The following is a 113,449-nucleotide window of genomic DNA, read 5'->3' as shown; positions in this document are numbered from 1 at the left end:
GGTAGTCCGCGCCAAGTTCATCGATGACCGTTGAAGGCAGCAGCTCAAGCGCCACCAGCCGACTCATCGCTTCGCGCAACGATGTCACCTGCAGCTCGGTATCACGACCGCCACGGATCAGCTGGAAGGCCTGAACGACGAACTCCACCTCGCGAATGCCGCCGCGCCCCAGTTTGATATTCTCGTCGCGACCCAGGCGCTGCACTTCACGATGGATCAACGCCTTCATCTCGCGTAGCGACTCGATCGCACCAAAGTCCAGATACTTGCGGTAAATGAAAGGCTTGAGAAGATCCAGCAACTCATGACCGGCGGCGAGATTGCCCGCTACCGGCCGCGCCTTGAGCATCGCGTAACGTTCCCATTCGCGACCCTGATCCTGGTAATAGCTGGTCAGCGTATTGAAGTTGCCGACCAGCGGACCACCGTCACCGAGCGGTCGAAGACGCATATCGACACGGAACACGAAGCCGTCCGCGGTCATCGTGTCCAGCGCCGCGATCAGTTTCTGACCCAGTTTCGTGAAGTACTGCTGATGATCGTAGGTGCGCTCGCCGCCCTGCGTCGTACCGCGTTCCGGAAACGCGAAGATCAGATCGATATCCGACGACAAGTTGAGTTCGCCCGCCCCGAGCTTGCCCATACCCAGCACGACAAGACGCTGCGGCTGGCCATCTTCCCGCGCCTGAGGCCGACCCCAGCGCGATTCGAAATGGCACTCCAGCCAGACCAGTGCCTGTTCTAGACAGGCCTCCGCGAGGTCGGAAACAGCGCCCGCCGTCTGCCACATATCGGCACCATTCAGATCGCGCCAGATAATGCCGAGCATGCGCGCCTGGCGAAATCGCCGCAGCCCGGCATGCAGCGCTTCTTCGCTCTCGGCCTGGCCGAGAGACGACTCGAGCGAAGCATCGAGCCAGCGCCGCTGCGGGCGTCGAGACAGCTCGCCGCTTTCGACGAGCGACGACAATAGCGCCGGGTCGCGCAACAGGGTCTTGCAGGCAAATTCAGATAGCAGGCAGGTACGGCAGAGCGCCCGGCGCGCTTCGCTGTCGAGCGATTCCCAACTCGCCAATGCCGCCGCCGATGCTTCCGACCGCAAGCTTTCCTCCATTCGCCTTCGCGTATCCTGCCAGACCGATGCCAAAGCGGGCGGAATGTCCATTTCGGGAAACCAGGACTCAGGCAAAGACATTGAAGGACTCCAGATCATCAATCGCGCAGACATTGGGAGCAGCTTAACCAAATCCCCCTCTCAGCCCCAACTGACTCGGTTCAGACATCGTGCCGACTGGCGGCGACCCATGAGACGTTAGTTCAAGGATTAGACAGAGGTCGAAAAGCCATAAAGCGGGTTAACACCAATGTTGTATTACATCGTATGAACAAACCGGATAAAACTCGTCTGTGTCCGACCTCTGAGCAAAAGCGAGGCAGGTCTGTCCGTCAAGATCAACAAATGCCTATCGACCTCCCGACAAAAATTCATAACGCCAGCGAGACGCCATGAAACTCACGACACTCTCCGTAGGATTGACCCTGGCCTGTTCCACCATGCTGCTGTCAGGCATGGCACAGGCCGATTATCCCAACCGCGATATTCGAGTCATCATTCCCGGTGCTGCGGGAGGTGGTACCGATGCCATCGTGCGCAAGATATCCAGCATCGCCGAAGAAGATCTGCCGGTCTCCATTTACGCCGAAAACGTCGAAGGCGGGATGACGGCAACCGGCATGATGCAGCTGATGAAATCGCGTCCAGATGGGCAAACTATCGCTGCCATTACCTACGATAGCATCATCACGATTCCATGGAAGAACATGCTTCCAGGCTTCGACATCGACCAGATGCGCATGATCGCTCGCATCACCAGTGAGGCGGATGCCATCACGGTACCCGAGAATTCACCTTACAAGACCTTCGACGACTTGATCGAAGCCGCCAAGAAAGATCCGGAAAGTATTCGAGTCGGCATTCAGAATCTGGGCGCGAGAACACACCTGACACTTCTGCAGTTGCAGGAAATGACTGGCGCGAAGTTCAAGATCGTCTCCTATCAAAGCAGTGCTGCCTCGCAAAAAGAGGCTCTACTCAATGGCGAAGTCGACGCGGTCGTCACCAGCCTGGGCGATTTAGCCCCACTGATCGAATCGGGCCAGGCAAGGGGACTCGTCGAATTTTCCGACACGCAGAATGCGGGATTTCCGGATGTGCCGCCGGTGACCGAAACCGATACCGGCCTAGATCTACAGATGGGTAGCTTTATCGTTCTTGTCGCACCGGCGCGCACACCGGATGACGTGGTCGAGAAGCTCGAGACCACCTATCACAACGCCTACGAGAGCGACGAATTCCGGCAATGGCTCGAGAAAATCGGCGTCACGCCGGCCTGGCTTGGCGCCGATGACGTGACCCAATGGGCACAGGATACACAGTCGCAACTCTTTACCACCATGGATGATCTCGTCGACAAGGGCGTGCTGGAAAAATAGCAATTGCCTACCGACCAACCAGCGCTGCCATCGGCATCGACGCCAGGCAGCGCTTTCCCCAAGGGTGTCGACATGTCACTGAACACTGCTTCTCGCCGTGCCTCTCGCAGCAGGCCGCTAGGCGGAGCATTCCATGTTCCCATGGTGCTCGCCGTCATTACTCTCATTTATCTGATCTCGGCGATTCGTCTCGGCCCGCCGATGAGAGACGGCAACATGACAGCCTCTTTCTTCCCCATCGCCATCGGTGTCGTGATGCTGCTGGCGCTGGCAGCGGCAATGGCTCATGCCATTCGAGGCTCTCGCGGTGTTACAAGAGCGAAACCAGCGGCCAGCGATGATGCTCCGGCCGCACGGCAATATCTGGGTCTTTCCTCCGGTGCCATTGGCGTCATCTTACTGACTGCCGGCTATCTACTGGCGTTCGATATGATCGGTTATTTCGTATCGACGTTTTTCTATGTACTGCTGCTTTGCTCGCTGTTTGGTGGCGGATTCACCAAGGGACTGGTAAGTCGAATCATTGCGGCAGTGGTCATCACATTGGCCGGATACCTGCTGTTTGAAATCATTTTCCAAGTCCGTCTTCCAACTCTGTGGAGTCAGTGACAATGGACTCGATATCAGGACTTCTGGGAGGCTTCGCCGCCCTCGCCAATCCCGAAACGCTGCTCTACATGATCGGGGGCTTTCTGATCGGAACTTTCTTTGGTGCAGTTCCAGGATTGACCTCGGTGCTCGCCATCGCATTACTGCTGCCATTGACCTACAGCCTCGATGTCACAACGGCACTCGTCGCCTGTGCCAGCATCTTCATGGCCGGAATGTGCAGTGGCAGTATCACGGCAACCACCATCAATATTCCCGGCGCCCCCTCTTCGATGATGACCGCGCTCGAGGGCTATCCGATGCAGCAGCGTGGCGAGGGGGCCAAAGCGCTGGGACATGCCGCGCTGGGCTCCATGATCGGCGGATCACTGGGCGCGTTACTGCTCATGGTCATGGCACCATTGGCAGCTGATGTCGCGCTACTGATACGCACGCCCGGCAAGTTTTCTCTCATTGCCTTCGCCTTGATCGTCATCATCATCGCTCAGCGTGGTTCAGTGACCAAAGGCATGATCGCGACCCTTCTAGGCCTCATGGTTGCCACTATCGGTATCGATGTCGTTCAACCCTTGGCCCGTTTCACTTTTGGTAGCAGTGTATTGATTCAGGGCATCGACATGATGCCGTTGATCATCGGAACCTTCGCCATCAGCGAGCTACTGATTCAGGCCGATAGCCGTAGCGATCGCACCGTTGATCCCAGCAAGATCCAAGCCGCCAAAGTGCGACGGAGAGACTTCATTCCCCCTTTCTCCGAAGTTCGCGAAATCGGGATGATGCGCTATCTGAAGAGCGCGGTAATCGGCTACGCCGTGGGAATCCTCCCCGGTGCTGGCGGCTCGATGGCGGCGTTCGTCTCCTATGCCGAATCGATGCGCTCGTCCAAGCATCCCGAGCGGTACGGCAAGGGTAACCCCGAGGGCATCGCCGCGGCCGAGTGCGCCAACAACTCGATGTGCGGCGGCGCCTTCGTGCCCATGCTGACGTTCGGCATTCCCGGCGACCCGACCACCGCTATCGTACTTGGCGTGCTGGTGATCAACGGCTTACAGCCCGGCCCGCAGTTCATGACCCAGCAGCTCGACCTGATCGCGCCGATGTTCGCCTCGCTGTTCGTCAGCGCCCTGATCCTGATTCCGCTGACGCTCTACCTGCTCGGCCCCTACTTCCTCAAGATCGTCTCGATCCGCCGCGACGTGCTCTACTCGAGCATCGCTATCGTTGCGCTGGTCGGCAGTTACGTGGCCACTTACTCGACGTTTCAGATGGCGCTGGCGCTGGTCTTCGGCATCCTGGCCTACTTCCTGCGCAAGCAGAACTATCCCAGCGTCTGCCTGCTGCTCGGCTTCGTGCTCGGCCCCAGCCTCGAGGAGTACTGTCGCCGTTCGCTCTCCATCAGCGACGGCAATCCGCTCATCTTCGTCACGAGTCCCGATAGCCTGTTCTTCCTCGCGCTCACCCTGGTGTTTTTCTATTTCATGGTGATTCGTAAACCAAAGACTCGGCTACCTCAGGCAGAGGCATCGGAAACCTGACAATCGACGAATCGCCGACGCGGCAGACATCACTCCCAATCACGAACGGCTGCCTATGGGCAGCCGTTCGTTTATCGCCGGAAAGCCAGCCGAGCTCAGTAGCCGTCGTCGTAATCGGCAAAAATACCGCGCTCTCGCTCGACGAATTCGATGGTGTTGCCCTCGGGGTCATCAAGAAACAGCGTGCCGATCCCCTCTTTCAGCGGGTCTTCGGTGGAGGTGACATCGTGACGTTTCTGCTCGTTGGTGAGCTGATACGGCGTCAGTCCCTTGTCGAGCAGGTATGCCGCGCATTCGCCCAGCGACGCGACCTGAAAAGCCACGTGGCGAGAGGGGTCGACCGGCGCCGGCGGTTCGTCCGATGGCATGAGATGCAGACTGAATCCGTGACCGGTATCGAGCCAGTTGGTTTTCGAGGCGTGCTGACGCATACCCAGTTTGTCGCGGTAAAAATGCGTCAGCTTTTCCATGTCGTGAGTGGCGATGGCAGCGTGGTGAACGCCCATGAGCTGCATGATGATCTCCTTATCGTGAAAGCGTGCCCTTCCACTTTGGTCTACCTTCGCCGACTCCGCCACCTGTTTAGCAGGCTAATGGCGAGCGATTTCAGAAACTCGCCTTGACCGTCGTACCCAAGACCCAGGCATTGTCGACCGAGTCGACCGCCGAGGGATTGACGACGTACTGAAGGTTCGGCCGCAGCGTCAGATAGTTCGTCAGGTTGACGCTGTAGTACACCTCGGCGTCGTACTCGTGCCCCTGACGCGGCAGCGGCGACAGCGACCCCGCCGGCGTGGCGTTGGCGTAGTCGACCGAATCGTTGACGTCGTCATTGACGTGGAGATAGGCCAACCCGATGCCGGCATCGTCCTGCGGGCGCGCATCGAATGGCCCCTGGTAGGTGGCGCCGATGGAGAGGTAGCGGTCGATGCCGGCGGTATCGCCGTTATTGGTGTCACCCATGCTGAACAGTGTCAGGCCGCGATCAGCACTACCGCCACGGGTCGTGACCTGCTGTCGAACGACATAGTAAAGCCCGGTATTGGTGTCGCTGGTGCGGGTATCCGGGCCCTCGCCGTAGGCGCGGTTTTCGACATTCTGAGTGTAGAACCCGAGCTTGTAGGCCCCGGCCATGCCGTTCAGGGTCGGCGTATAGCCCAGCTCGACCGGGAACAGTGTGCCTTGCGTACCGCTGGTACGCAGATCGAAGCCGTTGTCGTTGTCGAGGTTGCTGTCGTTGAGGTTGAAGGCGCCGATCTGGGCATACCACTGGGGCGTCATGTTGGCACGGACCACCGCCGCCCACTGCGCGATCGGCCAGTTGTAGATGTTGTTACCCCAGTTGCCAGGCTGGGCGCCACCGAAGGCCAGGTTCTGGAAATTGCTGTCGATGGTGGCGAAGTCATCGCCGAAGGGAATACGCCCCAGCTTGACCACCAATGCGTCATCGAAAAAACGCTGGCGGTACCAGAATTGCGTGAGCCGAGTGACCGGTCCCCGCCCCTGGACTTCCTGCACAGAGGAGCCGCCAACGGTCGCGTTCGGATCGCTCAAGCGGTCATTGACACTATGGCCATTACGGTTGGTCACCGTGATCTGAAACTCCGCGTCCGGGATGCTCAACAGCCGCTCGAGGTCGAAGTTGGCGCCGACCGCAAACTGATCCGAATACTTGGTCACGTGGCTATCGCGATAGCCGCCATCGAGGATCGAACCCATCTCGCCGACGTAGTCGAAATCGAAACTGACACCGGCGTCCTCGAGCGCCGTCCGATTCCCGCCCCAGTCGCCGAACATATAGGGCGAATCCGGTGCAAACGCCGAGTAGGCCTGGGCGACCTGTGGCGCTGCCATCGATGCCGCGATGGCGGCCAGCATGGGCATGGGAAGACGGCGCATCAGGCTGCGCTTGTCTCCGGCGACCCTGGCTTCCGGGGAATCATTCGCTCCGCTTGGCATAGCACGCTCCTCGATGTCTCGTCGGGCCAATTTTAATTAGCCTGTTATCAATGAGCCGATAATCATAATCCTCAAGACGCTAGACGGAAATGCCACGATCTAGACAAATCGTGGTGACTTCGACCAAAGAATGGCGAAAGACAACGTGCACGCGACCCAACACCATGTCGTTTTTGGTGGCATAGCTGTCCTTGCCGACGTCCGACAGGCTCCGCACACTGCTGGCATCACTTCAGAGAGCGGCGCCATGCCTGAAACGACCGATATCCTCATCTACCCCGGCTGCCAACTGCTCGACGCCAGTGGACCGTGGCAGGTCTTCGCCAGTGCCAACGAGGAAGCCGAACGCCACTGCTACCGACTGCGGCTGCTGGCCGAGACGCCCGGCCCCGTTTGCACCAATGGCGGCATGACCCTGCTGGCGACCGACGCGCTCGCAGACACCGACGCGGGCGATACCTTGCTGATCGCCGGCGGGCATGGCGTCCATGCGCTGAGTGACGCGTTCATCGATACGCTCGCCAGGCGGATCGCGCAGACGCCGCGCGTCGGCTCGATCTGCACCGGCGCCTTTGCGCTTGCTCGCACCGGGGTGCTGGACGGCCGACGAATCACCACGCACTGGCGTCAGGCCGAACGACTGGCCTCGGCCTTCCCGGCGGTGCGCGTCGAGGCCGATGCGCTCTACCGCGAAAGCGGTGGCATCTATACCAGCGCCGGTGTGACGGCGGGGATCGATCTCGCGCTGGCGCTCGTCGCTCGAGATCACGGTGAAACTCTGGCGAGCCGAGTCGCTCGAGAACTGGTGATGTTTCTGCACCGCCCGGGGGATCAGGCTCAATTCAGCGAGGGAATGCGCTGCCAGCTAGAAAGCCGAGGCCGGCTCCGGACCCTGATAGATTGCGTGCTGGCAGATCCGCTGTCGGATTGGGATCTCGAAACGCTGGCGGAGGCGCTCGCGGTCACGCCCAGACACTTTCAGCGCCTCTTCCGCGAGCAGCTGGCGATGACGCCAGGTGAATTCCTTACTCGGCTGCGTCTGGAGAGCGCTCGCCAGATGCTGTCCGAGGGCAGTGCGCCACTGGCGCGCATCGCCGAGCACTGTCGGTTGGGAGGCCCAGAGCAGCTGCGCCGCTTGTTTCAGCGCCGCTATGGCCTGGCACCCAGCGTCTATCGGGCCCGCTTCGGTACAACGCAGGAAACGAGATCACGATGACAAGCCCCGCCCGCCTACCTTTTGCCGTCTGGGCACTGACCCTGTGTCAGGCCCTGCTGATCAGCGGCAACGTACTGCTGATCGCCATCAATCCACTTATCGGCAGCCGCCTGACACCGAATGCCGACTGGATCACCCTGCCCGTTGCCGCGCAGCTGCTGGGACTCACCGCAGCCACTCTACCGGCCGGCTGGCTCACGGCACGACTCGGGCGCAAGCGCACTTTTATGCTCGCCAACGTCATCGGCCTTTCAGGTATCGCGATCTGCATCTTCGCCCTGACGTCGATGCGATTCTGGCTGTTCAACGCCGGCACGTTCGCCATCGGCATCAGCATCGGGGCGGGTATGCTCTATCGCTTCGCGGCCATCGAACTCGTCGATGCTCGACGCCGAGATGCTGCCCTGGCGCTGGTCATGGCTGGTGGCGTGATCGCCGCCTTCACCGGGCCATGGTTGGCTCGACACTCGCGCCACTGGTTCGAGATCGATTTCATGGGAGCGTTCATCGGTCTCGGGGGACTCTACGTGACGGCCCTGATCGTGCTATCGACGCTGAGATTTCCCGCGCGCCCGGCGAACCCGGTCGCGACTGCCGACCGCCGAACCACGCCGGGAAATCATCGACAACGACTGGCAGCCATCGTCAGCGCCACGCTCGGCTACACCGTGATGAACCTGGCCATGACCGCGACACCGCTCGCCATGACGCAGGCGGGGCACGCCTTTGACCAGGTCGCGAATGTCATTCAGTGGCACATGCTGGCCATGTTCGCGCCCTCGTTTTTCACCGGTCGACTCACCCGTCGCTTCGGCCATGCGCGGATGATTGCGCTCGGCGCCGTATGCCTGCTCGCGAGCATCATCTGCGCGCTGCTGGCACCGGCGCTCTGGGCCTTCGGGATCGGTCTGCTGCTTCTCGGATTGGGCTGGAACTTCGTCTTTCTGCCCGCCAGCGCCTGGTTGACCACAACCCACTCGGCTCAAGAAGCGCCAAGGGTACAAGCGATCAACGACTGTGCGGTGTTTTCGATGACGACGCTCTCGGCACTACTCGCCGGACCGCTCAACGCCTGGCTCGGCTGGCAGTGGCTCAACCTCTGCCTGCTACCGCTGGTGGTGGTGCTCATGGCAGTCGGGCTGGGCACGTCGAGCCACAGACGTCAGCCGGTATCAGCCAACGCCAGATAATTACCAAGGAAAATCGATCGGTCATTTATTGCCGGTTATTTGTGGTTTTGCTGGTAAGGTGGAAAGATCGACGCCGCCAGCCAGCAAGGACATGCACATGCGCCCGAGCGACCGCCATCAGAGAATCATGGACACCTTGAGAATGCGCGAGCGCGCCTCGGTCAGCGAGCTGGCCGATATCATGCAGGCGTCCCAGGAAACCATTCGTCGAGACCTCAACGCGCTGGCAGATCAGGGCCTCCTGGAAAAGTTTCACGGCGGTGCGTCCCTGCCGCCGGCCGGGGATCGTGAAAACGCCTTCCAGACGCGTTTGCACGAACACGCTAGCGAGAAGCAGATGATTGCTCGCCATGCAGCCTCGCTGTTCCGAGCAGGCGACAGTCTATTCATCGATACCGGGACCACGACGCTGATGTTCGCGCGCGCGCTTGCGGGCAAGCAGCCAATGACCATTATCACAAACTCGCTGCAGATTGCCGGCACGCTAGGGTCGACCGGGCATCGGGTTTTCACCATTGGCGGCGAATATCATGCCGATGCGGATGAAAACCTCGGCACACTGGCGCTGGATCAGATTCGACGCTTCAACGCCGAACATGCGGTGATTACCGTCGGCGCGCTGGATCGCGATGGCGCGATGGATTTTTCGTTGGAGGAAGCCGACGTCGCTCGCGCCATGGTCGCTCAGGCCAGTTCGCTGACCGTGATCGCCGATGGCTCCAAACTGGATCGCCGTGCACTGTTCCAGATCTTTCCACTGGCCCGCATCGACCGCCTTGTCGTTGATCGAGCACCCACGCCCGAGCTAGCACGAGCGCTGGATGAAGCGGGCGTCGAACTCTACGTTGCCGAGGCGTGAACGAGGTCCTCGCCGGCCCGCCAAGCGTTCAGGCCAGTGCGCGAGACAGATTGTCGAGAATTCGATGCAGTGTCCGTTCGGCGTTGGCAAGATCCGCAGAAGCACTGCTGTCCGCGGGGCACAGGGCGTGAAAAGGACCGGCGGGTAACTGATCCACTTTCTCGCATGCTAGATAGGCGACACCCTCGGCCTGCATTTCAGGATGTGCCTGAATCGCTAGCACGCGATCACCATATGCCATCATCTGATGGGCGCAGCCTGGGGACGTCGCCAGCCAGCGCGCACCCTCGGGCAAGGTAAAAGTATTACGGTGGAAGAAGAACAGCCGAGTTTCTTCGGCCACACCTTCCAGCAGCGGCTCATCCTGCGCTTCGGTGCGCAGCGTGACGGGCCACCAGCCGGATTCGGCGTGCAAGTGCGGTATCAGCTTTCCACCCAGCGCCTCGGCGATAAGTTGCGACCCCAGACAGATTCCGAGGACACCCTTGCCAGCATCGATGGCACGGCGAATGAAGGCGATCTCGTCATTGATCCACGAACGACATTCTCCCGGCACGCCTCCCAGTACGATCAGCAGATCGAAGGTACTCAGCGCAGGTAGCGATTCGCCGGCGTCGAGCGCGGTTCCCGCAAGGATATGTCCCTGGCGACCCGCCCAGTCGGCTATGTTCCCGACACCCGCCGTGGCCAGATTCTGCAGGTAATGGACGCGAAGTGTCATGAGTAAGGCTCCTCGATAGCGACGACGGGGCGACAGTCAGGCCATATCCGCACCACTGGGTGCGAACCTGGCTCAATGCAGCCAGGAGAAAGGCACCATCACCAACGCCGGGAACAGCACCAGCAGCGCGAGGATGATGATCTCCGCGACAAGAAACGGCATGACACCGGTGATAATGCGATCGATACGGATGCGGGCGACGCCGGCAACGACGTTGAGCACGTTGCCCACCGGCGGCGTCAGCATGCCGAGCGCGCCCGCCATGATGAACACCACGCCGAAGTAGGTCAGATCGATATGTGCTGCCTGACAAAGCGGAATCATGATCGGCATCAGGATCAGCATCAGCGGCGTGAAATCGAGCACCATACCGAGCAGCAGCGTGAGGATCAGGATAGCGGCCAGCAGCAGTCGCGGACTGTCCATGAGTGGCGCCAATGCCTCGACGATCTCCGCCGGCAGGTTGGCGATCGAGACGAGCCAGGCGGAGATCATCGACGCTCCGACCAGAAACATCACCACGGCAGCGGTCTTTCCTGACTCTACCAGCGCGCCGTAGAACCCTTTTATATCCAGCTCGCGATAGACAAGGGCGCCCACGATCGTCGCATAGGCGACGGCAATCACCGAGGCCTCGGTCGGCGTGAAGATACCCAGTCGCATGCCACCGATGATGATGAACGGCAGCACCAGCGCCGGTAGCCCTTTGCCGATGATGCGCCAGAGTGTTCGTCGGTCGGGCTTGTCGAAGGTCTCGTACTGCTTGTTGCGTGCGTGAAAACCCCAGACGGCGGCCAGAGCAGCCGCCATCAGCAGACCCGGCACGATACTCGCCATGAACAGTCCGGTGATCGAGATATTGGCGATCGCCCCGAACACGACCAGCGCGATCGAGGGAGGCAAAATCGGGGCAATGACACCACCCGCCGCGAGCAGCCCGCCACTCTTGCCCTCGGGGTATCCTGCCATCCGCATCATCGGCACGAGAATTGCCGCCAGTGCGGCACTGTCGGCTATGGCCGAACCCGACAGCGAGGCCATGATCAGCGCAGCGACGATACCTACGTAGCCGAGCCCGCCACGCACGTGACCGAATAGCGCCATGGCCACCTCGATGATATGCCTCGACAGTCCGCCACGGTTCATCAGCTCTCCGGCCAGGATGAAAAATGGGATGGCCAGCAAAATGAAGTTATCGGTGCCGTGAATCATGTTCTGGGCCACGATCTGAGCGTTGAAAAAATCGATCTTCAACATCAGGGCAATGGCCGCCGCGATCAGCGACCATGCCACCGGAATACCCAGCACGATGCAGCCGATCAGCACGAGAATGAAGGTTGCAACGATCATGACTCGAATCCTCTGGCCTGCTTCTCGAGCCGATTTTCATCGCCATTGGCGGCGGTGGCGGGCTCATCGTCGGCGGCGAAGCAGCGCTCAGGCGCGGTACGCCCCATCAGCATCCGACCCAGCTTGTAAAGTGTCACCAGCGCCAGCAGCACGCCGGCGATAGTGCCGGTCACATAAGGAATCGACTGTGGCAGGCCGGTCAGCGGGTAGTCGCTACCGAGGTTGATTTCCACCTGGGCCCAGGCACCCGCTACCAGCAGCCAATCGCAGTAGAGCATCAGCAGTCCGCCGGCCAGGACCACTAGTCGACGCAGACCAAGCGGCAGCCGTTCTATCACCAGCGGCATGGCGATGTGCCGGCCTTGGGCCAGCGCCACGACAGCACCCGTGAAGATCAGCCCGCCGAGCAAGATTCGGGACAGCTCTTCGGTGGCCACGAAGCCACTGCCGAAGAAGCGCAGGCAGACATTGGCGAAGACCATGATCACCATGATGAACATAACGAGAGCCAACACTCCTTCGGAGAGTCGGCGCAAAAGAAGAGTCGACATCTAGGACCTTGCAAATGGCGCGTCAATACGTGAAACGAAGCCTCGGGCGCCGGTACCGGCGCCCGAGCACGGTCAGGATGGCTGACGCATGTCACTCAGCGTCTGCTGAATTTGCTGATAGAGGTCGCGATTGTCATCGTTGATGACGCCATCGATGACCGGTTGCACGGCTTTGCGGATCGCCTTCCGCGCAGCGGCATCGAAACTGTCGACCTCCATGCCTCCCTTCCCGGCCAGGAATGCCTTGGCACCGGAGACAGCCTTGCGCATGATCTGCCGCTGAGCCTGTCCGGCTTCCTCGGCGGCCTGCTGCACAATCGCCTTCTGCGCGTCGCTCAGCTGATTCCAGAAAGGCTGGCCAACCAGAACGACCATGGCCGAATAGGCATGCTTGGAGTCCGTGAGGTAATCCTGCACCTCGAAGAAATTGACATCGCGCACCGTCAGTAGCGGATTGTCCTGACCATCGACGGTCCCGGTTTCCAGCGCCGAGTAGATCTCCGGGAACGGTAGCGGCACGGGATTGGCGCCGAGTGCCTTGAAAGTATCCACGAAAATTGGCTCGCCGATGACGCGGAAATCCAGCCCCTCGAAATCGCTGAGCTGAGTAATCGGATGCTGCGAGTTACTCAGATCCCGGAAACCGTTGTCCCAGAAAGTCAACCCATGCAACCCAGTGCCGTCCAAGCCGCCAAGAATGTCGTCGCCGATCGGTCCCAGCAATACCTTGTCGGCCTCGGCATCGTTGTCGAATAGAAATGGCAGGTCGATCAGCTGGAATTTGGGGCTGAAGCGAATCATGTTGGTCGAGGAGGTAATGAAAACCTCTTGCAACCCCCCTCGCAGCGATGCGATCTCCTGAGACTCGTTACCTAACTGCCCGCCAGGATAGTCGGTCGCGGTCATCTCACCGTTTGAGAGTTCATCGAGCTTGTCGATGAAGACCTGGACACCCTGGTCGAAGGCTTTGCCGGGTGCACCGAAATGCCCCACCTTGATATCGCGTGCCTGGGCTCCGCTGCTCACGACCATCAGGCCGGCTGTCAGGCTGAGCGCATAGAGCAAAGTCTTTGGATGCATTGATTGGTCCCACCATTATTGTGTTTGTGAAGATCAAATTTGTGGATTCCCACACTTTCCGCTATCCCTCTGACAACGTCAACAGCAATGACTGCAAAAACCACATCAAAAAAGTTCCAGCGCAGCACTGAAACACCAAGGCGCATATTTCACGCTCCAAAGACAGTAAGACGGTCGAAACTGACTGCATGGCGCGTCGTTCAGTCCGAGGAATACCCGATAACCGGGAGATCACGACACACGCCCTCTATGAACGAGCAAGAAATTCAAGATAGAATCGGTCATCGAATCCACAAGAAAATACAAAATGTCAAAAGCACCCGGTCAAATAGAGCACTATGACGTGGCCGTCATCGGCGGTGGCGTCGTCGGCTGCGCCACCGCTCGTCGCTTTGCCCTGGAAGGTGCTCGCGTCCTTCTGCTGGAGAAAGGCGCGGATATTCTCAGCGGTGCGAGCAAGGCCAATAGCGCCATCCTGCACACGGGCTTCGACGCCCCCTCCGGTAGTCAGGAGCTCGCTTGCATGCAACGCGGCTACGCCGAGTACCGCGAGATCGCCCAACGGCTCAACCTTCCATTGCTGGAGACCGGCGCCATGGTCGTCGCCTGGAACGACGCCGACGAGGCCAAGCTCGATGCGATCCTAGCTCAAGCGCATGCCAACGGTGTCGAGGATGTCGTCCGAATCTCTCGAGACGCCGTTAGACAACGCGAGCCAGCCTTGTCGTCACAGGCCCGAGGCGCCGTCTGGGTGCCCGGTGAGCATGTCATCGACCCATGGTCCGCGCCGCTAGCCTATCTGCAACAGGCGATGGCCAACGGCGCGCACGTCTGGCGCGGTGCCACGGTCGAGGGAGGCGCATTCGACGGCAAGACATGGACACTACTCACCACGCTGGGTGAAGTCCGTTCAACGGAGGTCATCAACTGTGCTGGCCTCTTTGGTGACCATCTCGAACGAGCACTGTTGGGCGAAGCAAGCTTTACGATTCATCCCCGCAAAGGGCAGTTCGTGGTTTTCGACAAAGCCGCAGCCGCAATGCTGAGTTCGATCATCCTGCCAGTGCCCAACGAGCGCACCAAAGGCGTGGTCCTTACCCGGACCATCTATGGCAATCTGCTGGTCGGTCCCACGGCCGAGGAACAGGAGGATCGCGACCACGCCAGTCTCGACGAGGCCATCCTCGACAGCCTCGTCGCGGACGCGATCACCAAGGTGCCCGCGCTTGAGGGCATGCCGATCACGGCAACCTACGCCGGACTGCGACCGGCCACGGAGCAGAAGGCCTACCGCTTGAAGGACCGCCCGGAAGCGAACTGGATCACTCTCGGCGGCGTACGCTCGACAGGACTCACGGCCGCCCTGGGGCTCGCCGAGCACGCCTTTGCCTGCTATCGACAGCGCCGTGCAACCACGCCTATCGGCTCGCCTGTCTGGCCCGCCGTGCCGAATCTGGCGGAGCATCTCCCGCGAGACTGGCAGCAGCCTGGCTACGAGGAGATTGTCTGCCATTGCGAGCTCGTTACTCGCCGCGAGATCGAAGCAGCGCTGGAGAGCCCCTTGCCACCGGGCAATATCGGCGGTCTCAAGCGTCGTACACGGGCCTGCATGGGACGTTGCCAGGGATTCTACTGCGGCGCGCGTGTCGCCGAATTGACCGGCAATTGCCTGACGCCACCGATCAGCACAGGTATCTGGCATGAGTGAAAACACCGCAAGCCATGCCGGCTCGGCAACGGCGGCCACTTCACGCCATATCGCGTGTGACGTCGCCATTGTCGGTTCCGGTCCGGCGGGGCTTTCCGCGGCCATCCGGCTGCGCGAGCATGGCGTCGGACGCGTGGTGGTCGTGGAACGCGAGTCCGAAGCCGGCGGCATTCCTCGCCACTGTGCCCATCCGCCCTACGGCGTTCGCGAATACCACCGCCTGATGACCGGGCCGACCTACGCCAGGCACAACGTAAAACTCGCGCTGGCGGCTGGCGTCGAGATCCTTACCCGCCACACCGTCGTGGCTCTCGACGCGGGCGCCAGACTCAAGCTGACGACTCCGGATGGCCTCGCGACGCTGACGGCCAGACGCGTGCTACTCGCCGTGGGCGCTCGCGAGACTCCACGATCGGCACGCCGCATCTCAGGCGATCGCCCGCTGGGCGTAGTCAATACCGGCACGCTGCAGGCGAGCCTGTTTCTCGAGCATCGCAAACCATTCGAGCAGCCGCTGATCGTCGGTACGGAGCTGGTCAGCCTGTCGGCGATCGCGAGCTGCCGCAAGGCCGGTATCGAACCGGTGGCGATGATCGAGCCACGTGGCCGCCCCACCGCACGCTGGCCTCTCAACCTCTACCCCCGGCTTAATGGCATACCGCTATATGTCAATACCCGGCTTGTCTCCATCGAGGGAAGCGATCGCGTGGAAGCCGCCTGGGTCCAGTCCGGCCGGAGCGGGCCCCGCCGCATTGACTGCGATGGCGTTCTATTGACCGGCGAGTTCACGCCGGAGAGCGCGCTGGTGCGTCAGTCGGCACTGATGCTCGACCCGCGAAGCCAAGGGCCCAGCGTCGATCCATACGGCCGCTGCTCGGATCCGAGCTACTTCGCCGCCGGCAACCTGCTTCGTCCCATCGAGACTGCAGGCTGGTCATGGCGAGAAGGGCGGCGCGTCGCGGATAACCTCGCAACTGATCTCGCCGATGGATTGGCGCAAGAGGAGTGCGTCACAATCAATCTTCGCGACCCGATCAAATACTGTGTGCCGCAGCGCGTGCCCGTCTCGAATACCGATCGAGATGGCCGTCTTCAGCTTCGCGTCACCCAGCCGGTGAAAGGCTCGCTGAGACTCTGGGTCGGGGAACGCGTCGTCTGGCAGTCAACGGGACATTTTCTGCCCGAGCGCCGGATTTTGATACCGTCTCACACGCTCCCAACCCATCTCGATGGACCGGTAAAGGTCGACCTGATTTGACCCAAAACGGGGACGTCGACGTTTTTTGCTTTCCACGGTCTCAAGTCGCCCACAACCGGAACCGACGCTGCCATGCAAATTCTCGCCATCGATCAGGGCACGACGAGTACCCGCGGACTGATTGCCGACAGCCGCGGCCACGCCTCGATTCGGTGTGCCTTTCGCCACGCACAGCACCGGCCCCGAGATGGCTGGGTCGAGCACGATCCGCTGGAGCTGCTGGCCAATATCGAGAAATGTATCCAGCTTGCGGGACCGGTTGACGCGATAGGGCTCGCCAATCAGGGCGAGAGCTGCCTCGCGTGGGACGCCCTCAGCGGTGAGCCGCTGTCGCCGGTAATCGTGTGGCAAGACAACCGCACCACCGAACAGATCGAACGGTTGAAAATGCTCGGCGCAGGCATCAAAACGCGAGAGATCGCCGGCCTGCCGCTCGATCCCTACTTCTCCGCGAGCAAGCTAGCCTGGCTGATCGAAACGCTGCCCCAGGTGGCGGCAGCTCATCGGGCGGGGCGCCTTCGGCTGGGCACCACAGATGCCTTCTTCCTGCAGCGACTGACCGGGCGCTGCATTACCGATGTCACTACCGCCGCGCGCACATCACTGATGGATCTGACAACCTGCCGTTGGGATCCCGAACTCTGCGATCTGTTTGGTGTGCCGATAGATACGCTGCCGTCTATCGGGCCCAGTGCCGGGACGCTTGGCGACGTTCGCGGAACGCCGCTCGGTGCCTCGCTGGTCGACCAGCAAGCCTCCCTATATGGCCACGGCTGCCGACGACCAGGCGATACGAAAGTCACTTTCGGTACCGGCGCCTTCGCCCTCGGGATCGCGCATGAGCCCCTTCGCGACAGCGATAGCGGACTGATTTCCACTCTGGCCTGGCAGGTTGGCAGCGATCCGGCCAGCCACGCGATCGAAGGCGGCGTCTACGATGCCAGCGCTGCCGTGGAGTGGGCCAAGGGGCTGGGACTTTTCCAGGACTACGCCGAACTGGCAAGATTCGAGACATCGAGCGCGATCGGCCGCGAACTCGCGTTTGTACCCGCACTCTCTGGACTCGCCTGCCCCCACTGGGATCGACGCGCCGGCGCCCTCTGGCTCGGCATGCACGGCGGCACCACGAGGCGCGATCTCTGTCAGTCGCTGCTGGAGGGGATCGCCTTGCGCAGTGCCGAGGTCGTTGAAGCGATCAGCGCTCATCTCCCATCGAATCAGCGAATCTCGGTCGATGGCGGGCTCGCCAGGAGCCCCTATTTCGTCCAGTTTTTCGCCGATGTCACTCAGCGCGAGATCGTGACACATGGCGTCGACGAACTGACCGCTTACGGCTGCGCCTCGCTCGCGGCTCAGGGCTCAGGGCTCGGAGCACTGCCGCTGAGTGATACACCGCGCATCGTCTTGCCCGGCGTCAGCATGACGACCGCATCCGCGTGGCGGGAGCGTTTTGCCATCGCTGTTGCCAGGTCCGCGAGCTGGCGCTGATCCCGGCTCGGTACTGGCTGACCCAAACATGACGAGCCCGGCACAGGGCCGGGCTCGTCTTTCGTACACGCCGCGCTGCGTCGGGCTCAGCGACGCTTGGCAGTTTCCATGAAAGCTGCTGCACGCTCGGCGGAATGGCGAGTCATGAGGCTGACTACCACAAACAACACCACTGCGACCGGCAGCGCCCAGACGCCCGCCGGCAGTCCCAGCGGTTTGACGCCGCTCAGGTAGAGATAAACGACGACCAGCCCACCGCCGACGATGCTCGCCAATGCGCCAGCTGCCGTGCCGCGCTTCCAGTAGAACGCGCCGATGATCGCCGGCACGATTACCACTAGCCCCGTCGACGCCGCCACCGAGAGTACCGCGATCAAATTGAGCTGCAGCTCCGCGAACAGGAAGGCGAGAATCGCGATGATCGGCAGCACCCACTTGCCGACCTTGAGCTGCTTCGCCTCACTGGCGCCGGTGGCGACGTTGGCGTAGACATCCCGCGACAGCATCGAGGAGAGCGTCAGCATGATCGAATCGATGGTCGAGACGGCCGCGGCGAGAATTCCCACCATCACGATCACACCGAGAACCGGCGGCACGTGTTCGGACGCCAGCAGGGTCGGCGTGGCCAGATCCGACTTGGCCAGATCGGGAAACGCCACCAGCGCAGAGAAGCCCCAAAGCACCGAGACTACGGTGTAGATGAAACCGAAGATCAAAAAGCCGATCAGCATCTGTCGCATCGACTTGAGCGATGAAGGCATGAACAGTCGCTGGCTGACCTGCGGGTTGGAAAGGCTGAAGAAAAACCACGGAATGGTTAGCCCGAGGAAGGTCGTAAAACTGAACAGTCCGGGCCCGGGCACGACGAGCGAATCGGGATGATTCGCAGCGAGCGACGCGAACAGCCCCGAAAAGCCACCCAGCGAATGCACCACGAGAAGCGCAACTAGCGTCGAGGCGACGATCATGAACAGCGCCTGCAAGGAATCGGTCCACATCACCGAGCGAATGCCGGCGATGTACGAGAACAGAATCGCCAGCAGCGTCGACACGATCACGCCGGTGGTAAACGAGATCGCCCCCCCGCTCATGCCCGCCAGCAGATAACCGACGCCGGCCAGCTGTACCGCCGCATAGGGAATGAGAAACAGGCAACTGGCAACTGCCGTCGCGACGGCAACCTTCTTGTCAGCATACCGGTAGCCGAGCATTTCACTCGGTGTGACGAAACCGAACCGTTTGCCGACCGCCCAGAATTTCGGCCCGAAGATCGCCACCAGCGATACCCCGGCGAAATAGACGATCTCGAAGCCGAAGGCGCCCACGCCACCGGCGTAGGTCAGCCCGGCGAGTCCGACCATCATGAACGCACTATAGGTGGTGGCGCTGTAGCTCAACGCCGAAACGAACCCATTCATCTGCCGGTTGCCCAAGAAATAACCGGACATATCGACCCGCGCCCCGTTCGTCGAGTCGGCGCGTGACAGAAAGGCGATCACCAGGCCGGCAACCAGATAAACGGCGACGGCGGTCCAGATCAGTCCGAGGCTCATTCCTTGCCCTCCGACTGATCCTTGAAATCCCGCGTGATCAGAATGTTGGCGGCGATGACCAGCACGCCGACGACACACCAGAACAGAAAACTGCCATACCAGGCATGTATATCGCCCAGCAGCGCGAAAGGCACCACGTAACAAAGCAGAACGAGAATCCAGACACCCCAGATCCAGTGACGGGCCCGCATCGATCAATTCCCCTATCGTTGTTGTGAAGCGGTATGCTCGGCAGACGACATCGAGCGTGAAACAGCCATTCCGTCGACGATGAGCGCCTTGAAACGGCATCGGTCACGCAGGCACGCTCGACACCGCCCCAACCAGAACGGAAGCCGCATGATAGCACCTCGTCTCTCGCACACCCCGCCCTGGCCGACCGACCCGCTGCAGCTGGACCGCTCGCTCGACTCATTCCTGCGCGAAGATATCGGCCATGTCGATCTCACCTCCACGTTGATGATCGACGAGGCGCTCACCGCCGAATTCGAGATGGTGGCGCGAGAGCCGATAGTCGTGGCGGGGCTGGCTATTGCCGCGCGTGCCTTCACGCTCTACGAGGCGCGGATCGAGATCGAGGCAAGCGTCGAAGACGGTGCATCGGTGGATAAGGGCCGCGCGTTGATGAAACTCACCGGCCCGGCGCGCGGCCTGCTGACGGTCGAGCGAACGGCGCTCAATCTGGTGCAGCACCTCTCCGGTATCGCCACGCTCACGGCGCAGTACGTCGAACGCATCGCCGGCACCGGCGCGCAGCTCGTCGACACGCGCAAGACCACACCGGGGCTACGCGCGCTCGAGAAGTATGCCGTCGCCTGTGGCGGCGGACGCAATCATCGCCTCGGCCTGGATAGCGGCATCATGCTCAAGGACAACCACATTGCCGTCTGCGGCAGCATCGGCGCGGCCGTAGCGCGAGCCAAGGCCCGAGTTCCGGTGCTGACACGGATCGAGGTCGAGTGCGACCGTCTCGATCAGGTGGAAGAAGCGCTCGCCGCCGGCGCCGATCTGATCATGCTCGACAACATGACGCTCGAGGCGATGCGCACGGCGGTCGAGCGGGTCGACGGACGCGTCCCCCTGGAAGCCTCCGGTGGTGTCCGTCTCGAGACGATTCGAGAGATTGCCGAGACCGGTGTCGACTTCATCTCCGTCGGGCGCATCACGCAATCGGCACCGGCTGTGGATATCGGGATGGATGAAAGCCTCGCGATCTCGCCGGCCGAGGGCTGAGCCGATGACTGCCACCGGCATCGACAACGCGGATACGGTCGAGGCATTTACCCAGCTCATCGGCAAAATGATCGGACAGGACCCGGAGCACCGAAAACCGCCGGTCGTTACCTTCTGGTGCGGCGCCGGCTTCTCCAAGGCGTGGGACCCGCGTTCACCCACCGATGGCGAGCTGTTCGCCATCGACCTCGACGACATCAGGGACTTCCCGAATCTGCAGCACGTCATGCATGTGATGGGCTGGGAGAACTATCGCCACCTGGACTTCGAGCGCTTCAAGAACCTGCGCTACGTGCTGGACATGCAGGTTCGCTATCCGGACATTCGCAACCGCTATTTCGACGACCAGAACCTCCATCTCAGCATCAGCGAGCTGCGTACGCTGGTGATGCGGCGCTTCACGGCGGCGTGCGATATTCACAATGTCGATAACGCCACGCTGCGCTTCAACACTCAGGCGCTCACCCACGAGCAGCAGGCGATCTCGCGCTTCTTCGCCGGCCTCGAAGATCAAGCGCAGCGCGCCGGGCTAGGCGGCGACTGGCCGCTCTACCATTTCCTGACGACCAACTACGACTTCACGATCGAGACGATTCTGGAGCATGTCTATCGTCAGGACGCCCCCGTCTTCGGCCGCCTCTACCGGGGCGTCACGCCGCAGCGTATCTGTGCCGGTTCGATCTGGGAGCATCTGCCCCGGACCGTCGACCGTAATGTCATCAAGATCAACGGCGGCTTCGAGATTCTGCCAACCGCTGCCGGCTTCGATTTCGAGTACCGCCGCCGGAACGATACGCAGATCCGGGAGCAGCCGCCGCTGCTGATTCTGCCCTCCCAGGTGCAGGATTACGACGAACCCTACTTTCATCAGGTTTTCCCCAAGGCAGTCCGCTTGCTGCGGGAGACCGACGTTCTGGTCATCGTCGGCTACAGCATGCCGCAGGAAGATTCGCTGATCCGCTTCATCCTGCGCCAGCTGGCCGAAAGCCCGAACGATGCCAAGGGCAAGCACGTGTTCGTCATCGACACCAAGAACCATGCCACCATCAAGTCCCGGCTGGAGGAGATGTTCTTCTACCTGCCGCGCACCGGATGGCCACGCGAGTATTACTTCAGCGGCCGTTTCGAGGATTTCTGCACCCGCGTCGCATCGTCGTGATCCACCGTGATACTTGCCCGATCCTGCGAAATGGACCGGGGATGTCACGTTCGCGCTAGCCCTTCGCGCCGCATCGATTACGCTAGTAGCTTCGACTCCACCCCAAGATGACCCTCATGCAACATCTCGATCTTCAAGTGCTGGAAACCGCACTCGCGTGGACCAACGCCGGTGATACCGTCTGGCTCTGCAGCGTGCTGGCGACGTTCGGCTCCTCTCCCCGCGAACCTGGATCGATGCTGGTCGCCAAGGCTGATGGCAGCCACGTCGGCTCGCTCTCCGGCGGCTGCATCGAGGAGGACTTTCTCGGCCGCATCGCCGAAGGCGAATTCGCCGAGTCGCTCACCGTCGTTCGATACGGCGAAGGCGCCGACGAATCGCCACAGGTCTCACTGCCCTGCGGCGGTATTCTCGATGTGCTGGTGGAGCGACTGACGCCGGACGCCGAGACACTGACGCATCTCGAGGTGCTGCACGCCACGCTGCTCGGGCAACGCTCGCTGGTGCGTCACATCGACCTCGGCAGTGGTCGCAAGCGCTTCGTCGAGGCCGGCGAAAATGGCCCTCGCGTCGAACGCGATGGCGACATCATTCGTCTCCGCGTGGGGCCAGCGCTGAGGCTGATCATCGCCGGCATCTCGCCGGTATCGCAGTTCTGCGCCGAGTTCGCGCGGGCGCTGGGCTTCGAGGTGATCGTCTGCGATCCGCGCGAAGAGGCACGCCGAGGCTTCGATCTCGAGGGAGTCGAGATCCAGTCCGTCCTGCCCTCGCTGTTCATCGGCTCCGGCGCCGTCCATGCTGCCACGGCCATCGTCGCGTTGACCCATGACCCGCGACTCGATGACCTGGCGATGATCGAGGCGGTACGCACGCCGGCTTTCTATATCGGCGTCATGGGTTCTCTGCGCACGTCGGAGAAACGTGCCGAGAGGCTGAAGCGATCCGGCGGCCTCGACGACGATGCCATCGCCCGCATCCACATGCCGATCGGCTTGAACCTGGACAGCAAGACGCCTGCGGAGATCGCGCTGGCGGTCGTGGCCGACGTGCTCAGGGTGCGCCGTGGCAGAGCCCGTGACGCACTCTGAGCCGCGACCTCACGTGGTCGCGCTGATCATGGCCGCCGGCGTCGGCTCTCGCTTCGGCAGCGACAAGCGTCGAGCGCGACTGCCCGACGGCCGAACGCTGCTGGAGGCCACGGTAGACAACGCAGGCCAGGTTTTCGACCGACGCGCTCTGGTCGTTCGTCCGGGAGACGACATCGGTGCGCTGCTCCGCTCGGCGGAGGGCGCCAAGATCGATGTCATCGTCGCACCGAACGCCGAACGTGGACTCGCCGCAAGCCTGGGCGATGCGTTTCGCCATCTGAACGGTACCGATCGGACGAGCGACGCCTGCCCGCCCGTCGCCGCGGCGGTCATGCTTGGCGACATGCCATGGCTACGCATGGCAACCTGTCGAGCGCTGATCGCGCACGCTGCTACCGAGCGTATCGTCATACCTCGATACCGAGGCCGCTCGGGTCATCCGGTGCTGTTCGGCCGGGATTTCTGGGCGGAATTGGCCACGCTGCATGCCGGCGAAGGCGCTCGCGAGATTGTCTGCGTCAACCGGCAAGCCGTCCTCACCGTCGAGGTCGACGATGACGGCATCTGGCGTGATGTGGATCACCCGACGGACCTCACAAGCCGCTGAACAGGCGTCAGCCGAAGAATTTCTGGTACGCCAGCAGGCCCCAGGTAATCGCTGCCATACCCAGCGCCAGCATGACGGCGGCAGAGCCAATATCCTTGGCCCGCCCGGAGAGCTCATGGTGCTCGGGGCCGATGCGGTCAACGACCGTCTCGACGGCGCTGTTGAGCAGCTCGACGATCAGCACGAAGATGCAGCTGCCGACCAGCACCAGCCACTCGATGGGATTTTCACCGATCCAGTAGGCCAGCGGCACCAGTACGACGCAAAGCGCGAGCTCCTGACGAAATGCCGCTTCGTTGCGAAAGGCCGCGACCAGGCCTTTCAGTGAGTAGCTCGTGGAGTAGACGAGATGCCGAAAGCCGGTCTCCCGGGAACGTGATTTCATGGACTCTGTCATTCGGCCGCTTCTCGGCCGACCTCCAGCGATGTCGAGAATTGAGAGTCACCTCGGCGCGAGTTCCGAAGTCGACTGAATGCCGACGATGGTAGCAGAGGTCGCCGTACTGACAACGCTCGGCGCCGCCTTTTCCCGGCCGACGCGCTCCGATGGCATCGATATCGTCCATGAGGCACGCCAATCGCTGGTAAAATCCCGTCGCGACGATCATCAACAAGATCAATACCGAAAAACCCGCATCGACAAGGCCAATCATGTCAGACGTCTCTCCTCTCTACCCCCCTATCGAACCCCACAGCAGCGGCCATCTGGACACCGGCGACGGTCACCGGGTCTATTGGGAACGCAGCGGCAATCCCGACGGCAAGCCCGTGGTCTTCCTGCATGGAGGGCCGGGTGGGGGCTGCAAGCCAATCCACCGCCAGCTGTTCGACCCGGCTCGCTACGACATTCTACTGTTCGACCAGCGTGGCTGCGGACGCTCTACCCCGCACGCCAATCTCGACAACAACACCACCTGGCATCTGATCGAGGACATGGAAAAACTCCGCGAACAGATCGGCGCCGAACGCTGGCAGGTCTTCGGTGGCTCGTGGGGATCGACATTGGCGCTCGCTTACGCGGAAAAATATCCGCAGCGAGTCTCCGAGCTGGTTCTGCGCGGCATTTTTACCATGCGCCAGCAGGAGTTGGACTGGTTCTACAAAAGCGGCGCTCGCAACATGTTTCCGGAGAAGTGGGCGCGTCTGGTGGAAATCCTGCCCGCCTCCCGCCGCGACGACGTCATCCAGGCGTTTCATGAACGGCTCAACGGCGACGACCCGGCGTTACAGCTGGAAGCCGCGCAGCGCTGGAGCGTCTGGGAAGGCGAAACATCCAAGTTGATCCCCGCGGACGCCAGCGGGTCCCACGGCGCCGATCATTTCGCCCTGGCCTTCGCTCGGATAGAGAACCACTACTTCATCAACAAGGGGTTCTTCGAATTCGACGACCAGCTCATGCGCCAGGCGGATCGTCTCAAGGGCATTCCAGGCGTCATCATCCACGGTCGCTACGACATGGTCTGCCCGCTGCAGAACGCGTGGGATCTCAAGCAGGCATGGCCCGAAGCCGAGCTCGAGATCATCGAGGCGGCCGGCCATGCCTTCAGCGAGCCGGCGATCATGGCCGCACTGGTGCGCGCCACTGACCGATTCGCCGCGCGCTAACCCCACGAAAGGCACGCACAGAACGACAGAACGGGAAGCACCAAGGCTTCCCGTTCTGAGTTCCGGTGCCGGTATTCGGCAGCGGACAAGGCGCCGATCAGTTCTGCGGACGCTGCTTGGTCGCGTCGAGCCCCGTCTTCTTCTCGGTGGTGAGCTTGGTGATCTCGGCCGAACTCTCGATCGCCCTATCGAAGACATCTTTCAGATCGGCGATGGCACCGGTGCTGCCCAACGCGCCGTTGGCAGCATCCGAAAAGTTCCAGTGACCCGACAGCCCGTCGGCATTTGGATTGTCGAGCGTCTCGATGGTGGTGTAGACATCCGGGTGGCTCAGCATATAGCTCGCCGCCGCCGACACCTCGCTCGGCGTATCGCCACTGGCATTGTCGGCCAGTTTCTGTAGGTCGCTTTTCCAGACGGCACCGCCATGATCCTTGACGTAGTCCGCCAGTATCTTGCTGGACTGTGTCGAAGTCAGCTGGTCTTCGAAGGAGGAGTAGCTTGCGGAGGAGGCGGACGAACCGGCGTTGCCGGTAGCGGATACGGTCGACATCGGAATTTCCCTGGTATGCAATGGTTGTCACGTTATCGTTACGCGCATCGGGCTCTTCGGCGGCGCTGCCGTGGTTGGCAGCGGTCAGCAGTGAAGAGCCTGCGCCGGCCCGGGCAGTTCGCCCTGGAGACACCCTCGAGTATGCCGGGTAGCACATATCGAACGGACGCAACCATCGTATCGCTATGCGCCTTCTTGCATCTGCATAGATACAAAATGTGTCTACAAGTAACTTTCAAAACCCCGATGACCAGGTGTCACATCTCGCGTTACCGGCTGCTCACTTTCCGCTCACATTGATTTCGCTGACGCCTGGCTCGATCCGCCGTCACACTATTGCGTCGGTCGTCGAACCGATGACGTCAGGCTCAAAACCGTCATCGCGACAGCCTGTGCCCGGGGTACCAACGTTTCCAGACGACAATATTCATCGTCGGTATGCATCTTCGCGCCAACCGGCCCCGTGCCGCAGAGCGTAGGGATCCCCATGCTGGCCGTGGTGCCGGCGTCCGAGCAGCCGCCTGTAAATTCGCCTTCGACATCGAACCCCAGTGCAGCGGCCTGAGCGCGGTAGCGTGCGAAGAGCACTTCGCTCATCCTCGGCTCCATCGGCAGAAAGCCCGAAGTCTGGCGAACCGTGGCGCGCGTTCCGGGCACTTCCTCCTCCGCGACGATGGCCTCGATGGCGCCCATTAAGGCCACGCGTTGTTCATTGGTGACGAAACGCGTATCGAGCTGAGCGCTCGCGGCAGGTGCCACGGTATTTCGCGAAACACCGCCTTCGATCAGACCGACATTCGTCGTCACGCCAGTTGCGTAGTCGGTCAACGCATGCAGCTTGACGATCTTGCGTGCCAGCGCCTCGATCGCGCTCGCGCCGTCGGCGTGGCTGACACCGGAGTGCGCCGCCCTGCCTGTCACTTCGATCAGAAACGCCGCGCCGCCCTTGCGGCCGGTCACCACATTACCGCTGATACGGCCGGGCTCCGCATTGAACACGGCACGCGCTCCGGTGGCGGCTTCGCGAATGAACGCACTGCCGTCCGGCGAACCGATCTCCTCGTCCGCGGTGAACAGCACTCGCACCGGAAACGGCAGCGGCGCCAGTCGCTTGAGCGCGCGCAGCACGAAGATATTGAGCACGAGTCCGGATTTCATGTCGGCGACGCCCGGACCGTAGCCCGTATCACCTTGCTGCGTGTAGCCTCGCTTCACCACGGTACCCGTCGGGAAAACCGTATCGCGATGCCCCATCATCAAGACGTGACCGTGGGCCGTATCGCTGCCGTCCCCTTCGAGTCGAGCTTCCAGAATATCGCCGGCTTGCGCGCGCGGCGTGCGAATCACCTCGATGCCATCCGCTTCCAGCCATTCGACGATGACGTCCGCCACCGCGTCGGTACCGACCTTGTCGTGGCTATTGGAGTCAATGTTCACCAGCGTTTCCAAACACTCGACCATCGCGTCGTGCTGGTCGGTGAGCCAGGCGCGGGCCATCGTCCCGATCTCATTCAACGATGCCATGTTTCTCGCTCCTTCAAAATGTCCTGGCCCTGTTCGGCAAGGTCCCACCATAATCCGGCCATGATTCCCAACCCTTCGCGCACGATGCTCGCCAATGCGTGTTCGTCTGGCGCGTGCTGAGAACACGCCGGGTAGGAGTGCGGGACCCATAGCGTCGGAAGCCCCAGCGTCTCGGCGAAGACATCGTTGGGTAACGAGCCGCCGAGATTAGGCAGAAGCGTCGGCGTCTTGCCACTGGACTCGGCCATTGATGCCAGCGCCCAGCCGACCCAGGGGTCCGTTGGGTCGAGTCGGGTCGCGTTCATCTGCGACATGCGTGCACTACTGACCTCGATATCCTCGAAGCCATGGGCGTCCAGATGCTGGCGCAGGTGATCGATGAAATGCTCTCGGTCACTACCAACGACGAATCGCAGCTGACAGTGGGCGTAGGCCTCGGCGGGGATGGCGTTAGCCGGCGCGTCCGGGTTGCCGGCCTTAATCGCCAATAGCTCCAACGTATTCCAGGCAAACAGGCGCTCTGAGGGAAGCAATCCTGGTTCGCCCCAGTGGCTATCGATCGCAGGATCGCCGGGCGTCGCGCCAACGGTCAGGGACTTCACCGCTTCGCTGACCGCAGAGGGGATTGCCGGTGGCCGCAGCCCCTCGATCATTATCCGACCCTGAGAGTCGACAAGTGTCGCCCAAGCATTGGCCAGCCGAGTCGCCGGATTGGAGAGCACGCCGCCCCAGTTTCCAGAATGGTGCGCCCCATGGCGAGCGCGCAGGTGAAGATCGAAGTTGAACGAACCTCGCGAGCCGAGGAACAGTGTGGGCGAATCCGCGGACAATCGCGGACCATCGGATGCCATGAAAAGATCCGCGGCCAAGCGCTCACGATAGGTTTCGCAAACCGCCTTCAGGCCAGGCGATCCGGTTTCCTCTCCCATCTCGAGGATCAGCTTGACGCTGTAGCCCAGCCTGCCATCGCGCGCCTCGATCACACTCTTCAGCGCGCTCAGGTTGATGCTGTGCTGTCCCTTGTTGTCGGCGGTACCCCGGCCATACCACCGCTCTCCTTCCACCACGATCCGCCAGGGTGAAAGCCCATCTCGCCACTGCTCGTCATAGCCGCGCACGACATCACCATGACCGTAGGTGAGCAGCGTCATCGCCGCATCGGCTTCGATGCGCTCGGCCAGCAGAAACGGGCCAAAACCGTCGACCGGGTTATCGACGATCTCCCAGGTGAATCCCAGGCTTTCGATCTCGGGGATCACGAAGTCGGTCAGATAGCGTCGCAGCTCGCTGTCGCGGCCCGTCTCCTGACTCTCGCTGCGTACCGCGATACGGGCATCCAGCAGCTGCCGAAAATCCCCGCTGTCGAACGTGTGCCAAACCTGCTCGAGCGCCTGATGTCGCGCCATGAATTACTCTCCTCGAACTGAGCGAAAAATCGAATATCTGAAGGATGATCTTCATGCGAAATGGCAGGCGACCCGCGACCCTGGGGTACCGACGTCTTCCAGACGTGGTCGAGTCTCCAGGCAAGTGGCCTCAGCCTTGGGGCAGCGCGGATGAAACGGGCAACCCGGCGGCGGATTGCTGGGATCCGGCATCGCGTCATTCAAGCCGATATCGGGCACCCCCAGCCCGGGTTCCGGCGTCAGTGCCGAGGCCAGCAGTGCCTGGGTGTAGGGATGGCGAGGATTGCCGAAAATCTGCTCGCGTGTGCCCTCTTCGACGATACGACCCAGATACATCACCGCCAGGCGGTCGACCAGGTGCTCGACGACCGCCAGATCGTGGCTGATGAACAGATACGTCAGGCCGAACTCCCGCTTGAGATCCAGCAGCAGATTCAGAATCTGCGCCTGCACCGACACATCCAGCGCCGAAGTCGGTTCATCGCAGATGACGATACCCGGCCTCATGATCAACGCCCTGGCGATCGCCACCCGCTGGCGCTGGCCACCGGAAAGCTGGCCGGGCGTCTGCTGCGCGGCGCGCTTGGGCAAGCCGACCAGATCCAGCATGTCGGCGACTCTGGTCGAACGCTCTCGCGGCGAACCCAGTCCATGAATGGCCAACGGCAACCCGACGATCTGCTCGATCCGCTTGCGCGGATTGAGCGAGGAATACGGATCCTGAAAGATCGGCTGGATGTGCCGAGCCAGTGCTTTCTGGTCGGCGCCTCGCAAGGGCTTTCCGTCTACCAGCACATCGCCGTCAGTCGGCGTCGTCAGCCCCAGCAACATCTTGGCCAGGGTACTCTTGCCGCAGCCGGACTCACCGACCAGCCCCATCACCTGCCCGCGGGGAATCCGCAGGGACACCTCGTTGACGGCGCCAAGCGTGCGGCCACGCTTGAACAGACCGCCGCCGAGGGTGAAGTGCTTGGAGAGACCGCAGAGTTCCAGCGCCGGGGGCTGCCGATTCGTCGCCTCGGGTGGCGCCGACGGCGGGGACGGCGAGGCCGCGGGTGAAACGATCCTCGATAGCGCACTCATGAGCTCATCTCCGCTTGGGGCACGGCAGGCGCCAGTCGATCGGCAAAATGACAGCGTGCCCGGTGGTCGTCGGGCAAGGCCTGCATCGGCGGCGTCTGCTCGCAGGTCATCTGCGCCTGCGGACACCGGTTGCGAAAAGCACATCCCTCGACATGGCCGACCAGACTGGGGACGACACCGGGAATCGCCTGCAGGCGACTACCCGGTGGCGTCTTGCCCGGCGCGGGGATACAGCTGAGCAGCCCTCGCGTATAGGGGTGACTGGGGTTGGCGTACAACGCGGCGGTGGGCGCGGCCTCGATCACCTCACCGGCGTACATCACCGCGACGCGATCAGCGATACGTGCCACCACGCCCAGGTCGTGAGTGATGAAGATCACCGCTGTCCCGAACTCCTGCTGCAGCTCACGCAACAAGCGCAGAATCTGCGCCTGGATGGTGACATCCAGCGCCGTCGTCGGCTCGTCCGCGATGATCAGGTCGGGCTCGCACATCAGCGCCATGGCGATCATCACGCGCTGGCGCAGGCCACCGGAGAGCTGATGGGGATACTGGTTCAGACGCTCCGCCGCGGCACTGATACCGACGCGTTCCAGCAGATGGATAGCCCGCGCCCGCGCCGCTCGCCGATTGCCCAGCTTGTGACGCAGATACGCTTCGCAGAGCTGATTACCCAAGGTATAGGCGGGATTGAGCGCCGTCATCGGCTCCTGAAAGATCATCGCAATGCGCCTGCCGCGCAAATGACTGCGCTGGCGCTCGGAGGCGGCGGTCAGATCGGTTCCGTCGAAATCGAGCCGGCCGGCCGTCAGACGCGCCCGGCGCGGCAGCAAGCCCATCAGCGCCAGCGAAGTCATCGACTTGCCACAACCTGATTCGCCGACCAGACAGAGCATCTCACCGCGATCGACGGAAAAGTCGATGCCGCGCACCGCGTGCAGCATGCCGGCCTCGACCGGCAGATCGACGCGCAGGTCCTTCACTTCGAGCAGTGACATCAGTTGCGTCCTCCCGGTGCGTTGAGATCTCTGAGCCCGTCGCCCAACAGGTTGATCGCCAGAACCAGGAGAAAGAGTGCGACCCCAGGAATGACGATGACCCAGGGTTGAAAGAACATGTAGGCCTTGCCCTCGGCGACCATCAGCCCCCAGGACGGCAACGGGGGCTGCACACCCATGCCGAGGAACGACAGCGTCGCCTCCAGCAGAATCGCATGGGCCATCTCGAGGGTGATCACCACGATCAACGCACCCGTGATGTTGGGCAGGATTTCGCGTACCAGAATGTAGGCTCTCGAACAGCCCAGGGTGCGGGCCGCGTAGATATACTCGGCGTCGCGCAGCTGCTGGGTCACGGAGCGCGACACCACCGCAAAGCGATCCCACAGCAGCAGGCCCAGCAGCACGATCACCGTGACCAGAGAGCCTCCCGTGAGCGATGCCAGCGCCAGGGCAACCAGCACGACCGGCATCGCCAGTCGGGTCGTGATCACATAGCTGATGACGGCATCGACACGACCGCCGAAGTAGCCCGCCAGCACGCCCAAGGTGGTACCGATGACACCGGAGATCAGCGCGGCGATCAGCCCGATCGTTAGCGAAATGCGGGTGCCGTAAAGCAGCCGGCTCAAATAATCACGCCCCAGCTTGTCGGTACCCAGCACATGCTCCCAAGTGCCTTTATCGTGCCAGATTGGCGGCACCATGCGGTTGGCGATGTCCTGAAAATAGGGGTCGTGAGGCGCCAGCAGCGGCGCGAAGATCGCAATCAATACCGCTAGAGCGACAAGGCAGAGGCCGATGGTCAGACCGCGGTGGCCGAACAGCCGCCGAGTGAGTCGCGACCATACGGGAGCCGGCAGCGGAATCTCGCCCAGCGCCATCGGTTTGGTATTGGGGCCGGTCGCGCTGGAGGATGGTACCGAGGGGCCAGCAGATGAAACGTTGGAAGCTGTCATGATGTGCGCCTCAGCGTGTGCGGATACGGGGGTCCAACGCAGCGTTGGCGATATCCGCCAGCAGCGTCAGCACGATGTAGAACATGGCAATGATCAGCACCACGGCTTGAACTACCGGATAGTCATTGCGCGAGATGGCGTCCCAGGCCAACTGGCCCAGGCCATTGAGCGAAAACACCGACTCGATCACGACAGAACCGCCCAGCATGAAGCCCAGCTCCACCGCGGCGAGCGCGACCACCGGGATCACGGCATTACGCAGCGCGTGCTTGAAGATAACCGATCCTGCTCTCAATCCCTTGGCACGTGCGGTACGGATGTAATCCGACTCCAGCACCTCGAGCATGCCGGTCCGAGTCAGGCGCATCATCGCTGGGGTCGCGTAATAGCCCAGCGCAATGGCCGGCAGCACGAAGTTCTGCCAGTTACCTGCCCCGGCGGCAGGCAACCATTGCAGTGTGACTGCAAATACCACGATCAGGGTCAAGCCGAACCAGAAGCTCGGCATTGCCTGGCCAACCACGGCGAACAGCAGCGCCAATCGATCGACCCAGGTGTCACGCCGGATCGCCGCCACGACGCCCAGCGGGATGGATACACAGACGGCGATGGCCAGCGCGAGGCCGCCCAGCGTCAAGGTGATAGGCATACGATCGACGATCAGATCGACGACCGTGCTCTGGTAGTAGTACGAGCGGCCGAAGTCGAACTGCAGCGCGCCACCCAACCAGTCCAGGTATTGATTGATGATCGGCCGGTCGAGACCGTAATCGACGCGAATCTGCTCGACCTGCTCGACCGTTGCCTCGGGCCCGGCAATAGAAGCCGCCAGGTCGCCCGAGAGATGCAAGAGCATGAAACTGATGATCGAAATCGTCAGCGCCACGCTCAGCGCGACGATGATTCGCCGCAAAATGAAGATGCCCATGCTGCTTGCTCCCTATTCCCACGCGGCGCCATGACGATGCGACGCCTGGCCACACCAGGCCACTACCGCGCGACGCCGAGTCGAATCAGACGATCGCGCGGATGCTATCGACGACTTCACACCACGAGATTACTTCCAGCTGGCTTCGGCAAAGCGCGGCAGTTCATCCGGGTAGGGGGTGAAGTTCAGATCAGACGTGTAGGCGTAATAGGTGGAGTAGGAGAACAGCGGCGCCCAGTAGGCCTGCTCAGAAATGCGCTGCAGCGCCTTACGGTAGTTGTCCTTGCGTACATCGGGATCGACCGAGCTATCGGCTGTCTTCAGCCACTGATGGACCTGCTGATCGTTCCAGCGATCATCAGCTCCGCCACCGAAATAGACGCTTGTGAATGCTGAAACGTCATTTACCGAATAGGAGCCCCAGGTTTTGAACGACATATCCGTCTTACCGCTGCGCTGCATGTCCAACAGCGCCGGCGAGGTCATGAACCGCAGGTTGGCACGAATGCCAACGTTACGCAGGTCACCGATCATCGCTTCGGCGTAATCCCGCTCGCGATAGGCGAAGAGATTTACCTCGAAGCCATCGCCGTAACCGGCTTCCTCCAGAAGCTGCCGGGCCTTGTCCGGATCGTAATCGTACTTGACGACATCTTGAGTCTCGCACCCGAACTGCGCCGGAAAACAGGGCGCGTAAAGCGGACGACTGCCGCCACGCACCAGATTCTCGGACATGCCCTGGCGATTGATGGCATGGTTGATCGCCTGGCGCACCTTCAGATTATGCAACGGAGAGTCCTCGCGCCCGGCCGCGTCCAGCGAGATATATCCCACACGCATGGTCTCGCCACTATCAACCGTGAGGTTGGGCATACCCTGCATCTGCTCGGCCTGGTCTGCCGGCACGCGCCAGATCCAGTCGACCTGACCGGTCATCAACTGCGCCACGCGGGAGTCCTGATCGGGAATCACCTTGAACTCGATATGGCCGATATGCGGCTCGCCGACCGGGCTGTCGGCAAAGTAATTTTCGTTCTTTGTCAACTTGACGCCTTCGCCCGGGTCCACTTCGGTGATCTGGTAGGGTCCGGTGCCGATCGGCTTCTTGCTGAAGCCTTCGAGACCGACTTCCTGAAAATACTGATCCGGATAGACCGGCAATGGCCCGGACAGATACTCGAGCGCGGCGGGGAAAGCGCCATTGAGATGGAAGCGAACGTGGGTATCGTCGATCTTCTCGACGCTCTTGATCCAATCGACGTTCTGCCGCGTTACGACCTTGGCATCCGGCGACACCACATAATTGAAGGTGAACACGACATCATCGGCGTTGAACGGCTCGCCATTCTGGAAAGTCACGCCTTCCCGCAACGTCATCTCCAGTGTGGTGTCATCGATCCAATGCCATTCGGTCGCCAGCATTGGTTCGTATTCGTTGGTATCCGGGTCGCGGTAGATCAGCGTGTCCCACGCCAGATGCGAGAGAATCACGCCTTCACGCAGGTTGTTGTGGTAGGGGCTGACGTTTTCCGGCTCACTGTCGGAGGCGTAGACCAGCGTATCATTGGCCTTGTTAGCTAGAGCGGGAAACGAAAGACAGCAGAGCATGACTGCCGTCATCGCCTGACGGGCCGTGGGAGTAGAGCGCATTTCAACCTCATTATTATCGATTTAGCTGAAAATGTGACGGTGCCGACCGGTGTTATTGGTGTTGTCGCGAATCAGCTTGCTTGCCGTCGACTCGAATTTTACGCTATCTGAGCCTTGAGCCATGCCACAAGTACAATGTTTAGAATCTTCCATTGCCATTTCGGCAAACGTTAATTAAAACAACGCGAAGGACGCAAAATGAACTGTCGAGGACTGGCCAATGACGATGAACAGCCGCGCTCTGCAGGAAACCTCTCTGCGCTACTTCCTCGCAGTGGTCAAGAACGGCTCGATAAGCGAAGCGTCGCTCAAGCTCAACGTCGCCGCTTCGGCAATCAGCCGGCAGATCGCGCGACTCGAGTACGAACTTGGCACTCAACTGTTCGAACGTCGCGCCCGCGGCATGATACCCAGTGCAGCCGGAGAGCTACTTGCCGCGCACGCCAGACGCATGCAGTTGGAAACCGATCGCGTTGCCAGTGAAATTCAGGCACTCCAAGGGCTGGAGCGAGGCACCGTACGCCTGGCCAGTTCGGAAGGATTCGCGGTGGATTTCATTCCTCTGGCGATCGCGGAATTTCGGCGTCTCTACAAAGGCATCCAGTTTCGGCTAAGCGTCAGCTCTCCCGCCGAGGTGACGCGCAAGGTGCGCGAGGGAGAAGCAGATATCGGTCTTACCTTCAGTCTCGCCCCGGAGCGGGATATCCAGGTCGAATCACGCCAGCGGTCACGCATCCAGGTGCTGATGTCACACGCGCACCCGCTAGCAGGCCGGCATCAGGTTACGCTGGCGCAGTTGCAAGCCTACCCCATCGCCTTGCCGCCGCTGGAAACGACGTTACGCCAGCTATTCGATATCTGCTGCAGCCAGCAGAACCTGATCTTCGAATCGATTTTCACCAGCAACTACACCGAAGCGCTGGTCAATTTTGCCATATTGGGAGGCGGCATCGCCTTGGCCGGGGAGATCTCGGTACACCACCGCTTGCTTCAGGATCGGCTGGTTGCGATGCCCATCCGCGATGCCGGCATGGATGCGCGGCACGTGGAACTGCAAACGTTGGCCAACCGTACGCTGCCGGCAGCAACCGAAGCTTTTCTCGCTCACCTGAAGGCCAAGATGGAAATCGACAGAACCTGAAAGTGCTCACGTCGCGTGACACTTCTTGAATTTCTTGCCACTGCCGCACGGGCAGATGTCATTGCGCCCGACGTTCTTTAACGCAATACGCGAGGCGTTTGAGCGTGGTGATGTTAACAACTCGGCCCATGCACATGATCAAAGGCGCCATAGCCGTGCGAATCATGACCATGCTGGCAGTTTGGATCATGGACGTGGGAATTCGAGACTGGAGTAGAGGTCATGACACACACCGTCGCGAAAGGAGGGTAACCGGCTCGCGATTTTCCTCTAGGGAACGTGTGTCGTCACGCGGTTAGCGCATAGCCAATGCTGACTACTACTTCATCTCAATCTCGATAAACACGAATTCGAAGTCGTTGGCATTCACCACATTGTGCTCCACGCCGCGCTCGCGGCAATAGGAGACGCCGGTCTCGAGCGTGGAGAAAGTGTGGCCGTCGAGCGTCTCCAGCTCGAGCTTTCCGGTGGTCTGCGGGACGACCACGTAATCGTGGCCGTGCTCGTGCCAGCCGGTTTCGGCACCGGGCGGGAAGCGCCATTCGGTGACCGTCACGCGGTCGTTGTCGATCTGCACGGTCGGTCTGGCCTGAGGGCGATCGCTGGACATGCTGAAACCTCGAGAGGGGGTGAAACTCGGACGCGGCAGGGATTGCCACGCCCGTCGTTTTTCATTGCAGATGCGTGCGCTGCTAGTAACCGTACTGCTTCAGGATCGCATCCTGATCCTGCTTGGGATGGCCAAGGAATTCGAGCAGCTGCTCGGTGCGATTGGTGAAGAAGCCATCGACCCCACGCTGCTGATAGCGCGCGAAATCCGCCGGTTCGTCAACGGTATATGGATGCACCAGCAGCCCATCATCGTGGGCCATGCCGACCATCCACGGCTCGGCCAGATCCATGTAGCTGAACTGGCTGCTGAACGCGCCATCGTGGTCGGTCTGGATCGTCGACGGGCCAACGCCGATGGCGCCTTGCGCCTTGGCGAAATCGAGCCACTGCTCATAGGCTGCCGGCGAGGCAACTTTCTGCCTGGCGTAGTAGTCGGCGCTACTCTCGTCATCGCCCTGCGGCTGGCTTGGCGCCGGCGCGATGCTGCCTTCGCCAACCCACAGCAGCAGCACGCGCGGCACATCCGGCATCGTCTTCTCCAGCGCTTCCAGGCTGGCCTTGGAGAAGGTCTGCATCATCACGCGCCCGGCGCCGTCGGCCACCTTGACCGCATCGCCCGTCGCCGGCTTCCAGTGACCGGCATCGTCGCCCAGCCAGCCGCGTGCGATCAGCTTCTCGCGCAGGTCCTCCTCGATGCCCGGAAACTGTTCCGGCACCTTGGTCTCGATGTAGAGACCGGGGTGATTGTCGCCGCCTTCGGCAATATCGATGACGTCATCGAGCGTCAATATCTTGAGACCGGCATAGCTGTCTCGTGCGCGCTCGGGGTAGGCCGCGTTGAACCAGCTCCCCGCGTCGAGTCGTTCGAGTTCTGCCAACGTGAAGCTCGAGACCGGCGCATCGGCGCGCTCGGGGAAGATCTCGGCGACATTGGTATTACGCCCCAACGTATTGTCATGAACGGCGACCAGTTTGCCATCCTTGGTACGCTGCAGATCCAGCTCCAGATAGTCGGCGCCCAGATCGCGAGCCAGCAGATAGGCGGGGCGAGTCGATTCCGGCGCCTGATAGGAGGCACCGCGGTGGGCGATTACCGCGTCGCAAGGAATCGGAATCTTGGTGCACATTGTCGAGCCTTGCGAGGACGCATGGGTCGAGCCTTGCGAGGTCGCATGGGTCGAGCCTTGCGAGGACGCATTCGTCGCAGCCTGAGCCACGCCGAGAGGCAGCATCATGCCGATGCCGAGCGCACAGAGCCATCGCGGCGTCGAATAGCCTGTTAAAACGTCTTTCGTGATCATCGTTCACCTTCTTGTGTGGGATTACATCATCTCGACGGTATGACGCGTTGCCGCCATCAGCGCATGGAAAGCCGACGATGCGGCTTCGATGTCCCGCCGGCGCATCGCCTCGAGTAGCGTCACGTGGTGAGGGAAGCTGGCATCGAACACCTCGTTACGATCCTGAGGTGTCTGCCAGGAGACGTAGAGTTCGGAGTGAATCGAGCGTATCAACGCGACCAACACCTCATTGTGACTGGCCTGATAGATCGCCAGATGGAAGGCGGAGTCCGCTTCATGGACCCGAAGAAAGTCATCGGCCTCGCGCGCTGCCCGATAATCTTCGAGATGTTGGGCCATGTCAGCGAACTGCGCTTCGCTGGCGTGCTGGGTCGCCAGCACGACGGCTTTTTCCTCGAGCACCAGGCGGACATCGAGCATCTCTAGTAAATGCCGACGCGCATCGGTTACGTGCAGTCGTGAGAACAACCGGAAGGTCTGCTGATCGCTGACGAAGATGCCTTTGCCGTTGATGACCTCGATGACCCCCTCTGCCTCGAGGCGTTTGAGCCCTTCACGCAGCGTCGAGCGTCCGACCTGCAGACGTGCCATCCAGGTCGATACGGAGGGCAGCCGATCACCCGCCGATAGCTTGCGCTCGGCGATATAGCTGCCGATCTCACCAGCAACGGTGTCGGACAAATAGAGTCTTTTCATGGTGATTCCGAGCGATGCCGCACTGACGGCAAGTGACAAAAACGGTAACGAGATTCCTCCCGACGTTCAATTGAAGCAACCCGTGACGCGTGATAAATGTAGCTATCAGACAGGTCGGAGATGACACGATTACCCTCTTCGACCGCCCACAACGCTTGGAAGCTTTATGGCCGAGAACATCGATACCGACACGGTGCGCGACTCCGAGATCTGCTCGCATGCGTTCGAAGCGCACGAGCAGTACCAGGGTGCCATGGCACCACCGATCTATCAGACCAGCCTCTTCACCTTTCCCAATCTTGAGCGCTTCACCGAAGTGATGCGAGACGAGCGCAGCCATTTCGTCTATAGCCGTGGGCTTAACCCCACCGTCAAGCTGCTCGAGGAGAAGCTGGCGGCGCTCGAGCGCGGCGAAATGGCGAAGGCGTTCGGCTCCGGCATGGGCGCGATCAGTGCCACGATGATGACCCTGCTGAGCGCCGGTGACCATGTGCTACTGGTCAATCAGGCGTATGGCCCCACGCGTCAGCTACTCGAGCAGATGGCGCGTTTCGGCATCGATTTCGACGAATGCAGCGGCGATTCACGGGACGTCGAGCGAGCACTGAGACCCGAGACCCGCTTGATCTATATCGAGAGCCCCTCATCGATGCGTATGGAACTGGCCGATCTCGAAGGCATCGCCAGCATCGCTAGAGCGCACGGCATATTGACGGCGATCGACAACACCTGGGCGACGCCGCTGTTCCAGAAACCGCTCACGCTCGGCATCGATCTTTCGCTGCATACCCTCTCCAAGTACATCGGCGGCCATAGCGACCTGGTCGGCGGTGCCGTCATCGGCCGCCGCGAACTCGTTGCCCGCATCTTCGAACATGGTCATCAGCTGCTGGGTGCCGCCCTCTCGCCGCACAGCGCGTTTCTCGCCCTGCGCGGCCTCAGAACCTTGCCCGTGCGGATGCGCCAGCACCAATCCAACGTGCTCGATGTCATACAGTATCTGGCCGTCCAGCAAGAGATCACGGCAATCCATCACCCCTGTCTGGCAACCGGGGAAGCGGCGCTCTGGGTCGAGAAGCAGCTCTCCGGTCAGGCGGGGCTGCTCAGTTTCGAGATCGACAACCCCACCTACGCTCGCATCGCCGGCTTCATCAACGCGCTGCAGACATTTCGCATCGGCGTCAGCTGGGGCGGTTATGAATCGCTGGCCATTTCGCAGCGTCAACCCGACGACACCGGCCCGACGCTCATCCGCCTTGCCATCGGACTGGAAGCCCCTGAACTGCTGATCGAAGATCTGAAGCGAGGTTTTCAGACCTTGAGATAAGAACGACAACCCGGGAGATTCATCGATGACCGAAACGCCGCGGCAACAACAAGAACAGCAACAACCCGGATTCATCGCATCGCTCTGCCTGCTGCTGACGATTGCCGCTCTCATCGTCGGCGGCATCGTTATCGCCGGCTACCCCACCGAGATCGTGCTGATCGCTGTCGGCGTGCTCTGCGCGCTCTTCGCCTTTGCCCACGGTAGGCAGTGGGAAACCATCATGACGATCATGGCCGACAAGATTCGCACCGCGACCATCGCCATTCTCGTTCTCTACAGTATCGGCCTGATCATCGGTACCTGGCTTGCCGCTGGCGCCATCCCCTACTTCATCTACTACGGGCTCGAGCTGATCGAGCCGCGCTATCTCTACGTGATGGCATTCATTGCGACTGCCATCGTCTCGACCTGCACCGGCACCTCCTGGGGCTCCGCCGGTACCATCGGTGTCGCGATCATGGGTATCGCCAGCGCCATGGAGATCAACCTGGCGATCACCGCCGGCGCGGTGATCTCGGGCGCCTATTTTGGCGATAAGCTGTCACCGCTATCCGACACCACGATCATGGCGTCGATGGTCTCCCGAGTGGACCTCTATCGCCATATCCGCCATCTGATGTTCACATCGCTGCCCTCCTGCCTGATTGCGCTCCTCGCATACTGGCTGCTGGGCACGAATCTCCACGGCGAGGTCAATTCACCCGCCATTGTCGAGACCACGACGCAGATCTCTGAACTCTTCACGCTCAGCCCGCTATTGCTGCTACCCGCCGTGATCATTCTCTCGGGTTCCATCCTAAGAAAACCGACGCTGATTGTGCTGTTCGCCTCGGCGCTCTGTGCCATGCTGCTTGCGCTTTGGGTTCAGGGTCTACCCCTACGGACCATCGCCACTGCCGCGGTGTCCGGCTTCACCGTCGACATGGTCAGCGGCGACCAGAGCGGCTCGCTTAGTGAAACGCTGACGACGCTACTCGAGCGTGGCGGCCTCTACAGCATGCAGGGCACGGTTCTGTTCGTGTTCTGCGCTTTCTTCTTCGCCGCGGCGCTGGAGGCCTCCGGCGCCCTGCATATCGTGCTCAGGCGAACGCTGGATCATCTACGTAGCGCCACCGCCACGATTCTCGCCTCGCTCGTCGCCGGGGTCGGCATTATCCTCGCGACGGGCAATAGCTACGTCACCTTTTTCCTGATTCGAGAACTGTTTGCCGAACAGTACGCCAGAACCGGCCTGCACCCGCTCAACCTCTCCCGCAGCATGGAAGATGGCGGCATGATTCCCGAGGCGTTAGCGCCCTGGACGGTCTCCGGTATCTACATGGCAACGACACTCGGTATCGCAACGCTCGATTACGCCCCCTGGGCGCTGTTCAATTATCTTGGGATCGCCTTCTCGGCACTGCTCGCCGTGCTCGGCCCGGCCACGAACTGGTTCGGCGTAAGGCGCACGACGCCACAGGAAAGACATGGCGCGACCCCGTCGATGCAGGCACCTGCATTGCGCCAAGGCTGACACCTACGCCACGGCTTCAAGGCCAGACGTTGACGTTATCCGCGGTGTCGAAATCGCGTCGCTGCGGATGTACCACGCAGAAGCGATGCCCCGTTGGCGCTTCCATGACCACCCAGCGAGGAAAGCGCTCGACCACGCTCGCGCCCAACGCTTCGAGCCGTGCGACCTCGGCATCCATGTCGTCGGTCTCGATATCGAGGTGAACTCGGCTTGCGTGATCGACCCGCTGGACCAGCACGTCAGGCTGATCGATAGGCGTATCCAGTTTGCCGTACTTTTCGTCGGTTTCGATGCAGGGCATGCCCAGCGCGTGACGCCAGAAATCAATGGCAGGGGTTTTGTCGTCGACCTGACTGTCGATGACAACGGCCGCCAGTCGGCTCTTGTGCATGACGTGAGTTCCTCCGATAGATCGGTACTGTCAAATGGAGCTCTTGCCTGGAGACGAGATCGACAAACACATAGCCGCTAACGTCGAGTTGCGTTAAGCTGCCGCCCCATGATTGCCACCTGCCTGGCCGTCGTCACGCGAAGCTCCCCGATGAAAAAACCGCCTGGGGAATGACGACCTCTCTTGAAACCCGCTTCCGGGTATCTCAATCAGCCAGCACTGGCCCCTCGGCACAGCATAGCCGCTTCGCTATGCCAACGCCGCGACTCGGCTATCGCCGCGACCTGGATACTACCGAATGTCTTTTGACTCACTGGGCCTTGACGCCCCGTTGCTGAAAGCCGTTGCCGAACAGGGCTACGACACACCTTCTCCGATTCAGGCACAGGCGATCCCCGCCGTGCTCCAAGGCCGCGACGTCATGGCCGCGGCGCAGACCGGTACCGGCAAGACCGCCGGTTTCACCCTGCCGATTCTGAATCGCCTGTCCCGAAATGACGTGCCGCGTGGCCGGCCGGTTCGCGCGCTGATTCTGACTCCGACACGCGAACTCGCGGCCCAGGTGGCCGAGAGCGTAGAGACTTACGGCAAGCATTTGCCGCTGAAAAGCGCGGTCGTCTTCGGCGGCGTCAAGATCAATCCGCAGATCGCCAAACTCCGCGATGGCGTCGATATTCTCGTGGCTACGCCCGGCCGCCTGCTCGATCTCCATCAACAGAAAGCCGTGCGTTTCGATCAGCTCGAAGTGCTCGTGCTCGATGAAGCCGATCGCATGCTCGACATGGGCTTCATTCACGACATCCGCAAGGTGCTGGCCGTGCTGCCCAAGCAACGTCAGAACCTGCTGTTTTCGGCGACCTTCTCCAACGAAATCCGCAGCCTCGCCAAGGGCCTGGTCAACGACCCGGTCGAAGTCTCGGTCACGCCTCGCAACTCGACGGCCACCACCGTTGCCCAGCGCGTGCATCCGGTCGACAAGAGCCGCAAGCCGGCGCTGCTGTCGCATCTCATCCAGACGCACGACTGGCATCAGGTGCTCGTCTTTACCCGCACCAAGCATGGCGCCAACCGGCTGACCAAATTCCTCGAAGGCCAGGGCATCGAAGCGGCAGCCATTCATGGCAACAAGAGCCAGAACGCTCGTACCAAAGCGCTTGCCGACTTCAAGAGTGGCGCGATTCGCGCCCTGGTGGCGACCGATATCGCCGCACGCGGGCTGGATATCGACCAACTCCCGCAAGTCGTCAACTTCGAGCTGCCCAACGTCGCGGAGGACTATGTGCACCGCATCGGCCGCACCGGCCGCGCGGGCGCCAGCGGCCAGGCGGTATCGCTGGTCAGCCTGGATGAGAAAAAGGAGCTGGCCGGCATCGAACGCCTGATCAGCCAGCGCCTGGACAGTCAAGTCATCGAAGGTTTCGAACCGACGCCGGGGGGCGGCCCCAAGGTCGATGAAAACGACGACCGCCCGCCCCGTCAGCCGCGCGGTCGCGGAAACGGCGGCGGTCGCGGCAATGGCCGTGGCAATGGCGGCGGACGCGGTAATGGCAGCCGAGGCGGCGACAGCACGCGTGGTGAAACACGCGGCGAGAATCGCGGACGCCAGAATGGCAAAGATGGTCAACGCCGTGCCGAACGACGCGATGACAATCAGCGGCGACAGGACCGCGGTCCTCGACAAGGCAATCCGTCGGGGCATCGCGATGGCCAGCCAAATGGCGGGCAGCGTCATCGGGGACCGCAGAAAAGCAGACCACAACACCAGGATCTGCCGCGGGACGAGAACGGCGATGTCGATGGCAACCGTCTGACACCCGAACAGCTCGCTGCGCGGACGGAGACGCCAGGGGGCCGTCAGCGACGCACTCGTGGCGGAAGTGGCCGCAACGGCGGCAATGCCGGCGGCGGTAGGCGTTAAACGAAACCGGGCGTGGTACAGAGACCACGCCCGGCTCTCGTTGCCGATCCTGCTCAGACTTCCGTGAGCGCTTCGTGCTCCTGTCGGCGAGCGGTATCGGGTCGGGTAATGTTAGGTCGGGCGGCGAGTGCCGCAGGCTTAGAGCCCTGCGGCGGATTTTCGAGATCACCGATCTCGAATTCACCGACGATCGCTTCCAACTGCCCGGTCTGATCGCGTAGCGAAGCGGCCGCGGTCGTGATCTGAACGACCATGGACGCGTTCTGCTGGGTCGTATCATCCAGTTGCGAGATGACCTGGCTGACCTGAGCAATACCCTGGCTCTGCTCCTGACTGGCCGCGCGGATTTCGCCCATGATGTCCGCGACGCGTCGGACGCGTTCGACGATATCGTTCATCGTGGTCCCTGCTTCACCGGCCAGCTTCTTGCCCTGCTCGACCCGCTGGACCGAGTCCTCGATCAGCGCCTTGATCTCGCTCGCTGCCGATGCCGAGCGCTCTGCCAGCGACCTGACTTCGGTTGCGACGACAGCGAATCCACGACCGTGTTCGCCGGCTCTCGCCGCCTCGACCGAGGCGTTGAGCGCCAGCAGATTGGTCTGGAACGCGATATTGTCGATCATCCCGATGATGTCGACGATCTTGCTCGAGGCTTCGTCGATCGAGCCGATGGTGCCGATCACTTCGTCGACGACCTCTCCTCCGCGGGCTGCCGTGCTCGCAGCAGCATCGGCCAGCTGGTTGGCCTGGCCTGCGTTTTCTGCATTGTGTTGCACTGTGGAGGTCAATTCCTCCATGGCTGCGGCATTCTCCTGCAGTGAACTGGCCTGATGCTCGGTACGCGCCGAAAGATCCTGATTCCCAGTGGCAATCTCGCGCGCTGCCAGCGTGATCTCTCCGGTATTGCGGGCTATCTGCTGCATCATGCCCTGCAAGCGGGCGATGAAGGCATTGAAACTCTGCGCTACGGCATCGAACTCCGGACTACCGCTACCCGGCAGGCGCCGCGTGAGATCTGCATTGCCCGATGCCAGGTCGTCGATGCTCTTGCGCAGATTGCCGATCCGCTTCATCACGGTTCTCACCACCATCACGATGCCGATCAGCAGCAGAATCGCCAGCGGTACCTGGACGCCGGCCAGCATCGTCAGAATCTGGTTGCTCTGCTGTGTCAGCAGATAGCTGGGTAGCCCGGCGGCAATCAGCCAGGGGGTTCCCTCGATGGCGTGAACCAGAAGCGTGTGCTCCTCGCCATCGATGTCGTATTCCGCCTCGACGTTATCGTTACCGTCGATCCCCGGCAGCATCCCTTCCAAGGTCTGCGTGAATGGAGTGGCGGGGAGCTGCGAAAGTGACTTGAGGACGATTTCTCCACCGATGCGAGAACTATTGCTGACGACTTTTCCGTCCCGCTCGAAAATGAGCACCTGGCCCTGGATCTGCTTTTCGACATCAGCCACCAAGCGGCTGAAGAACCCAAGCGTGAGGTCGATGGTCGCCACACCATACACTTCACCATTTCTGTAAATCGTCATGGCGCAGTTCGTGCGAGCCTCGGCGCCGGCATCGGCGTACGCAGGCCACCACTGGCAGGTGCCTTTGGGCATGGTCAGGGCTGTCTTGAACCAGCCTTCGTCGTAATAGTTGGGAGCTTCAGCGGTATTCCAGTACGTATTGGGTTTCAGTTCACCGCTACTGTCCCGAGCATAGAAACTACTGAAACGTTCCTTGCCCGGCTCTCGCTGATTCGGCAACGGCCAGACACCACCGCCGAAAACCGCCGCCTGACCGTACTGATCGACCAGCGAAGGTAGCAGCCTGTCGATATCGTCGCTCGAGAGCTGAGACACCGTCTGGGTAATCGATCGTTGCTGAGACTCGATCTTGCTCAGTTCTTGATGAATCTTGTTATCGATTTCGGTGTCGATGCGAGACTCGACGAGAGACTTCTCGGTGTGTTCGAGCTTCGGCGTCACGAAATATTGAATGGCCAATAGCGTGGCTATCATCAGCAGGATAAAGAATCCGGCAACGAGAGCGATATATCGGGACTGGCTAGTTCTCAAAAAGGGCATCGGCGCGATCCTCAAAATGTTGCGTTACTGATCGCTTTAACGGCCGATATCGAATTTTGCTGAGAAAAAATAATTCTCGAGACGTTAGTTTAAAAACAATCGCTTCCTAAAATTGTTTCTAAGCCAATTGGTCTTTTACTACTCAATAATCAGCTAACAAAAATCGCGCCTTTGTTGCCGAAACTGCCCCCACCCACGCCTTCTCCCACCTCTTGAAAGCCACGTAACGGCCGGCCGCAGAACACCGGCCTGCTCCAGCTTCGCTCAATCTTTTCAGGCTTCACGAATTTGCCTCGCCAGCTCGGCCAACGCATCGTCGTCGGCGCGCTTGTAGTCATGTGACGAGAGATAGCCTTCGTAGACGTCGAAGAACTTATCGACGTTGGCCTCGATCGGCTTGAAGCTGGCATCGTCGCCGGTGCCGTGCATGGGAAAGAGCTTGGCGTGAAGATGATCGACGCCATAGCCTTCGAAAAACATTCCGCAGCGCGCGACACCATCCAGCGCCCGATCCAGGCGATTGGCCACCTGCTTGGTCGCCACGATCAGTTCGCGCAGCACCGCGTCATCCTGATCGAACGCGTAGCTCGGATAGTGCGCTTTCGGGATGACGACGGTGAATCCCGCCGTGTTGGGAAAGATCGATAGAAAGGCCAGATGCGATTCGTCTTCCCACACCTTGTGGCAAGGCTCTCGATTGGCGACGATATCGCAGAAAATGCAGCTCATGGCCCTCTCCCGGTAATGAACAGGCTATCCATTAGCCACTACCGGTAAGATGGCGTCAATGCTCCGACCGATAACAACGTCAATAGATCAAGGAATCGTCGTGCCAGACCGCATCACACTTTTTGCCAAACCTCGCCTCCTCCCAACACTCGGCGCCGCGGCCATCGCTCTCGCCTCGGTCGTCCCGGCACAAGCCGCCGATTTGCAGCACGTGCGTATCGCCGTGGATGTGCCTTACCCGCCGTTCGAATACCGTAACGCCAGCGGTGAGCTGGAAGGATTCGAGATCGAGCTGGGCAACGAGCTTTGCCAGCGCGCGAAGCTCGATTGCGAGTGGGTCGTCCAGAGCTGGGATGGCATCATCCCCGGGCTGCTCTCGCGCAAATACGACGCGATCATGTCCTCGATGCGAATCACGCCCGCCCGCGAGCGCCAGGTGCGGTTCACCGAGCCGTATGCGATGTCCCCGAAGGTATGGGTGGCGCGACGTGGCACAAAGATCGAGCTTAGCGACAAAGCGTCGCTGAAAGGCAAGACGGCCGGCGTCCAGCGCGGCACGACGCAAGACAATTACGTCACCCAGCGCTATGGCGATACGTTGGACATTCATCGTTACGAGACGGCGGCCGATGTGGCGCTGGATCTGGAATCGCAGCGACTGGATCTGGCCTTTCTCAACTACCCGGTCGCGCTCGACACGCTGAAGATTGGCCAGGACGACAGCGAGTTCGTGCAGGTCGGCCCACGCATCGATCGTCCAGAATCGATCTTCGGTCGTGGCAACGCGATCGCCGTGAGGCCTCGCGACGAGGCGCTCGCCGACACCTTCAATCAGGCACTGAATAGCGTCTATGCCGAAGGCACTTTCGAGACGCTGATGCACCAATACTTCGACTACGACCTGCGTCCCGCGTCACGGAAGTAACCGGCCCCAATGAAAAAGCGCTGCCGGGTCATGCCCGGCAGCGCTTTTTACGGCTCTTTGTGTCTCTTCTCCCCCCCGATCAGAACTCGAGGCAGATCTTGCCAAAGTGTTTGCCGGATTCCTGATGACGGAAAGCATCAGCGATCTCGCCGAGTGCGAATGATCGGTCGATGACCGGCTTCAGGCGCATCGTCTCCAGCGCGCGAATCATCTCCATCTGATGCCGGCGGCTGCCGACGATCAAGCCCTGCAGCTTCGCCTGCTTGGCCATCAGCTTCGCTGTCGGAATTTCACCGCCACGGCCAGTCAATACGCCAATAAGCGAGATATGACCGGCGATCGAGACGGCGTCGATCGACTGCGGCAGCGTGCCCGGACCGCCGACCTCAATGACATGCTCGGCCCCTTGGCCATCGGTCAGCGCCTGGACGCGCTTACCCCATTCCGGCTCGTCACGGTAGTTGATCGTGTAGTCCGCGCCCAGTTCACGCAACCTGGCGATCTTCTCGTCGCTCGACGACGTGGCGATGACCCTGGCCCCCATCGCCTTGGCCAGTTGAACGGCAAAGATCGAGACACCGCCGGTGCCCAGCGTGACGACGGTGTCGCCGGCCTTGAGACCGCCATCGACCACCAGCGCGCGCCACGCCGTCAATCCGGCTGTGGTCAGTGTCGCCGCCTCGGCGTGGGAGTAGCCCTTGGGCGAATGGGTAAACCAGTGCGCCGGGCGCACTACCTGCTCGCGCGCGTAACCGTCGACGCCATCCCCAGGAACGGTCTTGAAATCGGCGACGCGCGCCGGGCCTTCCAGCCAGTGGGGGAAGAAGGTCGAGACGACGGCGTCGCCGACGGCAAACGCCTCGACCCCCTTGCCGACCGCTTCGACAACGCCAGCGCCGTCGGACATCGGGATACGACCTTGCTCGGTGGGCGACATGCCCGTGGCGACGATGTAATCGTGAAAATTGAGCGAACTGGCATGAAGTCTGACGCGAACTTCGCCCGGCCCCGGCTCACCCGGCGCCTCGACCTCATGAAGCTCGAGCTTGTCGAGACCGCCCGGGGCTTTCAGATTGACGACTTGCATAACGCACTCCTCGTTTCAGCACGACCATTCTCGGCCGTCGATGATATGGCATCAGTGTAGACGGTTCACTCAGGCTAGCAGCTCGAGCCGCTGCCCTGGCAGGGCCGATCACCAGTCGCCGTCATCGTCTTCCCGCTGGCGCTCGGCGCGCGCCTCGGCCTCATCGCGCGCGTCGTCGATGACCCGCATGATGTCATCGACATCGACCGACAGCATGCTCGGCGCATAGCGTCCAGTCAGCGGCATGCCGGGGTGCAACGTTCCAGCCTCATAGTGTGCCCAGATCTCCTTGCCGTAATCGGTTTCGAGCAGTTCAGGCGCGAATCGACCGAAGTAGCGTTTCAGATTGTCAACGTCGCGCACGAGCATCCACGGCGCATTGTTGTTGCCAGCAGCATCCACCGCTTGCGGCAGATCGATGATCACCGGTCCATCGCCACCGACGAGAATGTTGAACTCCGACAGATCGCCGTGGATCAACCCGGCGCAAAGCATCTTGACCACCTCATCGATCAGCCGCAGGTGGTAATCCCTCGCCACCTCGGCCGGCAACTCGACATCGTCCAGACGCGGTGCGACATCGCCCTCACCATCGGCGATACGCTCCATCAGCAGTACGCCATCGACGAAACCATGTGGCGTTGGCACGCGCACGTCGGCGTCCGCCAGTCGATAGAGCGCGTCGACTTCGGCGTTGAGCCAGGCGGATTCCTGCTCGCGCTGGCCATAGCGCGTCTTCTTCGACATCGCCCTCGCCCGGCGCGAATTGCGCACCTTTCGCCCTTCCTGGTAGGTCACTGCCTGTTTGAAGCTGCGCTGTCTGGCTTCCTTGAAAACCTTGGCGCAGCGCAGCTCATCGCCGCAGCGAACCACGAACACCTGCGCTTCCTTGCCGCTCATCAGTTGAGAGACGACTTCGTCGATCAAGCCATCCTCTACCAACGGCTGCAATCGCTTGGGTACCTTCATGCCTTCGCTATCCTCACGTGTCCTCGTAACCCTCAGCGTCCGATCCGCCGCGCGCGGCAGCTACGTCCCTTCAATTTACCGTTGGCGAGTGTCTGCAGCGCCGACTTGACCGCCGTGCGCTCGACCGCCACGTAGCTCGCCCGGTCGAGCACCTTGATCTTGCCGACCTGCCCACCGACAAGCGCCTCATCGCCCTGCGTCAACGCCCCCAGAATATCGCCGGGGCGAATCTTCTGCTTCTTGCCGGCATCGATCTGGATCGTCGCCATCGCGGGCGTGAAGGGCTGCGACATCTTCGGCTCGGCGGGCAGCGGCGAGAGCGTCAGCGGCCGCTCGAGATAGGCAGCCAGTTTCTCCAATCGATAGGTCTCTCGCTCTCCGACCAGCGTGCACGCCAGCCCTTTGGCACCGGCCCGCCCCGTGCGGCCGACTCGATGCACATGAACCTCGAGTTCACGCGCGATCTGATAGTTGAACACCGCGTCGAGCGCATCGATATCCAGCCCGCGGGCCGCCACATCGGTCGCAACCAGAATCGATAGACTGCCGTTGGCAAAACGGATCAGCGTCTGATCGCGCTCACGCTGGTCAAGATCGCCGTGCAGTGGGCTGGCGCTGAAGCCGGCCGCGTCCAGTCCCTCGGCAACGGTCTGCGTCTCCTTGCGCGTATTGCAGAACACGACGCTCGACGCCGGCCGATGATGCAACAGCAGTCGACACAGCGCCGGGAGCCGGGACGCCTCATCGGCAACGCCGTGGAAAGACTGCCGAATACTCTGATCGTCATGCGTCGACTCGACCTCGACGATCCGGGGCGTCTTGAGCATTCGTTCGGCAACCGGTTTGACCGCCTCTCCGTAGGTGGCGCTGAACAGCAACGTTTGCCGCGAGGCGGGCGTGGCGGCAACGATAGCCTCGAGAGTCTCCTTGAACCCCATTTCCAGCATTCGATCGGCTTCATCGAGCACGAGCGCCCGCAGCCGGGAGAGATCGAGCGCACCCTTGCGCAGATGATCCTCGATGCGACCGGGCGTACCGACAACGACGTGGGCGCCGTGCGCCAGCGAATTCAGCTGGGGCCCGATCGGCGCCCCACCGCACAGCGAGAGAATCTTGACGTTGGGCAGACGCCGCGCCAAGCGACGAAGCTCCTCGGCGACCTGATCGGCCAGCTCGCGCGTCGGACAGAGCACCAGCCCCTGAACATCAAAACTCGCAACATCCAGGGCGGAGAGCACGCCCAGCCCGAACGCAGCCGTCTTGCCGGAGCCTGTCTTGCCCTGGCCGATCAGATCGCTACCGTCGAGAATCGACGGCAGCGTGGCGGCCTGTATCGGCGTCATCTCGCGGTAGTCGAGCGCCGCAAGGCCTTCGAGCAGTGGCGCCTTCAATGCCAGCGAAGTGAAAGCCAGCGATTCGGGGGACTCGGACACGTCAGGGGCTCTCCAGCGGGAAACAGTGATGAAAAGGTTGCGATTGACGACATTGCCACTACTCGGGCATCCGTCTCAACGGCGCGGCAGAATAGCAGAGCGCAACGGCATTGACGCGACCGGTGTCGTCATCCGGACCGACGGATAGGCAAATAAACCTGCAACATCGCCGCAATCTTGAGTAAAATCGCCGCCGTCGTAGACAACCGCATAGGGTATGACAATGGGTAGGGCCTTCCAGAACCGCAAGGAATCCATGGCCAAGACGGCCGCCGCCAAGACCAAGGTCTACAGCAAGTACGGCCGTGAAATATACGTCTGTGCCAAATCCGGCGGCACCGACCCCAACGGCAATCTCACGCTGCGCGGCCTGATCGAGAAGGCGAAGAAGGATCAGGTTCCCACGCACGTCATCGACAAGGCGCTCGACAAGGCATCCGGCAGCGGCGGTGAAGACTTTTCCCCCGCCCGCTACGAGGGTTTCGGCCCGGGCAACTGCATGGTCATCGTCGAGTGCCTGACCGACAACCCGAACCGCACCTTCGGTGATGTTCGTGGCTGCTTCACCAAGAACAAGTCGAAGATCGGCACCCAGGGCACGGTCAGTCACATGTTCGATCACTGCGCCATCTTCGCCTTCGCCGGTGAAGATGAGGAAGCGGTACTCGAGGCGCTGATGGAGGCCGATGTCGACGTGACCGACATCGAGAGCGAAGAAGGTCGCATCACGGTCTTCGCGCCCCATACCGAATACGCCAAGGCCAAGCAGGCGCTGATCGATGCATTCGGCGAACTCGACTTCGAGGCCGACGAGATCCAGTTTCTGCCGCAGACGACGACCCCGCTGGAGGGTGACGACGTAGCCCAGTTCGAGAAGTTCATCGACATGCTCAACGAACTCGACGACGTGCAGAACGTCTATCACAACGCCGAGCTACCCGAGACGGCTTGACCCGGTGCCTTGAGCCACGTCGGTTGGCGATACCGGACCGGATAGCGAAAAGCCCACCTGATGGTGGGCTTTTCGCGTTTCTTGCGTGGCAGATTTGCGTGATTACGGCTCGACTTTCGAGATCTTCGCACCATTCAGCGAGACGCCACCCTGGATGCCCTGATTGTTCATCACGAAGGCAACGACTTCCTTGTTGGCGGTATCGTTGGTGATCTGGCCGTTGGCACCGATATCGGCCACCGCGAAGCCGGCGCTTGCACCAATGGACCAGCCATTGTCGCTGCGCACGCGGTTCAACGCCTTTTCGGTCATCAGGAGATAGACGACCGCCTGGGACTGCGCGCCAGCCTGAAAGCCGATCGAGCCGCTGGTCGTGGTGTAGTAACCCGAGCGGGTGCCATCCATCAGCAGTTCGCCATCACCATGACTGGCGCCGACGATGAAACTCGCGCCCAGAACGCCCGGAAAGACCAGTACGCCCTCGGCCTGATCGGCCAGCGAGCGCGAGGCCGGCACCGCGCGATAGAGACGCTCGAGCGTCTGTTCGACGTCGTCATGCAGTTGCTCGCGCTGCACGTAGCGATCGTTGCGATCCGAGGAGCTCGTCGTGGTGCATGCAGATAGCGCCGTCGCGCCGAGGATGGCTATCAGCGCCAAGGCACCGGTGCGAGCGAGGGCATGGCGAGAAAGAGAAGCCCGAGAGAGAGAACCGAGAGTGGTCAGAAATGAGCGTGGCATGATCGCCTCCTTGCCCGGCGAGCGCGGCTGGCTGGCGCTCGCACTTTGAGTTATTCATCAACGTTTGTTGCGTTCCACTGCTCTCTCTTTATAGACGAGATTGGGCATCCTCACCGCTATCGGGGCGCCGTGATGGCCGCGAGGGTCCAGCCACCGGTCGTTTTCCCCTACAATGAGCGCCCCATGCCGTCACGACGTAAGCCTTCATGAGTCAACAGACGCCCGCAATATCACCATCGTCGGCGAGCCAAACCGCGCAGGGCACAGAACCGTCGCCGGTCATCGCCGTTTCCGCTCTCGCCAAACGCTACGACTCCGGCTTCGAGGCCTTGAAGCGGATCGACCTGGACATCCGACGCGGCGAAATCTTCGCCCTGCTCGGGCCCAACGGCGCCGGCAAGACGACGCTGATCAGCATCATCTGTGGGCTGGTCAACGCCACCGCCGGCAAGGTGCTCGTCGACGGCCACGACAACGTCACCGACTATCGCGCCGCGCGCGCCAAGATCGGTCTCGTCCCGCAGGAGTTGACCAGTGACGCCTTCGAAACGGTCTGGAACACGGTACGTTTCAGCCGCGGCCTATTCGGCAAGCGGCCGGATAACAGCCATATAGAGCGAGTACTCAAGTCTCTCTCCCTGTGGGAAAAACGCTCGAACAAGCTGATCCAACTCTCCGGCGGCATGAAAAGGCGCGTATTGATTGCCAAGGCGCTGGCTCACGAGCCGCAGATTCTGTTTCTCGACGAGCCGACGGCCGGCGTGGACGTCGAACTGCGTCGCGACATGTGGGAGGTCGTGCGTGAACTTCGCGCCAGCGGCGTGACGATCATCTTGACCACGCACTACATCGAGGAGGCGGAAGAGATGGCCGACCGCATCGGCGTCATCAACCGCGGTGAGATCGTACTGGTCAAGGAGAAAAGAGAACTGATGCGTCAGCTCGGTCGCAAGCAGCTCACGCTTCATCTGCAGAAACCGCTGGCCAGCGTGCCACCGGCACTCTCCCACTATCCATTGACGCTCGCGGAAGATGGCAGCGTGCTGATCTATACCTACGATGCCGCCTCCGAACCCGCCACCGACAGTGGCGAACACGTCAGCATCAGCAAGCTGCTCAACGATATCGAGGACGCGGGGATCCGCTTCAAGGATCTTCACACCGAGCAGAGTTCGCTCGAGGATATTTTCGTCAACCTGGTCAGAGAGCGCCAATGAACCTTCGCGCCGTCACTTCCATCTATCAATTCGAAATGGCTCGCGCCGGGCGCACGCTGCTGCAGAGCCTGGTCTCGCCTGTCCTGTCGACGTCGCTCTACTTCGTCGTCTTTGGCGCCGCCATCGGCTCGCGCATTCAGGAGGTCGAAGGCGTCAGCTATGGCGCCTTCATCGTTCCCGGCCTGATCATGCTGATGCTGCTGACCCAGAGCGTCTCCAACGCGTCGTTCGGCATTTTCTTCCCCAAGTTCACCGGCACGATCTACGAAGTCATGTCGGCACCGATCTCATATCTGGAAATCGTGCTGGGCTATGTCGGCGCGGCCGCTTCGAAGTCGATCATCCTGGGATTGATCATCCTGGGTACCTCGACTTTCTTCGTCGATCTGCATATTCAGCATCCCTTCATGATGGTCCTGTTCCTGGTGCTGACCGCCGTCACTTTCAGTCTGCTCGGCTTCATCATCGGTATCTGGGCAGACGGCTTCGAAAAGCTGCAGCTGGTGCCGCTGCTGGTGATCACCCCACTGACCTTTCTCGGTGGAAGCTTCTACTCGATCGACATGCTGCCGCCCTTCTGGCAAGCCGTCACGCTGGCGAATCCTGTGGTCTATCTGGTCAGCGGCTTTCGCTGGAGCTTCTTCGGCATCAGCGATGTGAGCGTCATTGCCAGTTTGCTGATGGTCGCGGTGTTTCTCGCAGTCAGCCTCGCGGTCGTCAGCTGGATCTTCAGGACGGGCTTTCGGCTACGCCCCTGAAGCTCCAATGTCTCCCCCGAAGCCCCGGCCCCTCGGTGGACGCCAGCAAACGCCGCCGAGCCTGTTTCCCCCAATCTCCGAGTTGAGCCATGCCGATCTTGCAAGCCTGCGCGCACCGCATCGACAAACAGGGCGACGAGCAGCCCGCCACGCTAATCCACGGTGAAGCCACAACGGGCAACGAGGCTGCCGAAGCGTTGCTGGCCAACTTCCACACCAGCTTCCATGGCAAACCCAAGGCATGGGGCCACTTTGTGAGTGGCACCGAAAACGTTGACAGTGCGGAACCTATCGAGAGTGAGGGGGACGCCGAGGAGGGAAGCAGCGAAGAGAGCCCCGACAGCGAAGAGAACGAGGGTTCCGGGACTGCGGGCGAGTCGCGCTTTGCCGATAAACTCGATCGTTATCGTCGTGGCGAATCCAACTTCAGCGACTTCACCCGCCAGGCGGCAGAACGTTTGCTGCCATTGATCGACGCTCACCTTTCCGTCGGTGGCCACTGGTGGTTCGTACACTATCGCCAGGGCGAGGCGGAATACCTGACGCTGGTGATGTTTCACCAGCGCGACGGTTTCGGATTCGATGACGCGCTCGAGATCGTGCCGGTGCGCCAGCTCAATCTCGGCCAGTTGATGCTGGCCGCACGCATCGATCTGACACAATGGCAGCGAGGTCAGTCGCGCCAATACATCACCTACGTTCAGGATCGCGGCAACAAGAAGCTGGTCGAAGGCTTTCGTGAGTGGCTCGGCTGTCAGGAAGGGATCAACGCTGGCGCCGAAACCCGGACCCTACTGAAAGCGTTCAGTGACTATGTGGAGAGCGAGGACCTTCCGGAAGAAGCAAGCCGGGAGAAGACCGAAACGCTGATCGACTACGCCAATGCCCAGGCCAAGAACGGCGAGCCGATCACCCTGGAAGCCTTGTCCGAGCTGGTCGATGAAGACAACCCCAAGGCGTTCTACGACCATATCCGCAACCAGGACTACGGACTCTCGCCTGAGATACCACCGGACAAGCGCACGATCCAGCAGTTCAAGCGCTTCACCGGACGCACCAGCGGCGTATCGATCAGTTTCGACTCACATCTGCTCGGCAACAGCATCGAGTACGACGACGACCGCGACCGCCTGATCATCAAGCAGGTGCCCAACCAGCTGAAAGACCAGATCAAGGAGCGCGGCCACTGAACAATCTGGCCTGAAACGACAACGGCCGCCTCGAAGGCGGCCGTTCTTTTAGCGTTATCGCTCAGTGGATATTGCTACCAGCGTGAGTCATTCACGAGGTCGTCACTTGCCGCGATTGGCTTTCACGCCCTCCTCGACACGCTTGCCGATGGTGGCGTCGACATTCTTCCAGTATTCGAAGACTCGCGAGAGCACCGGTTCCTCGACACCACCGGAGACGTGGCCAACGATGTTGTTGACGAGACGATCTCGCGCAGCGTCATCCATCACCTTGTTGACCAGGTCGTTGGCTTGGCTCCAGTCGTCGTCTTCCGGACGCAGGCTGTAGGCGGCACGAACGAACTCGCCATCTGCCTGCCAGGTCGCATCTTCCGGATAGCGCTCCGGGTCGGCCTTGGAACCGCCCTTGCTGTTCGGGGCGTAAACCGGGTCGCTCGCGTTGGTGATACGCATCCGTCCGCCCTTGCTGTAGCTGTGGAACGGACACTTGGGCGAGTTGACGGGAATATCCTTATAGTTGATCCCCAGGCGCGCGCGGTGAGCGTCGGCATAGGAGATCGTGCGTGCCAGCAGCATCTTGTCGGGCGAGAAACCGGTACCGGGTACGGCATTGTTGGGCTCGAATGCCGCCTGCTCGATTTCGGTGTGGAAATCGGTCGGGTTGCGATCCAGCATCATCTTGCCGACCTCGATCAGCGGATAGTCGCTGTGCGGCCAGATTTTGGTCAGATCGAACGGGTTGATGCGATAGGTCTTGGCGTCCTCGAACGGCATGATCTGCACGTGCAGCGTCCAGGTCGGATAGTCGCCGCGCTTGATCGCATCGAACAGATCCCGACGATGGTAGTCGGCATCACTGCCGGCCATCTCGTCAGCCTGCTCTTGCGTCATGCACTTGATGCCCTGATCGGTCTTGAAGTGATACTTGACCCAGAAGCGCTCACCCTCGGCATTGACCCACATGTAGGTGTGACTCGAATAGCCGTTCATGTGGCGCCAGGTCGCCGGGATACCGCGATCGCCCATCAGCCACGTGACCTGATGTGCCGATTCAGGCGCCAGCGTCCAGAAATCCCACTGCATGTCATGGTCGCGCAGGCCGTTGTCGGCGCGGCGCTTCTGCGAGTGGATGAAGTGCTGGAATTTCATCGGGTCGCGAACGAAGAAGACCGGCGTATTGTTCCCCACCATGTCGAAGTTGCCTTCTTCGGTGTAGAACTTGAGCGCGAAACCGCGCGGATCGCGCCAGGTATCCGGACTGCCCGACTCACCGGCCACGGTGGAGAATCGCGCGACCATCTCGGTCTTCTTACCGGGCTGGAGAAAATTCGCCTTGGTGTACCGGCTGACGTCATGGGTCACTTCGAAGTGACCAAAGGCCCCGCCCCCTTTGGCGTGCGGCTGGCGGTCAGGAATCATTTCGCGGTTGAACGCCGCCATCTGTTCCATCAGGTAGTGATCGTGCAGCACGATCGGCCCATTGGGCCCAACGGACAGCGAGTACTCTTCACTGGAAACCGGAATTCCGGCATCTGTCGTCGTCGGCTTGCGGTTGTCGCTAGTCACGGTGCTCTCTCCCTGGTTCTGCATTGCGACGCCTCATTCAGCGCCGCATTCGGTATCCTCGCGGCGATCCCCCTCGGCGTGGTCATCGCGAGAGCCCGACCGAACTCTTGCCGAATGTCGGATCAGGCCGTGTCAGGCTCGCGATTTGATCGCCTTCGATGCGCCAACCCCTCGACGACTGCGTTGGCAAAGCCGAAATGGCGCAACACAAGGTATAGATAGAAACAGGGGGGCGTGTCCAACGAGCCCAGGGACCACTTTTGGCCAATTGACGCCCTTTGAGCGATGAGGAGAAACCCTTGATTCACTGCGGGATTATCTCGAACCCGCGGCCCGCCTGACTTCAGCGATAGTCAATAACTCATGTCATTGGATTTCTGATAGTCATGGATAATGCTGACTATCGGAATATTTCATGGACATGGGCGCAATCACGGCCCGAAAAAAATCGGAACGAACTGCAACATTCGGAAATCGTTTCTATAGTAAGGATCGCAAGCAAGCTAACGGCATCGTGACACCCGATGCCTACTGAAACATGGACGTTTCACCGAGGTTACCGTGTCCTATATCACCGATCGCCCCAGGTCTCACCGGCCTGGCCAGCCTTCACGTATCTGGCCGTTATTCGCTTCGCCACTACTCATTGCGTTGAGCGGTTGTAGCGAACACCCGATTTCGTTTCTCGATCCTCAAGGCCCAATCGCGGCCGCGCAGCGTGAGCAGTTCTGGATGATCATCGGGTTGACGCTGATCGTCGTGTTACCCGTCCTCGTCCTGACGCCGTTGATCCTTGCCCGTTATCGCTACGGGAGGAACTCCGAATATCGCCCCCATTGGGCATTTTCCAAGATCGCCGATACGGCCATCTGGGGAGTTCCTTTCCTTGTTGTCATCGCGCTGGCCATCGTTGCCTGGAGGGGGACGGTATCCCTCGATCCCTACAAGCCCATCGACAGCAACAAGGCCCCGCTGCGCGTACAGGTGGTGGGATTCGATTGGAAATGGCTCTTCATCTACCCGGATCAGGGCGTCGCGACCGTCAACGATCTCGTCATTCCGACCCACCGGCCGATCTCTCTGCAGCTGACATCGGCGAGCGTCATGCAGGGTTTCTTCGTTCCGGCGCTCGGTAGTCAGGTCGACGTCATGAACCGCATGGTCACTCGGCTGCACCTGGAAGCCGATCAAGAGGGTGAATTCCCCGGTAAAAACATGCAGTACAACGGCAAAGGTTTCCATCTCCAACGATTCGCGACCCACGCGGTCGACGACGAGGCCTTTCAGCGCTTCGCGGACCGGACACGACGTTCAGGTAATGCGCTCGATGCCCATGTCCTCGACGCGCTCAACGAAAAGAGCACCGCAGCGCAGCTCACGCAGGAGATCGAGCCACAAAATGCGGTTTCGAAGCCGGCTGCTTTGAGATTCGGCAGCGTACCCCACGACCTTTTCCAAGCCATCGCGGACCATGAAACGCCGGACTGGTCGTCTCTGACATCGAAGGTCCCAGTATCTTCAGGCCCCGCAACACCCGACGACCGTGGGGAGAAGCAGCCATGAATCACGAAAGCCATTGGGTGTTGGGACGCTTGGACTGGAGCGCCCTGCCTTTCTGGGATGCACTGCAGCATCCCACGACCATGAATATCGTCAATGCCATCATCGCCAGTGGCGCTGGCGCCATGGTCATCCTCGGCGGTTTGATTGCCGCAGCAGCGCTGACATGGACGAAGCGCTGGCGCTGGCTGTGGTCGGAGTGGCTGACCAGCCCCGATCACAAGAAGATCGGCATCATGTTCATCGTCATCGCGCTGGTGATGCTGGCCCGCGCCGTGATCGAGGCGGTCTTCATGCGTCTGCAGCAGGCCGTAGGCCTGGACGGCGGCTTTCTGACAGCAGAGCATTTCGGTCAGCTGTTCACGACCCATGGCACGATCATGGTCTTTTTCATGGCCATGCCGTTTTTGACCGGCATCATCAACTACGTGATGCCGCTGCAGATCGGGACTCGGGACCTCTCTTTTCCCGTCATGAACACGATCAGCCTGGGTCTCACGGCCGCCGGCGCCGCGCTGGTCATGGTGTCACTGGTTCTGGCACCGTTCTCGACCGGTGGCTGGAGCGGTTATCCTTCGTTCACCGAGAGTGCCGCCAATCCGGGGGCCGGGGTCGACTACTGGATCTGGGCGGTCACACTCTCGACGCTCTCCTCGACGCTAACCGGCATCAATTTCGCAGTGACGATCTACAAAAAACGGGCACCGGGCATGACCTGGTTTCGGCTTCCGCTTTTCACCTGGACCGCCCTTTGCACTTCGATTCTGATGATTTTCGGGATGCCGCCGCTCACCGTCGCCACTGCACTGCTCGCGCTCGACCGGTATCTCGACTTTCATTTCTTCACCGCCGATCTCGGCGGCAACATGATGAATTACATCAACCTCTTCTGGGCATTTGGCCACCCCGAAGTGTACATACTGATTCTGCCGGCGTTCGGCATCTTCTCCGAGATTTTCTCGACCTTTTCCGGAAAGACGCTCTATGGCTATACGGCGCTGGTCATCGCGACACTCGCGATCGCCGTGCTGTCGTTCACGGTCTGGCTGCATCACTTCTTCACGATGGGACAGAGCGCACATATCAACGCCATCTTCGGCATCGCAACGATGCTTATCGGCGTGCCTACCGGGGTCAAGATCTACGACTGGATGTTGACGATGTTCCGCGGCCGCATCCGCTTTTCCGTTCCCATGATCTATGCGATCGGCTTCATCATGCTTTTCGTCCTGGGCGGATTGACTGGCGTCATTCTTGCCGTACCCAGCGTCGATTACCAGATCCATAACTCGCTATTTCTGGTGGCGCATTTCCACAATATGCTGATCCCTGGCCTGCTGTTCGGCATGCTGGCGGGCACGAATCTGTGGTTTCCAAAAGCGTTCGGCTTTCGGCTCGAGGAGCGCTGGGGCAGACGGGCGGCGTACTGCTGGATCGTGGGCTTCATGATGGCGTTCTTTCCGCTCTACGCGCTGGGCGTTCTCGGCATGCCGCGCCGCTCGGCGGCATTTTTCGAACCGACCTATCTGCCGTGGACGCTCATTGCCGGCATCGGCGCCATCGTCATCCTGGTCGCCATGCTGTTCTTGCTGCTCCAGCTCTGGGTGAGCGTGCGGGACCGGGAGCTCAATCGCGTGCCCGGGGGCGACCCCTGGGACGGCCGCAGTCTGGAGTGGTCGGTGTCATCTCCGCCGCCGGAGTACAACTTTCCCGTCATTCCCGAAATTCACGGTCGAGATGCCTACATGCGTCAGAAAGAAAGCGGCGGCGGTGCCCATCCGCGCCCGGATGACTATACCGACATCACGATGCCGGCCAATACGGCCATGGGCGCGATCATCGGCATGACAGGGTTTCTGATGGCCTTCGGGCTGACCTGGTACGAGTGGTGGCTGGTGATGGCAGCGGGTGGCGCAACCCTCGTGGCACTGGTAGCCAGAGGCTTTACTCGGCAGCGGACACGCACGATCACGGCCGCGGAAGTTCACCGCCAGCACGATACCTGGCTTCGGGAACTCGCCTCTCTGCGACCCGTGACGCGCGCCGAAGAACAATCTTCAGCCAACCGTGGCCTGCCCGCCTCTCCCGTCGAAGGAGCCGTCCAATGAACTCGACGTCGACCCGACATCCGGGCCTGAATCTGGGTCATGCACATGGCGAGGCCCACGAAGCCAGCGAAGAACTCGTCTTCGGCTTCTGGGTCTTCATGATGAGCGATCTGATCATCTTCGGTCTGCTGTTCGCCACTTACATTACCATGCTCGGTGGGACAGCCGGCGGCCCCGGCCCACACGAACTGTTCGAACTGAAGAGTGCCTTCATCGAAACGATGCTGCTGTTGATCAGTAGCTTCACGTTCGGCATGGCATCCTTAGCCCTGAAATATCGTAGCGATCGCAAGGTTCTCGTCGGCTGGTTGGTGGTGACACTATTACTGGGCCTCGGCTTTATCGCCCACGAGCTCTATGACTTTCACAAGATGTTCAGCGAAGGCGGCGTTCCCAGTCGCAGTGGTTTTCTTTCTGCCTTCTTCGCGCTGGTTCCCCTCCATGGCCTTCACGTAACCGGCGCCTGTATCTGGCTGGTCGCGCTACTCGGTCAGATCGCCGTCCATGGGCTCGATACACCGACCAAGACAGGGCTGATGCGGCTAGCCATTCTCTGGCATTTCCTCGATGTGGTGTGGATCGGCATTTTCTCGATCGTCTATCTCGGAGGAATCGCATGAACCAACACACCGTCTCATCCCGCTCGACGCACCGCTCCGACGCGGACGAAACCGCCCATACCAAGCGAGCCGAGCAGCGCACTTACTTGTGGGGCTTCGGTCTGGCGCTGATATTGACGCTGATCCCATTCGGGCTGGTGGCGTTCGGTTCGCTATCGGCGGGTACGATCTATATAGTGATTGGCGCCTGCGCAATCTTGCAGGTCGTCGTTCACTTCCGCTTCTTCCTGCATATCACGCTGGCTCGCAATAAGCGTGAAGATCTTCAATTGATTCTGTTCACCGTTCTGATTTTGACGATCATGGTGGGCGGCACCCTATGGATACTCTTCAACCTTTACTACCGTATGATGCCTGACATGCTGCCTTGAAAACCGTTGCGCGTCGCCGAGGCGAGCTAACGCCCCTGCCGCCACTGCTTGCGATCCTGCTGCGGAGAGAGGCCGAAAAAGCGCCGGTATTCGCGACTGAACTGTGAGGGGCTTTCGTAGCCGACGCGCTGCGCAGTCAGCGTGACTTCGAGATCATCGGCCAGCAGCAGCCGCCTCGCCTCTTGCAGTCGCAGCTGCTTCTGGAACTGCAGCGGGCTCATCGCCGTCACGGCCTTGAAGTGGTGATGTAGCGAAGAAACGCTCATGTGGACCTCGTTGGCCAGCGTCGCAATCGTCAGCGGCTCGACATAGCGTTCGCGAAGCAGACGCACGGCATCGATGATCCGACGCGTCTGGCTATCGCGAGTCGCGACCTGACGCAGACGCGCCCCCTGCTCGCCGCGCAGCAGACGGTAAAAAATTTCTCGCCGGATCATCGGCGCGAGAATCGGTATATCTTCCGGTGTTTCGAGCAGTCTGAGCAGACGAACGGTGGGCTCCAGCAGCGACGCCCCCAGTGGACTCACGCTCAGTCCCCGCGAGACATCCTCGCCGTCCGCGACCGGCAGGTTCGGGTCGCGAATGAGTTCTCCCAGACAATCGACATCCAGATCCAGCCGCAGCCCGAGATAGGGTTGATCCCGGCTAGCTTCGGCAACCTCCGCCAGCACCGGCATGTCCACCGAGGTCAGCAGCAGATTCATCGGATCGTACTCATAGATCTCTTCACCGACCGACAGCCGCTTTCGGCCCTGCGCGATCACACTGAAGACAGGATCGTGAATCACATGTCGCGGTGGCTGAGGCGTATCGAAGCGATTGATGAAGAGACCGCCAATGGCTGTCGGCAGTTTGCCCTGCCGCCCTACTGTCAGACGATCGAGCAAGTCGACCAGCTCCCGCTGCAGCGAGGTTGACGGCGCCGACTCCCCATCGAGACGCCTTGGAAGCGATGTCACGTTACTACTGCTCGATATCATGATCCATGGCTCCTCCCGGCAGATCGAGTCTTAGCTTAGCGACAACGGGAAAAGTTATAAATTCCTTAAACGTATCTCGGACTATCGAGCAAACATCCGACGGGATCGGGCCAATTCACTGCCTCCCCTTCACCCATACTGCATGTCACGGTCGCCATGTCTGTTTCGCTCGATTTGTCGCTCTCGAGCCCGCTGACACCACGGCATGACGTTTTCCATCGATGAGGCTCACAGACCCAGCTCTTTGAGCCGACCCACGCACTCGAAAGGAGCCAACATGCGTTACAACACACTCGGCAATACTGGACTATTCGTCTCCGAACTTTGCCTCGGCACCATGACCTTTGGCGGCGATGGCGACATGTGGCGCCAGATCGGCGATCTTCAGCAGGCCGACGCCGAGAAGCTGATCGCCCGAGCGCTGGATTCGGGTATCAACTTCATCGACACTGCCGATGTCTACTCACAGGGACAGTCCGAAATCATTACCGGGCAGGCATTGAAGAACCTGAAGGTGCCGCGTGACGACGTCGTCGTTGCGACCAAGGTCTTCGGCCCCACCGGCACCAATAATCCCTATCCGGTAGACAAGAATCAGTTTCAGGGCGTCAACAATCGCGGCGCGTCGCGATTCCATATCATGGAAGGAATCAAAGCGAGCCTGAAACGTCTCCAGCTCGATCATATCGACCTCTACCAGATTCACGGATTCGACCCCGCGACGCCGATCGAAGAGACCGTACGCGCACTGCACACGCTGGTCGAGCACGGCCACGTGCGCTACGTCGGTGTTTCCAATTGGGCCGCCTGGCAGATCATGAAAGCGCTCGGCATTGCCGATCGCAACGGCTGGCACCGCTTCGAGTCGCTGCAGGCCCACTACACGCTCGCCGGGCGCGACCTCGAGCGCGAACTGGTACCCATGCTGGAGAGCGAAAACATCGGATTGATGGTCTGGAGCCCGCTGGCGGGCGGCCTGCTCAGTGGCAAGTACACGCGAGATGGCGAAGCGCAGACTGGCAGTCGCCGTGCGACGTTCGATTTCCCGCCCGTGAATCGTGAGCGTGGTTTCGACTGCATCGAGGTGATGCAAGAGATTGCCGAGGCCAAAGGCGTGTCGGTCGCGCAGATTGCGCTAGCTTGGCTTCTGCACCAGCGGTCCGTTACCAGCGTCATCGTCGGCGCCAAACGAATCGAACAACTCGAGGACAACATTGCCTCCACCAAGGTTGAGCTCAGCCACGACGAATTGGCACGCCTCGACGCGGTCAGCGCCCTGCCCGCCGAATATCCAGGCTGGATGCTCGAGCGTCAGGGCGATTATCGGCGCCAGCAGCTGGCGCAGTCCCTGAAGCGCTAGCGCCGGTCGGTTGCTCGAACTCAAACCTGACGGCCGCGTCACCGCCGAGTGACGCGGCGGATCTGGATGCGCAATTCGAATGGCGATGCAGAACTCGAAGCTCGATTTAACGGTCTAGCGTTCGCTGAACAGTATTCCGCCCTTCGATTTAGCATCCGCCTTCGACTCCACGATCTGCACCGTGACCTGCTCGGGCTTGACGTCCAATGATTCGACGACGGCCTGAGTGGTCTTCTGCAACAGCGCTTTTTTCTGGTCCGGGGTGCGGCCCTCGACCATGTGAATCAGGACTTCAGGCATGACGGTTTCCTTTATCGAGAAGTGGGAGAACAAGCGGTAACGGACATCAACGATGGTACCTCTCCATCACTACGCTACCTCTCTCTCACTGTAGTCGAAGCGCTGCCAACGGCTCGGCTATCCCCGCGCGAGGCGACGCCGCGCAAATGCGCCCAGTGACGATGTCGATGTTCCCGTCTCCAGCCATCGGCCCAGCGCTTCGCCCATGGCGCTGGCGAACTTGAAACCGTGCCCCGAGAAGCCGCCGGCCACGATCAGTCCCGGCAACGGTTCATCGATCAGAAAGTCTTCGTCAGGCGTCCGGATGTACTGGCAAACCGCACCGTGTTTGAGCCGCCCGACACCCGGCAGATACCGGTCGACGACCTGCTGGAGCTCGGAAAGGTCGTCGCTGTGGTCGCCAAACGCCTGCATCGGCTCGCCGGGGTCGAGCGGCTGGCCGCTATCGTGACGACCGATTTTGAAACCGGCGCCGTCGATATCGGGAAAGCCGTAATAAACGCCGAGCTCGAGGTCGGTGAGGCTGAAACCGGGAAAGCGCTCGACCGAATAGCGCTCATCGGCCTCGAACCAGGCAAAAGTCTTGCGCACACGGGTCAGCGGCAGTTCGATGCCGAGCGGGGCCACCAGCGGCGCCAGATGTTGACCCGCTGCAATCAGCACGCGTTCGGTGCAGAAGCGCCGTCCATCCGCACAGATGGCTACATATCCCCCCGCCTCGCGCGACTCTAGCCTGACGATACGAGCACCGGTCGTCAGCGTGACGTCTCGACTTCGACCCACCCTCTCGCGCCAGCGCGTGAGGATCCGCTCGACGCGCAATACGCCCGCGCGGCTCTCGAACGCACCGGTTATATCCGGGGCCAAATTCCAGCCCGGCCAGCGTCGGCTGACCGCTTCGCCATCGAGGACGTCGAGCGGCAAGTCGAACTGGTTTGCACTGGCCTCTACCTGCCGAATGAACGGCGCCGAGGCCGGCCCCAGATTGAGCACGCCGGTGGGAAGAAACAGCGATTCGCCAGTCTCATGCTCGAGCTCGAGCCAGCGTTCATACGCCCGCTGAGCCAGACCGACGTAGCCTGCGCCTTCACCGTAGGCGAGACGAATCAGGCGCGTCTCGCCGTGATGCGCGCCCTGGTCGTGCGGCGGGCTGTGGGCGTCCAGCACCCGGACGGATTGGCCGCCGCGCTGTGCCGCCAGATAATCGGCGACCGCCAGCCCCATGCTGCCGCCGCCGATGATGAGTCGATCGGAGTGTGTCGCGTCGTTCATGATTCGAATCGCTTATCCGTCCTTGCCTGTCGCTCACGCGTTACCGGCATTGGCCGAGCCCTCGCGAGCCGCTTCATTATCGAAGCGCTCGCCTTCGCTACGCGCGATGACCGCCGTGCCGGCCAGGTCGCCCGTCACGTTCAACGCAGTGCACCCCATGCCGACCAGCGCGTCGATTGACGTAAGCAAAGCCACCGTTTCGATGGGCAGGCCCACCTGCGCGAAGACGGTGGCGATCATCACGATACCGGCACCAGGCACGCCGGCGGTACCAATGGACGTCAGCGTGCCGATAAGCACGATCTGCACCATGGTCATGAAGTCCAGCGGAACCCCGATCACATTGGCCGCAAAGACCGCCGAGATCGCGATGCGTATCGCTGCGCCATCCATGTTGATCGTTGCCCCGAGGGGCAGACTAAATCCGTAGAGGCTGCGCGAGATTCCGAGACGCCGTGCCGCATCCAGCGTCAGTGGCAAGGTTCCGGTGCTGCTCTGGGTGGCGAAGGCCGTTGCCATCGGTGTGCGCGCTTCGCGAAAGAACCTGCCCAGACGCACGCCGAACGCCCGCAGAATGCCGCCGTACAGGAGCAGGTGCACCGCCAGCGCCAAATAGAGCACCAGCACCATCGTGCCGAGCGAGAGAATCGTCTCCAGCCCCTGCCTGGCAACGGTCCCGGTCACGATGGCAAATACGCCAATCGGCACGTACTGCAGCACGCCAGCCATCACTGTCATGGTGACGGCGTTCAAGCCTTCGATCACGCCGTAAACCTTTTCCGCCATCGCTTGCTGCGGCCCCCCCTGGCGAAGCTTGAGCAGCGCAATGCCGAAGACGAAAGCGGTGAAGATGATGCCGAGCAAATTGGGTTCGGCCAGCGCCGCGACAATGTTGTCAGGCACCACGTTCAGCAGCACGCTGATGATGCCGGGGTTGTCCGGCACGTCCACGCTTAAGCTATCGTCGAGCGCCATGCCGCTCCCGGGCGAAAGCAACGAGGCTACGACCAGCCCGACCACGATCGCCATCGCCGAAGTCGCGACGTAGTAGACGAAGACCTTGCCGCCAACCCGCCCCATTCGACTCATATCAGCCTGGTTGATACCGACGATCAGCGTGAATAGCACGATGGGAACGATCACGAACTGCAGAAGCCGCAGCAGCAGGTCGCCCAATGGTGCCAGCCCGGCGGCCACGGTATCGCCCCCCATCAGCCCGACCACCACCCCGAGCACGAGCGCGACAGTGACACGTAAAATCAGAGAAGACTCGAGGTAGCCTCGAAGCAGGAATTTCATCGTCCGCTGCCTGAACAAGAAGAAAGAAGGAAGACACTTAGCCTAACGTAAAAGCCCGACTCGAGGCCGGGCTTCGATCACTGCGTCACGGACTCAACCACCCACCTTGTCCTGCGTCTTCGTCTCGAAGTCGCTGGCATCGTGGCGTTCGTGCAGCTGCATTGCCGGCTCGCCGAAAGTGCGGTTGACCATGCGCCCGCGCTGCACTGCCGGTCGCTCGTCAATCTCTTTTGCCCAGCGCATCACATGGGTGTAGCTGTTGGCGTCGATGAACTCCGCGGCATCGTAGAGTCGGCCGAGGACCAGTTGGCCGTACCAGGGCCAGACGGCGATATCGGCGATGGTGTACTCGTCGCCGGCAAGGTAACGATTATCGGCCAGGCGGCGATCGAGCACGTCGAGCTGACGCTTGGCTTCCATGGTGAAGCGGTCGATGGCGTATTCGATCTTCTCCGGCGCGTAGGCGTAGAAGTGGCCGAAACCGCCGCCCAGATAGGGGGCGCTGCCCATCTGCCAGAACAGCCAGTTTAGGGCCTCGACTCTTTTGGCGGGATCGGCCGGCAGGAAGGCGCCGAACTTTTCGGCGAGATGCAAAAGAATCGAGCCGGATTCGAATACGCGAATCGGTTCGTCGCCACTGTAATCCATCAGCGCGGGAATCTTGGAGTTCGGATTGATCTCGACGAAGCCGCTGCCGAACTGGTCGCCGTCACCGATCTTGATCAACCAGGCGTCGTACTCGGCACTCTTGCCGAGCGCCAGAAGCTCTTCGAACATCACGTTGACCTTGACCCCATTGGGCGTGGCCAGCGAATAGAGCTGAAACGGGTGCTTGCCGACCGGCAGAGCCTTGTCGTGGGTCGGCCCGGCCACCGGGCGGTTGATACTGGCGAACTGACCGCCGCTCTCTTTCGGTTCCCAGACCTTGGGTGGTGTGTAATCGCTCATGATCGGTTCTCCTCGCTCGACAACATCGCTTGTTGTGACTGTCGTTGAATCGGATATCAATGGGGATGAAAGATAGCGTGTTAAAGGTTGTGCAGCGAGCCGGAATGCAACCGGCAGTCGGCTCACCGTCCATTCGGCCGTCCCGTTCTCATCACCTATGCTTTCAATGCCCCTCCCCTACAGGCCTTTCTTGTTCGGGTCGGCCTTTCTCGTTCGGATGCGCCGCTGGCGTCAGGAGTCTTCCATGTCTGATCGCATTCTCGTCTTTTACGGTTCCTACCGCGTGGATCGGGCCGGCATCCGGCTCGCGGACTACGCCGTTCGTGCGCTGAATGAGCGCGGCTGCGACGCCGAGTTGATCGATGCCAAAGCGATCGACCTGCCAATGCTGGATCGCATGGCCAAGGAGTACGATGAGGGAACGGCGCCCGCTGCGATGAACAACTTGGCAGACAAGATTCGCAACGCCGATGGTTTCGTCTTCGTGGTAGGCGAGTACAACCGGGGCGTCCAGCCCGGTCTGAAGAATCTCACCGACCACTTTCTCGAAGAGTGGTACTGGCGCCCGGCCGGCATCGTCAGCTATTCGGCAGGACGCATGGGCGGCGCGCTCGCCGCGGAAGCCTGGCACGCCACGCTTTCGGAAATGGGCATGATCGTCATCTCCAGCCGAGTCAGTGTCGGCCAGATCACGCGTACACTGGATGAAAGCGGTATCCCCCTCGGCGATGGCGGCGCATCTTTCGCTCGCGCCTTCGACCGATTTGCCGCCGATCTCGGCTGGTGGACCGAGGCGGCGAAGGCCCATCGTGAGCGCCAGTCACCGCCATTCTGATACGCTTCTGATCGGCCACGATCTGCGTTAGCGGGCCTGGTGCACCTTGAGCTTTGCCGCATCAACGCCCGTATCGAGCAGGCCCGGGAGGCTTGCGCTTCTCGACAAGGAGTCATTCATCATTCCCCTATTCGATTGGATCGTCATCGCGCCTCATGTTCGCCGCGCAGTCCATTGTGGAGTCGGGGCGCCATGAGCGACAGGCGCCTTTTCCGTTCCCTGCGTCTCTACAACTTCCGCATCTGGGCCATGGGGGCCCTGGTCTCGAACATCGGCACCTGGATGCAGCGCGTGGCGCAGGATTGGCTGGTACTCACCGTACTGACCCACCACAACGCCAGCGCCGTCGGCATTACCATGGCACTGCAGTTCGGTCCGCAGATATTGCTGCTCCCGCTGACCGGATCGGCGGTCGACCGTTTCGACCGGCGCCGCCTGGTCATGATCTGTCAGGCCCTGCTTGGATTGCTGGCACTAGGTTTGGGCATCGTCACCATCACCGGGGTGGTCACCCTGCCTCAGGTCTATGCCTTTGCACTCGGTCTCGGCTGCGTCTCCGCCTTCGATGGTCCGGCGCGTCAGACCTTCGTCAACGATCTGGTCGGCGAGAAGCTGCTCGCCAACGCCGTGGCGCTCAACTCGACCTCTTTCAACGCCGCGCGAATGGTCGGACCGGCTATCGCCGGTCTGCTGATCGCCGCCGTCGGGACCGGCTGGGTCTTCCTGCTCAACGCCGCCTCGTTTGCCGCCGTTCTCGCCTCACTCTGCCTGCTGCGTGTCGGTGAGCTGCACCCCGCGACTCGCCCAGACCGCAAGGCGGGCGGGCTTCTAGAGGGGTTGCGCTACGTGTGGCGACGCCCGGATCTCAAGACGATGCTGCTGATGCTGTTCTTGATCGGCACGTTCGGATTCAACTTCCCGGTCTATATCTCGACCATGTCGGTCAAGGTGTTCGGCGGTGATGCCGGCCAATATGGGCTGCTCACCTCATGTCTGGCCGTCGGCTCGGTCACCGGCGCGCTGCTGGCTGCGCGACGCGAGAAGCCGGCAATACCCCTGTTAGGCGTGTCGACGTTGAGTTTCGGCGTGTTCTGCGCGCTGGCGGCCATCGCGCCCAACAAGCTGCTGTTCGCCATGGCGCTGGCGATGATCGGGCTGGCGGCACTCACCTTCATGACGGCTTCCAATGCGCTCATGCAGCTCGCCACCGACCCGGCCATGCGGGGGCGCGTGATGGCACTACGGATGGCAGTCGCGATGGGGGGCACGCCCATCGGCGGGCCGATCGTCGGCGCCATTGCCGACCACGCCGGTCCGCGCTGGGCAATGGCGGTGGCCGCCGTCGCCGGCCTGCTTGCCGCCAGTATTGCCGCGCTTCACCTGTTGCGGCGTGATGGCTCCTCGAGAGCCTGATCGGTAACCGCGAATCTCACGATGCGCCGCGCCGGCGCATCCCTGCCATGTCGGCACCATGATCCCGGATCAGATCGATGAAACGGCGCAGCCGCGGCGGCACGAAGCGACTGTAGGGATAGACGATATGCACCGGTAGCGGCGCGGCCTGCCAGTCAGGCACCAGTCTTGTCAGCCGCCCTGCCGCCAGATCGTCCTGCACCCGCCAAGCGGACACGATAGCCGCACCGAAGCCGGAGACCGCCAGCCGGCGCAGTGCACTCAGGTTGTCAGTCGAGACGCGCGGCGTGATGGGAAATCGGCAAGTGCGGCCGTCATCGATATGAGTCAATTCCACATGCTGTCGGTAGAAGGTTCGCAACGCGAGCCAGGGCAGCGGCGCTATCGCTTCCACGTTCGTAATCTCGAGGCCTTGAACGAGGGTCGGGGCGGCAACCAGGATCCGCGGCACCTCCGCGACCGGCAGCGCGACGACGGCGGGATCATCGACACGACCGACGCGGATGGCGCAGTCGATCCCCTCGGCGATGAAATCCGGGTAACGGTCGTGCAGTAGCCATTCGACGTCCACCTGGGGACACTCACGGAGATAATGCTCGAGCAGATCCAGCAGCTGCCCTTGCCCGAACGCATGCGGCACCACCACACGGAGCGTGCCGTGTGGCGTTTCCGTGAGCCCCTGCATCTCGTGATGCATCGACATCCAGCTTTCACAGACACCCTGAGCATGCTGGAAACAGCGCTCGCCATCGTTGGTCAAGCTCAGATGATGCGTAGAGCGCTGAACCAGTCGCAAGCCGAGCAGAGATTCCAGCGCCTTGAGCCGCCGACTGACCGTTGGCTGACTGATGCCGAGCCTGAGAGCAGCGGCCGACAGATTGCCCGTCTCCACGATCCGGATGAACGTCTGCAGCAATTCGAGCCGATCGGCACCAAGCCCCCGTGACACGTCAGACATTCATACGCACTCTGTATAACCATTGTGTATTTTACGCTACTACACGCGGCGGTCATGCACCAACAGAATATCTGTCACCCTTGCGGCAATTTCGCTCGCTCACCCACACCGAGACTCATCATGCCCCCATCATCTCACCATGAAGCCACCTCCTTATCGCGACGTCTGACGCTGCTGCTGGCAACCGGCACCGGTCTCACCGTGGCATCGCTCTACTATGCCCAGCCTTTGCTGGGCGTACTGGCTGCCGATATGCAGATACCCGCGCATACCGCGGGATTGATCCCGACGCTGACGCAGCTCGGCTATGCACTGGGCATCCTGCTGCTGATTCCACTAGGCGACCGCGTCGATCGCCGATGGTTGATTCTCGCCAAGGTCGCGGCCCTGAGCGTGGCCTTGTTCGCCACAGCGTTCGCGCCCTCGCTCGCCCTGCTGCTCGTCGCAAGCTTTGCCGTTGGTATCACGGCCAGCGCCGCGCAGGACATCGTGCCCGCCGCCACGCTGCTGGCCGATGATCGCGAACGTGGCAAGGTCGTCGGCTCGGTCATGTCGGGCCTGCTGCTTGGCATTCTGCTGTCGCTGGTGATAAGCGGTCTGGTCGCCCAGGTATTCGGCTGGCGTGCGATCTTCGGGTTGGCAGCGATCCTGGTCGCTCTCATCGGTGTTGCGCTTTGGCGCGGACTGCCGCACTTCACGCCTACGACGACGCTGCGCTATGGCCAGTTGCTGACAACGCTCTATCAGCTATGGCGAGATCACGCTGAACTCCGGCGCGCGGCCATCGCACAGGGATTTCTCAGTGTCGCGTTCAGCGCCTTCTGGGCGACGCTGTCGATCCATCTGTTCGACGCTTTCGGTCTCGGCAGTGCCATCGCCGGCACTTTCGGGCTGGCCGGCGCTGGCGGTGTCCTGGCGGCTCCGTTTGCGGGTCGCCTGGCCGACCGCATCGGGCCGCATCAGGTCACACGCATCGGCGCGGCGATCACCACGCTCGCGTTCCTGGCCATGGCAGCCGCCGACTGGCTGCCGCTAGCGGGCGCCCTGACCGTGCTGGCGCTGGGAGCGCTGCTGTTCAACTTCGGCCTGCAGTCGACACTTGTCGCCCACCAGTCGCTGATCTTCGGTCTCGATCCCGGCGCTCGCGGCCGCATCAACGCCGTGATGTTCAGCGTCGTATTCGTTGGTATGGCAGCGGGCTCCGCGCTCGGCGGCGCCGTGCTCGGGCAGTGGGGATGGCTCGGCGTGGTCGCGCTGGCGACAGCCGTCTCTCTCATCGCACTGCTGATTCGCCTCGCCGACCGGCGGGCGCCAGCACTCACCGTGAGCGAATAGCCGGCCCGATGTTGTCTTCAGCAACGAAGAAAGCCAGCCCGAGAGCTGGCTTTCGCGAACGTCTTCTTGGTTCAAGCGAGCGGCGAATCCACCTTAACCAGCGCACCCTCGTCCGGCTCAGCTGCCGCAGGATGCTGGCCGAGCGCATTCCGGAGGCGGTCGCGATCCAGCTCTTTCTCCCAGCGAGCGACGACGATGGTCGCGACGCCGTTGCCGATGAAGTTGGTGATCGCGCGGCACTCGCTCATGAAGCGGTCGACACCGAGGATCAGTACCATCGCCGTCACCGGAATCGTCGGTACGACGGCCAGCGTCGCGGCTAACGTGATGAAACCGGCGCCGGTGACACCGCTCGCTCCCTTGGAGGTCAGCATCGCGACCAGCAGCAGGGTCAGTTGCTGCGTCAACGTCAGGTCGATATTGGTCGCCTGTGCCAGGAACAGCACCGCCAGCGTCATGTAGATGTTGGTGCCATCCAGATTGAACGAGTAGCCGGTTGGCACAACCAGACCGACGACCGACCGCGAGCAGCCAGCCTTCTGCAGTTTCTCCATCAGCTGCGGCAGCGCCGCTTCCGATGAACTGGTCCCCAACACGATCAGCAGTTCTTCACGGATATAGCGCAGGTAGCGCAGCAGACTGAACCCCGTCAGCCGGCAGATGGTACCGAGCACGATCAGAATGAACGCCGCGGCAGTGACATAGAACGCGCCAACCAACTGCGCCAGCTGACTGAGAGACCCGATACCGTACTTGCCGACGGTGAAGGCGATCGCGCCGAAAGCCCCCAGCGGCGCCAGCCGGGTGACGAAGTGCACGAGCTTGAAGAACATCGCGGAAGCGTGCTCGATACCGCGCAGCATCGCCGATCCGCGCTCACCGAGCGCCGCCAGCGCCGCACCGCTCAGCACCGAAATCAGCAGGATCTGAAGAATATTGCCTTCCGTGAAAGGACTCAGGAACGTATCCGGGATGATGCCGAGCAGGAAATCGACGACGCCATGGCCCTGCTGCGCCGCCCCGGTGTACTGAGCGATGGCACTCGCATCCAGCGTCGTCGGGTCGACGTTCAGACCGGCGCCCGGCTTGAGCAGGTGCCCCGCCAGCAGGCCGATCACCAGTGCCAGCGTCGAGACGATCTCGAAGTAGATCAGCGCCTTGCCACCGACGCGGCCGACCTTTTTCATGTCGCCCATGCCGGCGATACCGGTAACGACGGTACAGAAGATGATCGGCGCGATCAGCATCTTGATCAGATGGATGAAGGCATCGCCGAGCGGTTTCAGCGCCGTACCCAGCTCGGGATAGAAATGACCGACGCCGATACCGATGACGATGGCCGTCAGCACCTGAATGTACAGCACCTTGTAAAAAGGTTGCCGGGAAAGTGTCATGGAAGCAGACCTCGCTGGTCCAGGTTCGCCGGAGGGCGATAGCGGGCGCCATGGAGGACATGGCGCTCAGACATTGCCGGCTACGGAGGGCGCAGCCGGCGGTCGCTGCGAAAGCGAATCACAGTGGAGCGGAAATTAGAGCCAGCGGGGAGTGCTCACTATACGACCTTGGTCGAAAAACGGCCTTTTGAAAGTATTGAAATCGGCTCAGACCATACCGCCGTTGGCACGCAGGATCTGTGCATTGACCCAGCGCCCCTGGGGCCCGGCGAGAAACGAGACGACGTCAGCGATCTCCTGCGGTTCGCCGATACGCTCGAACGGCGACATCGAGGCGATGTTCGCGACCAGCTCATCACTTTTGCCCTCATAAAAGAGCTCGGTGCCGACCGGCCCCGGCGCGACGGCGTTGACGTCGATCTCGCGGCCGCGCAGCTCGTTGGCCAGCACCTTGACCAGCCCCTCGACGCCGGCCTTGCTGGCGATATAGGCGCCGTAGCCGGGAAATGACTTGCCCAGTACCGAAGAAGAAAAGGCGATGATGCGCCCGCCGGCCTCGAGCACTTCCGCCGCCTTGGCCATCACCAGCCAACTGCCGCGCAGATTGGTGGAGAGCGTGCGATCGAGCACCTCGACGTTGGCCATGGTCATCTCCGCCATCTCCATGCGACCGGCGTTGTTGACCACCACGTCGACCCGTCCGAGGGTCTCTCGAGTCTCGGCGAACAGTCGCTCGACAGCGTCGGCATCGGCGATATCCCCCTGCAGCGCGATGGCCCGGCCACCAAGCTTCTCGATCTCGTCGACGACCTGACCAGCCATTTCAGCATTGCCGGCGTAGTTGACGACGACAGCGAATCCGTCGGCGGCCAGTTTCAGCGCAATCTCCCGACCGATACCGCGAGAGGCGCCAGTCACGATGGCGACTTTATTGGCGTCGTCTTTCTGTGCGTGATTCGTCATATCGATTCTCCATCGAAAGGTGAATAGTTCCACGTAACGCTTCGCAGTATGGCGTTTCCTGACAATGGATAAATTCGCTAATCTGAGAACACTATTCACTCAGCCATAACAATTATCACCATTGGGAGGACGGTCGATATGGATCGGTTCGACGCCATGACGCTGTTCGTGAGAATCGTCGAGAGCGGGAGTTTCACCCGAGCCGCCAACGCACTGGAGATACCGCGCGCCACCGCCACGCTGGCGATACAGCAGCTGGAGTCGCGTCTTGGCGTACGTCTGCTGGCACGCACCACCCGCAAGGTCCGACCGACACCGGAAGGCGAGGCCTATTTCGAGCGTTGCGTGCAGCTTCTGGCCGAGCTCGAAGAGGCGGAGGCGGTTCTGAAGCCCGTGGCGGACAATCCGCGCGGCGTGCTGAGGATCGAGATGCATGGCACCCACGCCAGCCGCCTCGTGCTGCCGAATCTCTACGCGTTTCATCAACGCTATCCGCATCTGGAGATCGTGCTGACCACCGGAGACCGCCGCGTCGATCTGGTCGGCGAGGGCATCGACTGCGCGGTGCGCAGCGGCACACCGCAGGACTCGACGCTGGTGTCTCGTCATCTCGCCACGCTCGAGCAGGTGATTTGCGCAAGCCCCGCTTACCTCGAGCGCATGGGCACACCGACGGCGCCCGAGGATCTGGCAAGGCACCACGGCATCCGTTTCGTCTCCGGCTTCAACGCCCCGGATACGACGCTCGACCTGATCGTGGAAGGCGAAGCACGTTTTTTTCCTACCGAAGGATGGCTTACCGTCAATGACGCCGAGAGCTATCTGGCGGCCGCGCTGGCGGGTTTCGGGCTCATCCAGCTACCGCGTTTTCGTCTCGAATCCGAACTCGCCGACGGGCGACTGGTTTCACTGCTCGAGGCGTGGGCGAAACCCGCCATGCCGGTCAACGTCGTCTATCCCCAGCGGCGGCAACTTTCACCACGCGTGAGGGTCTTCGTGGATTGGTTGGCAGCGCTCTACGCCGAACGCTTTCCTGCCTGATATCGCCTACCCGCCGGCTGCCTGCTTCCGAAATGCCCGTCAGCATGGTGCCCGTTATCGTCGTGCCCGTTATCGAAGCGTCGTTTTCGCTGTCATCAGCTCGCGAATCCGATCGGCGTCCGACCGGGAGACCGGGTTATAGACGATCATTCCGAGATCGAGGCGACCATCGACCGCGAAGGTCGAGAACTCCATGGCGATGTTGCCGAGCTGAGGGTGATTGAGACGCTTGATGCCATCCCCCTGGCCCTGAATATCCTGATCTCGCCACATTTCCGCGAAGCTCCGGCTTGCGTGACACAGCTCATCCACCAGCGGCTTGATGGCCGCATCGGCGCCGGCCCGCACGGCATCGGCGCGAAACGCTGCGACCACGAATCGGGCAACGCTTTCCCAGTTCTCCTGTACGGCACGTGCCTGAGGATCGAGAAAGATCGCGCGCAGAATGTTGCGCTCACTCGGCGGATAAGCGGCGTAATCCTTGAGCACGACGGTGGCGGCGCGATTCCACGCCACCACATCCCAGGTTGCCGTTCGAATCAGGGCCACGCTGGGCTCGAGCGCGTCCAGGACACGCTGCAGCCGGGGTGAAATCCCGCGCGTTTCCCGATAGTGCGCCTCCGGCGGGTGCCCCAGCCCGATCAGGAAAAGATGTTCACGCTCGGCGTCCGTCAGCATCAGCGCCTCGGCAATGCGCGCCAATACTTCCGCCGAAGGCCCGCCACCGCGCCCTTGCTCCAGCCAGGTATACCAGGTCGCGCTGATACTGGCGCGCTGTGCGACCTCCTCCCGACGCAGCCCCGGTGTGCGGCGACGATGCTGGGGGTAGCCCAGCGCGGCAGAGTCGATTCGCATGCGCCGATCTTTGAGATAGGCAGCCAGCCGGTTGTGCTGTTCGCCCGCTTGCCGACTGTTCTGGCCGCTCTCCTGGCGACTGTTCTGGCCGCTCTCCTGGCGAGCGTCCCGGCCGCTCTCTTGAGCGATTTTCTGCATGGAGATCCCGATCCTGTTGATTCTTATACCCGGATAATCTCACGTCTTTAACAGGATGTAGAAGTTGTCAGACTGCCATTGCGCCGTGGCAACGGCCACGACAGCCCGCTTCTCAGGAGACTTCATCATGCGCATATTCGTAACCGGTGCCACCGGATTCATTGGCTCGGCAGTGACACGGGAGCTGATCGACGCCGGCCACGAGGTCGTTGGCCTTGCTCGGTCCGAGGCTGGGGCCGCCGCCCTGCGAACAGCGGGCGCAAAGCCGCTGCTAGGCAGTATCGAACAGAGCGATATGCTCCAGCGCGCCGCTGACGCTGCCGATGGAGTCATTCATCTGGCGTTCAATCATGACTTCACGCGCTATGTGCAGAATTGCGAAGACGACCGTCGCGTGATCGCCACGCTAGGCCAGGCGCTGGCCGGGTCTCGCCGCCCCTTGATCGTGACTTCCGGTGCCGGGCTGATCCCCTGCTCCGTCGAGAAACCCGCCACAGAAGAAGACCCCGCGCCTGACTCGTCCGTGGTGCCGCGAGCGGCCTCGGAGGAAGCCGCCCGCGCGGCGGCCGACGACGGCGTCAATGCCTCGATCGTGCGCTTGGCCCAGATACATGACGCATCGCGCCAGGGGCTGATCAGCTTCGTCATCGCACTGGCCAGAGAAAAAGGCGTGGCTGCCTATGTGGACCGGGGCGATCAGCGCTGGGCAGCCGCCCCAGTTGCAGACACGGCACAGCTTTTCCGGCTGGCACTAGAGCAGGCCGAACCGAGAGCGGTATACCATGCCGTCACCGAGGAAGGCGTTGCGCTTCGCGAGATTACCGAAGCCTACGCTCGGCGACTCGCCCTGCCGACGACCTCGATACCGGCCAGTGAGGCGCAGGCGCACTTCGGCTGGCTCGCCCATTTCGTGCAGCAGGATATGATTGCTTCGAGCCGAATGACGCGCACTCGCCTGAGCTGGGCGCCAACCGGACCTCGTCTGCTCGAGAATCTTGCCAGGCTCGAGGTCTAGTCCCTCGCCATGGGCAGAGCGATCACTCGGTCAGCGCACGATCATTCAGGCTCTGCTCAATTCCCGAGCGACGCTCAAAGGTCGAACGGCAGCGTTCGTGACAAGCCGCTATCGGGCACAACGGGCCGCCACACTGAACGGGTAAAAAGCAAGAAAAGCATGAAAAACGAGGGCAAAACGTCGCCATCAGGCCGAAAAAAGCCCTGATTTTAAGCGCCCAATAGCGCCCTTCCGACCTCGCTTTTCCATCGATGGCACAGCGCCGGCTTCATCGATGGACTCTAATAGATTGATTTTTAATGCATTAGGAAATTTGCTTGCTGACAGCAATTTGCACAGTGATATATACGACTAAACAAATAGTGACTTGGTCAAAAACCCTAACTAAAGTTCGCTTCCGCCGAGTCGATACCTAAACGGTCATTCAACTTCGGCTGGATGCGGAATCGTCTCGATCTCTCCGACGGGCCTTAGAAGCGCCCCTCTGATATCGCGCAGGACGGCTCTGCAATGCACCCGTCACGCGGCACTGACTGCTGCCGATTTCAGAGGAAAACACATCATGAAACACCTTACGCTCGCACTCGGTGCCGCTCTTACGGCCATTGCACTCACCGGTTGCGCCTCGACTCGCGGCCCCGGTCTGGGTACCGCGCTGGATGCCGGTACCACCGCTTACGCGCTGGATCATGGCTACGAAGAAGCCAACCCGCTTCTGTCACCCATTGGCGATCCCTACCTTTCTGCACTGGCAGTCATCGGTGTCAAACAGGGCATCAAGTACTCGCTTCATGAGTACGCCGGCCTAAGTCAGGACTGTGCTCATTACGGCGTCGAGACCGCAGCGATGAGTGCCGGCGGCTGGAATCTGGCAATTCTCGCGGGCGCCGCCAGCGGGCCAGGTTTGATCGTCGGTCTGCTGTTCGGCGCGGGTTACTGGATCTTCAACGACGGCGGAGAGGCGTGTCGCTGATTGACGCTTGATCGGCGGACGGGATTGGCCTCATTCGCGTCCGCCGTTCGATGCAGCTCCACGCTGCCGGCGACAGCGTTCGGAGCAGTAGATCACGCTCTCCCAGTCTCGCGCCCACTTCTTTCGCCAGGTGAAATCACGGCCGCAGACGGGACAGGTCTTGGTAGGGAGATTCGGCTTACGATGGCTCATGGGGTCGAAGTGTAGTCGACTTGAGTTCAGGTTACCGGTGAGGCAAAGTTGCGCAGTCAACTTTTCAAAATCAAAAAGGTAACAGAAACATGAGTAGCCTCTCACGAACGCCATCCATGACCGCGGCCGCTCCGCTTGATCTGTCGCGGCGCTCACCGGCCTTTAAAACCGCCGCTGTTCTGGCTGGCTCTCTGTTCCTGACGCTCTGCTCCTATATTCAGGTGCCGATGGTGCCGGTGCCGGTAACGCTACAGACGTTCGGCGTGCTGCTGGTCGGCGCACTCTTTGGCTGGCGCCTGGGGGCGTTGACGATTCTGGCCTGGTTTGGCGAAGCCGCCATCGGGCTTCCCGTACTGGCCGGCGGCAAGAGTGGCTGGATCGCGTTCGTCGGTCCGACCGCCGGCTATCTCTTCTCCTACCCCCTATGTGCGGCCCTGGCCGGATGGTGGGTCGAAAAACGCTGGCGCCGTCGGCTGCCGCTCGCTTTTACCGGCATGGCACTTGCCAGCCTGCTCTGCCTGGCATCCGGCGCGGCCTGGCTCTCGCTCTCGATTGGCTTGGAAAAGGCAATAGCGCTCGGCGTCACCCCGTTTCTGCTCGGCGATCTGCTGAAATCCGCGCTAGTGGCCGTTTCTCTCAAATTGATCGCGGAAAGCGTCGAAACCCGTCGCCGTGGCCGGCAGGATGATCAGGGCCAAGCGTGACGATAAAGCTGCGTGCCCACCATCTGCTTTGTCTGCTGACCTACGTCGGCAAGGGATACAGCGAGGCGTTCATCGCCAATTACGACGCCATTGCCGAACGGCTCTCTCACGGAGAGCCGATTCGATTGGTCGAGGGGCCGGATGACATCTGCGCCCCACTGCTCTCCAGCGACAACGGCGAAGCCCCGCACTGCCTGCGCGCCAGTATCGACAGTCGCGATGCAGCCGCTCGGCAGGCACTCGAGCGCCTGCTTGTCCGACCGCTATCTCGCGGCGAAACGCTGTCGCTCGACGCCAAGTTGCTGACGCAGTTACGCCGCGCCTTCGCGAATGGAGAGACGCGCCGCGCCTGCCGAGCGTGTCAGTGGGAAAGCCTTTGCTCGAGCGTCGCCGCGGACGGCTATGTCGAGACTCGGGTGAACGATCGTCGCGGAATACCCCATCAGATCCTGCCGTAACCGCGACCGCCTCACAGCAAAATCGCCCACCGAAGGCTCTGTAACCCCATATTTTTCGCGTTCCGATTCGACGCCACCCGCACGTTAACTACACTCCAGATAATCCGGGGGCTCGCCATTCTGGATGGCAACCGCGCCTTGGACGTTGGTGACCCGAAGACCCCAAGTTTCGCCTGTGCCTCGAAAGGGCCTATGACATCAGGCCTTTTCGCCACATCAGCAACAAGGAGTTAGCCGTGACTGCCATCGCTGACAGACACCCGACTGACGCCGGGATCCATCCCGTCCATGGTCTGATACTTGCCGGGGCCTTTCCGCTCTATCTTGGCGCTGCACTATCGGATTATGCCTACGCCGCCACTTATCAGATCCAGTGGAGCATCTTCGCCTCGTGGCTGCTCGCTGGTGGGCTGGTGTTCAACGGGCTTGCCTTGTTGTTCGCGCTGGTCGACCTGTTCCGGTCCGCAAACAGGGCCCGCGCCCTGCTCTATCTTGGCCTGCTTCTCGCCAGCTGGGTCCTCGGCTTTATCGGCTCGCTGGTACACGCCCGCGACGTCTGGGCCATGATGCCAACCGGCTTCGTTCTTTCGATCGTGGTCGCTGTGCTATCCGGCGTGGCGGTGCTTTTAAGGCTCTCCGCAGGCAACCGATCCGCCCAGCACGCTCCTACCGCGCGAGGTGAAGCATGAGCTTTTTTCGTTTTGTTCTCGCCACGCCTCTCTCACTGCTATTGATGGCACCCACCGCCGAGGCTCAAGAACCCGAGCGGCTTTACGGGCCCAATCCCTCGCTGCCGACCCCACAGCGCGGTTTATTGCCGAACATGGGCGTGCCCGAAAAGGCGCCCTGGAACGGCGACAAACCCACGGTGCCCGATGGGTTCACCATCACGGCCATTGCCACTGACCTCATGGTGCCACGTCAGACGATCATTCTGCCCAACGGCGATATTCTGGTCGCCGAAGGTAGCGGCGGCGGCAACGCGCCGCAGTCGCGTCCCAAGGATTTCATCGCCAGCGTCATCAAATCGAAAGGCACTACTGGCGTCTCCGGAGGAGACCGCCTGACGCTGCTGCACGACGAGAATGGTGACGGCAGCTACGAAAAATCGGTATTTGCCGAAGACCTCAATGCGCCCTACGGCTTGGTGCTGGTCGGCGGCGACCTCTACGTCGCCAACCAGGATTCGCTGGTGCGCTTCGATTACCAGCCCGGACAGACCCGCGCAAGCGGATCACCGGAGCTGGTCACCGAATTGCCGTCGCGAATCAACCATCACTGGACCAAGTCTCTGACCGCCAGCGCCGACGGTGAAACGCTTTACGTCGGTATCGGTTCCAACAGCAACATCACCGAGCGTGGCATGGAAGCGGAGGTGAATCGTGCCGAGATCTGGCAGATCGATACCGAAACCGGCGCGCATAAAACTTATGCCACCGGCCTGCGCAACCCGACAGACCTCACCATCCAGCCGGACACGGGGCAGCTCTGGGCCGTGGTCAACGAGCGTGACGAACTCGGGCCGAACCTGGTGCCGGACTACCTCACTTCGGTAGAAGAAGGTGGGTTCTATGGCTGGCCCTACAGTTACTGGGGACAGAACGTCGATCCCCGCGTGAAACCGGAAAACCCGGCACTGGTGGAGTCCGCCATTGCACCGGACTACAGTCTTGGCTCTCACCGCGCACCACTTGGAGTTGCCTTCTCCAACGACGCTGTCGGTGGAGACTTCACCAACGGCGTCTTCGTTGGCGAGCACGGCAGCTGGAATCGTTCAGACCCGATCGGCTATCAGGTGGTCTTCGTGCCCTTCGAGAATGGCGAACCCGCCGGCGATCCCGTCGATTTTGTCTCCGGCTTTCTCACCGATGATGGGCGCACCCATGGCAGACCGGTCGGCGTGACCGTCGCGCCGGATGGCGCCGTCATCGTTGCCGATGATCTGACCAATGCGGTGTGGCGCGTGACGCGAGACGAAACTTAGCGGCATCGGTTTCAGTCACTCTCATTTTCACGCGCCAGCACATGACGAAACGCCTCGAAAGCCGGCGTGTCGTAGCCTTCGCGCCAGGCCAGCACCGTCGAGACCTGGCCAAGCGGAATCGTCTGGAGATCGTCGAGCGGTGCCAGCGTGCGGTAGACGCTTTCGGGTAGCACGGTGGCGCAGCGGCCGGTACAGGCCAGCGCCACCATGACATGATAGGAAGGCGATTCCTGAATCCGCCACGCCGTCGATGCCGAGATTCCCAGCACCTCCTCCGCGACTCTGCGATAGGTGCAGCCTTGCGGGAACGCGGCCAGCGTGCGCACCGAGACGTCATCCACACAGGGAGCGGATTTGCCGGTATTTGGATGCAGCAGCAGCAGAGACTCATCCCACACCTCGAGAAACTCGAGCCCCAGCGCCGCTCGCGTCTCCGCCAACGGGCTATCGAGACTCGAAGGTGGGAACGCCAGAAACGCGGCGTCGAGCTTGCCGGCGCGAACGTCATCGATCAACTGGATGGAGGGACTGGTGCGCAGCTCGACCGTGAAATCGGAAAACTCGGCATGGAACGCCGCCAGAAGCGCCGGCAAACGGCTCGCGGCGGTGGCCTCCATGCTACCGAGTCGGATCGTCCCCGGCGCCTTTCCCCCGGAAATGACGTGCATCGACTCGTCTCGCAGACTGAGCAGCCTCTCGGCGTAGTCGAGGAACACTTCACCGGAGGCCGAAAGCGCGAAGCGCTTACCCGTTCTCACCAGTAGCGCCGCGCCGAGGCTCGATTCCAGCTTCTGCAAACGCGTCGTCACATTGGACGGGCTTTTGCCCAGTCGTCTGGCAGCGCCCGTAACGCTCAGCTCCCTCGCCACGCAGACGAAGATTCGCAGCGATTCGAAATCTTCCATGGCGTCAGGCCAACGCCTGCTTGATGGCGTCGAGGTCGACCGCCGTGCGCATCTTGAGCGTCGTCGGCTCCAGCTCCTTCTCGGAGAGGCAGTTCAGCCAGGCCCGCTGCGGTCGGGCGCAATAGAAGCGCTTGATGCCATCGCCCAGAAAATCCGTCAGGTCGACGGCGTCACTGGGATAGAGCCTTTCGAAAGCGCTGCGGGCCTGCTCGGCATCCACGACCGCGTATGCCGAACATTGAAGATAGAGGCCCATCAGGTTGTTGGTGCCCCGTGCCCGCGTCGAGTCGTAGAAGGTCAGAAACGCCGCGCCGTTGGCGGCAATATTCTGCGAATGCTCCGCCTGCCGCCAGGAGGACCAGACGAAGTCGAGCTCGGCATTCGGCAGCGCCGTGACCGGCGTGTTCCAGGGGACGTCGTCGCGCGACGTGGCAATGTTGGCGTAGAGGTTTCGCCGCAGGATGTCGGCAGCGCGCTCGGCCAGCGTGGTAGCGTTCGCCGAGGAGATCAGGGAATCGGTCATGGACGCCTCTTGCGTAGCGGTTATCTGACTCAACTTAATTCTCAAAAATAGAACAAAAAATATTTTCATTCTTCAAAAAAGAATATTGATGCCATCCCTGAAACGCAAGCGAGCGAACGAGAGACTTTGGCTGGAGACACGCCCGAGGCGCACGGACTAGCTGACTTCCAGCACGATCTTGCCCTGAATGTGGCCTTCGCCGGCCCGCTCGTGCGCGGCCCTGGCAGCGCTCAAGGGATAGACGCTGTCCAGCACCACGCGAACCGAGCCGTCGTCGAGCAACGCCGCCAACTTCTCGAGCTGAGCGCCGCTGGAGCGGACCTGGGTTGCCGAAACCGTGACACCGCGCTTCTGTGCTGCGTCGGCGCCCTCGAGCCCTAGCGGATAGATCGGGAAAAGCGCGCCGCCCGATTTGATCAGCGGGAGAAACCGGGCCGCCTTTTTGCCACCCACGGCGTCGACGACGAGATCCAGATCGCGAATCTCGTCTTCCGGTGACGTCACGGTGTAATCGATGAAAGCATCAACGCCCAAACCCTCGAGCAGCGCCCGATGACGACCCGAAGCGACGGCGGTCACGTGGGCACCCGCGTTCTTGGCCAACTGGAGCGCGAAGTGACCGACTCCGCCGGCAGCGCCGTTGACCAGTACTCGCCGCCCCGACAGCGGTACCGGGCGGTGCTGGAATGCCTGCAGGGGGTTGGGCACGTCGTGCCCCTGTTCGATCAGGAACTGCCAAGCGGTCAACAACGACATCGGCGCGCCGGCGGCATGCCGATGGTCGAGGCTGGCCGGCTTGCGCGCGATCTCCTGGACGGGAACGCTGACGTACTCGGCGTAGGCGCGGCTATCGCCATACATGCCTTCGGGAAAGCGAACCATGGCGTAGACCTCGTCGCCAACCGCGAAGACCTCCACGTCTTCGGCTACAGCGGCAATGACACCCGAGATATCGGAACCGAGAATGAGCGGAAAGCGCAGCTCTGGCTGCCATTCCGGCGGCAATTCCCGGTAACCCTCACGTAGATACCAATCCGGCGGATTGAGGCCGATGGCGCGAACGCGGACGAGCACCTCTCCTGGCTTCAACGTGGGCAGCGGCACGCCGCTCTCGTAGCGCAACACCTCGGGGCCACCGACTTCATATTGGCGCACGGCGTTCATCGTCTGGGATGACATTGTCTCTCTCCTGGGTCGACGTGATGTTCCCGGCTTCGGGAAAATGGCATAATCGGAACACTGCTCCTAATAATCGGATCACCGATCCGTTTAGTCAAGTTATCCACTTCAGGGAAGCTGCATGCGCGCCGATGCCCAAAAAAACCGCGACACCCTGCTGGCGAGTGCCAGAGCGCTGTTCTTCGAGCAGGAGCAGGAGGCCTCGCTGCGTGACGTGGCCAGGCGAGCAGGCGTCGGAATGGGAACGCTATATCGACATTTCCCGACGCGGGAGGCATTACTCGAAACTCTGCTGAGAGCCGAATTCGACGCGCTGGCACTCAGCGCAGAGACGCTCAACGATGCGGCCAGACCCGATTTGGGGCTGGTTCAGTGGTTGGAGGAGATCATCGATTTCACCTACCGTCACCGCGGCATCATCGCGCCGATGATGGGCGCTATCGAAGACGAGTATTCCGCCCTTCACGAATCCTGCGTCGCGCTGAGGGCGGCAGGCGCGCGACTACTGTCACGGGCCCAGCAGGCGGGCAGTGCCCGCGCCGACATGACCGGCGAGGAGCTGTTCGATCTGATCGCAGCGCTGGCCTGGCTACGCGAACAGCCAGCCCACGCACCGCGCGCCGAGCGGGTATTCCAGATCGTCACCGATGTCATCCTGACCGGGCGCGAGTGAGCCGGATCGAATCGAGCATCGCCATGACCGTGCTCGCCGGATGGCCCGCAATCGTGACGCCATCTGACGCGTTGCCGCCTATCCGCCATGCTGAAGAGTACCAACGCGGACAACGACGGGGATATCATGTCCAAGAAGGCGCAGGCCACGCGACAGACCCTCTCCGACGAAACCGGCAGGCTCGACTATGACATCGAGCCCGCCATCATCGACGCCATCGGCCCGCCGGCGCTGTTTACCGAAGACATGGGTGTAATTCGCGGTCGAAGCCGCCGACCGCCTGAGCCACGATCATGAACTCTTCCGCGAGGACCACGCCCGCGGCGCCTTCGGGCATCTGGACTGGGTGCATCGGTGAGATTACATGTCTGTGCAGCAACCTATCGGTGGCATCAAACAGGTAAGAATTCCTTAGCAGTTCGATTTGCCAGTAGCACTATCGACGGAAAACCTCCCAGTCGAGAACTGTCGAGGATTCCTCGGTAGCTCGCGAGCTATGCCAAGCGTGAGGCGTAATCGCTACGGCTTTGACAACCCAGACGGGCAAGCACAAAATAGGTATATCCTACCGGGATATACCTAAGGAGAGAATGGTTATGAACGCCAAGCTGTTCCTATCGAACAAAAGTCAGGCCGTGCGCCTGCCCAAAGCCGTTGCGTTTCCCGAAGGCGTCTCCGAAGTCACCATTGTCTCGCTCGGTAACAGTCGCCTGATTACGCCTAGCGAAACCAGTTGGGACGATTTTTTTGAGCCCGACGAGCGTTACGCAGTGACTGACGACTTCATGAATGACAACGACACCAACGAAAATCGCGACCAACCAAGACCTCAGCAACGCGAGGCGTTGTGATGCTTCGCTACCTGCTCGATACCAATATCTGCATCTACGTCATCAAGAACCGCCCACCCTCATTGCGCGAGATCTTCAACGCAAACGACGCAAGGCTTTGTATTTCATCAGTAACGCTTGCCGAACTGATTTACGGCGCGGAGAAGTCGGCCAAGCCAGCGCACAATCTCTCGGTCATCGAGAATTTTGCCGCACGGCTCACTGTGCTGGATTTCAATGATGCCGCCGCAAGCCACTTCGGTGAGATTCGTGCCAGCCTGGAGCGGGCAGGTAAGCCTATTGGCGCCTATGACCTGATGATTGCCGCCCATGCCAGAAGCCGAGGGTTGACGGTGGTCACGAACAACGAACGAGAGTTTCACCGAGTTCCGGGATTGGTCGTCGTTAATTGGTTGAATGCGCGTGACGAGTGATAGTGCCTCGATATCAGCGGCGCACTTTCCGACTGCAAGCCATGAATCTGACTCACCCCAGCAGTAGATCGCCCTCGATGGGAATGAACTGGCTGGCGGCCTGGATGAGGGAATTCGCGGTGAGCTGGGGCACGCCGTAGACCTCGACGCGCTTGCCGTGTACCTCGCGAATCCTGCGTGCCAGCAGGTCGAAATCGCCGTCGCCGGAGACCAGCACGATTACGTCCGCCCAAGCGGCGAACTCGATGGCATCGAGCGTGATGCCCACATCCCAGTCGCCCTTGGCGGAACCATCCGCGCGCTGGATGAACGGCTTCAGCTTCACCTCGAAGCCGATCGTCCGCAGCGTGTTCTGGAACCCGCGCTGTTTGGCGTCGCCCCGATCGATGGCGTAGCAACGTGCGGCCACCACCTCGCGATTCGCTGTCGCCTGCGCCCAGAACCGGCGGTAGTCGAACTGTTTGCCGTAGGCGTCGCGCGCGGTGTAGTAGACGTTCTGCGTATCGACGAAGATCGCGACGGTCGTCATGGAGGATGTCTTCCCGAAACAGCGAGAAGCCGGCGACGTCTATCGAGACAGACGTCGCCGGCGAATCTGCCGACAAACCGTGGATGTCCGGCTTCCCGTCGGCGGACTGGAAGACCGTTGACGGATGAGAGGACCGTTAGCGGGCCAGAAGCTCTTGGCGGACGATCTCGGCGCCGGCACTCAAGGCGCTCAGCTTGCCTTGGGCCACCCGGCGAGACAAGGGTGTCATGCCGCAGTTGGTGCAGGGGTAGAGGTTTTCCGCATCGACGAACTGCAGTGCCTTGCGCAGCGTCTCGGCGACTTCTTCCGGCGTCTCGATGGTATTGGTCGCCACGTCGATGGCACCGACCATCACCTTCTTGCCACGAATCAGCTCGATCAGCTCCATCGGCACATGCGAGTTCTGACACTCCAGCGAAACGATGTCGATGTTGGACTGCTGCAGTTTGGGGAAGATTTCCTCGTACTGGCGCCACTCGGACCCCAGGGTCTTCTTCCAATCCGTGTTGGCCTTGATGCCGTAGCCGTAGCAGATGTGCACGCCAGTCTCGCACTCGACGCCTTCGATGGCTTTTTCCAGTGCAGCAATACCCCAGTCGTTCACTTCGTCGAAAAAGACGTTAAACGCCGGCTCATCGAACTGGATGATATCGACACCTGCCGCCGCCAACTCCTTGGCTTCCTGATTCAGCGCCTTGGCAAATTCCCAAGCAAGCTTTTCACGGCTCTTGTAGTGGCCGTCAAAGAGCGTATCGACCATGGTCATCGGCCCCGGCAGTGCCCACTTGATCGGCTGCTGAGTCTGCTGACGCAGAAATGTCGCGTCATCCACGAATACTGGCTTATCGCGCGAAACCGGGCCAACGACCGAGGGCACGCTCGCCTCGTAGCGATCACGAATTTTCACTGTTTCACGTTTTTCGAAATCGACACCGTTCAGGTGCTCGATGAACGTGGTCACGAAATGCTGGCGGGTCTGCTCGCCGTCACTGACGATATCGATTCCGGCCTGCTGCTGGTCGTGCAGAGACACCCGCAGCGCATCCTGCTTACCCTCGACCAGTTCATCGCCTTCCAGCTTCCAGGGCGACCAGAGTTTTTCGGGCTCTGCCAGCCAGGCAGGTTTCGGCAGGCTGCCGGCAGTCGATGTCGGTAACAATTTTTTCATGAAAAACGACCTGAATTCCTGATGAATTAAAGCGAATAATGGGCAGACCAATCTCGGAGAAGTGCCTGGTAGGGCTTGATGAAATGCTCCTCGGTAAACTTGCCCTGCTCGACCGCCAGGCGGCTGCGCTCTTCCCGGTCATACACGATTCGCGTCAGTGAAAAGTCCTGATGCTTCAGGCTGGGCTGATAACGCTGGCCTGCCGGCGAATTGGCGTTGTAGATCTCGGGGCGGTAGATCTTCTGGAACGTCTCCATCGTGCTGATGGCGCTGATCAGCTCCAGATCCGTGTAATCGGAAAGCAGGTCACCGGAGAAATAGAACGCCAGCGGCGCTACCGCATGCGGGGGCATGAAGTACCTGACCTTCATTCCCATCTTGCCGAAGTAGAAGTCCGTCAAGGAGGACTCATCGTTCTCGTACTCGACACCTAAAACGGGGTGCTGATTTTCCGTGCGGCGGTAGACCTTGCTGCTGGAGACGCTGAGGCAGATGACCGGCGGCTTGTCGAAGATCTCCCGATACGCCTCGGAGTTGACGAACAGCTTGAACAGCTTGCCGTGAAGATCGCCAAATCCTTCGGGAATACCAAATTCGGTTCGATCCTTGTTGTGCTCGGAGAGCCACACGCTGAAGTCGTAGTCGCGCACGTAGGAAGAGAAGTTATTCCCCACCATGCCGTCGATACGCTTATCGGTCTGTTTATCGACGATCGTCGTTTTGAGGATCTCGATCGCCGGGAAGGTATCGACCTCCTCTGAGGTGCCGAGACTCAACTCGCCGGTGATGATATCGAGCTCGACCGCGTAACGATCCGCCGTGGGATTGTCCCAGTGTGCCAACGTATTGAAACGATTGGCGATCATCGTCAGCGCATTACGCAGATTCTGCTGACGGCTCTCCCCTCTTGCCAGGTTGGCAAAATTGGTCGTGGCGCGCGTGTTGTCGGCCGGACGATAGTTTTCGTCGAAGCGAATGCGCTTGATATGGAATGTGAAATCTTGGCTCATCGCGAACAAGCACCCTATTGGTCGAGAAAGGCATTGGCGCCACCGTGGCGCGCCAGTGCCCGTCAATTCAGTGTCTGGCGTTCTCGATCAACAGGTTCCGGGATGTCCGTCATCGAGAAGATGAGCACTTTATGCCAGACACGCTGGATGCATGAAAAGCGATAGGTTTTCACCTCATCATGAAATGGGCTCATGATGAGGTATAAGTGACCGAGCCAGTGGGGTTCTCGTGCGCTCGTCTGGACGAACATTCACGTCATCCTATCCCTATATCAAGCTCAAACTCACTCAAGAACCTACAAAAAAGCCTATGCAAATATGGTCTTAATTATACTTTTACCATTTAGTACAGCAAGAATCCAACGTGTAACCCACTCTAATATCAACGAGAACAAAATACATCTAAATAACAGCTAGTTAGAAATGCAAACTTTCTCGATACCATCATCTATACCATGTACAGAATTTTTTTGATTTTTTGCGTCTCGTCGGCGTTTTAGTTCTGCCTTGGCCCAAGCTGAAGATTCCGCCATGTCCTGACGCAGTTCTTCTAGCTCGCCAGGAGAAAGTCGACGTACTGCTGGGCCTTCAGAATCCGCCGTTAAGTTATTTATATCATGTGATTTATTCTCTATTTCTAAACCACGCTCTTTAGTCTCCACCAACCAACTTCCCCCGTAGACCAGAAATAAATTATTAATACTTCCCAATAGAGTCTCGACACCTTTTAATGATAATAGCGTCTTGAGACACTCTGTGATTAATGCTAGATAACCGTGTAAATATAGAATTATCAGCTAGTTTTGACTGACCACTATAGTGGCACAATGCCTTTAACAACCAGCCACCAAGAGATACATAAGCACCACCAGGAACACCATTGTATTCCATGACTGCTCCGGCTACTAATGGCCCAAATGCTCCAGTGAAATCTAAAGCTGCTAAATTTCCTCTATTTCTTTCTATTTGCATGAGTTCTTTTCTAAGTTCATACAATTTTAAACCTAGCTCATCATTACTTAAATTGGAGTACCCTTTCAATATATCAGGGATGGCTCTAAGGCTATTGCTAGTAAGAGCATCATCCAGCTCTAGTACATTCATATCATTATTAATTGCTAAAACATTCTCCAAGAGCATGCTAATTTCAGACTCTCTAATAAACTGAGAGTTGTCAATTACTCCACTATAAAGACCACTAACAGCTTCGCAAGCCGCAACCTCTGAATACTGCTCGGAATCAAATGGAAAGTGATGTGCATTTAATCCTTGAGCAAACTCAAAGCTAGAGCTGGCTGTAGCAAGCTCAATGGATAAATCCTTTCCTTTAGCTTCAAATAGCTTAGTAGCCAAATTAGAAAATCCGGCCCTAAAAACAGAGGCAGCGCCTTCTTTATCTATCATATACTCTAAAAACTGCCATTGTTCAGAAAGAGACTTTGCTAAAAACTTGAGTCCTTCGTTATTAGACCTCGCACAATAATAGAGAAAATCATATTGTTCATCACTTGAAAACGTGGAACCAACAATGCCAGTCTTCTTTTGAACACCCTGAATTGCTGTTGCTGCCAATCGTCTAGAGAATATTATTGAATTCGGGTTTGCCTCTATAATTTCCTGCAATAGGCTTTGCGAGTATCTTGCTAAATTCTGTGGCACAACAAAAAGCAGCCTACCTCTAGTGATAAGCTCCTTTAACTCAAGTGGGTTTATACCAAACATCCCATAAAAATCTCTTTCTTTAGATTTAAATGGCAGCGCTATAACAATCTTCTCATAAAGAGATAAATATACCCTCAAGTTTCTGCGCTCGAATACTGAAGCATCTACGAAGCATTTAGTGCCCCTCAAAAAATCATTAGGCAAATATATATTATTACGATTTACATCATCACCACTAAAAATATTCTTCCTATTTTCAACCCAAAATTCTTCATCTTCCTCGTACCTATCCAAAATATTTCGAGAAAACTGATTTTGAATTAGACCGCTAGCTACAATTTGAAGATTATGTCTAGAGTTAGTATTGAAATCGACTACTCCTGGATAATCACTAATCTCTGGATTGACCTCGAAAATATAATCAAACCCCTGATGACCTAAAGACTCACATATAAGCTGAATCTCTCCTTTCTCATCATTAGTTACTTCATTCTTCAGTACAATTTTAAACTCATTCGCACCCCACTTCATATCAGCATTAAATGGATGATACTTTTTAGGGATGTGAATATTTAACTGATTAATAAACTCATCCATAACAAGCGGCTGACCAAACAAGTGGGATTTTTCGAAAGAGTCTCTAAGTGGAATCTTGATAAAATCAGGAAGCTTTTCACCAACAATGACTACGGGAGGAATCGCTATCGTTCTAAACTCCTCATAGCGATTCTCTAATGCAACCCTCTTTTCTTCATCACCGAGAACCTCTTGAATAACTGCATAAATTCTTTCACCATCTGTATACAATCCTTTATGGGAAAGATGATGCGTCTCGAATCTAAATGACTCATAGTTATTTTTGATGGCATCAACAACAGAAACCGAATAAGGATAACTTATACTAGACAATGCACTCCCTCCCAAAACAAACCTATCCATATTTTTTACGAACATTAATATAGTGAAGCATCTATTTGAGAGCCAGCATTACTGCCTTTTTATAGATCAGACCTCGGCATAGCAATCTTGGTCATGATCTTACCCCTTTTCTCCTGCGTCGCCTCGATCTTACTGAGAACAGCAAGGATTGTTGACTGGCCGAACTGGGCAGTTCGCACGTCATCGGTCAGCCATAGCTTCAATAGGCACCCAAACGGCCAAGCTCGCCATTGATTCGGGCCAACTCCGGGACCTGCTCACAATCGGCCACCCCTTTGATCTTGTAGCCTTGTCCAGCCTCACGCAGATAATGCGCAGCGCTCATGCCTGCTCGCTTTGCTTGCACCTTGATATGTCCCTTTTCCTCGGGTAAGCAGTACACCTTGATAGGTGTACTGCTCTTCCTCGTTATTCGTTTTGTCTTATCGTCCATCGTATTTTGCCTTACCTCCTTGTCACCTGGCGGATAGTGTCCAACGCCTCCTGGAAGTCCTCCGGCGTCACTCGGCCAGTTTCAGCCTGGTAGTACAGGATCGTGAACATATTGGAGACCGCCTCCGCGACTGGCAAAACCTGCCGGGCGGTTTCCTGGTCGATGAACTCCAGGGCGGCCAACTTGATCGCAGCCTGATGAATTGCTTGCTGAACTTCGATGCTATGCGTGGCGCACTATTGCTCCACCAAGTCGCTAGGGATAATTCATTCAGGTTCAATCTAACTAGCTTGGGTAGTGTCAGCTATAAAAAAAGCCCATTAAAATCATGGGCTTTGTATTCATACTGGCATTAGCTAATGATTAGCGACGTTCACTCCCACTCAATCGTCGCGGGCGGCTTGCTGCTGACGTCGTAGGTCACGCGCGATACACCGCTGATCTCGTTGATGATGCGGTTGGAGACTTTCTCCAGTAACTCATACGGCAGATGCGCCCAGCGGGCGGTCATGAAGTCGACGGTTTCGACGGCGCGAATGGCGATGACCCATTCGTAGCGGCGGCCGTCGCCGACAACGCCGACGGATTTGACCGGCAGGAACACAGCAAACGCCTGGCTGGTCTTGTGGTACCAGTCGAAGTTGTGCAGTTCCTCGATGAAGATGGCGTCGGCTTCGCGCAGGATGTCGGCGTACTCTTTCTTCACTTCACCCAGAATGCGCACGCCGAGGCCCGGCCCGGGGAACGGGTGACGGTAGACCATGTCGTACGGCAGGCCGAGTTCGAGACCGAGCTTGCGCACTTCGTCCTTGAACAGTTCGCGCAGCGGTTCGACCAGCTTGAGCTTCATGGTCTCGGGCAGGCCACCGACGTTGTGGTGCGACTTGATCACGTGGGCCTTGCCGGTCTTGCTGGCGGCGGATTCGATCACGTCCGGGTAGATGGTGCCCTGGGCGAGAAACTCGACGCCGTCGATCTTGGCAGCTTCACGGTCGAACACGTCGATGAAGGTGTTGCCGATGATCTTGCGCTTGGCTTCGGGGTCGTTCTCCCCTTCCAGCTTGCCGAGGAACTCGTCCTCGGCATCGACGCGAATGACCTTGACGCCCATATGGCTGGCGAAGGTTTCCATTACCTGGTCGCCTTCGTTCTTGCGCAGCAGGCCGTTGTCGACGAAGACGCAGGTGAGCTGATCGCCGATCGCCTTGTGCAGCAGTGCAGCGACCACGGAGGAATCGACGCCTCCGGAGAGGCCGAGCAGCACGTGGCGGTCGCCGACCTGTTCGCGCACGCGCTCGCTCAGGTCTTCGATGATCTGCGCCGGGGTCCAGAGCTGTTCGGCTTTACAGATATCCAGCACGAAGCGCTCGAGAATGCGCTGGCCCTGCAGGGTGTGGGTCACTTCCGGGTGGAACTGCACGCCGTAGAAGCGTTTTTCCGGCCAGGTCATGGCAGCGATCGGGCAGCTCGGCGTCGAGGCGGTAACGGTAAATTCCGCCGGGGCGCGCGCGACCTTGTCACCGTGGCTCATCCACACGTCCAGCAGCGCGCCGCCGTCGTGGTCGACGTGATCCTTGATGCCGCCGAGCAGGTCGTCTTCCGCCGCCACGCTGATCTGCGCGTAACCGAACTCGCGCTTGTCGGAGCCTTCGGTGGCGCCGCCGAGCTGTTCGGCCATGGTCTGCATGCCGTAGCAGATGCCGAAGACCGGCAGGCCCATCTCGAACACGCAGTCAGGCGCACGCGGCGAGCCGAGTTCGGAGACCGATTCCGGCCCGCCGGAGAGGATGATGCCGTTGGGATTGTATTCGCGGATCTCTTCTTCGGTGATATCGAAGGCGCGGATCTCCGAGTAGACGCCGATCTCGCGCACGCGACGCGCAATCAGCTGCGTGTACTGGGAGCCGAAGTCGAGGATCAGGATCTTGTGCGAATGGATGTCGGTCATCGGATGAGCCCTGGATGTAGTGCTTAAACAAACAGCGGCGCTGTTAGGCGCCGCTGACAAAGCCGGAAATGGCTAGAAACTGTTGCAATGGTTGAGCCCTTGCTGGATAGGCTCGACCACGGAAAGGAACCCTTCGAGCGATGCTCAGGCGAGGCGAACGGCGGCGAGATAGCGGAGTTTACGTGTTTGTAAATGAGCATATCGAGCCGACGTTCAACAAAGCCTGAGCGAGCGCAGATGGTTCATTAAGCGCCGCGGTAATTGGGCGCTTCTTTCGTAATCTGCACATCATGCACGTGGGACTCCACCATGCCTGCGCCGGTCACTTTCACGAACTCCGGCAGCGTGCGCATCTCGTCGATGTCGTGGCAGCCGGTGTAGCCCATGGAGGCGCGCAGACCGCCCATCATCTGGTGGACGATGGCGCTCATCTGGCCCTTGTAAGGCACGCGGCCTTCGATGCCTTCCGGAACCAGCTTCTCGACACCCTCTTCCTTGCTCTGGAAGTAGCGGTCCGAGGAGCCCTGGCTCTGGGACATGGCGCCCATGGAGCCCATGCCGCGATACGCCTTGTAGGTCCGGCCCTGGAACAGCTCGACTTCGCCCGGCGCCTCTTCGGTGCCGGCGAGCATGCTGCCGAGCATGACGGTGCTGGCGCCGGCGACGATGGCCTTGGCGATGTCGCCCGAGTAGCGGATACCGCCATCGGCGATCAGCGGAATGTCGAATGGCTTGAGCGCTTCGGCAACGTTGGAGACGGCGGTGATCTGCAGCACGCCGACGCCGGTGACGACGCGGGTAGTGCAGATGGAGCCGGGCCCGATGCCGACCTTGACCGCGTCCGCGCCGGCTTCGGCGAGCGCGACGGCGGCTTCACCGGTGGCGATGTTGCCGCCGATCACCTGCAGGTCCGGGTAGTGCTCCTTGACCCAGCGCACGCGGTCGATCACGCCCTTGGAGTGGCCGTGGGCGGTGTCGACGACCAACGCATCGACGCCGGCTTCGACCAGCGCCGCGACGCGCTCCGGGGTTTCCGCGCCGGTGCCGACCGCGGCGCCGACCAGCAGGCGGCCATCGGCGTCTTTCGCGGCGTTCGGGTAGGTGCGCGCCTTCTCGATATCACGGACGGTGACCAGACCGCGCAGATGGAAGCTGTCATCGACGACGAGAATCTTCTCGATGCGGTTTTCCTGCAGCTTCGACTTGATCACGTCGAGGCTGGTGCCCTCTTTCACCGTGACCAGCTTGTCACGCGGGGTCATGATCGCTTCGACGGTATCGCTGTGGTCCGGCTGGAAGCGCATGTCGCGACCGGTGACGATGCCGACCAGCGTCTCGCCTTCGACGACCGGGAAGCCGGAGTAGCCGTATTCGTCGGCCATCGCGAGCAGATCCTGCAGCTTGGCGTTCGGACCCACGGTAACCGGGTCCTTGACGATCACGCTCTCGTGCTTCTTGACCTTGCGCACTTCCGCGGCCTGCTGTGAGACGGTCATGTTCTTGTGGATGATCCCGATGCCGCCTTCCTGCGCCATGGCGATGGCCAGACGCGCTTCGGTCACGGTGTCCATGGCGGACGAGAGCAGCGGGATGTTCAGGGTCAGCTTGCGGGTCAGGCGGGATCTGAGGTCGACGTCTCTGGGCAGGACATCCGAGTAGCGGGGTACGAGTAATACGTCATCGAACGTAAGAGCTTCTTGCGCCATACGTAGCATAGTCGGAAACCCAATTTGGCAGGTGGTGAGGGGCCGGTGGCAACGACCGCCGCGAGCCGCGTCGAGAGCGGCCAACCAGCGGGTGCTGCGAAAAGTTAATCGCGCATTATAGTCACTTGGTCGGCTGCGCTCAATGTCGAGTCGGCAGACGTATCGGTTCACTCTCTGACGCGAGCTGCTGGCCGATCCGCGGCCGCGTTCGTGTTAGTCTGGCGCGTGCAGATGACGGTCTCTGCGCTCCCGAACACCGCGCCAACTCTATCATCACCGAATCCCTGGAACGCCGGACCACGCCATGCCCTCCCCGATGCCGCAAGCGATCTCCGTCAGCGACCTCAATCGCCAGGCCCGCCAGATGCTGGAGCGTGGCTTTGGCGACTGCTGGGTCGAGGGAGAAATTTCCGGCCTGGCACGGCCCGCATCCGGCCACATCTACTTCACGCTGAAGGATGCCAAGGCGCAGCTGCGCTGTGCGTTCTTCCGCAACCGAGCAGGCCTTTCTCGTGTGCCGCTGAAGGATGGTGATCGGATCAAGGTGCGCGGCCGGGTCTCGATCTTCGAGCCCCGCGGAGACTATCAGTTGATCGTCGACGCGGTGCAGCCAAGCGGAGAAGGCGAGCTGATGGCCGCCTACGAGCGCCTGAAGCGCCAGCTCGAGACCGAAGGCGTGTTTGCCAACGCCCGCGAGCTGCCCTACCCGCCGCGCCACCTGGCGCTGATCACCTCGCCCACTGGAGCCGCCATCCGCGACGCGCTCGCGGTCCTCGCCGCTCGCTGGCCGATGGTTCGAGTCAGTGTCTTCCCGACGCCGGTGCAGGGCCGCGACGCGTCGCCGGCAATGATCCGCGCGCTGGCGCTAGTCAATCGCCAAGCACGAAGGGATGCCGAAGCCCAAAAAGAGGCGAAAGATCTGGCGATCGAGCCGTTCGATGCGATTCTGATCACCCGCGGCGGCGGTAGCCTGGAGGACCTTTGGGCCTTCAACGACGAGCATCTCGCCCGTGCGATCTTTCATTCCGGCCTGCCGGTGATGGCGGCAGTGGGCCATGAAACTGACTTCACCCTGGCCGAATTCGCCGCCGACGTACGCGCGCCGACGCCTTCGGCTGCCGCCGAACGGCTAGTACCGGATCGCCGTGACCTGGAAGCCACGCTGGCCCAGCAGCGCCGACGTCTCTCTCGCGCGCTGCAGAACCGCCTGGACGGTGAATCTCAGCGGCTCGACCACCTGCGCGCTCGATTGCGCCACCCTGGCGAACGGCTCGCCCGGCAGCGTCAGGATCTCTCGAGCCTGGAACGCCGCCTGCGACTGGCGATGAGCCAGCACCTCAAGAGCGACCGTCAGCAGCTCGATGCCACTGCTCGGCGCCTGTCACTCCACGATCCCTCGCGCACGCTGAGCCAATCCCGAGAGCAGGTCGACCGCCTGCACCAGCGGCTCGAAGCGGCCCAGCAATCACGACTTCGACAGGCTCGACAGCGTCTTGAGAGCGCCGCGCGCGAGCTCAACGCCGTCAGCCCACTCGCTGTGCTGGGCCGGGGCTATTCGATCCTGCAGGATGATTCCGGCCAGATTGTCCGCGCCGCCAGCCAGACGCAGCCAGGACAGACGCTGACCGCCCGCCTTGGCGAGGGCCGCCTGAAGCTGGAAGTGAAACGGCGGCTGAAGCGTTAGGCTCTGTCTGATCAAAAAGCTGACAGCCAAAAGTTACCGCTCGGGAAGAAATTGGACATCGACCGCCTATTTTCGCCAGAAATTACCGATCGGTAATCTTCAGGCGTGCCGGCGCAAAGTATCGCGATAAATTTCCGAATGGTAATGACGAAAAAGCCACCGCCGACTGGTTCACTTGAAACCGTCGACGGTGGCTTTGGCTTTCTCGGCACTCGTTTGGAGTGAGTCGTCAGCTCGCCTGATCGGGCAGTGCGCTCGGCTTGAACAGGCTCGGGTCGAGGTCGTGGCGCGAGAGCAGTTTGTAGAAGTCGGTGCGATTGCGCCCGGCGATCCTGGCGGCCTGAGTCACGTTGCCTTCGGTGATCTTGAGCACCTTGATCAGATAGCTGCGCTCGAACCCGGCGCGCGCCTCGCTGAACGATGGCAGCGCGTTCTCCTCGGCCGCGAGCGCCTGCGACACCAGTGCTTCCGGGATCATCGGCGTGCTGGTCAGCGCCACGCACTGCTCGACCACATTGACCAGCTGGCGGACGTTGCCCGGCCAGGCGCTGGAAGCGAGCAGGTTGAGTGCTTCCGGCGAGAAGCCTTTGACGAACGGCTTATGTCTGACGGCAACCTGCGCCACCATGTGCTTGGCGAGCAACGGGATGTCTTCGGCGCGCTCCTTGAGCGGCGGCAGCTTGAGGTTGACGACGTTCAGGCGATAGTAGAGATCCTCGCGGAAGTCGCCCTCGTGCATGGCGCGGTCGAGATCCCGGTGGGTCGCCGAGATGATACGCACGTCGATCGGTACCGACTTGGTGCTGCCGAGCGGGCGAATCTGTCGCTCCTGCAGCGCGCGCAGCAGCTTGACCTGCAGCGTCAGCGGCATGTCGCCGATCTCGTCGAGGAATAGCGTGCCCCCATCGGCAGCCAGGAACAGCCCTTCGTGCTGGCTGATCGCCCCGGTGAAGGCGCCGCGCGCGTGGCCGAACAGCTCGCTCTCCAGCAGCTGCTCCGGCAGCGCGCCGCAGTTGATCGCCACGAACGGTTTGTCCGCTCGCGGGCTTGCCTGGTGCATGGCGTTGGCAAGCAGCTCCTTGCCCGAGCCGCTAGGGCCGGTCAGCAACACGCTGACATCGGAGGCCGCAACCATATAGGCCTGCTCCAGAATACGCTCCATCTGCGGGCTGCGGGTGATGATCTTGCTGCGCCACGCCTCGCCGCCCTCACCCCGCGTCGTCGGGGTCTGCGCGAGCGCCTCGTCGATGGCATCGAACAGTTCGTCGCGATCGACCGGTTTGGTCAGAAAGCTGAAAACGCCCTGGCGAGTTGCCGTGACCGCATCGGGGATCGAGCCGTGAGCGGTGAGGATGATGACCGGCATGCCCGGCACGCGGCGCTGCAGTTCATGGAACAGCGCCATGCCGTCCATTTCGTCCATGCGCAGGTCGGAAAGCACCAGGTCCGGCGCGCTCTCCTGGATATGGCTCAGCGCCTCGCGACCGCTCTCGGCAGTCGTGACGCGAAAGCCTCGGCTTTCGAGGCGCATGCCGAGCAGTTTAAGCAGGCTGGTATCGTCATCCACCAGCAGGATATGCGCGGCGTTCATCGAGCTGCCGGGCTGCATGGCGGGCGTGCGCACCGCGCGTGTCTTGGAGACTTCGTGATTCATTGGCATGGGACGGACACCTCCTGCCATCGCCCGGCCCCGGCGTCGCTGCCAGGGACACGCCCGCCCGGATTCGATGCCGGATGGACGTCGGGGTGCGATACCTGCCATCAGGCATCGCACGGATGGCTCAGTCGCGTGAGTTGATGGTTCGCTCGATGTCGGTCAGTGCATCCATTTTATCCGACATCTCCTTGAGCTGCTGTTTGAGCTGCTCGTTTTCCTGCTTCAGTGCCTGCGCATTGCGAGCGCCAGGTGACGGCTGACTGCGTCCGGTGGCTCTCTGCGAATAGAGATCCCGCCGCTCTTCCAGCTCGTTGAGCCACTGCTGCAGCAGCGGCTGCAGTCGCGGCGGCGCTTCAGCGATGCTCGCCTTGTAGAGATTGGAGGCTTCACGCCACTCGCCCGGACCATCCCAGGAGAGTACCACCGCGCGGGCGGCCTTCTGATCGGGCCGATCACCATAGAGGCGACCCACTGCCTGCTGGCGCCAGGCGTCATCGCCGCGCTGGGCCTCCAGGCCGAAACCGACCCAGGAGTCCAGCAGACAGACGTTGTCCACGAACGTCGGGATCTCTCCGCAGCCGAACGGCTGGGCCGGCTCGCTGGAGATCGACTGGCAGCCCGCCAGCATGGCGAAGCCGGCCAGCGCCAGCGCGCCTCTCACTCTGTTGACCATGTTTCGTTCCTTGCGTCGTCGGCCGGGACTCGTGAAACCGGTCCGGCATCGTTATCGTGTACGTGCCTGCCGGGCTGCGGCTCAGCCCAGGGCAGCGTGAGCCGAAAGCAGACCGGCAGCTCGGCGTCGTCGACCACTGCCAGCTGCCCTTGCTGAAGGCGAGCGCAATCGGCAGCGACCGAGAGCCCGATACCCGAGCCCTTGAGCGGCCCCTTGCGCCTGACGCTGCCCTGGTAAAAGGCCTCGAACAGACGTTCGCGGTCAGCCTGAGGAATCGGCTCGCCGCTGTTGGCGACCTCGAGCACCAGCCAGTCGCGCTGATGGGCGATACGGATCACCAGCTCGCCGTTATCCTCGCCGTAAGCCACGGCATTGGAGATCAGATTGTCGAGAATGCGCGCGGTGCGCTCGCGATCGGCCTGCCATGAGAGCGGATGATGCGGACTGGTGACCGTCAGGCTCTTGTTGTCGAGCGCCAGGCGGTGCTTGGCCAGCACTTCCTGGATCATCGCGGCGACATCGAACCGCGTCACCTTCATGCGGCGACTGTTCTGCAGCAGGTTGTAGTCGAGCAGCTGCTCGATCAACGTCTGCAGCTCCTGGCCGTTTTCGTCGATCAGGTGAACGATCTCGTCCTGGCGCTCGTTGAGATCACCCGCCACACCGTCCGACAATAGTGATGTGCCCTCGCGGATGCTCGCCAGCGGTGTCTTGAGTTCGTGGGACATGTGGCGCAGAAACTGCTGCTTCTGCGCTTCGAGTTCATTGAGGCGCCCGGAGAGCCAGGTCAGCCGATCGCCGAGCTGAACCAGTTCGGCCGGCCCCTGAATCCGCGTCGGCTTGCCATCGCGCTCGCCGCTACCCAGGCTGAAGATTCGACGCTCCAGCTGGCGAATGGGCCGCGTGATCAGCCAGGTGAAAAAGAGCATCAGCATGAGGCTGGCGGAGACCAGCGCCGCCGTCTGCATCCACAGTCGCGCCTTGACCGAATTGGCCTGCTCGCGGATGTCCGCAATGCGCTCGTCGATCAGCTGATTGGTCGCCTCGCGCACCGCATCCGACTCGCTGGCGAACCCGGAAAACCGATCGAGAAACGCCTGCATGCCGGCGCTGTCGGTCTCGATCTCCGTGTCCGCCTGCGGTTCGGGCTGGAGGAGCTCGTCGGCAGGCGTATCCGCCGCCGGCAAGGCAGCATCGGCGGCAGCGTTTGCCGCGTTTACGTCGATCTCCTCGTCACCGCGCAGTCGCGGCAGGATCTTGAGCGCTTGATAGCGTTCGGCAAGGGAACGGAAGTCGGCATCATCGCCCATAAGGCTGCGATGCTGCTCCAGCAGCTCGCCGAACTGGCGTGACTTCTGGTTGTAGATATCACGCAGCCCCTCCTCCTCGATGACCGCATACTGCCGGGCACTGCGTTCCATCTGCAGCGCCAGCGTGCTGAGCATGCGGGCACGGCGCGTTTGTTCGACGGCCTGACGCGCGCTCTGATCGGCCAACGTCGAGAGTTCCGACAGGGCCTGCCCGGCCTGAAACATCAATACCGCAATCGGTAACATCACGACGATGAAGGCCAGCAAAACCAGCTGAAGAAGCGAGCGTGGCCGCCAACGGCGTGAAAGCTCGGTGGTCATAAGTGCGACTCTGTGGGGAAAACCCATTGCTGTCATGGATCGTGTCACAACGATAACATTTTTATTGAACGCCCATGCGATCCCGAATTCGCCCCGATGGCATGGCGCATAGCGATGTCGCGGCCAATTTCGCCGCTATGTCCAACGGGAGTGCGCGATTCTTGCGCAAGAAGCCCCGAGTTCCTGCTCGCATTCCGGTTTTTAAGCACAGGGCTGATCGCATTCACCCTGCGTTCGACCGTACCCCTTGCGTTGAATGGCGATCCCGTATCGCCTGAAAACGCCCAAAAAAAGAGGGCCGGCAGAGCCGGCCCAAGGTACGCAGGGAACTGAAGGGTCGAAACGACCTTGAAGAACTGCCTGAATCAGCTGTTCGAGATCGTTCCATGAGCCCGAAGGCTCCGAAGCCAACAGTCGATCCGGCGCCATTCAGGGGCTCTCGACTGCCAAGACGGCGAACCGTCCGCTTCGTTCTCGAGCCGGTCGCCGATCGGTGAACGATCATGGCGGCCGGCTGCAATGGGTCCCCTCGCAGGAGGGGGAAGGCATCCTTGCCGGGGCATCCTTGCCCGAATGGTGCATCTCCTTGCCCGAAGGCCGCACCCGTCTCATCGCAACCTAAGTCACACATCGCGTGGAGCGGACGCTGTCGAGTCTTGCCAGATTCCTGCACAGGGTTGTCGAGGATTCTGGTAAGACTCGCCGAGAACCGATTCGTGAACCGCTTCTCGTCGCTCTCGACAAAGGATATTGCCAAAGCCGTGCCAGTTTTTAAAAATACCTTTAATTACAGCAATTTAAAAACAGACCACATCGACCATGAGGAGGGAGGTTTATACGCTGCTGCCAAAGACCTTCGAAAACCACCGAAATCCGTCTCCAAAAACCGACGCATAAAGGCTGATTTTCGATCTAATCAATGCAATCAACAACTTGCGTTGTCGCAAAAAGAAGACACCAGCACGCGAAAAGGCGGATTTCGGGTGTCGCTTTATAGCGACTTCAGCAGAACCTTCGAGCGTCGAGCCTGATTGTAGGCCTCGCGCTTGAGTGGCGGCAGCGCCTCGGGTGAGGCGAGTTCGAAACCGCGTTCGACGAACCAGTGGGTCGTATGGGTCGTCAACGCGAACAGCTGCTCGAGGCCCTGGCGCCTGGCACGACGCTCTATCTCCGAGAGCAGCGTCTCGCCGCGAGCGCCGCGTCGGTAGTCCGTATGCACGGCGAGACAGGCGAGCTCGCCCATTTTCGCTTCCGGGTAGCGGTGGAGCGCGGCACAGCCGATCGCCATCCCGTCGCGATCGATGACCACGTAGTCGTCGATCTCGTGCTCCAGTCGTTCGCGCGTGCGCGCGACCAGCATCCCGCTCGCTTCCAGCGGCTTGAGCAGCGCCAGCAGGCCGCCGACATCATCGAGCACGGCCTGGCGCAGCTGCTCGTAGCGGTTCTGGGTGATCATGGTGCCGACGCCGTCACGCGTGAAGAGCTCACCGAGCAGTGCGTCGTGATCACGCCAGGAAAGCAGGTGCGTTCGGCCGACACCGTGGCGAGCCGCTTCGCAGGCCGCGCCGAGATGGCGCCATAACTCGCTGCCAGAGGCCGCCTGCCGTCGCAGCACGTCGGCCTCGTCCGGCGTCAGCTGGCGCTGCAGCTGTCCGCTCTCGTCATGCAGCCCCGCCGATTCTCCAAGCAGAATCAGCTTGTCCGCTTTCAACGAGATCGCCACGTGCTGGGCGATCTCGGAGGCATCGAGATCGAACACCTCGCCCGTACGCGAAAATCCGAGAGGCGGCAGGATGACCAGGTTTCCGCCAGCCAGCAGGCTTTCAACGGCCTGGCTGCGCACGCGCCGCACCTCGCCACTGCGGTCGAAATCGACCCCCTCTCGCACGCCCAGCGGCTTGGCAGTGACGAGATTGCCGGAGACCGCCGTAAGCTCGACGCCGTGCAGCGGCGTGTTGGGCAACCCCAGCGAGAGCCGGGCCTCGAGGTCGAGTCGATGACGCATGGCGAGGCGCTCGACGTGATCCATGATCTCTCGGTTGGCCACCCAGCGGCCGTCATGACGCTGTGGCGCAATCCCCACCGCATCGAGCGCCGCCGTTACCTGCGGGCGAATACCGTAAACCAGCACCACGCGAACCCCGAGCGTATGCAGCAGCGCCAGATCCTTGAGCAGCTGGTCCCAGCGCGAGGAAGCCATCGCCTCGCCCTCGACGAGAACGACGAAGGTCTTGCCGCGATGGGCGTTGATGTAGGGCGACGAATTGCGGAACCAGTCGACGAAGGGAAAACGCGAGTCCAAGGATTGACGCTCCGGCTGCAGGCATGGCTGAAAACGAGGAAGTTTCCACTATACCAGAGCGTATCGACGCCCGGACCAGAGCGCTCCGACGCCCGGACCAGAGCGCCTCGACAGCCGGAGCCGAGCGCGCTGGTGGGCCGACCGGCTAGCCGAACATGCCTTTGAACATGAAGAAGAAGATGATCGACAGCAGCGCGCCGGCCGGCAGCGTGATCAGCCAGGAGAGCACGATGGAGCCGAGTACGCGAAGGTTGAGCGCCGCCATGCCCCGGGCGAGACCGACACCCAGTACGGCACCGACCAGCGTATGCGTGGTCGAGACCGGCAGCCCGGTACCGGAGGCCAGCACCACCGTGGAGGCCGCGGCCAATGTCGCCGCAAAGCCACGACTGGGCGTCAGTTCGGTGATCCCGGTACCCACCGTGGCGATCACCTTGTGCCCGTAGGTGACCAGGCCAACGACGATGCCGCCGCCGCCCAGCACCAGCACCCACCACGGCATCACCGAAGAGCCGTCGACCTGACCGCTGCTCTCCACCACGTTTATGACCGCCGCCAGCGGGCCGACGGCGTTGGCAACGTCGTTGGAGCCGTGAGCGAAAGCCATCGCACAGGCCGTGAACATCATCAGCACGCCGAAGATGCGCTCGACGCTGGAGAAGTCATGCTTGTTGCGCGCATGGCGATCCCCGCGATTGATCCGGTTTTCGAGCAGCAGGCCGAACAGCATGATGACGACCCCGAACGCCACCGCCAGCAGCAGGCTCTCGCCGAAGGTCAGGTCCAGCCCGACGTGAGAAAGCCCTTTGACCAGGGTGACCATCGAGACGATGAAACCGACCAGAAAGATGTATCCGGGCACGTAGCGTTTGGCGGCCGCAAACGGGTCGGGATTGTCGAAGATCAGTACCTGGACCGAGCGGAACAGCACGTACGAGAACACTCCGGCGATCAGCGGCGAGACGATCCAGCTCGAGGCGATGGTACCGATCGCATCCCAGTGCACGGAATCGACCCCTAGCCCGGCCACCGCGAACCCGACGATGGCGCCGACGATGGAGTGCGTGGTCGAGACCGGCCACCCTTTCATTGATGCGATCATCAACCAGGCGCCGGCCGCCAGCAGCGATGCCAGCATGCCGTAGACCAGCAGGTGCGGCTTCTCCGTCAGCAGTGACGCATCGACAATGCCATTACGGATCGTTTCGGTCACCTCGCCACCGGCGAGCCAGGCGCCGAGAAATTCGAAGATCACCGCGATGATGATCGCCTGTTTGATGGTGATCGCCTTCGAGCCGACCGAGGTGCCCATGGCGTTGGCGACGTCGTTGGCGCCGACCCCCCAGGCCATGAAGAAACCAAAGACACAGGCGAGAATGATGAAGGCATCAGCGTGTTGCGCGATGATGGACATGGGCACCGTTCGCTATGGTTGGCGTGGGGACACGTAGAAAACGAAAACCCGCTTTTCAGCGGGCCGTCAGTATCTGAAGGCGACTGCCGACGCGCTCCGCGCGGTCGGAAAGTTCGCCGATCCATTCGATGATCTTGTAGAGGAAGATGACATCGACGGGCGGGAGTTCGGCCTCGAGCTGGAACAGCTGCCGGCGGATCGCGATCTGCTGCTCATCGGCATGATGCTCGAGCTCGTGCAGCTCACGGATGAAGTTGTGCATGACATCCGAGACATTGCGACCGAAGCCCGACTCAAGCAGATCCTCGAGCTCTTCCAGCGCCTTGCGCGCCTGGTCGACCGTCGCTACCGCCGTCTTGAGATAGTCACGCATCGGTTCTGCCAAGGCATCGGGCACGATCATGTTGCGCCCCAGCATGATGCCGGTGATGTCGCGGGCCTTGTTGGCAATCTTGTCCTGCACGCTGATCAGCTCGAGCAAGTCCGAGCGTGACACGGGCAGAAACATGGTGTTGGGCAGGTTGAGCCGTAGCTGTGTCTTCAATTCGTCGGCATCGTGCTCGAGCTTCGTGATCGCTTCACGATGGATCTTCGCCTCTTCCCAGTCACCGCCGAGTGCCGCGTCGAAGAACGGCAGGAGCTGATTGGCGCACTCGCTGGTCTTGACGATATGAGCCAGAAGCGGCTGGAACGGCGAGCGGCCGAACAGCGCGGAGAACGGATTCGTACTCACCATGACGAACTCACCTTACCGGGCCTGGATGCGTTGAAAGTGGCGGCGCCAGTATAATGACTGGACCTGGTGGCGTCATGAAAAATTCATGTTCGCCCCGGATCGCGCGGGCACCGTTCATTGCATCGTGTCACCCCGAAGCCTCCTTTCCCAGTCCGGAGCCCTCATGAGCGACGAAATCGAGATCAAGCTGGCGCTGGCGCCGAGCGCCGTGGACGCCCTGATCGCACATCCGCTCCTGTCGCGCTGCGAATCGCAGACGATCGCGCTAGGCAACCAGTATTACGACAGCGAAGACGGCGCGCTGCAGTCCCGGCGCATTGCCCTGCGCGTGCGGCGTCAGGGCGAAACCTGCGTACAGACGCTCAAGAGTGCCGCCGCCAGCCAGAGCGGCCTGTCGACCCGCGGCGAGTGGGAGTGGCCGATCACGAGCGCCAGGCGCAACGCCGCAGGGCTGGACATCGCCGGGCTCGAAGCGCTGTCGCACCCGGCGCTGGCCGATGTCGATCTCGCCCGCCTGGCCCCCGTCTTCACGACCGACTTCGACCGCCGTTCATGGCGTTACCGTGAAGGCGAGAGCGATATCGAAGTCGCCCTCGACCGGGGCGAGATACGCGTCGGCGACCGCCTCCTGCCAATCTGCGAACTGGAACTCGAACTCAAGGCTGGCGACGCGGACGCACTGTGGATGCTCGCCGAACGGCTGTGCCAGACGTCAGGCCCGGGCGTCGAGCAGCGCGCCCTGGCTGCGCGCCCGGCCAATCACAGCAAGGCGAGCCGCGCCGCGCACCTGGCGCAAGGCTGGGGGGCGCCGGCGGCGAACCCGGCACCGACGCTCGATGATTTGATCGAGGCGATCGACAGCTGGCAGGACAGCGGCGACGAGCGCTGGCAACACCATGCTCTGGCCCTTGGCGAGGCGCTTTTCGCGCGTCTGCCCGCCGCCCTGCAGGCTCACGGCAAGACCGTGCTGGCCGACATTCGCGACGGCCAGATCCCCTTTCACGGCGCGGCGTGGCTGGCGCTGCGGCGGGCGCTTTCCTGATCGGCGCTCAGGTCGTCGATGGCGACGCTTGCGCCGACCGATTCGAGTCTCGTCGCCGATGCGGGCGCGGCAACGGGAAATCCGCGACCAGGCGCTCCAGCGGCAGCGGCTTGGCGTAGTAGTAGCCCTGAATATCGGTCACGTCCCACTCGCGCAGCAGATCCAGCGTGTCGCGCTCCTCCACGCCCTCGACCACCACGCGATAGTCGAGGCGCTGACACAGCGCGACCACCGCCGCGAGCACGTGGCGTTTGCGCGGCAGCGACGTGACATTCATCACCAGCTCGCGATCGATCTTGACCGTATCCATCGGCATCGAGGTTAGCTGGGCCAGCGACGAGTATCCGCTGCCGAAGTCATCGAGCGCGACGCTGATGCCGGCCGCCCGCATGCGATCCAGGCTGCGAAATGCCTTGACCGGATCGCTCAGGACCGAGGTTTCGGTGACCTCGACCTGCAGCCGCCGGTAGGGAACGCCATGCCGCTCGGATGCGGCGATCAGCACGTCGAGCAGATTGGGATCCATCAGCTGCCGGGTCGAGAGATTGACGCTCAGCAGGAAGGTTTCACCGTAGCGCTCGCGCACGGCTGCGTCCTTGAGCAGCGGCAGCGCCTGCTCCATCAGCAGCTCCCACAGCGGCGCGATGAGCCCCGAGCGTTCGGCGACATCGATGAACGCGCCGGGATTGATGATGCCATCGACCGGATCATGAAGCCGCATCAGCGCCTCGAAGCACTGGATTTTGCCACTGCTGGCGTCGACGATGGGTTGAACGAAGCAGCGCACGCCATCACCGGCGAGCGCGCCGCGAATCAGCTGCTCCGCCCGGCTGTTCTGGCGTTCCCACTGGCGCAGCGGTTCGCTGTAGTAGCGCCGCGTGCCGACATCGGAAAGCCGCGCATTGGCCAGCGCCAGGCGCGAGCGATGACGCCACTCGTCGATCGTGATCGGCTCGTTGCTGTCGAGCGCCGCGACGCCGCTGACGTGAGACAGCCAGACCTGCTGACCGTCGATCTCGACCGGCTCCGCCAGCAGTGACTCCAGCGGCAGCAGCGCCTCCTCCAGCACCTCCTGAGAATTACTGTCGAAGATCATCGCGAAAGTATGTTCCGGCAGCGCCACCAGCGGGATGCGCGGGGGGATCTGGCGACGCATGCCCTGAACCAGCCGCCGCAGCGCACTCAACGCGTCGTTGACCGCCACACCGTCGAACAGCGACGCCACGTTGAGCAGTTGAAACTTGACCAGCGCCATCGGCGCCCGCCGGCGATCCGACAGGCGCTCGTTGAGCATGATCTCGAGATAGGTGCCGTTGGGCAGCAGCGTCAGCGGATCGCAGAGCCGATGCTCGGTCGTGTCGGTCTGCGTGCCGGCCATGCGCAGCGCACGGCCGTTCTCGTCGCGCTGGCACAGCCCGCGACACAGCACCATTCGCCAGGCGCCGCGTCCATCGCGAATGCGGTACTCGACGTTGACCGACGGCGTCAGCCCATCCAGGTGCCGGTAAAGCGCGCGCTCCACTTCGCTCCGGTCATCGCCATGAATTCGCGAGAGCCAATCCTCGAGGCGCTGATTCTCGCCCTCGTGTGCCAGCCCCAGCATGTTCGACCAGCGCTCCGAGAGCAGCATGTCGCCGCTGTCGATCTCCCACTCCCAGACGCCATCGTTGGTCGCCGTCAGTACCAGGTTGAGACGCTGGGTGCGCTCTTCCACGCGGGACTCGAGTTTCTCCCGCGAGGTCTCGAGGTCGGCGATGGTCCGGCGCACCGACTCGAGCATGAAGTTGTTGAGCTGGGCCAGTTTCTGCAGCGCGATCTCGTCGCTATCGGTGTGCACGTGGAAATCGAAGCCGCCCTCCACGGCCTGGCACAGCTGATTGCTGATCGCATCGACGTGGTCCAGCAGATGCGTTTCACGCTCGGAAGCGATCGATTGAGGGGGTTCTTTCATTCTCTTGCCTCCCGCGTGACCGGCACTTTCTTGAGTTCTGCCTCCAGCAGCACCCCCGCCCCAGCGGAGACCGGTGAGCGGGCCGGCGCTGTCTCGAAATGCATCACGAAGCGACAGCACTCGTCGCCTCGGTGCCTGCAGCGTGCCTCGATGATTTCGCCGGTCTCTCCGTACTCCTCCAGCACCCGCAGAAACAGCGCCCGATACAGCGAACAGAGGCCGTTATCCGAGCGGTACTCGACCGTCAGCGTCGCCTCATCCTCGTCGACCACGCGGAATTTGTCGTTGACCCGCGCTTTCAAGGTTTCATCGTGCAGGCCGGCGCCCAGCGTGGCGTGAATTCTCGGCTGACGTCCCAGGAACGCCCGGGCGGATTCCGCAAGACTGAAGAACATCGGATAGTGGACACGGGTCCAGCGAATGAACAGATCAGCGTAGCGCGTCATCATCGCCTCGTGATCGAGTCCGAGATGCTCACCGGCCGCCGCGAACAGCGCGAGCGTATCGGCGTCGGCGTAGTCGGTATCGATTCGCCGACCGAGTGTCTCGAGCCCCGCTCGCTGCCGGATGGCGGCGAGCGTCTCTTCCCCGTAGGCTTCTTCGATGTGGTCGATCAGAATACGTTGAATCAACCCGATCATGGCTACCCTATCCTTTGTCAGGATCATCCTTGGCACATCGCCACTGCGCGGTGGCAATCTAGCCGCTGGTTTGGCCTTTTTCGGCATCTTCCGTTTGCGAATAGGCCAAGTCTATTTAGGATTATCGACCGAGTTATCGCGAACTGAACAGAGAGGAATAGATGAATTTCCTCCTCAATCCTCATTCGTCGGTCCTTTCTTCTTGAACCAACGGGATGACATCCATGCAATCCGGCGAGTCGTCGCTCAGAAAACGCCTTTTCCAGATCATCTTCGAATCCGATACCCCGCTGGCCAAGGGATTCGATATCGCGCTTATCTCATTGATTCTATTGAGTGTCGGCATCGTCTTTCTGGACAGTGTCCCCAGCCTTCACGCTCACTTCGGGCACATATTTCTGGTCATGGAGTGGGGATTTACGCTGATATTCACGCTGGAGTTGGCGCTGCGGCTTTACTGTCTCGAAAGGCCGCTTCGATACCTGCGAAGTTTCTACGGCATTCTCGACCTGCTGGCGATCCTGCCGACCTGGCTGAGCCTCTTCCTGCCCGGCGCCCAGTCGCTGCTGGTCCTGCGCGTGCTACGGGTGCTGCGCGTCTTCCGCGTGCTGCGGCTGATGGAGTTCGTCGGCGAAGGGCGAATGCTGGTGCAGGCGCTGCAGCGGAGCAAGCGCAAGATTTTTCTGTTTCTGACTACCGTGCTGTTGATCATCACGATCTTCGGCGCGCTGATCTACATGATCGAGCCACCGGAGGCGGGCTTCACCAGCATGCCCCGCGCCATGTACTGGGCCATCGTCACGCTGACCACGGTCGGCTATGGCGATATCGCCCCGGTCACCCCGCTGGGACAGTTCATTTCCGCCTTCATGATGATCCTCGGCTACTCGATCATTGCCGTACCGACCGGGGTCTTCTCCGCGGAGGTGATTCGCTCGATTCGCGAAGAGCGATATTCCGACGAGGCGTGCCCAGGCTGCGGCCACGAAGGGCATGAAAGGGATGCCAGATACTGCCGATTCTGCGGCACCTGGCTGGACGAGGAGACGCCCGACCCCAACGCGCCGGAACCCGAGGAACCCGACGACAACGACGCAGCGCAAGAGACCGAACAGCGCGACGATACGTCCGCGGATGAGCGTCAGTAGCCGGGCGATGACACCGCCCAGCGACGAGCGGAAATTGATCCCGGCAGACCACCAATCCGGCGCCCTCGCGACAATGTAACGATGTGTCATAAAACCGTGACATTTTCCTGACAGGCTGACGCGATCTCGCACTGCGATCTCAAGCTCCGGGAAATTCGTCATGACATTGCCTCGCGTCCCCCTGCCCCGCTTCACGTTGCGAAGCGGCCTGATCGCCATGCTGGTGATCTTTGCCTTACTGCTCGCCGCCGTCGGCGGTGGCAGCTACTTCGCCATGAAGCAGGCCCAGAGCGCGTTCGACGCCGTCTACGCGCTCAACGTGCAGCGCCTGGGCACGGCGCGTGAGGTCTACGCCGATCTGATGCAGACTCGCGTGCTGCTCGACAGCTACCAGACCGACTACAACCGTCTGCGCGTCAAACCGGCCAAGAAGACCTGGGCCAACGCGACAGCGACCTTCGAGCAGGCGAAGACCGCGCTATCCGACCTCCCCGTCAGCGCCGCCGCCGCGAGCGCTTCGGATCAGGAGAGTCTCGAGGCGCGCTTTCAGGCGCTGATCGACAGCGGTATTCAGCCCGGTTTCGATGCCCTGAAGGCCTGGGACGTTTCGGCCTATCAGCAGAGCGTGGCCCAGGCCAACGAGCTGACGTCAGCGCTGGATACCGCGCTCGCCACGCTTACCGACCGAGGGCGGCGAACCGCCGAAGCGGGCGCCGCCGCCATGGCGCGCAACGTCGATCTGATGCAGTTCGGCATACCGGCCGCTCTCGGTTTCACGGCGCTGGTCATCGGCTTTGCCTTCTTCATGCTTCAGCGCCATCTGCTGCGCCCGCTTGGCGAGGTGCAGCGTCATTTGGCGAACATTGCCGAGGGCAACCTGGGGCCCCGGCTGACGCTCGGCGGCGTCAGCGAGATGCGGCGTCTGAAAGAGGGCGTCGACACCATGCAAGGCGCCCTGCATGGGCTGGTTTCCCAGCTTCAGACGGGCAGCGTCGCGCTTCGCGGCGATGCGTCCAATCTCAGCGAGGCTAGCCACGCGCTGACCGACGAGAGCCAGCAGCAGGCTCAGGCGCTCCAGCAGACCTCCGCCAGCATGGCGCAGATTACCGCGACGGTCGCCCAGACCGCCGAGCACGCCGAGCAGGGGTGCCGGCTCGCGGCGGACAGCCGCCGCCAGCTGGATGGCAGCGGCCGTCAGGTCGATGCCGCCATCACCGAAATGCAGCGGGCGCGCTCGCGCTCCCAAGCCTCGCTGGAGGTGATCTCGATGATCGATTCGCTCGCCTTTCAGACCAACCTGCTGGCCCTGAACGCCTCGGTCGAGGCCGCCCGCGCCGGTAGCCAGGGGCGGGGGTTCGCGGTGGTCGCCGAAGAGGTGCGCTCACTCTCGGCGCGCTCGGCGCAAGCGGCACGCACCATTCGCGAACAGATCGAAGGCACACATCGTCAGGTACAACAAGGCACGGACGAGCTTGCCAGTGCCGGCCAGACACTGGCAAAAGCGATCGCCTCGAGCGAACGACTCGGCGAGCTGCTGGACGGTATCACGCTCTCCTGCCAGCAGCAGCGCGACGGCATTCACCAGATCGACCAGGCGATTCACGCCATCGACGCCGCCACGCAGCGCAACGCCACGCTCGCCGAGCGCACCCGCCAGGCAACCCGAGAACTGGACGCTCGCGCGGCACTGCAGCGCGAACAGGTTGGCCGGTTCAGACTGACGATCGTCGAGTCACAGAAGATAACGGCGCTATCGCGATTTCACGCCGACAACGGGTCACGAGCGCTCGTGAATTCAAAATCGGATGAAATGTCGACGTCTGCTACCGCGTGAGCGGATGTCGGACCGGAACCCGCATTGACGGTCGGTTTGAAGGCGGTGTCACGACTGGGTAGGTTAAGACGCTCGTTCCGCCCAGGGATCAATCAGAGGACACATCCAATGAATCACCGCATCCACAACCGTTTCGCCCATGGCGTTTTCACCTGCGCATCTCTTGGCGCCATGGCACTGGTCGCGATACCCGTCGCTCAAGCGGGCGATCTGCAGAACGCCGGCGAATGCGCGCCCCAGGAGTACGCCATGGCCCTGCGCTACCAGCAGCAGTCGGCCGAGATCGAAGCGCTTCAGCGACAGAATTACGCGCTGGCGACCGCGAGGCTGCAGCAGAAAATCGCCGATCATCCTGATGCCGACAAACTGGCGATCATGACCGACCTCGATGAGACCGTGATCGACAACTCGGCGCTGCTGGTGCGTGACATGCAGGCATGCCATGACTTTACCGCCTGGGATACGTGGAAAATCTGGGAGCAGGACGGCCATCCCCGCCTGATTCCCGGCGCCCGCGCCTTCCTGGACTACGCCGATGCTCACGGCGTCACGATCTTCTATGTCTCCGATCGCTACCAGGAGAACAAGTCGGCAACGCTCGCAACCCTCGAGTCTCTGCGTCTACCTCAGGTAACCGAAGAACAGGTTCGCTTGCTGGGCCCTTCGAAGGCGGAGCGACGTGCGGCGATTCAGCGTGACTATCAGTTGGTACTGCAGTTGGGCGATTCACTGGCCGACTTTGCAGGTGATTTTCACCACGCCTCACTCGACGCGCAGCACGCTCTAGTCGCAGAGCAGGCAGAACATCTGGGCGACG

Annotated in this window: 107 protein-coding genes and 1 pseudogene (1 of these 108 running past the window's edge); 48 read left to right on the top strand and 60 right to left on the bottom strand. The window is 61.0% G+C overall.

Annotated features, from left to right (window positions below; genetic code table 11):
• Positions 1-1,195, bottom strand: the 5' portion of a protein-coding gene (gene glnE, locus IE125_RS10405; protein ID WP_189444591.1) for a bifunctional [glutamate--ammonia ligase]-adenylyl-L-tyrosine phosphorylase/[glutamate--ammonia-ligase] adenylyltransferase. Its footprint begins 1,751 nt before the window's first position; the window shows 1,195 of its 2,946 coding nt (coding positions 1-1,195); it begins with the start codon at positions 1,193-1,195; the stop codon falls past the left edge of the window.
• Positions 1,196-1,506: 311 nt separating this feature from the next.
• Here glnE and IE125_RS10400 point away from each other — a divergent pair, with 311 nt between their 5' ends.
• The 3 genes from IE125_RS10400 to IE125_RS10390 all read left to right on the top strand — a co-directional run bounded on the left by IE125_RS10400 (position 1,507) and on the right by IE125_RS10390 (position 4,637).
• A complete protein-coding gene (locus IE125_RS10400; protein WP_189444590.1) occupies positions 1,507-2,493 on the top strand; it encodes a Bug family tripartite tricarboxylate transporter substrate binding protein in 987 nt (328 codons plus the stop codon).
• Between the two features lie 72 nt (positions 2,494-2,565).
• Positions 2,566-3,102 (top strand): tripartite tricarboxylate transporter TctB family protein, encoded by a 537-nt coding sequence (locus IE125_RS10395; protein WP_189444589.1) that lies wholly within the window; start codon positions 2,566-2,568, stop codon positions 3,100-3,102.
• Positions 3,103-3,104: 2 nt separating this feature from the next.
• Positions 3,105-4,637, top strand: a complete 1,533-nt coding sequence (locus IE125_RS10390; protein WP_189444588.1) for a tripartite tricarboxylate transporter permease — start codon at positions 3,105-3,107, stop codon at positions 4,635-4,637.
• Between the two features lie 95 nt (positions 4,638-4,732).
• Here the strand turns inward: IE125_RS10390 and IE125_RS10385 are convergent, their stop codons facing one another.
• The gene (locus IE125_RS10385; RefSeq protein ID WP_189444587.1) at positions 4,733-5,152 is read right to left on the bottom strand and encodes a VOC family protein; all 420 of its coding nucleotides are present in this window, start codon (positions 5,150-5,152) and stop codon (positions 4,733-4,735) included.
• 91 nt (positions 5,153-5,243) lie between these two features.
• Positions 5,244-6,596, bottom strand: a complete 1,353-nt coding sequence (locus IE125_RS10380; protein ID WP_189444586.1) for a carbohydrate porin — start codon at positions 6,594-6,596, stop codon at positions 5,244-5,246.
• A gap of 247 nt (positions 6,597-6,843) precedes the next feature.
• Here IE125_RS10380 and IE125_RS10375 point away from each other — a divergent pair, with 247 nt between their 5' ends.
• From IE125_RS10375 to IE125_RS10365, 3 genes are all read left to right on the top strand, one after another.
• On the top strand, positions 6,844-7,812 hold the full coding sequence (locus IE125_RS10375) for a GlxA family transcriptional regulator (RefSeq protein ID WP_189444585.1): 969 nt from the start codon (positions 6,844-6,846) through the stop codon (positions 7,810-7,812).
• Complete coding sequence (locus IE125_RS10370; RefSeq protein WP_189444584.1) at positions 7,809-9,002, top strand: MFS transporter; 1,194 nt, start codon at positions 7,809-7,811, stop codon at positions 9,000-9,002. The genes IE125_RS10375 and IE125_RS10370 overlap by 4 nt, the downstream gene beginning before the upstream one ends.
• Before the next feature lie 97 nt (positions 9,003-9,099).
• Positions 9,100-9,861, top strand: a complete 762-nt coding sequence (locus IE125_RS10365; RefSeq protein ID WP_189444583.1) for a DeoR/GlpR family DNA-binding transcription regulator — start codon at positions 9,100-9,102, stop codon at positions 9,859-9,861.
• A 28-nt stretch (positions 9,862-9,889) separates the two neighbouring features.
• Here the strand turns inward: IE125_RS10365 and IE125_RS10360 are convergent, their stop codons facing one another.
• The 4 genes from IE125_RS10360 to IE125_RS10345 all read right to left on the bottom strand — a co-directional run bounded on the left by IE125_RS10360 (position 9,890) and on the right by IE125_RS10345 (position 13,563).
• The gene (locus IE125_RS10360; protein WP_189444582.1) at positions 9,890-10,582 is read right to left on the bottom strand and encodes a type 1 glutamine amidotransferase; all 693 of its coding nucleotides are present in this window, start codon (positions 10,580-10,582) and stop codon (positions 9,890-9,892) included.
• Positions 10,583-10,654: 72 nt separating this feature from the next.
• Positions 10,655-11,932 carry a TRAP transporter large permease gene (locus tag IE125_RS10355; protein ID WP_189444581.1) on the bottom strand — a complete coding sequence of 426 codons (1,278 nt, stop codon included), beginning with the start codon at positions 11,930-11,932 and terminating at the stop codon, positions 10,655-10,657.
• Positions 11,929-12,432, bottom strand: a complete 504-nt coding sequence (locus IE125_RS10350; RefSeq protein WP_229809043.1) for a TRAP transporter small permease — start codon at positions 12,430-12,432, stop codon at positions 11,929-11,931. The genes IE125_RS10355 and IE125_RS10350 overlap by 4 nt, the downstream gene beginning before the upstream one ends.
• A 123-nt stretch (positions 12,433-12,555) precedes the next feature.
• Positions 12,556-13,563, bottom strand: coding sequence for a DctP family TRAP transporter solute-binding subunit (locus tag IE125_RS10345; protein ID WP_189444579.1), 1,008 nt, complete (start codon positions 13,561-13,563; stop codon positions 12,556-12,558).
• 307 nt (positions 13,564-13,870) lie between these two features.
• On the opposite strand from IE125_RS10345, the gene IE125_RS10340 reads away from it, so the two are divergent.
• The 3 genes from IE125_RS10340 to IE125_RS10330 all read left to right on the top strand — a co-directional run bounded on the left by IE125_RS10340 (position 13,871) and on the right by IE125_RS10330 (position 18,017).
• Complete coding sequence (locus IE125_RS10340; RefSeq protein WP_189444578.1) at positions 13,871-15,271, top strand: NAD(P)/FAD-dependent oxidoreductase; 1,401 nt, start codon at positions 13,871-13,873, stop codon at positions 15,269-15,271.
• Positions 15,264-16,529 (top strand): NAD(P)/FAD-dependent oxidoreductase, encoded by a 1,266-nt coding sequence (locus tag IE125_RS10335; protein WP_189444577.1) that lies wholly within the window; start codon positions 15,264-15,266, stop codon positions 16,527-16,529. Before IE125_RS10340 ends, IE125_RS10335 begins: the two co-directional genes overlap by 8 nt.
• Before the next feature lie 72 nt (positions 16,530-16,601).
• On the top strand, positions 16,602-18,017 hold the full coding sequence (locus IE125_RS10330) for an FGGY family carbohydrate kinase (protein ID WP_189444576.1): 1,416 nt from the start codon (positions 16,602-16,604) through the stop codon (positions 18,015-18,017).
• 86 nt (positions 18,018-18,103) lie between these two features.
• On the opposite strand, the gene IE125_RS10325 is transcribed toward IE125_RS10330, so the two are convergent.
• Both IE125_RS10325 and IE125_RS10320 read right to left on the bottom strand, forming a co-directional pair.
• Complete coding sequence (locus IE125_RS10325; protein ID WP_189444575.1) at positions 18,104-19,570, bottom strand: sodium:solute symporter family protein; 1,467 nt, start codon at positions 19,568-19,570, stop codon at positions 18,104-18,106.
• Positions 19,567-19,761 carry a hypothetical protein gene (locus IE125_RS10320; RefSeq protein WP_189444574.1) on the bottom strand — a complete coding sequence of 65 codons (195 nt, stop codon included), beginning with the start codon at positions 19,759-19,761 and terminating at the stop codon, positions 19,567-19,569. Before IE125_RS10320 ends, IE125_RS10325 begins: the two co-directional genes overlap by 4 nt.
• 148 nt (positions 19,762-19,909) lie before the next feature.
• Between IE125_RS10320 and nadC the strand changes: the two genes are divergently transcribed.
• The 4 genes from nadC (at position 19,910) to IE125_RS10300 (ending at position 23,657) form a co-directional block, all read left to right on the top strand.
• Positions 19,910-20,803, top strand: coding sequence for a carboxylating nicotinate-nucleotide diphosphorylase (gene nadC / locus IE125_RS10315; RefSeq protein ID WP_189444573.1), 894 nt, complete (start codon positions 19,910-19,912; stop codon positions 20,801-20,803).
• Between the two features lie 4 nt (positions 20,804-20,807).
• The gene (locus tag IE125_RS10310; RefSeq protein WP_189444572.1) at positions 20,808-21,962 is read left to right on the top strand and encodes an SIR2 family protein; all 1,155 of its coding nucleotides are present in this window, start codon (positions 20,808-20,810) and stop codon (positions 21,960-21,962) included.
• A gap of 116 nt (positions 21,963-22,078) precedes the next feature.
• A complete protein-coding gene (locus IE125_RS10305) occupies positions 22,079-23,050 on the top strand; it encodes an XdhC family protein (protein ID WP_189444571.1) in 972 nt (323 codons plus the stop codon).
• Positions 23,037-23,657: a nucleotidyltransferase family protein gene (locus IE125_RS10300; protein ID WP_229809042.1), complete on the top strand. Its 621-nt coding sequence runs from the start codon at positions 23,037-23,039 to the stop codon at positions 23,655-23,657. The genes IE125_RS10305 and IE125_RS10300 overlap by 14 nt, the downstream gene beginning before the upstream one ends.
• Positions 23,658-23,664: 7 nt before the next feature.
• On the opposite strand, the gene IE125_RS10295 is transcribed toward IE125_RS10300, so the two are convergent.
• Positions 23,665-24,042 carry a diacylglycerol kinase gene (locus IE125_RS10295; protein WP_189444570.1) on the bottom strand — a complete coding sequence of 126 codons (378 nt, stop codon included), beginning with the start codon at positions 24,040-24,042 and terminating at the stop codon, positions 23,665-23,667.
• A 266-nt stretch (positions 24,043-24,308) separates the two neighbouring features.
• On the opposite strand from IE125_RS10295, the gene pip reads away from it, so the two are divergent.
• Positions 24,309-25,262: a prolyl aminopeptidase gene (pip, locus tag IE125_RS10290; protein ID WP_189444569.1), complete on the top strand. Its 954-nt coding sequence runs from the start codon at positions 24,309-24,311 to the stop codon at positions 25,260-25,262.
• Between the two features lie 97 nt (positions 25,263-25,359).
• Here pip and IE125_RS10285 read toward each other — a convergent pair whose 3' ends face one another.
• The 8 genes from IE125_RS10285 to IE125_RS10250 form a co-directional block, all read right to left on the bottom strand.
• Positions 25,360-25,815 carry a hypothetical protein gene (locus IE125_RS10285; protein ID WP_189444568.1) on the bottom strand — a complete coding sequence of 152 codons (456 nt, stop codon included), beginning with the start codon at positions 25,813-25,815 and terminating at the stop codon, positions 25,360-25,362.
• Between the two features lie 333 nt (positions 25,816-26,148).
• Positions 26,149-27,339, bottom strand: coding sequence for a M20 family metallopeptidase (locus IE125_RS10280; protein ID WP_229809041.1), 1,191 nt, complete (start codon positions 27,337-27,339; stop codon positions 26,149-26,151).
• Positions 27,327-28,745, bottom strand: coding sequence for a M20 family metallopeptidase (locus IE125_RS10275; protein ID WP_189444567.1), 1,419 nt, complete (start codon positions 28,743-28,745; stop codon positions 27,327-27,329). The genes IE125_RS10280 and IE125_RS10275 overlap by 13 nt, the downstream gene beginning before the upstream one ends.
• A gap of 51 nt (positions 28,746-28,796) precedes the next feature.
• A complete protein-coding gene (locus IE125_RS10270) occupies positions 28,797-29,828 on the bottom strand; it encodes an ABC transporter ATP-binding protein (protein WP_189444566.1) in 1,032 nt (343 codons plus the stop codon).
• Complete coding sequence (locus IE125_RS10265) at positions 29,825-30,826, bottom strand: ABC transporter ATP-binding protein (RefSeq protein WP_229809040.1); 1,002 nt, start codon at positions 30,824-30,826, stop codon at positions 29,825-29,827. The genes IE125_RS10270 and IE125_RS10265 overlap by 4 nt, the downstream gene beginning before the upstream one ends.
• Positions 30,826-31,785 carry an ABC transporter permease gene (locus IE125_RS10260; protein WP_189444565.1) on the bottom strand — a complete coding sequence of 320 codons (960 nt, stop codon included), beginning with the start codon at positions 31,783-31,785 and terminating at the stop codon, positions 30,826-30,828. Before IE125_RS10260 ends, IE125_RS10265 begins: the two co-directional genes overlap by 1 nt.
• A 10-nt stretch (positions 31,786-31,795) precedes the next feature.
• Positions 31,796-32,713 (bottom strand): ABC transporter permease, encoded by a 918-nt coding sequence (locus tag IE125_RS10255; RefSeq protein WP_189444564.1) that lies wholly within the window; start codon positions 32,711-32,713, stop codon positions 31,796-31,798.
• A gap of 129 nt (positions 32,714-32,842) precedes the next feature.
• On the bottom strand, positions 32,843-34,363 hold the full coding sequence (locus IE125_RS10250; RefSeq protein WP_189444563.1) for an ABC transporter substrate-binding protein: 1,521 nt from the start codon (positions 34,361-34,363) through the stop codon (positions 32,843-32,845).
• Positions 34,364-34,583: 220 nt separating this feature from the next.
• Between IE125_RS10250 and IE125_RS10245 the strand changes: the two genes are divergently transcribed.
• Complete coding sequence (locus IE125_RS10245; RefSeq protein WP_229809039.1) at positions 34,584-35,504, top strand: LysR family transcriptional regulator; 921 nt, start codon at positions 34,584-34,586, stop codon at positions 35,502-35,504.
• 6 nt (positions 35,505-35,510) lie between these two features.
• Here IE125_RS10245 and IE125_RS19435 read toward each other — a convergent pair whose 3' ends face one another.
• From IE125_RS19435 to IE125_RS10225, 4 genes are all read right to left on the bottom strand, one after another.
• Complete coding sequence (locus IE125_RS19435) at positions 35,511-35,624, bottom strand: SEC-C metal-binding domain-containing protein (RefSeq protein WP_229809038.1); 114 nt, start codon at positions 35,622-35,624, stop codon at positions 35,511-35,513.
• 199 nt (positions 35,625-35,823) lie between these two features.
• A complete protein-coding gene (locus tag IE125_RS10235) occupies positions 35,824-36,114 on the bottom strand; it encodes a cupin domain-containing protein (protein WP_189444562.1) in 291 nt (96 codons plus the stop codon).
• An 82-nt stretch (positions 36,115-36,196) separates the two neighbouring features.
• Positions 36,197-37,417, bottom strand: a complete 1,221-nt coding sequence (locus IE125_RS10230) for a glycerophosphodiester phosphodiesterase (RefSeq protein WP_229809037.1) — start codon at positions 37,415-37,417, stop codon at positions 36,197-36,199.
• A 21-nt stretch (positions 37,418-37,438) separates the two neighbouring features.
• Positions 37,439-38,113, bottom strand: coding sequence for a FadR/GntR family transcriptional regulator (locus IE125_RS10225; protein ID WP_189444561.1), 675 nt, complete (start codon positions 38,111-38,113; stop codon positions 37,439-37,441).
• A gap of 166 nt (positions 38,114-38,279) precedes the next feature.
• Between IE125_RS10225 and IE125_RS10220 the strand changes: the two genes are divergently transcribed.
• Together IE125_RS10220 and nhaC are read left to right on the top strand one after the other, a co-directional pair.
• Entirely contained in the window at positions 38,280-39,440 is a 1,161-nt protein-coding gene (locus IE125_RS10220; protein WP_189444560.1) for a trans-sulfuration enzyme family protein, read from the top strand.
• A gap of 25 nt (positions 39,441-39,465) precedes the next feature.
• Complete coding sequence (gene nhaC / locus IE125_RS10215; protein WP_189444559.1) at positions 39,466-40,956, top strand: Na+/H+ antiporter NhaC; 1,491 nt, start codon at positions 39,466-39,468, stop codon at positions 40,954-40,956.
• A gap of 16 nt (positions 40,957-40,972) precedes the next feature.
• Here nhaC and IE125_RS10210 read toward each other — a convergent pair whose 3' ends face one another.
• A complete protein-coding gene (locus IE125_RS10210) occupies positions 40,973-41,347 on the bottom strand; it encodes a VOC family protein (protein ID WP_189444558.1) in 375 nt (124 codons plus the stop codon).
• Positions 41,348-41,645: 298 nt separating this feature from the next.
• Between IE125_RS10210 and IE125_RS10205 the strand changes: the two are divergent.
• Positions 41,646-42,980, top strand: a pseudogene (locus IE125_RS10205) (DEAD/DEAH box helicase); the annotation flags it as partial.
• A 338-nt stretch (positions 42,981-43,318) separates the two neighbouring features.
• Here IE125_RS10205 and IE125_RS10200 read toward each other — a convergent pair.
• On the bottom strand, positions 43,319-45,340 hold the full coding sequence (locus IE125_RS10200) for a methyl-accepting chemotaxis protein (protein WP_189444556.1): 2,022 nt from the start codon (positions 45,338-45,340) through the stop codon (positions 43,319-43,321).
• A 273-nt stretch (positions 45,341-45,613) separates the two neighbouring features.
• Positions 45,614-46,069 carry an HIT family protein gene (locus IE125_RS10195; RefSeq protein ID WP_189444555.1) on the bottom strand — a complete coding sequence of 152 codons (456 nt, stop codon included), beginning with the start codon at positions 46,067-46,069 and terminating at the stop codon, positions 45,614-45,616.
• Positions 46,070-46,169: 100 nt separating this feature from the next.
• Here IE125_RS10195 and IE125_RS10190 point away from each other — a divergent pair, with 100 nt between their 5' ends.
• Positions 46,170-46,994, top strand: a complete 825-nt coding sequence (locus IE125_RS10190; protein WP_308430134.1) for a transporter substrate-binding domain-containing protein — start codon at positions 46,170-46,172, stop codon at positions 46,992-46,994.
• Between the two features lie 79 nt (positions 46,995-47,073).
• Here the strand turns inward: IE125_RS10190 and IE125_RS10185 are convergent, their stop codons facing one another.
• The 3 genes from IE125_RS10185 to dbpA all read right to left on the bottom strand — a co-directional run bounded on the left by IE125_RS10185 (position 47,074) and on the right by dbpA (position 50,483).
• Positions 47,074-48,081 carry a zinc-dependent alcohol dehydrogenase family protein gene (locus IE125_RS10185; RefSeq protein WP_189444553.1) on the bottom strand — a complete coding sequence of 336 codons (1,008 nt, stop codon included), beginning with the start codon at positions 48,079-48,081 and terminating at the stop codon, positions 47,074-47,076.
• Positions 48,082-48,189: 108 nt separating this feature from the next.
• A complete protein-coding gene (locus IE125_RS10180) occupies positions 48,190-49,050 on the bottom strand; it encodes a PA4780 family RIO1-like protein kinase (protein WP_189444552.1) in 861 nt (286 codons plus the stop codon).
• A 32-nt stretch (positions 49,051-49,082) separates the two neighbouring features.
• A complete protein-coding gene (gene dbpA, locus IE125_RS10175) occupies positions 49,083-50,483 on the bottom strand; it encodes an ATP-dependent RNA helicase DbpA (protein ID WP_189444551.1) in 1,401 nt (466 codons plus the stop codon).
• Positions 50,484-50,706: 223 nt separating this feature from the next.
• Between dbpA and IE125_RS10170 the strand changes: the two genes are divergently transcribed.
• On the top strand, positions 50,707-51,435 hold the full coding sequence (locus tag IE125_RS10170) for a YebC/PmpR family DNA-binding transcriptional regulator (protein WP_189444550.1): 729 nt from the start codon (positions 50,707-50,709) through the stop codon (positions 51,433-51,435).
• 102 nt (positions 51,436-51,537) lie between these two features.
• Here IE125_RS10170 and IE125_RS10165 read toward each other — a convergent pair whose 3' ends face one another.
• On the bottom strand, positions 51,538-52,173 hold the full coding sequence (locus IE125_RS10165; protein WP_189444549.1) for a BPSL1445 family SYLF domain-containing lipoprotein: 636 nt from the start codon (positions 52,171-52,173) through the stop codon (positions 51,538-51,540).
• 206 nt (positions 52,174-52,379) lie between these two features.
• On the opposite strand from IE125_RS10165, the gene IE125_RS10160 reads away from it, so the two are divergent.
• From IE125_RS10160 to IE125_RS10150, 3 genes are all read left to right on the top strand, one after another.
• On the top strand, positions 52,380-53,390 hold the full coding sequence (locus IE125_RS10160) for an ABC transporter ATP-binding protein (protein ID WP_189444548.1): 1,011 nt from the start codon (positions 52,380-52,382) through the stop codon (positions 53,388-53,390).
• Complete coding sequence (locus tag IE125_RS10155) at positions 53,387-54,148, top strand: ABC transporter permease (protein ID WP_189444547.1); 762 nt, start codon at positions 53,387-53,389, stop codon at positions 54,146-54,148. The genes IE125_RS10160 and IE125_RS10155 overlap by 4 nt, the downstream gene beginning before the upstream one ends.
• A gap of 89 nt (positions 54,149-54,237) precedes the next feature.
• Complete coding sequence (locus tag IE125_RS10150; protein ID WP_189444546.1) at positions 54,238-55,338, top strand: nucleoid-associated protein; 1,101 nt, start codon at positions 54,238-54,240, stop codon at positions 55,336-55,338.
• 102 nt (positions 55,339-55,440) lie between these two features.
• Here IE125_RS10150 and IE125_RS10145 read toward each other — a convergent pair whose 3' ends face one another.
• Positions 55,441-56,904, bottom strand: a complete 1,464-nt coding sequence (locus IE125_RS10145; RefSeq protein ID WP_189444545.1) for a catalase — start codon at positions 56,902-56,904, stop codon at positions 55,441-55,443.
• Positions 56,905-57,465: 561 nt separating this feature from the next.
• Between IE125_RS10145 and IE125_RS10140 the strand changes: the two genes are divergently transcribed.
• The 4 genes from IE125_RS10140 to cyoD are packed head-to-tail and all read left to right on the top strand — an operon-like array spanning position 57,466 to position 61,563.
• A complete protein-coding gene (locus IE125_RS10140; RefSeq protein ID WP_189444544.1) occupies positions 57,466-58,467 on the top strand; it encodes a cytochrome c oxidase subunit II in 1,002 nt (333 codons plus the stop codon).
• Positions 58,464-60,572 (top strand): cbb3-type cytochrome c oxidase subunit I, encoded by a 2,109-nt coding sequence (locus IE125_RS10135; protein ID WP_189444543.1) that lies wholly within the window; start codon positions 58,464-58,466, stop codon positions 60,570-60,572. Before IE125_RS10140 ends, IE125_RS10135 begins: the two co-directional genes overlap by 4 nt.
• Positions 60,569-61,192: a cytochrome c oxidase subunit 3 gene (locus tag IE125_RS10130; RefSeq protein ID WP_189444542.1), complete on the top strand. Its 624-nt coding sequence runs from the start codon at positions 60,569-60,571 to the stop codon at positions 61,190-61,192. The genes IE125_RS10135 and IE125_RS10130 overlap by 4 nt, the downstream gene beginning before the upstream one ends.
• On the top strand, positions 61,189-61,563 hold the full coding sequence (gene cyoD, locus IE125_RS10125; RefSeq protein ID WP_189444541.1) for a cytochrome o ubiquinol oxidase subunit IV: 375 nt from the start codon (positions 61,189-61,191) through the stop codon (positions 61,561-61,563). Before IE125_RS10130 ends, cyoD begins: the two co-directional genes overlap by 4 nt.
• A gap of 26 nt (positions 61,564-61,589) precedes the next feature.
• Here the strand turns inward: cyoD and IE125_RS10120 are convergent, their stop codons facing one another.
• Positions 61,590-62,543: an AraC family transcriptional regulator gene (locus IE125_RS10120; protein WP_229809036.1), complete on the bottom strand. Its 954-nt coding sequence runs from the start codon at positions 62,541-62,543 to the stop codon at positions 61,590-61,592.
• Between the two features lie 277 nt (positions 62,544-62,820).
• Here IE125_RS10120 and IE125_RS10115 point away from each other — a divergent pair, with 277 nt between their 5' ends.
• Positions 62,821-63,903 (top strand): aldo/keto reductase, encoded by a 1,083-nt coding sequence (locus IE125_RS10115; protein ID WP_189444540.1) that lies wholly within the window; start codon positions 62,821-62,823, stop codon positions 63,901-63,903.
• A 114-nt stretch (positions 63,904-64,017) separates the two neighbouring features.
• Here IE125_RS10115 and IE125_RS10110 read toward each other — a convergent pair whose 3' ends face one another.
• From IE125_RS10110 to yghU, 4 genes are all read right to left on the bottom strand, one after another.
• A complete protein-coding gene (locus IE125_RS10110; RefSeq protein WP_189444539.1) occupies positions 64,018-64,203 on the bottom strand; it encodes a tautomerase family protein in 186 nt (61 codons plus the stop codon).
• 117 nt (positions 64,204-64,320) lie between these two features.
• The gene (solA, locus tag IE125_RS10105; protein ID WP_189444538.1) at positions 64,321-65,475 is read right to left on the bottom strand and encodes an N-methyl-L-tryptophan oxidase; all 1,155 of its coding nucleotides are present in this window, start codon (positions 65,473-65,475) and stop codon (positions 64,321-64,323) included.
• A gap of 33 nt (positions 65,476-65,508) precedes the next feature.
• Positions 65,509-66,774, bottom strand: a complete 1,266-nt coding sequence (locus tag IE125_RS10100) for a dicarboxylate/amino acid:cation symporter (protein ID WP_189444537.1) — start codon at positions 66,772-66,774, stop codon at positions 65,509-65,511.
• Positions 66,775-66,867: 93 nt separating this feature from the next.
• Positions 66,868-67,722 carry a glutathione-dependent disulfide-bond oxidoreductase gene (gene yghU / locus IE125_RS10095; RefSeq protein ID WP_189444536.1) on the bottom strand — a complete coding sequence of 285 codons (855 nt, stop codon included), beginning with the start codon at positions 67,720-67,722 and terminating at the stop codon, positions 66,868-66,870.
• 244 nt (positions 67,723-67,966) lie between these two features.
• On the opposite strand from yghU, the gene IE125_RS10090 reads away from it, so the two are divergent.
• Positions 67,967-68,557 (top strand): NADPH-dependent FMN reductase, encoded by a 591-nt coding sequence (locus tag IE125_RS10090; RefSeq protein ID WP_189444535.1) that lies wholly within the window; start codon positions 67,967-67,969, stop codon positions 68,555-68,557.
• 192 nt (positions 68,558-68,749) lie between these two features.
• Positions 68,750-69,970, top strand: coding sequence for an MFS transporter (locus IE125_RS10085; RefSeq protein WP_189444534.1), 1,221 nt, complete (start codon positions 68,750-68,752; stop codon positions 69,968-69,970).
• A 16-nt stretch (positions 69,971-69,986) separates the two neighbouring features.
• On the opposite strand, the gene IE125_RS10080 is transcribed toward IE125_RS10085, so the two are convergent.
• Positions 69,987-70,928 (bottom strand): LysR family transcriptional regulator, encoded by a 942-nt coding sequence (locus tag IE125_RS10080; RefSeq protein ID WP_189444533.1) that lies wholly within the window; start codon positions 70,926-70,928, stop codon positions 69,987-69,989.
• A gap of 120 nt (positions 70,929-71,048) precedes the next feature.
• Here IE125_RS10080 and IE125_RS10075 point away from each other — a divergent pair, with 120 nt between their 5' ends.
• A complete protein-coding gene (locus IE125_RS10075; RefSeq protein ID WP_189444532.1) occupies positions 71,049-72,263 on the top strand; it encodes an MFS transporter in 1,215 nt (404 codons plus the stop codon).
• A 71-nt stretch (positions 72,264-72,334) separates the two neighbouring features.
• Here IE125_RS10075 and IE125_RS10070 read toward each other — a convergent pair whose 3' ends face one another.
• Positions 72,335-73,657 (bottom strand): dicarboxylate/amino acid:cation symporter, encoded by a 1,323-nt coding sequence (locus tag IE125_RS10070; protein ID WP_189444531.1) that lies wholly within the window; start codon positions 73,655-73,657, stop codon positions 72,335-72,337.
• A gap of 207 nt (positions 73,658-73,864) precedes the next feature.
• Entirely contained in the window at positions 73,865-74,620 is a 756-nt protein-coding gene (locus IE125_RS10065) for an SDR family oxidoreductase (RefSeq protein WP_189444530.1), read from the bottom strand.
• A gap of 138 nt (positions 74,621-74,758) precedes the next feature.
• Here IE125_RS10065 and IE125_RS10060 point away from each other — a divergent pair, with 138 nt between their 5' ends.
• Positions 74,759-75,661: a LysR family transcriptional regulator gene (locus IE125_RS10060; RefSeq protein WP_189444529.1), complete on the top strand. Its 903-nt coding sequence runs from the start codon at positions 74,759-74,761 to the stop codon at positions 75,659-75,661.
• Positions 75,662-75,730: 69 nt separating this feature from the next.
• On the opposite strand, the gene IE125_RS10055 is transcribed toward IE125_RS10060, so the two are convergent.
• On the bottom strand, positions 75,731-76,654 hold the full coding sequence (locus tag IE125_RS10055) for a helix-turn-helix transcriptional regulator (RefSeq protein ID WP_189444528.1): 924 nt from the start codon (positions 76,652-76,654) through the stop codon (positions 75,731-75,733).
• Positions 76,655-76,781: 127 nt separating this feature from the next.
• On the opposite strand from IE125_RS10055, the gene IE125_RS10050 reads away from it, so the two are divergent.
• The gene (locus tag IE125_RS10050; RefSeq protein ID WP_189444527.1) at positions 76,782-77,669 is read left to right on the top strand and encodes an SDR family oxidoreductase; all 888 of its coding nucleotides are present in this window, start codon (positions 76,782-76,784) and stop codon (positions 77,667-77,669) included.
• A 562-nt stretch (positions 77,670-78,231) separates the two neighbouring features.
• Entirely contained in the window at positions 78,232-78,642 is a 411-nt protein-coding gene (locus IE125_RS10045) for a hypothetical protein (RefSeq protein ID WP_189444526.1), read from the top strand.
• 30 nt (positions 78,643-78,672) lie between these two features.
• Here the strand turns inward: IE125_RS10045 and IE125_RS10040 are convergent, their stop codons facing one another.
• Positions 78,673-78,834 carry a DUF2256 domain-containing protein gene (locus IE125_RS10040; RefSeq protein ID WP_189444525.1) on the bottom strand — a complete coding sequence of 54 codons (162 nt, stop codon included), beginning with the start codon at positions 78,832-78,834 and terminating at the stop codon, positions 78,673-78,675.
• A 116-nt stretch (positions 78,835-78,950) separates the two neighbouring features.
• Between IE125_RS10040 and IE125_RS10035 the strand changes: the two genes are divergently transcribed.
• From IE125_RS10035 to IE125_RS10020, 4 genes are all read left to right on the top strand, one after another.
• Positions 78,951-79,538, top strand: coding sequence for a biotin transporter BioY (locus IE125_RS10035; protein WP_229809035.1), 588 nt, complete (start codon positions 78,951-78,953; stop codon positions 79,536-79,538).
• On the top strand, positions 79,535-79,996 hold the full coding sequence (locus IE125_RS10030) for a DUF1284 domain-containing protein (RefSeq protein WP_189444523.1): 462 nt from the start codon (positions 79,535-79,537) through the stop codon (positions 79,994-79,996). The genes IE125_RS10035 and IE125_RS10030 overlap by 4 nt, the downstream gene beginning before the upstream one ends.
• A 236-nt stretch (positions 79,997-80,232) precedes the next feature.
• A complete protein-coding gene (locus IE125_RS10025; RefSeq protein ID WP_189444522.1) occupies positions 80,233-80,685 on the top strand; it encodes a DUF2231 domain-containing protein in 453 nt (150 codons plus the stop codon).
• Positions 80,682-81,980: a PQQ-dependent sugar dehydrogenase gene (locus IE125_RS10020; RefSeq protein ID WP_189444521.1), complete on the top strand. Its 1,299-nt coding sequence runs from the start codon at positions 80,682-80,684 to the stop codon at positions 81,978-81,980. The genes IE125_RS10025 and IE125_RS10020 overlap by 4 nt, the downstream gene beginning before the upstream one ends.
• Positions 81,981-81,991: 11 nt before the next feature.
• Here IE125_RS10020 and IE125_RS10015 read toward each other — a convergent pair whose 3' ends face one another.
• The 3 genes from IE125_RS10015 to IE125_RS10005 form a co-directional block, all read right to left on the bottom strand.
• On the bottom strand, positions 81,992-82,885 hold the full coding sequence (locus IE125_RS10015) for a LysR family transcriptional regulator (RefSeq protein WP_189444520.1): 894 nt from the start codon (positions 82,883-82,885) through the stop codon (positions 81,992-81,994).
• Positions 82,886-82,889: 4 nt separating this feature from the next.
• Positions 82,890-83,408, bottom strand: a complete 519-nt coding sequence (locus IE125_RS10010; RefSeq protein WP_189444519.1) for a hypothetical protein — start codon at positions 83,406-83,408, stop codon at positions 82,890-82,892.
• A 156-nt stretch (positions 83,409-83,564) separates the two neighbouring features.
• The gene (locus IE125_RS10005; RefSeq protein ID WP_189444518.1) at positions 83,565-84,587 is read right to left on the bottom strand and encodes an NADP-dependent oxidoreductase; all 1,023 of its coding nucleotides are present in this window, start codon (positions 84,585-84,587) and stop codon (positions 83,565-83,567) included.
• 121 nt (positions 84,588-84,708) lie between these two features.
• On the opposite strand from IE125_RS10005, the gene IE125_RS10000 reads away from it, so the two are divergent.
• The 4 genes from IE125_RS10000 (at position 84,709) to vapC (ending at position 86,524) form a co-directional block, all read left to right on the top strand.
• The gene (locus IE125_RS10000) at positions 84,709-85,260 is read left to right on the top strand and encodes a TetR/AcrR family transcriptional regulator (RefSeq protein WP_189444517.1); all 552 of its coding nucleotides are present in this window, start codon (positions 84,709-84,711) and stop codon (positions 85,258-85,260) included.
• Between the two features lie 126 nt (positions 85,261-85,386).
• Positions 85,387-85,557, top strand: a complete 171-nt coding sequence (locus IE125_RS09995; protein WP_229809034.1) for a hypothetical protein — start codon at positions 85,387-85,389, stop codon at positions 85,555-85,557.
• 299 nt (positions 85,558-85,856) lie between these two features.
• Positions 85,857-86,111: a type II toxin-antitoxin system VapB family antitoxin gene (vapB, locus tag IE125_RS09990; RefSeq protein WP_189444516.1), complete on the top strand. Its 255-nt coding sequence runs from the start codon at positions 85,857-85,859 to the stop codon at positions 86,109-86,111.
• Positions 86,111-86,524, top strand: coding sequence for a type II toxin-antitoxin system tRNA(fMet)-specific endonuclease VapC (vapC, locus tag IE125_RS09985; RefSeq protein ID WP_189444515.1), 414 nt, complete (start codon positions 86,111-86,113; stop codon positions 86,522-86,524). Before vapB ends, vapC begins: the two co-directional genes overlap by 1 nt.
• A gap of 52 nt (positions 86,525-86,576) precedes the next feature.
• Here vapC and IE125_RS09980 read toward each other — a convergent pair whose 3' ends face one another.
• From IE125_RS09980 to guaB, 9 genes are all read right to left on the bottom strand, one after another.
• Positions 86,577-87,053: a LabA-like NYN domain-containing protein gene (locus tag IE125_RS09980; protein ID WP_189444514.1), complete on the bottom strand. Its 477-nt coding sequence runs from the start codon at positions 87,051-87,053 to the stop codon at positions 86,577-86,579.
• 136 nt (positions 87,054-87,189) lie between these two features.
• Positions 87,190-88,221, bottom strand: coding sequence for a methionine synthase (locus IE125_RS09975; protein WP_189444513.1), 1,032 nt, complete (start codon positions 88,219-88,221; stop codon positions 87,190-87,192).
• A 26-nt stretch (positions 88,222-88,247) separates the two neighbouring features.
• Positions 88,248-89,231 (bottom strand): DUF1852 domain-containing protein, encoded by a 984-nt coding sequence (locus tag IE125_RS09970; protein ID WP_189444512.1) that lies wholly within the window; start codon positions 89,229-89,231, stop codon positions 88,248-88,250.
• Positions 89,232-89,644: 413 nt separating this feature from the next.
• Positions 89,645-89,941 carry a hypothetical protein gene (locus tag IE125_RS09965; protein WP_189444815.1) on the bottom strand — a complete coding sequence of 99 codons (297 nt, stop codon included), beginning with the start codon at positions 89,939-89,941 and terminating at the stop codon, positions 89,645-89,647.
• Positions 89,928-91,802 carry a hypothetical protein gene (locus IE125_RS09960; protein ID WP_189444511.1) on the bottom strand — a complete coding sequence of 625 codons (1,875 nt, stop codon included), beginning with the start codon at positions 91,800-91,802 and terminating at the stop codon, positions 89,928-89,930. Before IE125_RS09960 ends, IE125_RS09965 begins: the two co-directional genes overlap by 14 nt.
• Positions 91,803-92,031: 229 nt before the next feature.
• Entirely contained in the window at positions 92,032-92,265 is a 234-nt protein-coding gene (locus IE125_RS19490; protein WP_444544486.1) for a plasmid mobilization protein, read from the bottom strand.
• An 11-nt stretch (positions 92,266-92,276) separates the two neighbouring features.
• Positions 92,277-92,486, bottom strand: a complete 210-nt coding sequence (locus IE125_RS09950) for a type I toxin-antitoxin system ptaRNA1 family toxin (protein WP_189444791.1) — start codon at positions 92,484-92,486, stop codon at positions 92,277-92,279.
• A 152-nt stretch (positions 92,487-92,638) separates the two neighbouring features.
• Positions 92,639-94,213: a glutamine-hydrolyzing GMP synthase gene (gene guaA / locus IE125_RS09945; RefSeq protein ID WP_189444510.1), complete on the bottom strand. Its 1,575-nt coding sequence runs from the start codon at positions 94,211-94,213 to the stop codon at positions 92,639-92,641.
• Positions 94,214-94,458: 245 nt separating this feature from the next.
• A complete protein-coding gene (gene guaB / locus IE125_RS09940; RefSeq protein WP_189444509.1) occupies positions 94,459-95,928 on the bottom strand; it encodes an IMP dehydrogenase in 1,470 nt (489 codons plus the stop codon).
• A gap of 295 nt (positions 95,929-96,223) precedes the next feature.
• Between guaB and xseA the strand changes: the two genes are divergently transcribed.
• Positions 96,224-97,603, top strand: a complete 1,380-nt coding sequence (xseA, locus tag IE125_RS09935; protein WP_189444508.1) for an exodeoxyribonuclease VII large subunit — start codon at positions 96,224-96,226, stop codon at positions 97,601-97,603.
• Positions 97,604-97,832: 229 nt separating this feature from the next.
• Here xseA and glrR read toward each other — a convergent pair whose 3' ends face one another.
• The 3 genes from glrR to IE125_RS09920 all read right to left on the bottom strand — a co-directional run bounded on the left by glrR (position 97,833) and on the right by IE125_RS09920 (position 101,564).
• Positions 97,833-99,194: a two-component system response regulator GlrR gene (gene glrR / locus IE125_RS09930; protein ID WP_189444790.1), complete on the bottom strand. Its 1,362-nt coding sequence runs from the start codon at positions 99,192-99,194 to the stop codon at positions 97,833-97,835.
• A 190-nt stretch (positions 99,195-99,384) separates the two neighbouring features.
• Positions 99,385-99,933: a hypothetical protein gene (locus tag IE125_RS09925; RefSeq protein WP_189444507.1), complete on the bottom strand. Its 549-nt coding sequence runs from the start codon at positions 99,931-99,933 to the stop codon at positions 99,385-99,387.
• Positions 99,918-101,564 carry a sensor histidine kinase gene (locus IE125_RS09920; RefSeq protein ID WP_189444506.1) on the bottom strand — a complete coding sequence of 549 codons (1,647 nt, stop codon included), beginning with the start codon at positions 101,562-101,564 and terminating at the stop codon, positions 99,918-99,920. Before IE125_RS09920 ends, IE125_RS09925 begins: the two co-directional genes overlap by 16 nt.
• 716 nt (positions 101,565-102,280) lie before the next feature.
• Between IE125_RS09920 and IE125_RS09915 the strand changes: the two genes are divergently transcribed.
• Positions 102,281-102,595: a hypothetical protein gene (locus IE125_RS09915; RefSeq protein WP_189444505.1), complete on the top strand. Its 315-nt coding sequence runs from the start codon at positions 102,281-102,283 to the stop codon at positions 102,593-102,595.
• On the opposite strand, the gene argA is transcribed toward IE125_RS09915, so the two are convergent.
• From argA to IE125_RS09900, 3 genes are all read right to left on the bottom strand, one after another.
• On the bottom strand, positions 102,556-103,866 hold the full coding sequence (gene argA / locus IE125_RS09910; protein ID WP_189444504.1) for an amino-acid N-acetyltransferase: 1,311 nt from the start codon (positions 103,864-103,866) through the stop codon (positions 102,556-102,558). The two genes, IE125_RS09915 and argA, sit on opposite strands and share 40 nt — an antisense overlap.
• 145 nt (positions 103,867-104,011) lie before the next feature.
• A complete protein-coding gene (locus IE125_RS09905) occupies positions 104,012-105,280 on the bottom strand; it encodes an inorganic phosphate transporter (RefSeq protein WP_189444503.1) in 1,269 nt (422 codons plus the stop codon).
• Between the two features lie 55 nt (positions 105,281-105,335).
• Positions 105,336-106,016, bottom strand: a complete 681-nt coding sequence (locus IE125_RS09900; protein ID WP_189444502.1) for a TIGR00153 family protein — start codon at positions 106,014-106,016, stop codon at positions 105,336-105,338.
• A gap of 163 nt (positions 106,017-106,179) precedes the next feature.
• Here IE125_RS09900 and IE125_RS09895 point away from each other — a divergent pair, with 163 nt between their 5' ends.
• Complete coding sequence (locus IE125_RS09895; protein ID WP_189444501.1) at positions 106,180-107,058, top strand: CYTH domain-containing protein; 879 nt, start codon at positions 106,180-106,182, stop codon at positions 107,056-107,058.
• 7 nt (positions 107,059-107,065) lie between these two features.
• On the opposite strand, the gene IE125_RS09890 is transcribed toward IE125_RS09895, so the two are convergent.
• Positions 107,066-109,009, bottom strand: a complete 1,944-nt coding sequence (locus IE125_RS09890) for an EAL domain-containing protein (protein ID WP_189444500.1) — start codon at positions 109,007-109,009, stop codon at positions 107,066-107,068.
• Positions 109,006-109,650 (bottom strand): heme NO-binding domain-containing protein, encoded by a 645-nt coding sequence (locus IE125_RS09885; RefSeq protein WP_189444499.1) that lies wholly within the window; start codon positions 109,648-109,650, stop codon positions 109,006-109,008. The genes IE125_RS09890 and IE125_RS09885 overlap by 4 nt, the downstream gene beginning before the upstream one ends.
• Before the next feature lie 215 nt (positions 109,651-109,865).
• Here IE125_RS09885 and IE125_RS09880 point away from each other — a divergent pair, with 215 nt between their 5' ends.
• From IE125_RS09880 to IE125_RS09870, 3 genes are all read left to right on the top strand, one after another.
• The gene (locus IE125_RS09880; RefSeq protein ID WP_189444498.1) at positions 109,866-110,798 is read left to right on the top strand and encodes an ion transporter; all 933 of its coding nucleotides are present in this window, start codon (positions 109,866-109,868) and stop codon (positions 110,796-110,798) included.
• A gap of 160 nt (positions 110,799-110,958) precedes the next feature.
• A complete protein-coding gene (locus IE125_RS09875; RefSeq protein WP_189444497.1) occupies positions 110,959-112,632 on the top strand; it encodes a methyl-accepting chemotaxis protein in 1,674 nt (557 codons plus the stop codon).
• 108 nt (positions 112,633-112,740) lie between these two features.
• The coding region (locus IE125_RS09870) for an HAD family acid phosphatase (protein ID WP_189444496.1) at positions 112,741-113,449 on the top strand (709 nt) is incomplete at its 3' end.

Source organism: Salinicola rhizosphaerae (genome assembly GCF_014652715.1).
Classification (GTDB): domain Bacteria; phylum Pseudomonadota; class Gammaproteobacteria; order Pseudomonadales; family Halomonadaceae; genus Salinicola; species Salinicola rhizosphaerae.
Note: the sequence above shows the minus strand (reverse complement) of the source record. Positions and strands in the feature narration are given on the sequence as shown.

What these genes read in the sequence shown, in the direction of transcription:
- IE125_RS10400 (WP_189444590.1), top strand. Translation starts at nt 1,507, where the DNA reads ATGAAACTCACGACACTCTCCGTAGGATTGACCCTGGCCTGTTCCACC.
- IE125_RS10395 (WP_189444589.1), top strand. Translation starts at nt 2,566, where the DNA reads ATGTCACTGAACACTGCTTCTCGCCGTGCCTCTCGCAGCAGGCCGCTA.
- IE125_RS10390 (WP_189444588.1), top strand. Translation starts at nt 3,105, where the DNA reads ATGGACTCGATATCAGGACTTCTGGGAGGCTTCGCCGCCCTCGCCAAT.
- IE125_RS10385 (WP_189444587.1), bottom strand. Translation starts at nt 5,152, where the DNA reads ATGCAGCTCATGGGCGTTCACCACGCTGCCATCGCCACTCACGACATG.
- IE125_RS10380 (WP_189444586.1), bottom strand. Translation starts at nt 6,596, where the DNA reads ATGCCAAGCGGAGCGAATGATTCCCCGGAAGCCAGGGTCGCCGGAGAC.
- IE125_RS10375 (WP_189444585.1), top strand. Translation starts at nt 6,844, where the DNA reads ATGCCTGAAACGACCGATATCCTCATCTACCCCGGCTGCCAACTGCTC.
- IE125_RS10370 (WP_189444584.1), top strand. Translation starts at nt 7,809, where the DNA reads ATGACAAGCCCCGCCCGCCTACCTTTTGCCGTCTGGGCACTGACCCTG.
- IE125_RS10365 (WP_189444583.1), top strand. Translation starts at nt 9,100, where the DNA reads ATGCGCCCGAGCGACCGCCATCAGAGAATCATGGACACCTTGAGAATG.
- IE125_RS10360 (WP_189444582.1), bottom strand. Translation starts at nt 10,582, where the DNA reads ATGACACTTCGCGTCCATTACCTGCAGAATCTGGCCACGGCGGGTGTC.
- IE125_RS10355 (WP_189444581.1), bottom strand. Translation starts at nt 11,932, where the DNA reads ATGATCGTTGCAACCTTCATTCTCGTGCTGATCGGCTGCATCGTGCTG.
- IE125_RS10350 (WP_229809043.1), bottom strand. Translation starts at nt 12,432, where the DNA reads ATGTTCATCATGGTGATCATGGTCTTCGCCAATGTCTGCCTGCGCTTC.
- IE125_RS10345 (WP_189444579.1), bottom strand. Translation starts at nt 13,563, where the DNA reads ATGCATCCAAAGACTTTGCTCTATGCGCTCAGCCTGACAGCCGGCCTG.
- IE125_RS10340 (WP_189444578.1), top strand. Translation starts at nt 13,871, where the DNA reads ATGTCAAAAGCACCCGGTCAAATAGAGCACTATGACGTGGCCGTCATC.
- IE125_RS10335 (WP_189444577.1), top strand. Translation starts at nt 15,264, where the DNA reads ATGAGTGAAAACACCGCAAGCCATGCCGGCTCGGCAACGGCGGCCACT.
- IE125_RS10330 (WP_189444576.1), top strand. Translation starts at nt 16,602, where the DNA reads ATGCAAATTCTCGCCATCGATCAGGGCACGACGAGTACCCGCGGACTG.
- IE125_RS10325 (WP_189444575.1), bottom strand. Translation starts at nt 19,570, where the DNA reads ATGAGCCTCGGACTGATCTGGACCGCCGTCGCCGTTTATCTGGTTGCC.
- IE125_RS10320 (WP_189444574.1), bottom strand. Translation starts at nt 19,761, where the DNA reads ATGCGGGCCCGTCACTGGATCTGGGGTGTCTGGATTCTCGTTCTGCTT.
- nadC (WP_189444573.1), top strand. Translation starts at nt 19,910, where the DNA reads ATGATAGCACCTCGTCTCTCGCACACCCCGCCCTGGCCGACCGACCCG.
- IE125_RS10310 (WP_189444572.1), top strand. Translation starts at nt 20,808, where the DNA reads ATGACTGCCACCGGCATCGACAACGCGGATACGGTCGAGGCATTTACC.
- IE125_RS10305 (WP_189444571.1), top strand. Translation starts at nt 22,079, where the DNA reads ATGCAACATCTCGATCTTCAAGTGCTGGAAACCGCACTCGCGTGGACC.
- IE125_RS10295 (WP_189444570.1), bottom strand. Translation starts at nt 24,042, where the DNA reads ATGAAATCACGTTCCCGGGAGACCGGCTTTCGGCATCTCGTCTACTCC.
- pip (WP_189444569.1), top strand. Translation starts at nt 24,309, where the DNA reads ATGTCAGACGTCTCTCCTCTCTACCCCCCTATCGAACCCCACAGCAGC.
- IE125_RS10285 (WP_189444568.1), bottom strand. Translation starts at nt 25,815, where the DNA reads ATGTCGACCGTATCCGCTACCGGCAACGCCGGTTCGTCCGCCTCCTCC.
- IE125_RS10280 (WP_229809041.1), bottom strand. Translation starts at nt 27,339, where the DNA reads ATGGCATCGTTGAATGAGATCGGGACGATGGCCCGCGCCTGGCTCACC.
- IE125_RS10275 (WP_189444567.1), bottom strand. Translation starts at nt 28,745, where the DNA reads ATGGCGCGACATCAGGCGCTCGAGCAGGTTTGGCACACGTTCGACAGC.
- IE125_RS10270 (WP_189444566.1), bottom strand. Translation starts at nt 29,828, where the DNA reads ATGAGTGCGCTATCGAGGATCGTTTCACCCGCGGCCTCGCCGTCCCCG.
- IE125_RS10265 (WP_229809040.1), bottom strand. Translation starts at nt 30,826, where the DNA reads ATGTCACTGCTCGAAGTGAAGGACCTGCGCGTCGATCTGCCGGTCGAG.
- IE125_RS10260 (WP_189444565.1), bottom strand. Translation starts at nt 31,785, where the DNA reads ATGACAGCTTCCAACGTTTCATCTGCTGGCCCCTCGGTACCATCCTCC.
- IE125_RS10255 (WP_189444564.1), bottom strand. Translation starts at nt 32,713, where the DNA reads ATGGGCATCTTCATTTTGCGGCGAATCATCGTCGCGCTGAGCGTGGCG.
- IE125_RS10250 (WP_189444563.1), bottom strand. Translation starts at nt 34,363, where the DNA reads ATGCGCTCTACTCCCACGGCCCGTCAGGCGATGACGGCAGTCATGCTC.
- IE125_RS10245 (WP_229809039.1), top strand. Translation starts at nt 34,584, where the DNA reads ATGACGATGAACAGCCGCGCTCTGCAGGAAACCTCTCTGCGCTACTTC.
- IE125_RS10235 (WP_189444562.1), bottom strand. Translation starts at nt 36,114, where the DNA reads ATGTCCAGCGATCGCCCTCAGGCCAGACCGACCGTGCAGATCGACAAC.
- IE125_RS10230 (WP_229809037.1), bottom strand. Translation starts at nt 37,417, where the DNA reads ATGATCACGAAAGACGTTTTAACAGGCTATTCGACGCCGCGATGGCTC.
- IE125_RS10225 (WP_189444561.1), bottom strand. Translation starts at nt 38,113, where the DNA reads ATGAAAAGACTCTATTTGTCCGACACCGTTGCTGGTGAGATCGGCAGC.
- IE125_RS10220 (WP_189444560.1), top strand. Translation starts at nt 38,280, where the DNA reads ATGGCCGAGAACATCGATACCGACACGGTGCGCGACTCCGAGATCTGC.
- nhaC (WP_189444559.1), top strand. Translation starts at nt 39,466, where the DNA reads ATGACCGAAACGCCGCGGCAACAACAAGAACAGCAACAACCCGGATTC.
- IE125_RS10210 (WP_189444558.1), bottom strand. Translation starts at nt 41,347, where the DNA reads ATGCACAAGAGCCGACTGGCGGCCGTTGTCATCGACAGTCAGGTCGAC.
- IE125_RS10200 (WP_189444556.1), bottom strand. Translation starts at nt 45,340, where the DNA reads ATGCCCTTTTTGAGAACTAGCCAGTCCCGATATATCGCTCTCGTTGCC.
- IE125_RS10195 (WP_189444555.1), bottom strand. Translation starts at nt 46,069, where the DNA reads ATGAGCTGCATTTTCTGCGATATCGTCGCCAATCGAGAGCCTTGCCAC.
- IE125_RS10185 (WP_189444553.1), bottom strand. Translation starts at nt 48,081, where the DNA reads ATGCAAGTCGTCAATCTGAAAGCCCCGGGCGGTCTCGACAAGCTCGAG.
- IE125_RS10180 (WP_189444552.1), bottom strand. Translation starts at nt 49,050, where the DNA reads ATGAAGGTACCCAAGCGATTGCAGCCGTTGGTAGAGGATGGCTTGATC.
- IE125_RS10170 (WP_189444550.1), top strand. Translation starts at nt 50,707, where the DNA reads ATGGGTAGGGCCTTCCAGAACCGCAAGGAATCCATGGCCAAGACGGCC.
- IE125_RS10165 (WP_189444549.1), bottom strand. Translation starts at nt 52,173, where the DNA reads ATGCCACGCTCATTTCTGACCACTCTCGGTTCTCTCTCTCGGGCTTCT.
- IE125_RS10160 (WP_189444548.1), top strand. Translation starts at nt 52,380, where the DNA reads ATGAGTCAACAGACGCCCGCAATATCACCATCGTCGGCGAGCCAAACC.
- IE125_RS10155 (WP_189444547.1), top strand. Translation starts at nt 53,387, where the DNA reads ATGAACCTTCGCGCCGTCACTTCCATCTATCAATTCGAAATGGCTCGC.
- IE125_RS10150 (WP_189444546.1), top strand. Translation starts at nt 54,238, where the DNA reads ATGCCGATCTTGCAAGCCTGCGCGCACCGCATCGACAAACAGGGCGAC.
- IE125_RS10135 (WP_189444543.1), top strand. Translation starts at nt 58,464, where the DNA reads ATGAATCACGAAAGCCATTGGGTGTTGGGACGCTTGGACTGGAGCGCC.
- IE125_RS10130 (WP_189444542.1), top strand. Translation starts at nt 60,569, where the DNA reads ATGAACTCGACGTCGACCCGACATCCGGGCCTGAATCTGGGTCATGCA.
- cyoD (WP_189444541.1), top strand. Translation starts at nt 61,189, where the DNA reads ATGAACCAACACACCGTCTCATCCCGCTCGACGCACCGCTCCGACGCG.
- IE125_RS10120 (WP_229809036.1), bottom strand. Translation starts at nt 62,543, where the DNA reads ATGATATCGAGCAGTAGTAACGTGACATCGCTTCCAAGGCGTCTCGAT.
- IE125_RS10115 (WP_189444540.1), top strand. Translation starts at nt 62,821, where the DNA reads ATGCGTTACAACACACTCGGCAATACTGGACTATTCGTCTCCGAACTT.
- IE125_RS10110 (WP_189444539.1), bottom strand. Translation starts at nt 64,203, where the DNA reads ATGCCTGAAGTCCTGATTCACATGGTCGAGGGCCGCACCCCGGACCAG.
- solA (WP_189444538.1), bottom strand. Translation starts at nt 65,475, where the DNA reads ATGAACGACGCGACACACTCCGATCGACTCATCATCGGCGGCGGCAGC.
- IE125_RS10100 (WP_189444537.1), bottom strand. Translation starts at nt 66,774, where the DNA reads ATGAAATTCCTGCTTCGAGGCTACCTCGAGTCTTCTCTGATTTTACGT.
- yghU (WP_189444536.1), bottom strand. Translation starts at nt 67,722, where the DNA reads ATGAGCGATTACACACCACCCAAGGTCTGGGAACCGAAAGAGAGCGGC.
- IE125_RS10090 (WP_189444535.1), top strand. Translation starts at nt 67,967, where the DNA reads ATGTCTGATCGCATTCTCGTCTTTTACGGTTCCTACCGCGTGGATCGG.
- IE125_RS10085 (WP_189444534.1), top strand. Translation starts at nt 68,750, where the DNA reads ATGAGCGACAGGCGCCTTTTCCGTTCCCTGCGTCTCTACAACTTCCGC.
- IE125_RS10080 (WP_189444533.1), bottom strand. Translation starts at nt 70,928, where the DNA reads ATGTCTGACGTGTCACGGGGGCTTGGTGCCGATCGGCTCGAATTGCTG.
- IE125_RS10075 (WP_189444532.1), top strand. Translation starts at nt 71,049, where the DNA reads ATGCCCCCATCATCTCACCATGAAGCCACCTCCTTATCGCGACGTCTG.
- IE125_RS10070 (WP_189444531.1), bottom strand. Translation starts at nt 73,657, where the DNA reads ATGACACTTTCCCGGCAACCTTTTTACAAGGTGCTGTACATTCAGGTG.
- IE125_RS10065 (WP_189444530.1), bottom strand. Translation starts at nt 74,620, where the DNA reads ATGACGAATCACGCACAGAAAGACGACGCCAATAAAGTCGCCATCGTG.
- IE125_RS10060 (WP_189444529.1), top strand. Translation starts at nt 74,759, where the DNA reads ATGGATCGGTTCGACGCCATGACGCTGTTCGTGAGAATCGTCGAGAGC.
- IE125_RS10055 (WP_189444528.1), bottom strand. Translation starts at nt 76,654, where the DNA reads ATGCAGAAAATCGCTCAAGAGAGCGGCCGGGACGCTCGCCAGGAGAGC.
- IE125_RS10050 (WP_189444527.1), top strand. Translation starts at nt 76,782, where the DNA reads ATGCGCATATTCGTAACCGGTGCCACCGGATTCATTGGCTCGGCAGTG.
- IE125_RS10045 (WP_189444526.1), top strand. Translation starts at nt 78,232, where the DNA reads ATGAAACACCTTACGCTCGCACTCGGTGCCGCTCTTACGGCCATTGCA.
- IE125_RS10040 (WP_189444525.1), bottom strand. Translation starts at nt 78,834, where the DNA reads ATGAGCCATCGTAAGCCGAATCTCCCTACCAAGACCTGTCCCGTCTGC.
- IE125_RS10035 (WP_229809035.1), top strand. Translation starts at nt 78,951, where the DNA reads ATGACCGCGGCCGCTCCGCTTGATCTGTCGCGGCGCTCACCGGCCTTT.
- IE125_RS10020 (WP_189444521.1), top strand. Translation starts at nt 80,682, where the DNA reads ATGAGCTTTTTTCGTTTTGTTCTCGCCACGCCTCTCTCACTGCTATTG.
- IE125_RS10015 (WP_189444520.1), bottom strand. Translation starts at nt 82,885, where the DNA reads ATGGAAGATTTCGAATCGCTGCGAATCTTCGTCTGCGTGGCGAGGGAG.
- IE125_RS10010 (WP_189444519.1), bottom strand. Translation starts at nt 83,408, where the DNA reads ATGACCGATTCCCTGATCTCCTCGGCGAACGCTACCACGCTGGCCGAG.
- IE125_RS10005 (WP_189444518.1), bottom strand. Translation starts at nt 84,587, where the DNA reads ATGTCATCCCAGACGATGAACGCCGTGCGCCAATATGAAGTCGGTGGC.
- IE125_RS10000 (WP_189444517.1), top strand. Translation starts at nt 84,709, where the DNA reads ATGCGCGCCGATGCCCAAAAAAACCGCGACACCCTGCTGGCGAGTGCC.
- IE125_RS09995 (WP_229809034.1), top strand. Translation starts at nt 85,387, where the DNA reads ATGTCCAAGAAGGCGCAGGCCACGCGACAGACCCTCTCCGACGAAACC.
- vapB (WP_189444516.1), top strand. Translation starts at nt 85,857, where the DNA reads ATGAACGCCAAGCTGTTCCTATCGAACAAAAGTCAGGCCGTGCGCCTG.
- vapC (WP_189444515.1), top strand. Translation starts at nt 86,111, where the DNA reads ATGCTTCGCTACCTGCTCGATACCAATATCTGCATCTACGTCATCAAG.
- IE125_RS09980 (WP_189444514.1), bottom strand. Translation starts at nt 87,053, where the DNA reads ATGACGACCGTCGCGATCTTCGTCGATACGCAGAACGTCTACTACACC.
- IE125_RS09975 (WP_189444513.1), bottom strand. Translation starts at nt 88,221, where the DNA reads ATGAAAAAATTGTTACCGACATCGACTGCCGGCAGCCTGCCGAAACCT.
- IE125_RS09970 (WP_189444512.1), bottom strand. Translation starts at nt 89,231, where the DNA reads ATGAGCCAAGATTTCACATTCCATATCAAGCGCATTCGCTTCGACGAA.
- IE125_RS19490 (WP_444544486.1), bottom strand. Translation starts at nt 92,265, where the DNA reads ATGGACGATAAGACAAAACGAATAACGAGGAAGAGCAGTACACCTATC.
- guaA (WP_189444510.1), bottom strand. Translation starts at nt 94,213, where the DNA reads ATGACCGACATCCATTCGCACAAGATCCTGATCCTCGACTTCGGCTCC.
- guaB (WP_189444509.1), bottom strand. Translation starts at nt 95,928, where the DNA reads ATGCTACGTATGGCGCAAGAAGCTCTTACGTTCGATGACGTATTACTC.
- xseA (WP_189444508.1), top strand. Translation starts at nt 96,224, where the DNA reads ATGCCCTCCCCGATGCCGCAAGCGATCTCCGTCAGCGACCTCAATCGC.
- glrR (WP_189444790.1), bottom strand. Translation starts at nt 99,194, where the DNA reads ATGAACGCCGCGCATATCCTGCTGGTGGATGACGATACCAGCCTGCTT.
- IE125_RS09925 (WP_189444507.1), bottom strand. Translation starts at nt 99,933, where the DNA reads ATGGTCAACAGAGTGAGAGGCGCGCTGGCGCTGGCCGGCTTCGCCATG.
- IE125_RS09920 (WP_189444506.1), bottom strand. Translation starts at nt 101,564, where the DNA reads ATGACCACCGAGCTTTCACGCCGTTGGCGGCCACGCTCGCTTCTTCAG.
- IE125_RS09905 (WP_189444503.1), bottom strand. Translation starts at nt 105,280, where the DNA reads ATGTCCATCATCGCGCAACACGCTGATGCCTTCATCATTCTCGCCTGT.
- IE125_RS09900 (WP_189444502.1), bottom strand. Translation starts at nt 106,016, where the DNA reads ATGGTGAGTACGAATCCGTTCTCCGCGCTGTTCGGCCGCTCGCCGTTC.
- IE125_RS09895 (WP_189444501.1), top strand. Translation starts at nt 106,180, where the DNA reads ATGAGCGACGAAATCGAGATCAAGCTGGCGCTGGCGCCGAGCGCCGTG.
- IE125_RS09890 (WP_189444500.1), bottom strand. Translation starts at nt 109,009, where the DNA reads ATGAAAGAACCCCCTCAATCGATCGCTTCCGAGCGTGAAACGCATCTG.
- IE125_RS09885 (WP_189444499.1), bottom strand. Translation starts at nt 109,650, where the DNA reads ATGATCGGGTTGATTCAACGTATTCTGATCGACCACATCGAAGAAGCC.
- IE125_RS09880 (WP_189444498.1), top strand. Translation starts at nt 109,866, where the DNA reads ATGACATCCATGCAATCCGGCGAGTCGTCGCTCAGAAAACGCCTTTTC.
- IE125_RS09875 (WP_189444497.1), top strand. Translation starts at nt 110,959, where the DNA reads ATGACATTGCCTCGCGTCCCCCTGCCCCGCTTCACGTTGCGAAGCGGC.